General features: G+C 54.1%; 108 protein-coding genes, 1 tRNA gene, 1 pseudogene and 1 riboswitch (2 of these 111 only partly in view). Of the genes and pseudogenes, 68 read left to right on the forward strand and 42 right to left on the reverse strand.

Features of this window, described 5'->3' with window-relative positions:
* Positions 1-301 carry the 5' portion of a putative quinol monooxygenase gene (locus EV102420_RS06955; protein ID WP_042390335.1) on the reverse strand. The gene continues 14 nt to the left of window position 1, outside the view, so 301 of the gene's 315 nt are visible here — the first part of the coding sequence; it begins with the start codon at positions 299-301; its stop codon lies beyond the left edge, outside the window.
* A gap of 30 nt (positions 302-331) precedes the next feature.
* The gene (locus EV102420_RS06960) at positions 332-913 is read right to left on the reverse strand and encodes an NAD(P)H-dependent oxidoreductase (RefSeq protein ID WP_042390338.1); all 582 of its coding nucleotides are present in this window, start codon (positions 911-913) and stop codon (positions 332-334) included.
* A 203-nt stretch (positions 914-1,116) separates the two neighbouring features.
* Here EV102420_RS06960 and EV102420_RS06965 point away from each other — a divergent pair, with 203 nt between their 5' ends.
* From EV102420_RS06965 to EV102420_RS06985, 5 genes are all read left to right on the forward strand, one after another.
* A complete protein-coding gene (locus EV102420_RS06965; RefSeq protein WP_042390339.1) occupies positions 1,117-1,524 on the forward strand; it encodes a YgiW/YdeI family stress tolerance OB fold protein in 408 nt (135 codons plus the stop codon).
* A gap of 118 nt (positions 1,525-1,642) precedes the next feature.
* Complete coding sequence (gene parC, locus EV102420_RS06970) at positions 1,643-3,901, forward strand: DNA topoisomerase IV subunit A (protein WP_042390340.1); 2,259 nt, start codon at positions 1,643-1,645, stop codon at positions 3,899-3,901.
* 181 nt (positions 3,902-4,082) lie between these two features.
* Positions 4,083-4,826: a 1-acylglycerol-3-phosphate O-acyltransferase gene (gene plsC / locus EV102420_RS06975; protein ID WP_042390342.1), complete on the forward strand. Its 744-nt coding sequence runs from the start codon at positions 4,083-4,085 to the stop codon at positions 4,824-4,826.
* Positions 4,827-4,871: 45 nt separating this feature from the next.
* Positions 4,872-6,284: a cell division protein FtsP gene (gene ftsP, locus EV102420_RS06980; RefSeq protein ID WP_042390346.1), complete on the forward strand. Its 1,413-nt coding sequence runs from the start codon at positions 4,872-4,874 to the stop codon at positions 6,282-6,284.
* A 147-nt stretch (positions 6,285-6,431) separates the two neighbouring features.
* On the forward strand, positions 6,432-8,606 hold the full coding sequence (locus EV102420_RS06985; RefSeq protein WP_042390347.1) for a YgiQ family radical SAM protein: 2,175 nt from the start codon (positions 6,432-6,434) through the stop codon (positions 8,604-8,606).
* On the opposite strand, the gene EV102420_RS06990 is transcribed toward EV102420_RS06985, so the two are convergent.
* The 3 genes from EV102420_RS06990 to yqhD all read right to left on the reverse strand — a co-directional run bounded on the left by EV102420_RS06990 (position 8,603) and on the right by yqhD (position 12,361).
* Positions 8,603-10,075 (reverse strand): DASS family sodium-coupled anion symporter, encoded by a 1,473-nt coding sequence (locus tag EV102420_RS06990; protein ID WP_165570655.1) that lies wholly within the window; start codon positions 10,073-10,075, stop codon positions 8,603-8,605. The two genes, EV102420_RS06985 and EV102420_RS06990, sit on opposite strands and share 4 nt — an antisense overlap.
* Positions 10,076-10,265: 190 nt before the next feature.
* The gene (dkgA, locus tag EV102420_RS06995) at positions 10,266-11,093 is read right to left on the reverse strand and encodes a 2,5-didehydrogluconate reductase DkgA (protein ID WP_042390351.1); all 828 of its coding nucleotides are present in this window, start codon (positions 11,091-11,093) and stop codon (positions 10,266-10,268) included.
* A 104-nt stretch (positions 11,094-11,197) separates the two neighbouring features.
* Positions 11,198-12,361 carry an alcohol dehydrogenase gene (gene yqhD, locus EV102420_RS07000; RefSeq protein ID WP_042390352.1) on the reverse strand — a complete coding sequence of 388 codons (1,164 nt, stop codon included), beginning with the start codon at positions 12,359-12,361 and terminating at the stop codon, positions 11,198-11,200.
* A 192-nt stretch (positions 12,362-12,553) separates the two neighbouring features.
* Here yqhD and EV102420_RS07005 point away from each other — a divergent pair, with 192 nt between their 5' ends.
* Entirely contained in the window at positions 12,554-13,444 is an 891-nt protein-coding gene (locus EV102420_RS07005) for an AraC family transcriptional regulator (protein ID WP_042390354.1), read from the forward strand.
* A gap of 56 nt (positions 13,445-13,500) precedes the next feature.
* Here EV102420_RS07005 and yghB read toward each other — a convergent pair whose 3' ends face one another.
* Both yghB and metC read right to left on the reverse strand, forming a co-directional pair.
* Positions 13,501-14,160 carry a DedA family general envelope maintenance protein YghB gene (gene yghB / locus EV102420_RS07010; protein ID WP_042390355.1) on the reverse strand — a complete coding sequence of 220 codons (660 nt, stop codon included), beginning with the start codon at positions 14,158-14,160 and terminating at the stop codon, positions 13,501-13,503.
* Positions 14,161-14,291: 131 nt separating this feature from the next.
* The gene (metC, locus tag EV102420_RS07015) at positions 14,292-15,479 is read right to left on the reverse strand and encodes a cystathionine beta-lyase (RefSeq protein ID WP_042390356.1); all 1,188 of its coding nucleotides are present in this window, start codon (positions 15,477-15,479) and stop codon (positions 14,292-14,294) included.
* Between the two features lie 277 nt (positions 15,480-15,756).
* On the opposite strand from metC, the gene exbB reads away from it, so the two are divergent.
* The 3 genes from exbB (at position 15,757) to EV102420_RS07030 (ending at position 17,638) form a co-directional block, all read left to right on the forward strand.
* Positions 15,757-16,491, forward strand: coding sequence for a tol-pal system-associated acyl-CoA thioesterase (exbB, locus tag EV102420_RS07020; RefSeq protein ID WP_042390357.1), 735 nt, complete (start codon positions 15,757-15,759; stop codon positions 16,489-16,491).
* Between the two features lie 6 nt (positions 16,492-16,497).
* On the forward strand, positions 16,498-16,923 hold the full coding sequence (gene exbD, locus EV102420_RS07025) for a TonB system transport protein ExbD (protein ID WP_042390358.1): 426 nt from the start codon (positions 16,498-16,500) through the stop codon (positions 16,921-16,923).
* Positions 16,924-17,104: 181 nt separating this feature from the next.
* Positions 17,105-17,638 (forward strand): hypothetical protein, encoded by a 534-nt coding sequence (locus EV102420_RS07030; protein WP_255211656.1) that lies wholly within the window; start codon positions 17,105-17,107, stop codon positions 17,636-17,638.
* A 63-nt stretch (positions 17,639-17,701) separates the two neighbouring features.
* On the opposite strand, the gene EV102420_RS07035 is transcribed toward EV102420_RS07030, so the two are convergent.
* The 3 genes from EV102420_RS07035 to EV102420_RS07045 all read right to left on the reverse strand — a co-directional run bounded on the left by EV102420_RS07035 (position 17,702) and on the right by EV102420_RS07045 (position 19,567).
* Positions 17,702-18,598, reverse strand: a complete 897-nt coding sequence (locus tag EV102420_RS07035; RefSeq protein WP_042390360.1) for an SDR family oxidoreductase — start codon at positions 18,596-18,598, stop codon at positions 17,702-17,704.
* An 83-nt stretch (positions 18,599-18,681) separates the two neighbouring features.
* Entirely contained in the window at positions 18,682-19,161 is a 480-nt protein-coding gene (locus EV102420_RS07040; RefSeq protein WP_042390362.1) for a hypothetical protein, read from the reverse strand.
* Positions 19,154-19,567: a hypothetical protein gene (locus tag EV102420_RS07045; protein WP_042390364.1), complete on the reverse strand. Its 414-nt coding sequence runs from the start codon at positions 19,565-19,567 to the stop codon at positions 19,154-19,156. The genes EV102420_RS07040 and EV102420_RS07045 overlap by 8 nt, the downstream gene beginning before the upstream one ends.
* Before the next feature lie 103 nt (positions 19,568-19,670).
* Between EV102420_RS07045 and EV102420_RS07050 the strand changes: the two genes are divergently transcribed.
* From EV102420_RS07050 to EV102420_RS07075, 6 genes are all read left to right on the forward strand, one after another.
* On the forward strand, positions 19,671-20,192 hold the full coding sequence (locus EV102420_RS07050) for an ESA_00282 family adhesion-associated protein (RefSeq protein WP_042390366.1): 522 nt from the start codon (positions 19,671-19,673) through the stop codon (positions 20,190-20,192).
* A gap of 71 nt (positions 20,193-20,263) precedes the next feature.
* Positions 20,264-21,148 (forward strand): YghX family hydrolase, encoded by an 885-nt coding sequence (gene yghX / locus EV102420_RS07055; protein ID WP_042390369.1) that lies wholly within the window; start codon positions 20,264-20,266, stop codon positions 21,146-21,148.
* A 141-nt stretch (positions 21,149-21,289) separates the two neighbouring features.
* Positions 21,290-22,156 (forward strand): YPO3983 family protein, encoded by an 867-nt coding sequence (locus EV102420_RS07060; protein ID WP_042390370.1) that lies wholly within the window; start codon positions 21,290-21,292, stop codon positions 22,154-22,156.
* Positions 22,153-22,599 (forward strand): DUF943 family protein, encoded by a 447-nt coding sequence (locus EV102420_RS07065; protein WP_042390372.1) that lies wholly within the window; start codon positions 22,153-22,155, stop codon positions 22,597-22,599. Before EV102420_RS07060 ends, EV102420_RS07065 begins: the two co-directional genes overlap by 4 nt.
* Before the next feature lie 4 nt (positions 22,600-22,603).
* Positions 22,604-23,086, forward strand: coding sequence for a DUF943 family protein (locus EV102420_RS07070; protein ID WP_172462252.1), 483 nt, complete (start codon positions 22,604-22,606; stop codon positions 23,084-23,086).
* Between the two features lie 780 nt (positions 23,087-23,866).
* Positions 23,867-25,510, forward strand: a complete 1,644-nt coding sequence (locus EV102420_RS07075) for a methyl-accepting chemotaxis protein (RefSeq protein WP_042390374.1) — start codon at positions 23,867-23,869, stop codon at positions 25,508-25,510.
* Positions 25,511-25,562: 52 nt separating this feature from the next.
* On the opposite strand, the gene EV102420_RS07080 is transcribed toward EV102420_RS07075, so the two are convergent.
* Entirely contained in the window at positions 25,563-26,525 is a 963-nt protein-coding gene (locus EV102420_RS07080; protein ID WP_042390377.1) for a sensor domain-containing diguanylate cyclase, read from the reverse strand.
* Positions 26,526-26,656: 131 nt separating this feature from the next.
* The gene (gene yghU / locus EV102420_RS07085) at positions 26,657-27,523 is read right to left on the reverse strand and encodes a glutathione-dependent disulfide-bond oxidoreductase (RefSeq protein ID WP_042390379.1); all 867 of its coding nucleotides are present in this window, start codon (positions 27,521-27,523) and stop codon (positions 26,657-26,659) included.
* A gap of 73 nt (positions 27,524-27,596) precedes the next feature.
* Between yghU and EV102420_RS22285 the strand changes: the two genes are divergently transcribed.
* Positions 27,597-28,208 (forward strand): hypothetical protein, encoded by a 612-nt coding sequence (locus tag EV102420_RS22285; protein ID WP_131405995.1) that lies wholly within the window; start codon positions 27,597-27,599, stop codon positions 28,206-28,208.
* A gap of 99 nt (positions 28,209-28,307) precedes the next feature.
* On the opposite strand, the gene EV102420_RS07090 is transcribed toward EV102420_RS22285, so the two are convergent.
* Together EV102420_RS07090 and EV102420_RS07095 are read right to left on the reverse strand one after the other, a co-directional pair.
* Positions 28,308-28,383: transfer RNA gene (locus EV102420_RS07090), tRNA-Phe, on the reverse strand.
* A gap of 105 nt (positions 28,384-28,488) precedes the next feature.
* The gene (locus tag EV102420_RS07095) at positions 28,489-29,205 is read right to left on the reverse strand and encodes a DUF554 domain-containing protein (protein ID WP_042390381.1); all 717 of its coding nucleotides are present in this window, start codon (positions 29,203-29,205) and stop codon (positions 28,489-28,491) included.
* 285 nt (positions 29,206-29,490) lie between these two features.
* Here EV102420_RS07095 and EV102420_RS07100 point away from each other — a divergent pair, with 285 nt between their 5' ends.
* Complete coding sequence (locus tag EV102420_RS07100) at positions 29,491-31,632, forward strand: ornithine decarboxylase (protein WP_042390383.1); 2,142 nt, start codon at positions 29,491-29,493, stop codon at positions 31,630-31,632.
* A gap of 40 nt (positions 31,633-31,672) precedes the next feature.
* Here the strand turns inward: EV102420_RS07100 and mltC are convergent, their stop codons facing one another.
* From mltC to mutY, 3 genes are read right to left on the reverse strand one after another with little or no spacing between them, the layout of a single operon-like run.
* A complete protein-coding gene (gene mltC / locus EV102420_RS07105) occupies positions 31,673-32,761 on the reverse strand; it encodes a membrane-bound lytic murein transglycosylase MltC (protein WP_042390385.1) in 1,089 nt (362 codons plus the stop codon).
* A gap of 59 nt (positions 32,762-32,820) precedes the next feature.
* Complete coding sequence (locus EV102420_RS07110) at positions 32,821-33,090, reverse strand: oxidative damage protection protein (RefSeq protein ID WP_042390388.1); 270 nt, start codon at positions 33,088-33,090, stop codon at positions 32,821-32,823.
* Between the two features lie 25 nt (positions 33,091-33,115).
* A complete protein-coding gene (gene mutY / locus EV102420_RS07115; RefSeq protein ID WP_042390390.1) occupies positions 33,116-34,168 on the reverse strand; it encodes an A/G-specific adenine glycosylase in 1,053 nt (350 codons plus the stop codon).
* A 155-nt stretch (positions 34,169-34,323) separates the two neighbouring features.
* Between mutY and trmB the strand changes: the two genes are divergently transcribed.
* From trmB to EV102420_RS07130, 3 genes are read left to right on the forward strand one after another with little or no spacing between them, the layout of a single operon-like run.
* Positions 34,324-35,043, forward strand: a complete 720-nt coding sequence (gene trmB / locus EV102420_RS07120; protein ID WP_042390391.1) for a tRNA (guanosine(46)-N7)-methyltransferase TrmB — start codon at positions 34,324-34,326, stop codon at positions 35,041-35,043.
* On the forward strand, positions 35,043-35,369 hold the full coding sequence (locus EV102420_RS07125) for a YggL family protein (RefSeq protein WP_042390393.1): 327 nt from the start codon (positions 35,043-35,045) through the stop codon (positions 35,367-35,369). The genes trmB and EV102420_RS07125 overlap by 1 nt, the downstream gene beginning before the upstream one ends.
* Positions 35,370-35,427: 58 nt before the next feature.
* Complete coding sequence (locus EV102420_RS07130; RefSeq protein WP_042390395.1) at positions 35,428-36,147, forward strand: YggN family protein; 720 nt, start codon at positions 35,428-35,430, stop codon at positions 36,145-36,147.
* Positions 36,148-36,171: 24 nt separating this feature from the next.
* On the opposite strand, the gene rluA is transcribed toward EV102420_RS07130, so the two are convergent.
* From rluA to araB, 6 genes are all read right to left on the reverse strand, one after another.
* Complete coding sequence (rluA, locus tag EV102420_RS07135; RefSeq protein ID WP_042390398.1) at positions 36,172-36,831, reverse strand: bifunctional tRNA pseudouridine(32) synthase/23S rRNA pseudouridine(746) synthase RluA; 660 nt, start codon at positions 36,829-36,831, stop codon at positions 36,172-36,174.
* Between the two features lie 12 nt (positions 36,832-36,843).
* Complete coding sequence (rapA, locus tag EV102420_RS07140) at positions 36,844-39,750, reverse strand: RNA polymerase-associated protein RapA (protein WP_042390400.1); 2,907 nt, start codon at positions 39,748-39,750, stop codon at positions 36,844-36,846.
* Positions 39,751-39,902: 152 nt separating this feature from the next.
* The gene (gene polB / locus EV102420_RS07145) at positions 39,903-42,260 is read right to left on the reverse strand and encodes a DNA polymerase II (protein WP_042390402.1); all 2,358 of its coding nucleotides are present in this window, start codon (positions 42,258-42,260) and stop codon (positions 39,903-39,905) included.
* A gap of 75 nt (positions 42,261-42,335) precedes the next feature.
* Positions 42,336-43,031 carry an L-ribulose-5-phosphate 4-epimerase gene (gene araD, locus EV102420_RS07150; RefSeq protein WP_042390404.1) on the reverse strand — a complete coding sequence of 232 codons (696 nt, stop codon included), beginning with the start codon at positions 43,029-43,031 and terminating at the stop codon, positions 42,336-42,338.
* 51 nt (positions 43,032-43,082) lie between these two features.
* Positions 43,083-44,585 (reverse strand): L-arabinose isomerase, encoded by a 1,503-nt coding sequence (gene araA / locus EV102420_RS07155; RefSeq protein WP_042390405.1) that lies wholly within the window; start codon positions 44,583-44,585, stop codon positions 43,083-43,085.
* Between the two features lie 10 nt (positions 44,586-44,595).
* Positions 44,596-46,290, reverse strand: a complete 1,695-nt coding sequence (gene araB, locus EV102420_RS07160; protein WP_042390408.1) for a ribulokinase — start codon at positions 46,288-46,290, stop codon at positions 44,596-44,598.
* A gap of 337 nt (positions 46,291-46,627) precedes the next feature.
* Here araB and araC point away from each other — a divergent pair, with 337 nt between their 5' ends.
* Both araC and EV102420_RS07170 read left to right on the forward strand, forming a co-directional pair.
* Positions 46,628-47,473: an arabinose operon transcriptional regulator AraC gene (araC, locus tag EV102420_RS07165; RefSeq protein ID WP_042390409.1), complete on the forward strand. Its 846-nt coding sequence runs from the start codon at positions 46,628-46,630 to the stop codon at positions 47,471-47,473.
* Positions 47,474-47,598: 125 nt separating this feature from the next.
* On the forward strand, positions 47,599-48,369 hold the full coding sequence (locus tag EV102420_RS07170; protein ID WP_042390410.1) for a DedA family protein: 771 nt from the start codon (positions 47,599-47,601) through the stop codon (positions 48,367-48,369).
* On the opposite strand, the gene thiQ is transcribed toward EV102420_RS07170, so the two are convergent.
* The 4 genes from thiQ to sgrR form a co-directional block, all read right to left on the reverse strand.
* The gene (gene thiQ / locus EV102420_RS07175) at positions 48,363-49,064 is read right to left on the reverse strand and encodes a thiamine ABC transporter ATP-binding protein ThiQ (RefSeq protein ID WP_042390411.1); all 702 of its coding nucleotides are present in this window, start codon (positions 49,062-49,064) and stop codon (positions 48,363-48,365) included. The two genes, EV102420_RS07170 and thiQ, sit on opposite strands and share 7 nt — an antisense overlap.
* Positions 49,048-50,658 (reverse strand): thiamine/thiamine pyrophosphate ABC transporter permease ThiP, encoded by a 1,611-nt coding sequence (thiP, locus tag EV102420_RS07180; protein WP_042390413.1) that lies wholly within the window; start codon positions 50,656-50,658, stop codon positions 49,048-49,050. The genes thiQ and thiP overlap by 17 nt, the downstream gene beginning before the upstream one ends.
* Positions 50,634-51,632, reverse strand: a complete 999-nt coding sequence (gene thiB / locus EV102420_RS07185; RefSeq protein WP_042390415.1) for a thiamine ABC transporter substrate binding subunit — start codon at positions 51,630-51,632, stop codon at positions 50,634-50,636. Before thiB ends, thiP begins: the two co-directional genes overlap by 25 nt.
* A gap of 35 nt (positions 51,633-51,667) precedes the next feature.
* Positions 51,668-51,766, reverse strand: a riboswitch (TPP riboswitch).
* 36 nt (positions 51,767-51,802) lie between these two features.
* Positions 51,803-53,458 (reverse strand): HTH-type transcriptional regulator SgrR, encoded by a 1,656-nt coding sequence (sgrR, locus tag EV102420_RS07190; protein ID WP_042390417.1) that lies wholly within the window; start codon positions 53,456-53,458, stop codon positions 51,803-51,805.
* 185 nt (positions 53,459-53,643) lie between these two features.
* Here sgrR and EV102420_RS07195 point away from each other — a divergent pair, with 185 nt between their 5' ends.
* A complete protein-coding gene (locus EV102420_RS07195) occupies positions 53,644-54,822 on the forward strand; it encodes a sugar efflux transporter (RefSeq protein ID WP_042390419.1) in 1,179 nt (392 codons plus the stop codon).
* Positions 54,823-54,942: 120 nt separating this feature from the next.
* Here EV102420_RS07195 and EV102420_RS07200 read toward each other — a convergent pair whose 3' ends face one another.
* The 6 genes from EV102420_RS07200 to leuL all read right to left on the reverse strand — a co-directional run bounded on the left by EV102420_RS07200 (position 54,943) and on the right by leuL (position 60,222).
* Entirely contained in the window at positions 54,943-55,155 is a 213-nt protein-coding gene (locus EV102420_RS07200; RefSeq protein WP_042390421.1) for a YdgH/BhsA/McbA-like domain containing protein, read from the reverse strand.
* A gap of 203 nt (positions 55,156-55,358) precedes the next feature.
* Positions 55,359-55,964, reverse strand: a complete 606-nt coding sequence (gene leuD / locus EV102420_RS07205) for a 3-isopropylmalate dehydratase small subunit (RefSeq protein WP_042390423.1) — start codon at positions 55,962-55,964, stop codon at positions 55,359-55,361.
* A gap of 10 nt (positions 55,965-55,974) precedes the next feature.
* A complete protein-coding gene (gene leuC / locus EV102420_RS07210) occupies positions 55,975-57,375 on the reverse strand; it encodes a 3-isopropylmalate dehydratase large subunit (RefSeq protein ID WP_042390425.1) in 1,401 nt (466 codons plus the stop codon).
* Positions 57,376-57,377: 2 nt separating this feature from the next.
* On the reverse strand, positions 57,378-58,469 hold the full coding sequence (gene leuB / locus EV102420_RS07215) for a 3-isopropylmalate dehydrogenase (RefSeq protein WP_042390427.1): 1,092 nt from the start codon (positions 58,467-58,469) through the stop codon (positions 57,378-57,380).
* Entirely contained in the window at positions 58,469-60,040 is a 1,572-nt protein-coding gene (gene leuA, locus EV102420_RS07220; protein WP_042390428.1) for a 2-isopropylmalate synthase, read from the reverse strand. The genes leuB and leuA overlap by 1 nt, the downstream gene beginning before the upstream one ends.
* Before the next feature lie 95 nt (positions 60,041-60,135).
* On the reverse strand, positions 60,136-60,222 hold the full coding sequence (gene leuL / locus EV102420_RS22860) for a leu operon leader peptide (protein WP_103820724.1): 87 nt from the start codon (positions 60,220-60,222) through the stop codon (positions 60,136-60,138).
* On the opposite strand from leuL, the gene EV102420_RS22290 reads away from it, so the two are divergent.
* The 24 genes from EV102420_RS22290 (at position 60,221) to mutT (ending at position 88,071) form a co-directional block, all read left to right on the forward strand.
* On the forward strand, positions 60,221-60,457 hold the full coding sequence (locus tag EV102420_RS22290; RefSeq protein ID WP_131405996.1) for a hypothetical protein: 237 nt from the start codon (positions 60,221-60,223) through the stop codon (positions 60,455-60,457). The genes leuL and EV102420_RS22290 overlap by 2 nt on opposite strands.
* 385 nt (positions 60,458-60,842) lie before the next feature.
* Complete coding sequence (leuO, locus tag EV102420_RS07225; protein WP_042390430.1) at positions 60,843-61,808, forward strand: transcriptional regulator LeuO; 966 nt, start codon at positions 60,843-60,845, stop codon at positions 61,806-61,808.
* 309 nt (positions 61,809-62,117) lie between these two features.
* On the forward strand, positions 62,118-63,842 hold the full coding sequence (gene ilvI, locus EV102420_RS07230) for an acetolactate synthase 3 large subunit (RefSeq protein ID WP_042390432.1): 1,725 nt from the start codon (positions 62,118-62,120) through the stop codon (positions 63,840-63,842).
* A gap of 2 nt (positions 63,843-63,844) precedes the next feature.
* Positions 63,845-64,336, forward strand: coding sequence for an acetolactate synthase small subunit (ilvN, locus tag EV102420_RS07235; protein ID WP_042390433.1), 492 nt, complete (start codon positions 63,845-63,847; stop codon positions 64,334-64,336).
* Positions 64,337-64,517: 181 nt separating this feature from the next.
* Positions 64,518-65,522, forward strand: a complete 1,005-nt coding sequence (gene cra / locus EV102420_RS07240; RefSeq protein WP_042390436.1) for a catabolite repressor/activator — start codon at positions 64,518-64,520, stop codon at positions 65,520-65,522.
* Positions 65,523-66,155: 633 nt separating this feature from the next.
* A complete protein-coding gene (gene mraZ, locus EV102420_RS07245) occupies positions 66,156-66,614 on the forward strand; it encodes a division/cell wall cluster transcriptional repressor MraZ (RefSeq protein WP_042390438.1) in 459 nt (152 codons plus the stop codon).
* Positions 66,615-66,616: 2 nt separating this feature from the next.
* Entirely contained in the window at positions 66,617-67,558 is a 942-nt protein-coding gene (rsmH, locus tag EV102420_RS07250; protein WP_042390440.1) for a 16S rRNA (cytosine(1402)-N(4))-methyltransferase RsmH, read from the forward strand.
* Complete coding sequence (ftsL, locus tag EV102420_RS07255; protein ID WP_042390442.1) at positions 67,555-67,920, forward strand: cell division protein FtsL; 366 nt, start codon at positions 67,555-67,557, stop codon at positions 67,918-67,920. The genes rsmH and ftsL overlap by 4 nt, the downstream gene beginning before the upstream one ends.
* Before the next feature lie 15 nt (positions 67,921-67,935).
* A complete protein-coding gene (gene ftsI / locus EV102420_RS07260; RefSeq protein ID WP_042390443.1) occupies positions 67,936-69,702 on the forward strand; it encodes a peptidoglycan glycosyltransferase FtsI in 1,767 nt (588 codons plus the stop codon).
* A complete protein-coding gene (gene murE / locus EV102420_RS07265; protein ID WP_042390446.1) occupies positions 69,689-71,176 on the forward strand; it encodes a UDP-N-acetylmuramoyl-L-alanyl-D-glutamate--2,6-diaminopimelate ligase in 1,488 nt (495 codons plus the stop codon). Before ftsI ends, murE begins: the two co-directional genes overlap by 14 nt.
* A complete protein-coding gene (murF, locus tag EV102420_RS07270; RefSeq protein ID WP_042390447.1) occupies positions 71,173-72,531 on the forward strand; it encodes a UDP-N-acetylmuramoyl-tripeptide--D-alanyl-D-alanine ligase in 1,359 nt (452 codons plus the stop codon). Before murE ends, murF begins: the two co-directional genes overlap by 4 nt.
* A complete protein-coding gene (gene mraY / locus EV102420_RS07275) occupies positions 72,525-73,607 on the forward strand; it encodes a phospho-N-acetylmuramoyl-pentapeptide-transferase (RefSeq protein ID WP_042390449.1) in 1,083 nt (360 codons plus the stop codon). Before murF ends, mraY begins: the two co-directional genes overlap by 7 nt.
* Positions 73,608-73,609: 2 nt before the next feature.
* Positions 73,610-74,926, forward strand: coding sequence for a UDP-N-acetylmuramoyl-L-alanine--D-glutamate ligase (murD, locus tag EV102420_RS07280; RefSeq protein ID WP_042390450.1), 1,317 nt, complete (start codon positions 73,610-73,612; stop codon positions 74,924-74,926).
* Positions 74,926-76,179 carry a cell division protein FtsW gene (ftsW, locus tag EV102420_RS07285; RefSeq protein WP_042390452.1) on the forward strand — a complete coding sequence of 418 codons (1,254 nt, stop codon included), beginning with the start codon at positions 74,926-74,928 and terminating at the stop codon, positions 76,177-76,179. The genes murD and ftsW overlap by 1 nt, the downstream gene beginning before the upstream one ends.
* Positions 76,176-77,243: an undecaprenyldiphospho-muramoylpentapeptide beta-N-acetylglucosaminyltransferase gene (murG, locus tag EV102420_RS07290; RefSeq protein WP_042390453.1), complete on the forward strand. Its 1,068-nt coding sequence runs from the start codon at positions 76,176-76,178 to the stop codon at positions 77,241-77,243. The genes ftsW and murG overlap by 4 nt, the downstream gene beginning before the upstream one ends.
* Before the next feature lie 55 nt (positions 77,244-77,298).
* A complete protein-coding gene (murC, locus tag EV102420_RS07295; protein WP_042390455.1) occupies positions 77,299-78,777 on the forward strand; it encodes a UDP-N-acetylmuramate--L-alanine ligase in 1,479 nt (492 codons plus the stop codon).
* Positions 78,770-79,690, forward strand: a complete 921-nt coding sequence (locus tag EV102420_RS07300) for a D-alanine--D-alanine ligase (protein WP_042390457.1) — start codon at positions 78,770-78,772, stop codon at positions 79,688-79,690. The genes murC and EV102420_RS07300 overlap by 8 nt, the downstream gene beginning before the upstream one ends.
* Position 79,691: 1 nt before the next feature.
* A complete protein-coding gene (ftsQ, locus tag EV102420_RS07305; protein ID WP_042390460.1) occupies positions 79,692-80,522 on the forward strand; it encodes a cell division protein FtsQ in 831 nt (276 codons plus the stop codon).
* Positions 80,522-81,778, forward strand: coding sequence for a cell division protein FtsA (gene ftsA / locus EV102420_RS07310; protein WP_042390461.1), 1,257 nt, complete (start codon positions 80,522-80,524; stop codon positions 81,776-81,778). Before ftsQ ends, ftsA begins: the two co-directional genes overlap by 1 nt.
* A 114-nt stretch (positions 81,779-81,892) precedes the next feature.
* Complete coding sequence (ftsZ, locus tag EV102420_RS07315; RefSeq protein WP_042390697.1) at positions 81,893-83,044, forward strand: cell division protein FtsZ; 1,152 nt, start codon at positions 81,893-81,895, stop codon at positions 83,042-83,044.
* 100 nt (positions 83,045-83,144) lie between these two features.
* Positions 83,145-84,062, forward strand: coding sequence for a UDP-3-O-acyl-N-acetylglucosamine deacetylase (gene lpxC / locus EV102420_RS07320; protein ID WP_042390462.1), 918 nt, complete (start codon positions 83,145-83,147; stop codon positions 84,060-84,062).
* Positions 84,063-84,354: 292 nt separating this feature from the next.
* Positions 84,355-84,858, forward strand: a complete 504-nt coding sequence (gene secM, locus EV102420_RS07325; RefSeq protein ID WP_217996434.1) for a secA translation cis-regulator SecM — start codon at positions 84,355-84,357, stop codon at positions 84,856-84,858.
* Between the two features lie 58 nt (positions 84,859-84,916).
* Positions 84,917-87,622: a preprotein translocase subunit SecA gene (gene secA / locus EV102420_RS07330; RefSeq protein ID WP_042390467.1), complete on the forward strand. Its 2,706-nt coding sequence runs from the start codon at positions 84,917-84,919 to the stop codon at positions 87,620-87,622.
* Positions 87,623-87,681: 59 nt separating this feature from the next.
* Positions 87,682-88,071, forward strand: coding sequence for an 8-oxo-dGTP diphosphatase MutT (gene mutT, locus EV102420_RS07335; protein ID WP_042390468.1), 390 nt, complete (start codon positions 87,682-87,684; stop codon positions 88,069-88,071).
* A gap of 55 nt (positions 88,072-88,126) precedes the next feature.
* Here mutT and yacG read toward each other — a convergent pair whose 3' ends face one another.
* From yacG to coaE, 3 genes are read right to left on the reverse strand one after another with little or no spacing between them, the layout of a single operon-like run.
* The gene (gene yacG, locus EV102420_RS07340; protein ID WP_042390470.1) at positions 88,127-88,324 is read right to left on the reverse strand and encodes a DNA gyrase inhibitor YacG; all 198 of its coding nucleotides are present in this window, start codon (positions 88,322-88,324) and stop codon (positions 88,127-88,129) included.
* 9 nt (positions 88,325-88,333) lie between these two features.
* Entirely contained in the window at positions 88,334-89,077 is a 744-nt protein-coding gene (gene zapD / locus EV102420_RS07345) for a cell division protein ZapD (protein ID WP_042390472.1), read from the reverse strand.
* The gene (coaE, locus tag EV102420_RS07350; protein ID WP_042390474.1) at positions 89,077-89,697 is read right to left on the reverse strand and encodes a dephospho-CoA kinase; all 621 of its coding nucleotides are present in this window, start codon (positions 89,695-89,697) and stop codon (positions 89,077-89,079) included. Before coaE ends, zapD begins: the two co-directional genes overlap by 1 nt.
* Positions 89,698-89,959: 262 nt before the next feature.
* On the opposite strand from coaE, the gene EV102420_RS07355 reads away from it, so the two are divergent.
* Entirely contained in the window at positions 89,960-91,003 is a 1,044-nt protein-coding gene (locus EV102420_RS07355; protein WP_042390476.1) for a GMP reductase, read from the forward strand.
* A gap of 44 nt (positions 91,004-91,047) precedes the next feature.
* Here EV102420_RS07355 and hofC read toward each other — a convergent pair whose 3' ends face one another.
* From hofC to ppdD, 3 genes are read right to left on the reverse strand one after another with little or no spacing between them, the layout of a single operon-like run.
* The gene (gene hofC, locus EV102420_RS07360) at positions 91,048-92,250 is read right to left on the reverse strand and encodes a protein transport protein HofC (protein WP_042390478.1); all 1,203 of its coding nucleotides are present in this window, start codon (positions 92,248-92,250) and stop codon (positions 91,048-91,050) included.
* Complete coding sequence (gspE, locus tag EV102420_RS07365) at positions 92,240-93,451, reverse strand: type II secretion system protein GspE (RefSeq protein ID WP_077776500.1); 1,212 nt, start codon at positions 93,449-93,451, stop codon at positions 92,240-92,242. Before gspE ends, hofC begins: the two co-directional genes overlap by 11 nt.
* Positions 93,452-93,460: 9 nt before the next feature.
* On the reverse strand, positions 93,461-93,862 hold the full coding sequence (gene ppdD, locus EV102420_RS07370; RefSeq protein ID WP_042390480.1) for a prepilin peptidase-dependent pilin: 402 nt from the start codon (positions 93,860-93,862) through the stop codon (positions 93,461-93,463).
* A 44-nt stretch (positions 93,863-93,906) separates the two neighbouring features.
* Here ppdD and EV102420_RS07375 point away from each other — a divergent pair, with 44 nt between their 5' ends.
* The 6 genes from EV102420_RS07375 to EV102420_RS07400 all read left to right on the forward strand — a co-directional run bounded on the left by EV102420_RS07375 (position 93,907) and on the right by EV102420_RS07400 (position 100,800).
* Positions 93,907-95,565, forward strand: a complete 1,659-nt coding sequence (locus EV102420_RS07375; RefSeq protein ID WP_165570656.1) for a recombinase family protein — start codon at positions 93,907-93,909, stop codon at positions 95,563-95,565.
* A gap of 401 nt (positions 95,566-95,966) precedes the next feature.
* Positions 95,967-96,494: a hypothetical protein gene (locus tag EV102420_RS07380; protein ID WP_042390482.1), complete on the forward strand. Its 528-nt coding sequence runs from the start codon at positions 95,967-95,969 to the stop codon at positions 96,492-96,494.
* 358 nt (positions 96,495-96,852) lie between these two features.
* Positions 96,853-97,122, forward strand: a complete 270-nt coding sequence (locus tag EV102420_RS22295; protein WP_131405997.1) for a hypothetical protein — start codon at positions 96,853-96,855, stop codon at positions 97,120-97,122.
* Between the two features lie 373 nt (positions 97,123-97,495).
* Positions 97,496-98,056, forward strand: a complete 561-nt coding sequence (locus EV102420_RS21200; RefSeq protein ID WP_072015204.1) for an HNH endonuclease signature motif containing protein — start codon at positions 97,496-97,498, stop codon at positions 98,054-98,056.
* A 63-nt stretch (positions 98,057-98,119) separates the two neighbouring features.
* Positions 98,120-99,562, forward strand: a complete 1,443-nt coding sequence (locus EV102420_RS07395) for a DEAD/DEAH box helicase family protein (protein WP_042390486.1) — start codon at positions 98,120-98,122, stop codon at positions 99,560-99,562.
* Between the two features lie 530 nt (positions 99,563-100,092).
* The gene (locus tag EV102420_RS07400; protein WP_042390488.1) at positions 100,093-100,800 is read left to right on the forward strand and encodes a hypothetical protein; all 708 of its coding nucleotides are present in this window, start codon (positions 100,093-100,095) and stop codon (positions 100,798-100,800) included.
* A 43-nt stretch (positions 100,801-100,843) separates the two neighbouring features.
* Here the strand turns inward: EV102420_RS07400 and EV102420_RS07405 are convergent, their stop codons facing one another.
* Positions 100,844-101,530: a hypothetical protein gene (locus EV102420_RS07405; protein WP_131405998.1), complete on the reverse strand. Its 687-nt coding sequence runs from the start codon at positions 101,528-101,530 to the stop codon at positions 100,844-100,846.
* 142 nt (positions 101,531-101,672) lie between these two features.
* Between EV102420_RS07405 and EV102420_RS07410 the strand changes: the two genes are divergently transcribed.
* Positions 101,673-102,479 carry a GIY-YIG nuclease family protein gene (locus tag EV102420_RS07410; RefSeq protein WP_042390705.1) on the forward strand — a complete coding sequence of 269 codons (807 nt, stop codon included), beginning with the start codon at positions 101,673-101,675 and terminating at the stop codon, positions 102,477-102,479.
* A gap of 198 nt (positions 102,480-102,677) precedes the next feature.
* On the opposite strand, the gene EV102420_RS07415 is transcribed toward EV102420_RS07410, so the two are convergent.
* On the reverse strand, positions 102,678-103,430 hold the full coding sequence (locus EV102420_RS07415) for a YaaW family protein (protein ID WP_042390491.1): 753 nt from the start codon (positions 103,428-103,430) through the stop codon (positions 102,678-102,680).
* A gap of 307 nt (positions 103,431-103,737) precedes the next feature.
* Here EV102420_RS07415 and EV102420_RS22490 point away from each other — a divergent pair, with 307 nt between their 5' ends.
* Positions 103,738-104,310, forward strand: coding sequence for a hypothetical protein (locus EV102420_RS22490; RefSeq protein WP_147282682.1), 573 nt, complete (start codon positions 103,738-103,740; stop codon positions 104,308-104,310).
* A 128-nt stretch (positions 104,311-104,438) separates the two neighbouring features.
* Positions 104,439-104,795 (forward strand): hypothetical protein, encoded by a 357-nt coding sequence (locus tag EV102420_RS22300; RefSeq protein ID WP_131405999.1) that lies wholly within the window; start codon positions 104,439-104,441, stop codon positions 104,793-104,795.
* 137 nt (positions 104,796-104,932) lie between these two features.
* Here the strand turns inward: EV102420_RS22300 and EV102420_RS07425 are convergent, their stop codons facing one another.
* Entirely contained in the window at positions 104,933-105,493 is a 561-nt protein-coding gene (locus EV102420_RS07425; protein WP_042390492.1) for a hypothetical protein, read from the reverse strand.
* A gap of 53 nt (positions 105,494-105,546) precedes the next feature.
* On the opposite strand from EV102420_RS07425, the gene EV102420_RS07430 reads away from it, so the two are divergent.
* The 11 genes and pseudogenes from EV102420_RS07430 to EV102420_RS07470 form a co-directional block, all read left to right on the forward strand.
* On the forward strand, positions 105,547-106,074 hold the full coding sequence (locus EV102420_RS07430) for a hypothetical protein (RefSeq protein ID WP_052512330.1): 528 nt from the start codon (positions 105,547-105,549) through the stop codon (positions 106,072-106,074).
* Positions 106,075-106,135: 61 nt separating this feature from the next.
* The gene (locus EV102420_RS22705) at positions 106,136-106,531 is read left to right on the forward strand and encodes a phage terminase large subunit family protein (RefSeq protein WP_255211657.1); all 396 of its coding nucleotides are present in this window, start codon (positions 106,136-106,138) and stop codon (positions 106,529-106,531) included.
* Between the two features lie 46 nt (positions 106,532-106,577).
* A pseudogene (locus EV102420_RS22865) lies at positions 106,578-106,820 on the forward strand (phage terminase large subunit family protein); the annotation flags it as partial.
* A gap of 39 nt (positions 106,821-106,859) precedes the next feature.
* A complete protein-coding gene (locus EV102420_RS07435) occupies positions 106,860-107,921 on the forward strand; it encodes a terminase gpA endonuclease subunit (RefSeq protein WP_370678337.1) in 1,062 nt (353 codons plus the stop codon).
* Between the two features lie 9 nt (positions 107,922-107,930).
* On the forward strand, positions 107,931-108,476 hold the full coding sequence (locus tag EV102420_RS07440; protein ID WP_052512331.1) for a hypothetical protein: 546 nt from the start codon (positions 107,931-107,933) through the stop codon (positions 108,474-108,476).
* Positions 108,476-109,966 carry a phage portal protein gene (locus EV102420_RS07445; protein ID WP_042390493.1) on the forward strand — a complete coding sequence of 497 codons (1,491 nt, stop codon included), beginning with the start codon at positions 108,476-108,478 and terminating at the stop codon, positions 109,964-109,966. Before EV102420_RS07440 ends, EV102420_RS07445 begins: the two co-directional genes overlap by 1 nt.
* Complete coding sequence (locus EV102420_RS07450; RefSeq protein WP_042390494.1) at positions 109,914-111,755, forward strand: phage major capsid protein; 1,842 nt, start codon at positions 109,914-109,916, stop codon at positions 111,753-111,755. The genes EV102420_RS07445 and EV102420_RS07450 overlap by 53 nt, the downstream gene beginning before the upstream one ends.
* Positions 111,756-111,765: 10 nt before the next feature.
* Positions 111,766-112,062 (forward strand): hypothetical protein, encoded by a 297-nt coding sequence (locus EV102420_RS07455; RefSeq protein ID WP_042390495.1) that lies wholly within the window; start codon positions 111,766-111,768, stop codon positions 112,060-112,062.
* Positions 112,063-112,097: 35 nt separating this feature from the next.
* Positions 112,098-112,499 carry a hypothetical protein gene (locus EV102420_RS07460; protein ID WP_131406000.1) on the forward strand — a complete coding sequence of 134 codons (402 nt, stop codon included), beginning with the start codon at positions 112,098-112,100 and terminating at the stop codon, positions 112,497-112,499.
* A gap of 2 nt (positions 112,500-112,501) precedes the next feature.
* A complete protein-coding gene (locus tag EV102420_RS20860) occupies positions 112,502-114,187 on the forward strand; it encodes a hypothetical protein (RefSeq protein ID WP_052512332.1) in 1,686 nt (561 codons plus the stop codon).
* Positions 114,187-115,343 carry the 5' end (the start) of a hypothetical protein gene (locus EV102420_RS07470; RefSeq protein ID WP_042390497.1) on the forward strand. The gene runs 1,699 nt beyond the window's last position, so 1,157 of the gene's 2,856 nt are visible here — the first part of the coding sequence; it begins with the start codon at positions 114,187-114,189; the stop codon falls past the right edge of the window. Before EV102420_RS20860 ends, EV102420_RS07470 begins: the two co-directional genes overlap by 1 nt.

Raw genomic sequence — 115,343 nt, forward strand, 5'->3', positions numbered from 1 at the left:
CCAAAATTCGGATATGGGTTTCTAACACGTCGCTTTTTACCGCCTCGCCCCACGCTTTCATGTGCGGGGTTTGCAGGTGCGCTTCAAGATGAGCAACGGTCTCCCACTGCTCCACCATCACGATGGAATCGGGATTGGTGGCCTGAAAGCTCACGTTAGCGGCGGTATCTACCATTGGCGCATAGCCGTGGCAGCCCGCTTCCTCTAATACGGTGGGGATAATTTTCGCAAACTCGTCCAGCACGGCCTGGCGATGATGCTGGCCCGGACGGGTGCGAATCTCTGCAATCACTGTCAACATGGTCAACTCCTTCTTTGTACCGTCAAACAGTTAAGCAAAAATTTCCGCAAGATGCTTGCGATATTCTGCGGTATAGCGAGGCACGTCCGGCATTTTAATCACGTCGTTAGCGATAAAGGTCGGCAGCGCGTCCATCCCAAGGAACTGATTCGCCTTGTGGAACGGCAGGTAAACACCGTCAACGCCGACGCCGTGGAAGAACTGCTCTTTATCGGTGAAGGCCTGTAGCGGTGCGTTCCAGGTCAGCGACAGCATATAGGTTTTGCCCTGAATCAAGCCGCCAGAGCCATATTTTTTCGCATCGTCGGAGCGGGTACGGCCATCGCTGGCGTACAGGGAGCCGTGTCCTTCGGTAAAGACGTCATCAATGTACTTTTTCACCGTCCACGGCGCGCCCATCCACCAGCCCGGCATCTGCCAGATCACGGTGTCGGCCCACAGGAAGTTCTGCACTTCCTCTTTCACATCGTAGTCGCCATCGGTGCGAACCACTTTCACGTCGTGACCGCTGTCGCGCAGGAAGCTGGCGGCCACGTCGGTCATGGTGTCATTCAGCTGGCCGTTAGAGTGGCCGAATTTTTTAGCGCCGTTGATAATTAAGATGTTGCTCATTATTTGTCCCGTTAGAAAACGAATTTGCCGACTATTCTAACGGCCTCGACCCTAATGAAAAATGAGCAAAATGTGCAAAGACTTTTGCACTTAAAGCAACAATCATCCATGGAGAGGGTAAAAAAAGTTAAATTTCTCAGCCCGCCACACATTTCGCTCTACCCTGTTAAAGGACAATGAAACGGATGAAAGGGAGAGACACGATGAAAAAATTTGCTGCTATTGCCGCTATTGCCATGATGGCTTCCGCCCCCGTTTTCGCCGCCGAGGGGGGCTTCAACGGGCCATCGGCCACGCAAACCCAGACGCAAAACCAGGCCCAGCAGGGCGGCTTTGTGGATAACAGCGTTAGCCCGACCACGGCGGCTAAGGCGAAAGAGCTGAAAGACGACAGCTGGGTGAAGCTGCGGGGTAACATTACCGAGCGCCTCTCTGACGATCGCTATGTTTTCCGCGATGCCAGCGGTACGGTAAACGTGGAAATTGAGCAAAAGCGCTGGAACGGCCAGAACGTGACCCCGCAGGATCAGGTTGAAATTCAGGGTAAAGTTGACAAAGACTGGAACGAGTTTGAGATTGAAGTGAAGCAAATCATCAAGCTCGCTAAGTAAATCCCTGAAGGGCCGGTTATCCGGCCTTTTTCTTGTGACTCAGGAGGGCAGATAAGGTAAAATCTGCGGCAATATTGCCCCTGAATAATTGGGTGCAAACGCTGAGGAATCACACGTAATGAGCGATATGGCAGAGCGCCTCGCGCTACATGAATTCACTGAAAACGCCTACCTAAACTACTCCATGTACGTCATCATGGATCGTGCGCTGCCGTTTATCGGCGACGGCCTGAAGCCGGTGCAGCGGCGTATCGTGTACGCCATGTCTGAGCTGGGCCTCAACGCCAGCGCGAAGTTTAAAAAATCCGCCCGTACCGTGGGCGACGTGCTGGGTAAATACCATCCCCACGGCGACAGCGCCTGCTATGAAGCCATGGTGCTGATGGCCCAGCCGTTCTCCTACCGCTATCCGCTGGTTGACGGCCAGGGGAACTGGGGCGCACCGGACGATCCAAAATCCTTCGCGGCGATGCGTTACACCGAGTCGCGCCTCTCCAAATACGCCGAGCTGCTGCTGGGTGAGCTGGGGCAGGGGACGGTTGATTGGGTGCCTAACTTTGACGGCACGATGCAGGAGCCGAAAATGCTGCCTGCTCGCCTGCCAAACATTCTGCTGAACGGCACCACCGGGATCGCCGTTGGCATGGCGACGGACATTCCGCCGCACAACCTGCGCGAAGTGGCCCAGGCGGCCATTACGCTCATCGACCAGCCGAAGACCACCCTCGATCAGCTGCTGGATATCGTCCAGGGGCCGGACTATCCGACCGAAGCAGAGATCATCACCGCCAGGGCTGAGATCCGCAAAATTTACCAGAACGGCCGCGGCTCCGTGCGCATGCGCGCGGTGTGGAAAAAAGAGGACGGTGCGGTGGTGATTACCGCCCTGCCGCACCAGGTTTCCGGGGCGCGGGTGCTGGAGCAGATCGCGGCCCAGATGCGCAATAAAAAGCTGCCGATGGTGGACGACCTGCGTGACGAGTCGGATCACGAGAACCCGACCCGTCTGGTGGTGGTACCGCGCTCTAATCGTGTGGATATGGATCAGGTGATGAACCACCTGTTCGCCACCACCGATCTGGAGAAGAGCTACCGCATCAACCTGAACATGATCGGCCTCGATGGGCGTCCGGCGGTGAAAAACCTGCTGGAGATCCTCACCGAGTGGCTGGCGTTCCGCCGCGATACCGTGCGCCGCCGCCTGAACCATCGTCTGGAGAAGGTTCTCAAGCGCCTGCACATCCTTGAAGGTTTGCTGGTGGCGTTCCTCAACATCGACGAGGTGATTGAGATCATCCGCGGTGAAGATGAACCTAAGCCGGAGCTGATGTCGCGCTTTGGCATCAGCGAAACCCAGGCGGAAGCGATCCTGGAGCTGAAGCTGCGCCATCTCGCCAAGCTGGAAGAGATGAAGATCCGCGGCGAGCAGAGCGAGCTGGAAAAAGAGCGCGACCGCCTGCAAAGCACGCTGGCCTCCGAGCGCAAGATGAGCACCCTGCTGAAGAAAGAGCTCCAGGCGGATGCCGACGCGTTCGGCGACGAGCGCCGTTCACCGCTGCACGAGCGTGAAGAGGCGAAGGCGATGAGCGAGCATGACATGCTGCCGTCCGAGCCGGTGACTATCGTGCTGTCGCAGATGGGCTGGGTGCGCAGCGCCAAGGGTCATGACATTGATGCCCAGGGCCTGAGCTACAAAGCGGGCGACAGCTGGAAGGCATCCGCCAAAGGCAAAACCAACCAGCCGGTGGTGTTTATTGATACTACCGGGCGCAGCTACGCCGTCGATCCGCTGACGCTGCCGTCGGCACGCGGGCAGGGCGAACCGGTGACCGGCAAGCTGACGCTGCCGCCGGGTGCCACCGTTGAGCATATGGTGATGGCCGGTGAGGAGCAGAAGCTGCTGATGGCCTCTGACGCGGGCTATGGCTTCGTCTGCACCTTCAACGATCTGATTGCCCGCAACCGTGCCGGTAAAGCGCTGATTACCCTGCCGGAAAACGCGCACGTGCTGCCACCGCTGGAGATCGTTGACGACAACGACCTGCTGCTGGCGATCACCGCCGCCGGACGCATGCTGATGTTCCCGATTAGCGATCTGCCGCAGCTGTCGAAAGGTAAAGGGAATAAGATCATTAGCATTCCGTCAGCCGAAGCGGCGAAGGGAGAGGATAGCCTGGCGCACCTCTTTATCCTGCCGCCGCAGAGCACGCTGACCCTGCACGCCGGCAAGCGCAAAATCAAAATGCGCCCGGAAGAGTTGCAGAAGGTTCACGGCGAGCGTGGCCGTCGCGGGACGCTGATGCGCGGACTCCAGCGTATCGACAAGGTCGAGATCGACTCGCCGCGTCGGGCAACCACTGGCGACAGCGAAGAGTAATCCCTGTGTGCTTCTCCCCCTTCCCGTCGAAGGGGGAGCTACCATAAAATTTCCCGTAAAGTCATTGTTAAATCGCAGGTTACGATTGACAATACTCTTTTTCACGGACCCGATGGAACAAAGCCGTACGCCGTCAGCCGCTACACTATACTGGGCGGGTGTCCGGGCTTTCGAGGTAGCTATGCTATTCATTTTACGTGCAATCATCATTGTTATTTACAGCATCCTGGTCTGTATCTTCGGCTGTATCTACTGCCTGTTTAGCCCACGGAATCCAAAACACGTCGCCACCTTTGGCCATCTGTTTGGCCGTCTGGCACCGGTTATGGGCTTAAAAGTAGAGCTGCGTCAGCCCGCTGATGCCGGGACGTATGGTAATGCGATCTACATCGGCAACCACCAGAACAACTACGATATGGTCACCGCGGCCAGCATTGTGCAGCCGCGCACCGTCACCGTCGGTAAAAAGAGCCTGCTGTGGGTCCCGTTCTTTGGCCAACTCTACTGGCTGACCGGTAACCTGCTGATCGACCGTGATAACCGCGCCAAAGCGCACGGCACCATTGCGCAGGTGGTCAAAAATATCCAGAAGCGCGATATCTCTATCTGGATGTTCCCGGAAGGTACCCGCAGCCGCGGACGCGGGCTGCTGCCGTTTAAGACCGGCGCGTTCCATGCGGCTATCGCCGCCGGGGTGCCTATCATTCCGGTATGTGTTTCGAACACCTCCAATAAAATTAACCTTAACCGTCTAAATAACGGCCTGGTGATCGTCGAAATGCTGCCGCCGGTGGACACCAGCCAGTTTGGTAAAGATCAGGTGCGCGAGCTGGCGACTCACTGTCGTGCGCTGATGGCGGAGAAGATCGCCGAGCTTGATAGCGAAGTCGCCGCCCGCGAGGCCGCCGGCAAGCGCCAGGCGTAGCCGGACCTTTTTACGCGCTTTAGTCCGTTTTACAGGGAGCAAGATATGTCACTCAGTCGGCGTCAGTTTATCCAGGCCTCCGGCGCTGCGCTTTGTGTAGGCGCGGTTCCGCTGCGGGCTAACGCCGCCGGGCAGCAGCAGCCGCTGCCTGTGCCACCGCTCGTTGAATCTCGCCGTGGGCAACCGCTGTTTCTGACCCTGCAGCGGGCGCACTGGTCCTTTACCCCTGGCACCCGCGCCCAGGTATGGGGCATTAACGGGCGCTATCTTGGGCCGACCATTCGCGTCTGGAGCGGCGATGACGTGAAGATGATCTACAGCAACCGGCTGACGGAGAACGTCGCCATGACCATCAGCGGCCTGCAGGTTCCCGGCCCGCTGATTGGCGGCCCGGCGCGGATGATGTCCCCCAGCGCTGACTGGGCGCCGGTGCTGCCGATCCGCCAGAGCGCGGCGACGCTCTGGTATCACGCCAACACGCCAAACCGTACCGCTGAGCAGGTCTATAACGGCCTGGCCGGAATGTGGCTGATTGAGGATGAGGTGAGTAAGTCCCTGCCAATCCCCAATCACTACGGCGTGGATGATTTTCCCGTTATTATTCAGGACAAGCGGCTGGATAACTTCGGCACGCCGGAGTACAGCGAGCCAGGCAGCGGCGGCTTCGTTGGCGATACGCTGCTGGTTAACGGTGCGCAGAGTCCCTACGTCGAGGTATCACGCGGCTGGGTGCGCCTGCGCCTGCTGAACGCCTCCAACGCCCGCCGCTATCAACTCCAGATGAGCGATGGCCGGGCGCTGCACGTTATCTCCGGCGATCAGGGCTTTTTACCCGCGCCGGTGTCGGTAAAACAGCTTTCGCTGGCCCCCGGCGAGCGGCGTGAAATTCTCGTGAATATGACCGACGGCGACGAGGTGTCGATCACCTGCGGCGAGGCGGCGAGCATTGTCGACCGTATCCGCGGTTTCTTTGAGCCATCGAGCATTCTCATCTCCACCCTGGTGCTGACGTTGCGTCCTACCGGGTTGCTGCCGCTGGTGACCGATACGCTGCCGCTGCGGCTGCTGCCGACGGATCTGATGAGCGGCGCAGCGGTGCGCAGCCGCGATATCGCCCTCGGCGACGATCCGGGTATCAACGGTCAGCTGTGGGATATCAAGCGTATCGATATTACCGCCCAGCAGGGGACGTGGGAGCGCTGGACGGTACGCGCCGATACGCCGCAGTCGTTCCATATTGAAGGCGTTAGCTTCCTGATCCGTAACGTCAACGGCGCGATGCCGTTCCCGGAGGATCGGGGCATGAAGGATACCGTCTGGGTGGATGGGCAGGTTGAGCTGCTGGTCTACTACGGCCAGCCTTCGTGGCCGCACTTCCCGTTCCAGTTCTTTAGCCAGACCCTGGAGATGTCAGATCGCGGCTCTATCGGCCAGCTATTGGTCAACCCGGCACCGTAAATCGCCGGATGGCGGCTTTACCTTACCCGGCCTACGCAATCTGTATGCCGGGTAACTATCCCGTACAAAATTCCTTCATTTCCCCCACTGTTAAAGCGTATAATCGCCGCCCTTTGACGATCTCTTTTTAACCATCCCGGAAGCATTATGAGCGCTATTTCCCTGATCCAGCCGGATCGCGACCTCTTCTCATGGCCGCAGTATTGGGCTGCCTGTTTCGGCCCCGCGCCGTTTTTGCCTATGTCACGTGAAGAGATGGATCAGCTTGGCTGGGACAGCTGCGACATCATTCTGGTTACCGGAGATGCCTATGTTGATCACCCGAGCTTCGGTATGGCGATCTGCGGACGTATGCTGGAGGCTCAGGGCTTCCGCGTCGGCATCATTGCCCAGCCGGACTGGAACAGCAAAGAGGACTTTATGCGCCTCGGCAAACCGAATCTGTTCTTCGGCGTTACTGCGGGCAACATGGACTCGATGATCAACCGCTACACCGCCGACCGCAAGCTGCGCCATGACGACGCCTATACGCCGGATAACGTAGCGGGCAAGCGCCCGGATCGCGCCACCCTGGCCTATACCCAGCGCTGTAAAGAGGCGTGGAAAGACGTGCCGGTGATCCTTGGCGGCATTGAGGCGAGCCTGCGCCGTACCGCGCACTACGACTACTGGTCGGATACCGTTCGTCGCTCGGTGCTGGTGGATTCCAAAGCCGACATGCTGATCTTCGGCAACGGCGAGCGTCCGCTGGTTGAAGTGGCCCATCGTCTGTCGCAGGGCGAGCCGGTGGCCAGCATCCGTGACGTGCGCAACACCGCGATTATGGTCAAAGAGGCGCTGCCGGGCTGGAGCGGGGTCGACTCCCGCATCATTGATATGCCGGGCAAGATTGATCCGATCCCTCATCCTTACGGGGACGATCTGCCGTGTGCCGACAACAAACCTGTCGAACCTAAAAAAGCCGAAGCGAAAGCCGTGGTCATCCAGCCGCCGCGTCCGAAGCCGTGGGAGAAGATCTACGTTCTGCTGCCCTCCTTTGAGAAGGTGAAGGCCGACAAGGTACTCTACGCGCATGCCTCGCGCATCCTGCACCATGAAACCAACCCAGGCTGCGCGCGGGCGCTGATGCAGAAGCACGGCGACCGCTACATCTGGATCAACCCGCCAGCGATCCCGCTCTCTACCGAAGAGATGGACAGCGTCTTTGCGCTGCCCTACAAGCGTGTGCCGCATCCGGCCTATGGCACCAGCCGTATTCCGGCCTACGAGATGATCCGTTTCTCGGTCAACATCATGCGCGGCTGCTTCGGCGGCTGCTCCTTCTGCTCCATCACCGAGCATGAAGGGCGCATTATTCAGAGCCGCTCCGAAGAGTCGATCATCAATGAGATCGAAGCGATTCGTGACACGGTGCCGGGCTTTACCGGTGTGATCTCCGATCTTGGCGGCCCGACGGCCAACATGTACATGCTGCGCTGTAAGTCACCGCGCGCAGAGCAGACCTGCCGCCGCCTGTCATGCGTCTATCCAGATATCTGTCCGCATATGGATACCAACCATGAGCCGACGATCAACCTCTATCGCCGCGCCCGCGATCTGAAGGGGATCAAGAAGATCCTTATCGCGTCCGGCGTGCGCTACGACATCGCCGTGGAGGATCCGCGCTATATCAAAGAGCTGGCGACTCATCACGTGGGCGGCTACCTGAAGATTGCGCCAGAACACACCGAAGAGGGCCCGCTGTCGAAGATGATGAAACCGGGGATGGGCAGCTACGATCGCTTCAAAGAGCTGTTTGATACTTACTCCAAGCAGGCGGGCAAAGAGCAGTATCTGATCCCGTACTTTATCTCCGCCCACCCCGGCACGCGTGATGAAGACATGGTGAACCTGGCCCTGTGGCTCAAAAAGCACCGCTTCCGCCTCGATCAGGTGCAAAACTTCTACCCGTCGCCGCTGGCCAACTCGACAACCATGTATTACACCGGCAAGAACCCGCTCGGTAAGATTGGCTACAAGAGCGAGAACGTCGTGGTACCAAAGGGCGAGAAACAGCGTCGCCTGCATAAGGCGCTGCTGCGCTATCACGATCCGAAAAACTGGCCGCTGATCCGCCAGGCGCTGGAAGAGATGGGTAAAAAGCATCTGATCGGTAGCCGTCGCGACTGCCTGGTGCCTTCACCAACCCTCGACGAGATGCGTGAGGCGAAGCGCCAGAACCGCCATACGCGCCCGGCGCTCACCAAGCACACGCCGATTGCCCACCAGCGCCAGACGCCAGCAGGCAATAAAGCGCGCAGCAAGGCAGGCGCTAAGGGCTAGTACAGCCCAATCATCTTCCACCAGGCGAGTCCGACGCTAATAAAGACCGCCTGGTTGAAGAGGCTGACCAGGAACCCCGTGCGCCACCAGACCCCGGTGGGCACGTAGCCCGCACCGAACAGGATCGGACCGCGAGCATGGGTGTACTGGGTCAGGGAGCAGTAGAGGCTGCTGGTAAACGCCAGCATCAGCGCGCACGGCGCTGCCGGGATCCCCAGATGCAGTCCAACGCCAACAAACACCGCGTAGAGCGCGGCAATCTGCGCGTTGCCGCTGGCAAAAAAGTAGTGGGTGTAGAAGTAGGCCGCGTTCAGTAAGAGTAAAACCACCACCCAGCTGGTACCGTGCAGCGAGCTGGCAAGACTGTCGCCAATCACATTGCCAAACCAGGTAGTAAATCCGAGTTTTTTCAGCTGGTTAGCCATCATCAATAGCGCTGCAAACCAGATCAGCGTATCCCATGCGCCTTTTTCGCTCTTCACATCTTCCCAGCTCAGCACGCCGGAGAGCAGCAGGATGGAGAGACCAACAAACGACGCCGTTGTCGGGTCGACGCCGAGCGCATCGCCAAAAATCCACAGCACCAGCAACACTACTACCGTACCGAGCATCAACCACTCGCCGCGTGACATGCTGCCCATCTGCGCCAGCTCCTGGCGGGCCAGTGCCGGGGCATCCGGCGTATGGCGGATCGTTGGGCGGGTAAGCCAGTAGACCAGCAGCGGAACGATCAGCAGCGATACCAGGCAGGGCAGGAGGGCAGCCATAAACCAGCTTCCCCACGTCAGGGTTACACCGGCATTAGCCGCCAGCTTCACCGCCAGCAGGTTGCCGGTATAGCCGGTCATAAACAGTGCCGCAGTGACGTCGTTAACGTTGCCGATACAGGTAATGAGAAAGGTGCCGATTTTACTGCGGGACTCGTCATCCGGGCGAGAGTCAAAGCTGCGCGCCAGCGAGTCGGCAATGGGGTAGATCACACCTCCGCAGCGGGCGGTATTGCTGGGCATCGCCGGGGAGAGGATCAGATCGGCAAACGCCAGCCCGTAGGCCAGGCCGAGGGTACGTTTACCCAGCAAACGGATCATCTGCAGCGCGATCCGCCGTCCGAGGCCGGTTTTAATAAAGCCGCGGGCGATCATAAAGGCAACGACGATCAGCCAGATCAGCGAGCTGTTGAGTTCGCTGAGCGCCGTGGTAATGGCCCCGCTAGCGGTGGTGTCCCCGGCGGCATAGGCCAGCGCAAAGACGGTGATGCCGATAATGCCTACTGCGCCAATCGGCAGCACCTTTGCCACAATGGCGGCAATGGTTGCCACAAAGATCAGCGCCGAGCGCCATGCCGCTACGCTCAGTCCAGAGGGAGGTGTAAGTTGCCAGAGAGCCGCCGCAGCGACAACGATGATGATGAGCGGGAGCCAACGGACGCCCGACGATTTTTTTTCCGCCACAGCTATATCCTTATTCATCGTGCGGATGAAATGTTTGAAAGCAATGGATTGTATGAATAATCAAAGGGTTATGTCGCTAATATGCTGCACCGGAGTGGGTAAGAAATACACCTAATAATGCAGTGGAATTGTTGCAGGATGTTTCTTGTGCGGGGCGATGGGCATTAAAAAACCCGGCACTGAGGCCGGGTTTAAAGGGGAAGGGCGTTTAGCCGCCGAACTGGTCCGGATCCGGGCCAAGGCGTTTGCCTTGATCAAGCTTGGCGATTTCGCTCAGCTCGTCTTTATCGAGGCGGAAATCCCACACCTTAAAGTTTTCCGCAATGCGTGCCGGGGTGACCGATTTCGGGATCACCACCAGGCCCTGGTCCAGGTGCCAGCGGATGACGATCTGCGCCGGAGTTTTGCCGTACTTATCAGCCAGCTCGCGAATGATCTTCTGATCGAAGACACCTTCGCCGCCCTGGGCCAGCGGGCTCCAGGACTCTGTCTGGATCTTATGAGTCGCGTTCCAGGCATGGAGCTGACGCTGCTGTAACAGCGGATGCAGCTCAATCTGGTTGATCACCGGCGTCACGCCGGTCTCGTCGATCAGACGTTGCAGGTGGCTAATCTGGAAGTTACAGACGCCGATGCTCTTCACCAGCCCCTGCTCCTGAAGTTTAATCATTCCTTTCCAGGCTTCAACGTAATGATCGCTAGCCGGTACCGGCCAGTGCATCAGGTAGAGATCAACATGATCGAGCTTCAGCTTGTCGAGGCTCGTCTGCAACGCTTCCTGAGGGCGAGTCTGATCGTCATTCCACAGCTTGGTGGTGATAAACAGATCGCTGCGCGGGATCCCCGCGCTTTCGATAGCCTTGCCGACGCCCTCTTCATTTTTGTAGGCCGCAGCGGTATCAATCGAGCGATAGCCCACTTCCAGCGCCTTATGAATGGCGGTGACGACCTCCTCATTGCCCGCTTTCCATACGCCGAGGCCCAGCTGCGGCATGATGTTGCCGTCCTGAAGCTTAATCACGGTTGGATTTGCCATATATTCCTCCTTATATGAAATCCACCCGGGCTGGCCCAGGTGGAGTTGAGTGACTTAAGTCTGGACGAAAAGCCCAAAAACGAAAGTCGCAGAAGAAAAAACCTTTAGCGTGCGGCTTCGTAGATGCGGCGGCTGACATCAAGGGTAATATCCTGATGTTCGCCTAATTGGGTCATGCCGTGCTCGTTCAGCTTCTCAAGCAGGGCAGGGATAGAGCTGCCGTCGAGGCCGTAGCCGGAGAGGCGGGTAGGGACGCCCATCTGCTCGAAGAAGCTGCGTGTGGCGGCGATGGCCGCGTCAATGCGCTCGTCGTCGCTGCCTTCGGTGATGTTCCACACGCGCTCGGCGTACTGCAGCAGCTTGCCGCGTTTGGCGTCGCGTTTTTCATTCCACAGCGCGGGCAGCACCACCGCCAGCGTCTGAGCGTGATCCAGACCGTGCATCGCCGTCAGCTCGTGGCCCAGCATATGGGTTGCCCAATCCTGCGGCACGCCTGCGCCAATCAGGCCGTTCAGCGCCTGGGTTGCCGCCCACATCACGTTGGCGCGTACGTTGTAGTTTTCCGGCTCCTGCAGCGCTTTCGGGCCATCCTCGATCAGCGTCAGCAGAATACCTTCCGCGAAGCGATCCTGAATTTTGCCATCGACCGGGTAGGTCACATACTGCTCAACGGTATGGACAAAGGCATCCACCACGCCGTTTGCCACCTGACGCGGTGGCAGGGTGTAGGTATAGACCGGGTCAAGAATGGCGAATACCGGCTGGACAAACGGGGAGTGGAACGCCTGCTTGTCGCCGGTGGCTTTACGGGACACGACCGCACCTTTGTTAGATTCGGAGCCGGTGGCCGGCAGGGTCAGCACGGAGCCCATCGGGATGGCGCTTTTGATTTCGCTGCCGCGGGTTTGCAGGATGTGCCATGGATCGATGCCGTCAGCATAATGCGCAGCGGCGGCGATAAATTTCGTGCCGTCCAGCACTGAGCCACCGCCGACCGCCAGCAGGAAAGTAACTTTCTCTTCACGGGCAATCGCTACCGCTTTCATCAGCGTTTCGTAAGAGGGGTTCGGCTCAATACCGCCAAACTCCAGCACGTCGAGACCGTTCAGGGCGCTATAGACCTGATCCAGCACGCCGGTTTTTTTAACGCTGCCGCCGCCGTAGGTGATCAGCACGCGGGCGTCTGCCGGGATCTGGTCGCGCAGATCGGCAATGGCGTTTTTACCAAACAGGATGCGGGTGGGGGTATGCAGATTAAAGTTATTCATGACGCTTTCCCTTGTATCGGTGAAAAGACAAACGGCAGCGGGCTGCCTGCTGGAGACTATTGTGGTCCGCGCGCCCGGCGCTCTCAATGCACATTCCTGCCGATGTCTTGCCCATTCCTCCCGCACGCTGGAGAAAACGCACAAAAACGCGCACACTGGACGCAATAAAAAACGCGAGTGGAGTAGGATGAAATGAACCGCGAAGCGATCTGCCTTCAGCTGACGGAACAAATTAAGCAGCTGAAAAGTAATGAAAACAGGCTCAGCGATCTGCTGCCCGACGTGCGTCTGCTGTATGGCACCCAGCCGGGGACGCGTACGCCAGTCATGTACCAACCTGGCATCGTGATCCTCTTTTCCGGACATAAAATCGGCTATATCAACGATCGTGTGTTTCGCTACGACACCAATGAGTACCTGCTGCTCACCGTGCCGCTGCCCTTTGAGTGCGAAACCTTCGCCACGCCAGAGGTACCGCTGGCGGGGATCCGCCTGAACGTTGATATTTTGCAACTGCAGGAACTGCTGATGGACATCGGTGAGGACGAGCATTTTCAGCCCGCCATGGCGGCAAGCGGCATCAACTCGGCCACGCTGTCTGGGGAGATCCTGTGCGCCATTGAGCGGCTGCTGGATGTGATGGCCCGACCGCTGGATGCGCGGATTTTAGGTAAACAGATCGTGCGTGAAATTCTCTACCACGTGCTAACCGGGCCGTGCGGCGGGGCGCTGCTGGCGCTGGTGAGCCGTCAGACCCACTTCAGCCTGATCAGCCGGGTGCTGAAGCGTATCGAAAGCCAGTACACCGAGAGCCTGAGCGTGGATCAGCTGGCGGCGGAAGCGAACATGAGCGTGTCGGCGTTTCACCATAACTTTAAATCGGTGACCAGCACCTCGCCACTGCAGTATCTGAAGACCTACCGCCTGCACCGGGCGCGAATGCTGATGATCCACGACGGTATGAAGGCCAGCGCGGCGGCGATACGCGTTGGCTATGAAAGCCCTTCGCAGTTCAGTCGCGAGTTCAAGCGCTACTTTGGCGTGACGCCGGGAGAGGATGCAGCAAGGATCAGAGGCGTATAATGGCGATGTAGGCCGGATAAGCGCAGCGCCATCCGGCTTTTACCCTAACGAAGAGATCAGGCGTTGCAGTACTTCTTCTTAATCACCACTACCAGCGTACCCAGCAGCCCGGCGACCAGCAGGAACACCGGCAGGATCATCAGGAAGGTCATGACCTGATCTTCATGACGCTTCACGAAGGGGATCATGCTCAGGGCATAGCCGAGGCCGGTGACCACGCCTACCCACAGCAGGGCGCTCAGCCAGTTAAAGAGCTGGAAGCGGCGGTTCGACAGCCCGGAGATACCGGCCATGGTCGGCAGCAGGGTGCGCACAAAGGCGAGGAAGCGCCCGGCCAGCAGTGCCAGCAGACCATGCCTGTCAAACATGCAGGTGGCACGTTGGTGATACTTAGCTGGCAGCTGTGCCAGCCAGCCTTTGACTACCCGCGTATTGCCGAGCCAGCGGCCCTGGATATAGCTCAGCCAGCAGCCAAGGCTGGCGGCAGTCGTCAGGATCACCAGCGCCGGGACAAAGTCCATCACGCCGCGAGCGATCAGCGCCCCGGTGAGCAGCAGCAGGCTGTCGCCGGGTAAGAACGAGGCAGGAAGCAGTCCATTTTCCAAAAACAGCGTTGCAAACATAACCAGGTAAACAACGCCAACAACATGTGGATTCGCTAACGCTGCGAAATCGTGTTGCCAGAGCGCAGCGATAATTTCTTGAATAACAGCCATGGACATTCCTGTGGAACCGCGTAATTAAGGCTTATTGTACTCCTGAAATGCCCGCAGCACCTTGATCGTTAGCGCAAGAAATGCAGACAATTCCACTGGTTTTGTTTAAAACTGTACCAGCCTCATACACTTTACACGATGCGTTCAAATCCTGCCGCTAAATCAGCCTTCAGATCGTCAACGTTTTCTAAACCAATATGTAGGCGGATCAACGTTCCGGTGAAGTCAATCTCCCCCTCAGGACGGATAGCGGCGATGTGCTCCGGCTGGTTAGCGAGGATCAGCGACTCAAAGCCACCCCAGGAGTAGGCCATGCTAAACAGGCTGAAGTTATCCAGATAGGCCGCCAGCTCATCGTTGCTCAGGCGTTTGTTCAGCACGAAGGAAAAGAGACCGCTGCTGCCGGTAAAGTCCCGCTTCCAGTACTCATGGCCCTTGCTGCCCGGCAGGGCAGGGTGGTTCACCTTCGCCACCTGCGGATGCGTCGCCAGCCACTCGGCAATCGCCAGGCTGCTCTCATGGTGCTGACGCAGGCGTACGCCGAGGGTACGCAGGCCACGGCTGGTCATGTAGGCGGTGTCCGCATCCAGCATCTGGCCCATCAGATAGGCATTCTCGCGCAGCTGATCCCAGCAGCGGGCATTGGATACCGCCGTGCCGACCATCGCATCCGAATGACCAATCAGGTACTTGGTTCCCGCCTGAATAGAGATATCAATCCCAAACTCCAGCGCCTTAAACAGGATGCCCGCCGCCCAGGTATTGTCGATCATGATGATCGCCTCTGGGGCCACGCGTCTGACCGCTGCTACAATCGCCGGAACGTCGTGGACTTCCATGGTGATGGAGCCGGGCGCTTCAAGAAACACCACTTTCGTATTGGGCTGGATCAGATTAGCGATATCCGCGCCGATCAGCGGATCGAACCAGCCGGTGGTGACGCCGAGCTTGGCCAAAATTTTGGTACAGAAGTCCTGGGTTGGCTCATAGGCGGTGTTGGTTATCAGGACATGGTCGCCCTGCTCAACAAAGGCCAGAAGGGTGTTAGCCACGGCAGCTGCGCCGCAGGGGAAGAGCGCGCAGCCTGCGCCGCCCTCTAGCTCGCACATCGCTTCCTGCAGGGAGAAGTGGGTCAGCGTTCCCCGACGACCGTAGAACAGTTCGCCTTTGGCCCGACCGCGCGTTGCCTGCTTCTTGGCTTCCACCGTGTCAAAGACCAGCGACGAGGCGCGCTGGATCACGCTGTTCACCGAACCCTGGGTGTATTTTTTGCTGCGCCCGGCATTCACCAGTGCGGTATCAATGTGCTTCGCTGTCATCTTCACGCTACCCTGATTTTTATACGTCTGGATGTCTAGACTACCACGGTAGGAGGTAAAATGACCCCAGCAAGCGCAGGAAGAGCGAAATTTTTTTAATACGGCTTTAGATCGAAAATTCTGAAAATTGTCTTTACCGCCTTTTTTACTGCGTAAGCGCAAGGAAACTTTGTCAAAATTACGCCACTATGTAAATACTAATGAGAACTACTATCAATTCGATGCTGTTTTGATATTATTGCGTTCAGATTTTGTGATTTGCGTCCGGAGATACAGAGTGGGTAATAATTTGATGCAGACGGATCTCTCCGTTTGGGGTATGTATCACCATGCCGATATCGTCGTGAAGCTGGTGATGATTGGTTTGATTCTGGCGTCCATTGTCACCTGGGCCATTTTCTTCAGCAAAAGCGTGGAGATGTTCTCGCATAAGCGCCGCCTTAAGCGCGAGCAGAAGCTGTTAAGCGAAGCACGCACGCTGGATCAGGCAAGCGAAATCGCAGCCGGTTTCCACGCCAACAGCCTGAGCACGCTGCTGCTGAATGAAGCGCAGAACGAGCTTGAGCTCTCCGCGGGCTCGGAAGACAACGAAGGCATCAAAGAGCGTACCGGCTTCCGTCTGGAGCGTCGCGTCGCCGCTGTAGGCCGCCACCTGGGACGCGGTAACGGCTTCCTCGCCACCATTGGTGCAATCTCACCGTTTATCGGCCTGTTCGGTACCGTATGGGGCATCATGAACAGCTTTATCGGTATCGCTCAGACGCAAACCACTAACCTCGCCGTCGTGGCACCCGGCATCGCCGAGGCGCTGCTGGCAACGGCAATCGGCCTGGTTGCTGCTATCCCGGCCGTGGTGATCTACAACATCTTTGCGCGCTCTATTGGCGGCTATAAAGCTATGCTGGGCGACGTCGCCGCGCAGGTGCTGCTGCTGCAGAGCCGCGATCTCGACCTGGCCGCCAGCCCGTCGGCTGCGCCGGTTCACTCCGCACAGAAATTACGTTTAGGTTAATTCCGTATGGCAATGCGTCTTAATGAAAATCTGGACGATAACGGTGAAATGCATGAGATCAACGTGACGCCGTTTATCGACGTCATGCTGGTGTTGCTGATTATCTTTATGGTGGCGGCCCCGCTGGCCACCGTTGACGTGAAGGTAAACCTACCGGCCTCTTCCAGCCAGCCGCAACCGCGTCCGGAAAAGCCGATCTACCTGTCGGTGAAAGCGGATAACAGCATGTTTATCGGTAACGATCCGGTGACCGAAGAGACGATGGTTAGCGCGCTGAACACCCTGACTGAAGGCAAGAAGGACACCACCGTCTTCTTCCGTGCGGATAAAACCGTCAATTACGAAACGATGATGAAGGTGATGGACACCCTGCATCAGGCAGGTTATCTGAAGATTGGTCTGGTGGGTGAAGAGGTAACGCACGCGAAATAAGCGCGGCGTTCAGACAAAGAAAAGGGGCCATCGCGGCCCCTTTTTTATTATCTTAAAAAGCTGTAAGCGATTCATATTTGTGCTGTTTAGGTATCATATTCCACCAACCTTTTTTAGTTTATAGTTAAGTTCAGTAGTAAAATGCTACGCCTTATCGAGAGTAACGCTTATGGAGTCTATCGTGAAGATCCACCATTTACAGGCAGCAGTAGCGCTGGTCATTGCCAGTCTTCAGCCACAGCCTAAAGCGGTTGCTTGCCAGCCTATGATTGTCGAACGGGTTTATGAGATGGGGGCCCGAGTTAATAAGCGCGATATCAAAGAATTAACCGAAGCGCTTAATCATGTGGCTGAAGAACTACGCTCTGGCCGCGCTGAACTTGCGCGTTATGCTGATAGCGACTTTGATGCAGCAACCACCGCCGCCGAAGGGATCAAGAGCCAGGCTATTCACGTGGCAGGTATCGCTGAATCCTTTGTTTTAATGCTGCCTGAAAAAGAGATCATCCTCTCTTACGATAAAGACTCGGTTGAATTCGCTTTTGTGAAGGCGATTAAGATGCTCAGCTTCGCAACCAAAAACTATCTCAATCTTATTGACCAGGTAACACGTACAACTGAAGTGCGTGAGTCTGGTGTCGATTTCGCAGCGATGCATCAGCTGCTGATGACCGGCAACAAGGCTGCGGAAGATTTTCATGCTTCAGCACCCTAAAAAAGCGTGGCGTTCAAACAAAGAAAAGGGGCCATCGCGGCCCCTTTTTTATTGCATGCGAAACTAGCTTAGGTGCATCCCGCCAGTGACGCCATGTACTTCGGCAGTCACGTAGCTCGACTCCTGGCTTGCCAGGTAAACATAGATAGCGGCAACCTCAGCAGGCTGCCCGGCGCGTTTCAGCGGCGTGGACTGACCAAACTTCGGCAGTTTCTCCTGCGGCTGGCCGCCGGAGATTTGCAATGCCGTCCAGACTGGGCCTGGGGCAACGCTGTTCACGCGAATGCCTTTCTCTGCCACCTGTTTTGCCAGCCCGCGGGTGAAGTTAAGGATTGCTGCCTTGGTAGAGGCATAGTCCAGCAGGGTGGCGTTTGGCTGATAGGCTTCCACCGATGAGGTGGTGATGATGCTGGCACCCGGCTGCAGGAATTTCAGCGCCTCCTGGACGGTCCAGAACAGCGAGAAGACGTTGGTTTTATAGGTCTGCTCAAACTGCTCTGAGGTGAGATCGGCAATATCCTCAATTGCGGTCTGTTTCCCAGCAACCAGCGCCAGAATATCTAATCCGCCCAGCGCATCGCGCGCCTGGTTAACCAGCGAGCGAGTAAAGGCCTCATCGGTCAGATCGCCTGGGATCAGCACCGCTTTGCGTCCTTCCGCCTCAATCAGCGCTTTGACTTCCTGCGCATCCTCTTCCTCAGCGGGCAGGTAGTTGATAACCACATCAGCGCCTTCACGCGCGTAAGCGATGGCGGCAGCGCGTCCGATACCGGAGTCGCCCCCTGTCACCAGTGCCTTACGATCCTTAAGACGGCCGCTACCTACATAGCTCTTCTCGCCACAGTCTGGGACGGGATCCATTTTACCCTGCACCCCTGGCGCGGGCTGTTTCTGTTTCGGAAATCCCTCGGTGTAATACTGGGTAGTGGGATCCTGCATTTTCGTCTGATCGTTTGCCATAAGTCGTCTCCATCTGTGATACATCCAAGTTAAGGATAGATGCTTGTGTGGGGAATGCAGGCGAATCGGACGATTTCCTATGGCTAGCGATCGCGACCTAAGGTCTTACCAGAGGATGGATTGGAGGCGGTAGAGGGGCTCGCAGAAACGCTTTCCTGCTTTTCAGGAAGCGCGACCACGTTTACGTTGCCGGTGCGGTACTCGCCGTCAGCAAGCTTGCGCGTGAGCCGCAGCGTGGCGGCTTCACGCTCCAGGATATGCTGATAGTTGGTTTCCAGCGTGGCCATTATCTTTTCCTGTAGGTCAGGATGCAGGGCGATAATTTCATCGATCGCCGCGCCGTAGATCTCCTCTTTAACCTGCAGGGCATAGATCTCGCGGCGGTTCTGCCACTTCAGCTTTATCAAAGCTGCCGGGATAGAGACTGACTCTCTGGCAATACGCTGAACCGTCTCATTTTTATTTTGAATTAACGCATCCAGATTTTGCTTTAAGATAAATTCATCGGTTTTTGTCTCATCTAAAGCCAAATAGACATTATTATTGTTAATTTCTTTATCCACGCGAATCGTCCTGTAGCGTATAAAACATAGGCGTATCTTTTTCGTGGGTTATGAGATTAAGCCAAATTTCATTTCCCGCATCATTAATCTCGGTGGTTTTTTTGGCAATTATTTGACTTAAAAGCTGCGGGTCGATGTCGCCTGCGCCCTGGAGATCGTTTAGCAACCGACGAAAGCATTCAATTTTTACCACCCGGTATAGCCTGTCTTTTATATGGCGGTCGCGCTCTTCCAGCAGCATATTACGCGATTGGCGGGTAGGGCTCACGTTAGTTAATATATCGCTTTCATAATCGGCGAGCGTTCTTTTTCCCTGGGCTAAATTGACATCTTTTTCTGCTTCTCCCACGTCCGTTTTCACCGTGCAAACGTGAAAACGTGCCGGGACAAGGTTCTCGGGCAGCATCGGTAATATCCTGTTATTTCAACGAGGTGGAGAAGGTTAGGGCGTGAGTTTCGTTGACAATATCATGGTGCAATTTTAAAATCAAAAAAAATGGAGCCCGCTGATGAACAGTATTTTTTATTCTGTTATTGCCCTGCTGCTGCTTACCGGCGGCGTACTTTTAATGATGCGTGGGTTCAATGAAAGCTCGCCAGAGGCAGAGATAAGTCCCGATTACGGCCCCGAACCCTTAACAAAAGAGGAGGGGGAAGATCATTTTTCCATCCTGATGAATGCCATTACCCCCGTCTGGTACTGGCGCATAAACCATGAATATATTGATTTTCTGCACGCCACTATTAAGCGAATGAACATGGCGGATCTGAACCGCACGCCAGGCTTATTTGAGGCGCAGCGCCGCTGTAGCGATCTCAATTCGGCGGTGTATCGCTACTACGACAATATAAAAAAACGCTGCCTGAACGGTGAGAAGGTTTCTCATGGCGATCTGGAGGTGCTCAATTTACGACAATGCTTTCGCGAATTTAGTCTGCAAGCCTACCCCTCGTTGGTCGCGCTGGTATGGCCTGAGTATCAGCGTCCGGATGTCGATCCCAACCAGGTAACAACCTTTCCCGCAGAGTAACCGCTCGGGTGACTGACAAACGCGTCACGTTATGCTTTGCTTAAAAAGCATTCACCCTCTGGAGAGCAACGATGACGCGTTTGACGGCCAAAGACTTCCCGCAGGAACTACTCGACTATTACGACTACTACGCCCACGGCAAAATTTCCAAACGCGAGTTTTTACAGCTGGCAACCCGTTATGCCGTGGGCGGCATGACGGCGCTGGCCCTCTTCGATCTGCTCAAACCAAACTATGCCTTGGCCACTCAGGTTGAGTTTACCGACCCGGATATTCTACCGGAGTATATTCATTACCCCTCACCAAACGGTCATGGCGAGGTGCGCGGCTATCTGGTCAAGCCGACTAAAGCAGAGGGTAACGTGCCCGCTGTGGTGGTGGTGCATGAGAACCGGGGACTGAATCCCTATATAGAGGATGTGGCGCGGCGTGTTGCCAAGGCGGGGTATATTGCGTTGGCGCCGGACGGTTTAAGCTCCGTGGGCGGCTATCCCGGTAACGATGATGAAGGGCGAGCGCTACAGCAGAAGGTGGATCCCACTAAGCTGATGAATGACTTCTTTGCGGCAGTAGAATTTATGCAGAGGCATCCTAACGCCACCGGAAAGGTTGGCATCACCGGCTTTTGCTACGGTGGCGGGGTCGCGAACGCGGCGGCGGTCGCCTATCCAGAGCTGGCCTGCGCCGTGCCTTTCTATGGTCGTCAGGCCCCTATCGCCGACGTGCCAAAGATCAACGCACCCGTTTTACTGCACTATGCTCAGCTGGACACGCGCATCAACGAAGGCTGGCCGGCCTATGAGCAGGCGTTAAAGGCAAATAACAAGGTCTATAAAGCCTATATCTACCCCGACGTTAATCATGGATTTCATAATGACTCTACGCCGCGCTATGACCAGGCCGCAGCGGAGCTGGCATGGGAGCGCACCCTCGACTGGTTTAAAAAATACCTCTGAATACCCGCTGTTAAAAAGTTACTTAAGTAAAATTTAAGCAACTTATGTCAAAAACGCCTCGTCCTGCCTCTCTATAATAACCTTTATATTAGCATGGTTAATGATTCCTGTTACAGGTCATATGAAGGGGTGAAAGAGTTCATGGACGACAGAGTGGTAGATACGCCTGTGGCACCGCAGGTGCAGCATTTTCCCTGTGTGGTGTATGAAACACAGAAAAAGATGGATGATTATCAGGCACCCGATATGCGTTACGGCGATCTCAGTGCCCATCGCCTGATGACGTCCTACGGGCTCAACGATGTTTCAACCTTAGTTGATCCCTATACTCTGCAGCAGCTACCGAGGAATAACTTTCACGTTCCTCTCTACCAACCGTTGCCAAAAAGGGTAACGTTAAGCCGTGATGAGTGTATTCGACGTATGTTTAACGAGATGCGTTCGCTCTCCCATATGCCGTTCTCGCTGTATGGGCCGTATCGCTATGTGATAAATGAGATGATTGACCATCTGCAAAACGGTCATGGGCAGGTCTTCCGCTCACCGCTGTTGAATCAGGCGATTAAGGAGCAAATTACTCAGGACGGTTCGGAAAATAACACTTTAAAAATGATAGAAAAAGTTTTAGATAACACCATTATTAAGCAAAAGAAAACTGTCCCAAGTTCTTTAAAGTCACATGTTAAGAAAAGTATCTCAGGAGGCCGTTTACCAAAATTCGATCGTCTTGAGGACAGGGCTAACGGCTTGGGGATCACCGTTCATGATACTTGGGCAACATGCATCACGATTACATCGGTTGTTTTTAGCGCCACGTGCTGGAAAGCCTCAGTCCATTACCGCATCCAGGATCACTTTGGACTAGATGATGACGACATCCTGAACTGGGAGTTTCGCCAGTGGCGCTTCTTCCGCCTGTGGTTTGTCCTACAGCGGTACAATGCCATGGCTCACAGACCCTTTATTACTGAGATGGAAACGACTATGGAGATCGCTGGCGCGCTATGAAAATATCTTTTAAAACATGCGGCATTGTAACTTGTATCACGGGGGCGCTCATCTTGGCATGGATCAACCTCCGCCCCGTAGAGGTGGTTGCCGTGCATCAGGACGATGAATTTGCCTATATCCTGGTACATAACTTCCCGCTGACGGACAAAGGCAAAATTGCATGGTGGCTGGCACATGCCAATGAGCTGAAGGCAAAATACGCGATTCCCCGCCCTGGCCCATATGGGCTGTACTCTATCTCTTTCTGGGATTTCGGGGATGGCTATAAAGAAGATGCTTTTGATCTGTTCTGCTTTAGCGATATGAAAACCAAGAAAAACTGCATCGAAAAAAACATGGTTTTTAGCATTGATAATAACATTGAAGGAACGGTTATTTTTACTACTGATAATGATGCATACACGCTGAAAGATGGAAAAATCGTCCCTCATAAGATTTAACGGGTTGAACGAAAAAGACAACGTAGATCGCTGGCGCGCTATGAAATTATCTTTTAAAAAATTCGGGATTGTCGCTTGCATAGCGGGAGTGCTGTTGCTGGCATGGATAACCCTCCGCCCGGTAGAGGTGGTTGCTGTACATCAGCACAATGAATTTGCCTATATCCTGGTGCGGAACTTTCCCCTGACGGATAGAGGCAAAATTGCGTGGTGGCTGGCCCACGCTGATAAGTTGAAAACGAAATATGGGTTTCCCCGCCCCGGTCCGTACGGACTTTTCTCTGTCTCTTTCTGGGATTTCAAAGACGGCTATAAAGAAGACGCGTTCGATCTGTTCTGCTTTAGCGATATGAAAACCAGGAAAAACTGCATCGACAAAAATGTTGTTCTTAGCGTGGATAATGCTATTGACGGCACCGTTTTTTTTACTACTGACGATGACACATATACGCTGAAAGATGGAAAAATTGTCCCCTTTACGCTTTGATGCGGCGCGCTACCCATTCCCTTCTGATGATTGCGTTAAGAAGATTGCCAGTCTTCATTTTCCTGATAACGGGATGTTCCTCGCGAAATAATAAACTCATGCAACTGTTTAGCGCTGCTAAAATATACCTGCTTGCACTCGCTTCCTGCTGTGCCAGTCGGCCCCTTCGCTGATGTAAATAACCCCCTTCCAACGTCGTTCTTCAGCGCTGACAGGTGGCAACGGGGTGCCTGTCTCTCTATCAAAAGATGCAAAGCCAGTAGTGGCGCGCTCTGTAGCGAGTCGCTGCCTATTTATAACGTTGCCCTTAAATAAATAGCGTAGTTACTCACTTCTTATCAAAATAAATGAATAGGTATTCATTTATTTTATTTTAATAAAAATAGGTCCTCTCTTTGAGCACGTTATTAACGTTATTTTAATGGGAGTAAGCTTTTTTGTAAGCCAGCTAACTATATTTAGGATAGGCGAAGAGTAAAGCAGATTCAGGTAATAAAATGCTTTGGGAAAATCATCGTGACTTATCTTTTTGTGCTTATTTTTCAGTATGTTGCATTTAAGATTGTTCTTAATGATACGTTTTTTTTAAAAATTTATAGGCACAAATCCAGCCCGCAAACTATTATAGCGCACCACACCCTGTTTTAAGCAGGATAACTCACAGCGCGTTTTTTGATCAAAAAAATTATGCGTTACTCTACATATTGTCATTAACATGCCGATAACTCTGCTAAGTCGCTTGCGACAAAAAGTATCCACCTTATCGGCAAGGAATTAATTATGCGCGTGCTGCAAAACTTCACCATTCGTTTGGTGTTGCTGGTTATCCTCGGCATCTTTTGCCTGATGTGGTCCAGCGTTGGACTGTATAGCGTCTTTTCGCTCTCTAAGGTGGCTGAAGGCAATGAGATCGATCGTCAGCTGGTGAACCAGATGACGCTGCTCAGCCAGGGCAACGATCAATATTTTCGCGTGGTGACTCGCCTGTCCCGTGCGCTGGAGACAAAAGCCGCTGGCGGCAACGCGGACTTCAGCCAGGTCGAACTGGCGCTGGACAACATGAAAACCAAGCTGGATGCGCTGAAAGCCATCTCGCCAGGCCCCATGGATGAGAAGGTCTCCGCGCAGGCCATTGCCAACTGGCAGGCGCTGCTGGATCAGGGCGTAACGCCGCAGGTGCAGCTGGCGCAGCAGGGCTCGCTGGACGCTTATCGCCAGCAGGCAAATAACGTCACGCCCGCGCTGAGCCGCGCCTTTGGCGCATCGGCAGAGGCCTTTAACACCGCCGCCAGCACACGTCTGGACGAGACGCGCGTGATGGTTGACGGGCAGACCAGCGTAACCCGCATCCTGATCCTGACCGCGGTGATCCTCGGCCTGCTGATCCTGCTGTTTACCGATCGCTACCTGGTTGCCATGCTGGTTAAACCGCTGGCCATCATTCGCGAACATTTCCGCACCATCGCGCAGGGCGACCTCAGCCAGCCGGTCCAGGATCTGGGTCGCAACTGTGTCGGCCAGCTGGTACCGCTGCTGCGTGCCATGCAGGATAGCCTACGTGATGCGGTCAGCACCATCCGCCAGGGCAGCGACAACATCTGGCGCGGCGCCACCGAAATCTCCAGCGGCAATAACGATCTCTCTTCCCGTACGGAAGAGCAGGCGGCGGCATTGGAAGAGACGGCAGCCAGCATGGAGCAGCTGACCGCGACGGTGAAGCTGAATGCGGACAACGCGCGCCAGGCCAGCGAGCTTGCGGACGTGGCCTCGACGCGAGCGAGTAAAGGCGGCGAGCTGGTCGACGCGGTGATCGGCACCATGACCGGCATCTCCGATAGCTCGAAGAAGATCGCTGAGATCACCACGGTGATTAACAGTATCGCTTTCCAGACCAATATCCTGGCGCTCAACGCGGCGGTAGAGGCGGCACGCGCAGGTGAGCAGGGACGTGGTTTCGCCGTCGTGGCCGGTGAGGTACGTAACCTTGCCAGCCGCAGCGCCGATGCGGCGAAACAGATCGAGTCGCTGATCGCCGATTCCGTTAGCCGGGTTGATAAAGGGGCGCAGCTGGTTAACGACGCCGGTACAACCATGGAAGGCATTTTGCGCGCGGTGACGGAAGTGACCACCATCATGAAGCAGATTGCTAACGCCTCCGCCGAGCAGAGCAAAGGCATCTCCCAGGTTGGCGTCGCGATTACCCAGATGGACAGCGTAACGCAGCAAAACGCCTCGCTGGTGGAAGAGGTCTCTGCCGCCGCGGCGGCGCTTGAGCGCCAGACCGAAGAGCTACAGCGTTCGGTACAGCGGTTCCGCCTCTCTGCTGGTGATGAGCAGAGAGCAGGCAGCACCGCAGTAAATTCTGCCTCTATGCCGCGTCCCACCGTAGCGCATTCTGCGCAGGATGAGTGGGTTGCGTTCTAAGCGCCTCTGTCAAAGCGACGTAGCGTGGGTTGCCGTATCCCCGCTACGTTACTCACCCTGAGAGCAGCGTGGCACCGATAGCCGCGCCGTTCTTACCGCTGTGTTTGATCTGATACATTGCCAAATCTGCCCGGACGAGCGAGTTGACAAAATCATCCTCGTCCAGGGCTTGTTCAATACCAATCGACGCGCCCACGCTTGCCACGCCGTTAGCCAGCTCAAACGGGGTTAATGCTGCCTGCAGGCAACGCTGTGCAGCGCGGGTGACCTGCTCTTCCTTAAGTGCAAAAGGCAGCAGCAGCACAAACTCATCCCCACCAAGCCGCCCAACGATCGTTCCCGACGGGCAGGCCTCGCGCAGCCGCTGGCTAAGCTGCATCAGCAGCTCGTCGCCGCTGCGGTGACCAAAGGTGTCATTCACGTTTTTAAAATCATCGAGATCGATAAACGCCACGCAGAGCGCCCCCGCCATCTTTAACGCCTCGAAATGCTGGATCAGAGCATGACGGTTGGCAAGTCCGGTAAGCGGATCGTGGTTCGCCAGCAGGGCCAGCTGCTCCTCGTACTGCTTCTCTTTGGTCATATCGATATGCGTACCGGTGACCTTCAGCGGCTGGCCGCTATCGTCCCACTCGCTGACGCGCCCCCGGTCAAGCACCCACGTCACGGTGCCGTTTTTATGCTGCATGCGGTGCAGCGCTTCGTAGAAGGGAGTTTTTCCGTGCAGATGGCCGTAAAAGGCGTCCAGCACCCGCTCTCTGTCGTCCGGATGCAGATGCTCTTTCCAGACCTCAAAGCGGGCGTTGAGCTCTTTCGGCTGGTAGCCCAGCATCGATCCCCAGCGACGGTTAAAGATGATCAGCTTGCCGCTGGGTACGTCCAACTGCCACAGGCAGAGGCCGGTACCGTCCAGCGCCGCGCTGAGCTTGCTGCGGGCGTCACGCGCCAGCCGCACCAGTCGGGCGTTGTGCTTCTTCAGATTCTGGATCTGCTGCTTAAGCGCGAGTTCAGACATACCGGCCGATTAGGAGTAAATAAAAACCATTCTTACTAGTTATTTTTTTGTTGTAAATACAGCAGGAAAAAAAGAGGAAGCGTAATCGATTTCAAAAGGTGACCGGGCAGAAGACGCCCGGTCGGAAAGCGTTAGGCCTGGCGTTTGTCCTGCGTGTTATTCGCAAAGTCGCTGGCGTCGTGGCGCTCGTGCAGCTGCTCGTTAAGCGGTCCGTTGGTGCGGTTAACGATGCGGCCGCGCTGTACGCCGGGACGCTCAGCAATCTCTTTGGCCCAGCGCAGCACGTTTTTATAGCTGCCTGCGTCGAGAAACTCTGCCGCGTCGTAAACGTTGCCAAGCACGACGTTGCCGTACCACGGCCAGATAGCCATATCGGCGATGGTATAGTCGTCGCCCGCCACAAACTTGTGTTCGGCAAGCTGCTTATCAAGCACGTCGAGCTGACGCTTGGCTTCCATGGTGAAGCGGTTAATGGCGTACTCAATTTTTACCGGCGCATAGCTATAGAAGTGGCCGAAACCGCCGCCGAGGAACGGGGCAGAGCCCTGTAGCCAGAAGAGCCAGTTCAGCGTTTCGGCACGGCCTGCCGGATCGGTTGGCAGGAAGTGACCAAACTTTTCTGCCAGATAGAGCAGGATCGCGCCGGACTCAAATACGCGGGTAGGGGGCGTGGTGCTGTGATCGCGCAGGGCCGGAATTTTTGAGTTCGGGTTTACCTCCACGAAACCACTGGAGAACTGGTCGCCCTCGCCGATGCGAATCAGCCAGGCATCATACTCCGCCTCGCTGACGCCTTTTTCCAGCAGCTCCTCCAGCAGAATCGTGACCTTTTGACCGTTCGGCGTGCCAAGGGAGTAGAGCTGCAGTGGGTGTTTACCCACCGGCAGCGTTTTTTCATGTGTAGAGCCAGAGACAGGACGGTTGATGTTAGCAAACGCGCCGCCGCCGGATTTATCCCACGTCCACACCTTAGGTGGTTGATAGCTGTTGTCTGACATAGCGATTCCCCATTTTTTATTCGTGTCGATAAACAGTCTACTCCACTTTTTTTGCAATGGGGTTAGCTAAAAAATGCACTTATTAATGAAGATATTACGTAAGGATAAAGCCTATGTTTTCTATAAGCCTTATCTCTACCATCTATGGGGAAATATGAAATTAATCCTAATGGTCGCCTCACTTTTTAGCCTGTGCGCATGCTCGGCCTTTCATACCTCTAAAAGTCATCTTGATAAAGGAGAACCCTACTGGCTCACCTATGACGCTAACTACCGTGGCGCATTAATCGTGCCGCACGGCAGTCCGGTCAGATACTGTCCTGAGCCACCGCCGGATACCGCCACGGCGTTAGCGCTAAAATCATCTGCCGGCGCTGCAACAGCACCTGCTGGGCAGGATAGCGGCTCACGCGATTACAACCGCTCCATCGTGGAACTGGCAAAAAGAACGACCACCGTTGAGGTATTACGCTATGCGCTGTTTTCAATTTGCGTGGGGGAGATGAACGGTTCGATATCAACTCAGCAACGAGCAGAGATGACCGACTATATCCTCAAGGCGGTGGTCAATATTTCAAAATCAGAGTTTAACAATAGCGTTAAAGAGGCGTTAAAAAGCGCAGCAGAAGCCAGGAAATCAGGCGTAGATGAGAGCGTTATTAAAACGATTACACAGCAGCAGTAAAGCGTCGCATGGATGCGAAGAATAATCGAACGAAGTTCGATGGAAAGTCCGGCTCGCCAAAAGCAAAAACCCAGCCATAGGCTGGGTTCTCTGAATTAGTGGTGCCCGGACTCGGAATCGAACCAAGGACACGGGGATTTTCAATCCCCTGCTCTACCGACTGAGCTATCCGGGCAACGGGGCGCATTAAAACCGATTCGCCTCGTGTCGTCAACGAAATTTATTTAAATCGTTGCAGACTGCACAATCTATCACCACTTTGCCGCGCCTGCACCCGTTTTCAGGCAAAAAATGCACTCCAGGCGGCCGAGAGCGGCATGGCAATAACCAGCGCGGGCAGCATGTTGGCGACGGCAAACATCTTGATGCCGCAGATCCGCAGCCCGGTCGCCAGCAGCAGGATCCCGCCGACGGCGGTGAAGTCACCCATCATCGCGGGCGTCGTCAGGGGCATCACCAGCGTGGCGCAGGCACCCAGGCTAAGCTGAATAAGCAGCATCGGTATAGAGATCGCCGCGACCGCAATACCCAGCGAGGTGGCAAAAATCACCGCGGTAAAGAAGTCGAGAAAGGCTTTGGCGATCAGGATGCTGGCATCGCCAGTCATCCCCTCGCGCATCGCACCGAAAATCCCGGTACCGCTGGCGCAGAACAGGATGATGATCGCCACCAGGCTCTGAATAAAGGTCTCATGGGGGGCAGGGGCATCCTGCTTGCCGCCGCGCTGCATCAGACGACGCAGGCCGTGCACCGCACCGCCGATCCCGCGCTCAACGTAGCATACCTCGCCAATCAGCGTGCCGAGCAGCGTCGCCAGCACCATCACCGGCAGGTTAACGCACTTCACCACCAGCAGAATGCCAATGCCCAGCGAGCAGAGGCCAAAGATGGCGGGCATGGAGGTACGCACCCGCTCCGGCAGCCGCTGGCTCAGCAGGGCACCAATCGTCCCGCCAATCAGCACGGCGGCGGCATTTATAAAGGGTCCGGTTAGCACGCTGTCTCTCCTGAAATATCGATTTACATAACTGCATAGTATGCCGGAAAAACCCCGTGTTTACGCACTCATTGTGGGTTGCATGGGTAGATTAAAAGTGACATTATTGCGCGAAATTTCTCCTTGCTACTCTTCTGTAAACTCTTTTTCTCAACAACGGGGGCCGCTGGATGACAGATCGCTTTGTTCGCCAGACGCATCGCATAGTTATGCGATCCTTAGCCCGTTTGTTCCCGATCCCGACTCCACTCACCGTACGGTGAGGCTAACGGTTACCCATAGCTTATGAAAACGATGAAAATGGCCGCCAGCCGCGCGCTGGTCTCTGCGCTTTCCACGCACCGGGAAGTGGTAACGCTGGACAACACGGACTTTACCGATGTGGCGGCAGTCGTTATTACGCGGGCGGATAGCCAGAGCGGCATCCTTGCGCTGCTCAAGCGCACGGGCTTCAATCTGCCGGTGTTTATGTTTGCCGATGAGCAGGCAGATACGCCTGCGGGCGTTGACGCGGTGATTAACGGCAAAGAGCAGGCGATGCTGGAGCTGGAAGCAGCCGCCTGCCGCTATGAAGAGAACCTGCTGCCACCATTTTTTGACACCCTGAGCCAGTATGTGGCGATGGATAACAGCACCTTCGCCTGTCCAGGGCATCAGCATGGCGCGTTCTTTAAAAAGCATCCGGCGGGCCGCCAGTTCTTCGATTTCTTTGGTGAAAACGTCTTTCGTGCCGATATGTGCAACGCCGACGTCAAGCTGGGGGATCTGCTGATCCACGAAGGCTCCGCCAAGCACGCGCAGAAATTTGCTGCCAAAGTGTTTAATGCGGATAAAACCTACTTCGTGCTCAACGGCACCTCGGCGGCGAATAAGGTGGTGACAAACGCACTGCTCACGCGTGGCGATCTGGTGCTGTTCGATCGCAACAACCATAAGTCGAACCACCACGGGGCGCTTATTCAGGCGGGCGCTACGCCGGTCTACCTGGAGGCCGCCCGTAATCCGTTCGGCTTTATTGGCGGGATCGACGCCCACTGCTTTGATGAAGCGTACCTGCGCGAGCAGATCCGCGCCGTGGCTCCGGAAAAGGCCGATGCCCCACGCCCGTTCCGCCTGGCAGTGATCCAGCTCGGCACCTACGACGGCACGATCTATAACGCCCGGCAGGTGATCGACAAGATCGGCGCACTGTGCGACTATGTGCTGTTTGACTCCGCGTGGGTAGGCTACGAGCAGTTTATTCCCATGATGGCCGACTGCTCGCCGCTGCTGCTCGATCTTAACGAGAACGATCCGGGGATCTTTGTGACCCAGTCGGTGCACAAGCAGCAGGCCGGTTTCTCCCAGACCTCGCAGATCCATAAGAAGGATAACCACCTGCGCGGCCAGGCGCGTTTCTGCCCGCACAAGCGGCTGAATAATGCCTTTATGCTCCATGCTTCCACTAGCCCGTTCTATCCGCTGTTCGCCGCCCTGGATGTTAACGCCAAAATTCACGAAGGGGAGAGCGGCCGTCGTCTGTGGGCCGAGTGCGTGGCGGTAGGCATTGAGGCGCGGAAAGCGATCATTGCCAACTGCAAGATGATCAAACCCTTCGTGCCGCCGGAGGTGGCGGGGCGTCCGTGGCAGGATCACCCTACCCATGCCATTGCCAGCGAGCGCCGCTTCTTCAGCTTTGAACCGGGCGCGGCGTGGCACGGCTTTGAGGGCTATGCTCGTGAGCAGTATTTTGTTGACCCCTGCAAGCTGCTGCTGACTACGCCGGGCATCGACGCGGAGACCGGCGAGTATAGCGAGTTTGGTATCCCGGCCACGATTCTGGCTCACTATCTGCGTGAGAATGGCATCGTGCCCGAGAAGTGCGATCTCAACTCAATCCTCTTCCTGCTGACCCCCGCCGAGAGCGAGGAGAAACTCAATCAGCTGGTCGCAATGCTCGGGCAGTTTGAGCAGCATATTGAGGACGATACGCCGCTGGCGGACGTGCTGCCGACCATCTTCAATAAGTATCCGGTGCGCTACCGCGACTATACCCTGCGCGAGCTGTGCCAAGAGATGCACGATCTCTACGTCAGCTTTGGCGTGAAGGATCTGCAGAAGGCGATGTTCCGCCAGCAGAGTCTGCCGCCGGTGGCGATGAACCCGCAGGATGCCAACAGCGAGTTTATTCGCGGCAACGTAGAGCTGGTGCGCATCAGCGAGGCTGAGGGACGGATCGCCGCCGAAGGCGCGCTGCCCTATCCGCCGGGCGTGCTCTGCGTGGTGCCGGGTGAGATCTGGGGTGGGGCGGTGCAGCGTTACTTCCTGGCGCTGGAGGAGGGGGTTAACCTGCTGCCGGGCTTCTCGCCGGAGCTGCAGGGGGTCTACAGCGAAACCGACCCCGACGGCATCAAGCGTTTATATGGGTACGTCGTGCAGCAGGCGTAGGCCGGGTAAGCGTGGCGCCACCCGGCGTTTTCATCGCGGCTTAAATTTTGCCCCCACGATACCCTTTCTGCGCCGTATTTACCTTGTAGAGGTAGCGGCGCGACTCTGCCGATGGGTGGCGCGTGGTGAGCGTCTCATAGACGTCGCCTGGCGACATCGTATTGATGATGTTCGCCGCCTGCACCTTATCGTTAGAGAAGACCCGCAGCACGCTGCCCGCGCCGCCATTATAGGCGGTGATCACCGCGTAGCGGCGTGAGGTTGGGTTGCTGATACCGGCGAGATAGATGTTGTTCAACATCGCCAGATAGGCGGTACCGGTATCGATATTGCTGGCGGGATCGAACAGGAAGCCACGGTCCGGCATGCCAGAACGCCCCTGCGCCCGGAAGACATCTTTACCGGCGCTGTGCTGCACCACCTGCATCAGGCCCAGCGCGTCAGAGCGGCTGACCGCATAGGGGTTAAACGAAGATTCGGTCTGCATAATCGCCAGGATCAGCGACTCATCCACGCCATACTTGCGTGCCGACTGGCGCACCATACCCACATACTTATGCGCACGCTTATCGAGGTGGTTCGCTACCAGGTTAATGGTCACGCTGTAGATAATCTTCAGGCCGTTGGTGCGGCTCTTCATCTGGTTTTGCAGCAGATAGTCGGCATATTTCTCGGCGCGCCACTGCCAGCGGATCGCCTCGCCGTTGTTATCCACCACCTGACCATAGAGGAACGGTTGTTTCGAGATCTGGATATCATCTACGTCGGAGTAGAGATCGATAGAGCCGGGATCGTCGCCCATCAGCAGGGTTTTGATGATCGCCTTGCGCAGATGCGCCGCCGGCTCGGTACCGGCAATGGTCTCGATGGTGATCGTCCCGGCATCAAAGTTGATGTGGCTACGGGTCTGATACTGGTCGGTATACTTTACGTAGTCCTTGGGTCCGGCAATCAGGACTTCGTTAAAACCCCAGATGTTTTCGATGTTATGGGCAAACTGACCCATCAGGATATCAAAACCGTTGGTGTCCTTTACCCAGGCCTCGTTATAGCTATCGCCCTTTTTATTGGAACTGGAACACGAGATGAGCAACGGCGCAATAAGGGCTAGCGCTAAATATTTTTTCATCATTCCTGGATGTATGTTGTGTTAAGTCGTTATTCTTTCCAAAAAAAGGGCCGAGGCCCTTAATCTTGTGGCTTATAGCCTTCGATATGTACGTCTTTCCCTTCGAACAGGAAGTTCACCATCTCCTCTTCCAGCAGCTTGCGGTGCTCCACGTTCATCATGTTGAGCTTCTTCTCATTGATGAGCATGGTCTGCTTCTGCTGCCACTGGGACCAGGCCTCTTTAGAGATCTCATTGTAGATCCGCTTGCCCAGATCGCCCGGATAGAGCTGGAAGTCCTGGCCTTCCGCTTCGCGGCCCAGGAAGGTACAAAAAATAGTTCTGCTCATGGTCACTCCTCGTGATGTCGCGGCGCTAAACGGGTGCGCCCGCGCGTAATTGTTGTAACAGGCGCTCTACCGGCGCGGCCAGGCCCACCGACGGCGGCTGGGCTAAGTTATACCAGAGACCTGTTCCCTCATCCATGCATGACGTGAAGGAGGACACGGGAAGCCACATCGGCACAATATCCAGATGGAAATGGCTGAATGTATGGCGAAATCCGTTGAGCTCGGTAAGAGTATCGGCCTGAATCTGCCGTTGCGCCAGCCAGTCGCGCAGGGCCGCTTCATCGCTGAACTGCGGGAAGCAGTAGAGGCCGCCCCACAGGCCAGTAGGCGGTCGGCGGGCAAGATAGACCGTCTCGCCGTGCTGCATCAGCAGCAGAAAACCGGTGCGCTCCGGCAGCGTCTGCTTGGGCTTTTTGCCCGGATACTGCGCCCAGCTCTCGTTAGCATAGGCGATACAGCCATTATTCAGCGGGCAGAGCGTACACTTCGGCTTTGAGCGGGTGCAGACCGTCGCGCCAAGATCCATCATCGCCTGGTTAAACTGCGCCACGCCTTGCGCAGGCGTGACCTGTTCAGCGATCGCCCACAGGCGCTTCTCCACCTCTTTGCGGCCCGGCCAGCCGTCAACGGCGTAGCAGCGAGCCAGCACGCGCTTCACATTACCATCAAGAATAGGGAAGTGTTTGCCGAGCGCAAGGGAGAGCACCGCCCCCGCCGTTGAGCGTCCGACGCCCGGCAGGGCGGCAACCTCTTCAAAGGTATCCGGGAACACGCCGCCGTGCTGGTCAGCCACCTGCTGCGCGGCCTTGTGCAGGTTGCGCGCGCGGGCGTAGTAGCCCAGCCCGGTCCACAGATGCAGCACCTCGTCGATGGGCGCACGGGCCAGATCGGTCACCGTTGGGAAACGCGCCATAAAGCGCTCAAAGTAGGGGATAACCGTCGCCACCTGCGTTTGTTGCAACATCACCTCAGAGAGCCATACTTTGTAGGGCGTTTTTTCGATTTGCCAGGGCAGGGTTTTGCGCCCGTATTTGTCGTACCACTCCAGCACCTGGGCTGAAAACTGAGACGCGTGCATGGTCAAAGCAGGAGTTCCGAATTGCATGATTAAGGGGCCAGATTGCAGCACAGCGACACCGGGCTGTAAACCGGAACTTTCCGGTGCTTGCATCCGGCTATTAACTTTGGATAATGCCCGTTTCCCGAACACTCTCACAAGCAGACTAAACACCTATGAACAACGACGTCATTTCACCCGAATTTGATGAAAACGGTCGCCCGCTGCGCCGTATTCGCAGCTTCGTCCGCCGCCAGGGCCGTCTGACCAAGGGGCAGCAGCACGCGCTGGATAACTTTTGGCCGGTGATGGGCGTTGAGTTTAGCGAGCAGCCGCTGGATTTCACCGCGCTGTTTGGCCGCGATGCACCAGTGACCCTGGAGATTGGTTTTGGTATGGGCGCTTCGCTGGTAGCGATGGCGAAAGCCAGGCCGGAGCAGAACTTCCTCGGCATTGAGGTCCACTCGCCGGGCGTGGGGGCGTGCCTCGCCACTGCCCATGAAGAGGGCGTGGAGAACCTGCGCGTGATGTGTCACGACGCGGTGGAAGTGCTGCATAAGATGATCCCGGACAACTCGCTGAACATGGTGCAGCTCTTTTTCCCTGACCCGTGGCATAAAGCGCGCCATAATAAACGCCGTATCGTGCAGACGCCGTTTGCCGAACTGGTGAAGGGCAAGCTGAAGCTGGGTGGCGTTTTCCATATGGCCACCGACTGGGAAGCCTATGCCGAGCACATGCTGGAAGTGATGTCCGCTATCGACGGATATCAAAACCGCTCTGAGAGCGGCGACTATGTACCGCGCCCGGAGACGCGCCCGGTAACCAAATTTGAACAGCGTGGTCATCGTCTTGGCCACGGCGTATGGGACTTAATGTTCGAGAGGGTAAAATAATGGCAACGAACCGTAGCCGTCGTCTGCGTAAGAAGTTACATATCGATGAATTTCAGGAGCTGGGCTTTTCCGTTGCCTGGCGCTTCCCGGAGGGCACCTCTGAGGAGCAGATCGACCAGACGGTTGATGCCTTCATTAACGAGGTGATTGAGCCAAACAAGCTGGCCTTTGACGGCAGCGGCTACCTGGTCTGGGAAGGGCTGATCTGCAAGCAGGAGATTGGCAAATGCACCGAAGAGCATCAGGCTACCGTGCGTAGCTGGCTCGAAGGCCGCGGCTTTGAAGATGTGCGCATCAGCGAACTTTTTGACGTCTGGTGGGACTAAGTCACTATCGGGGCTGGCGATTGCCGGCCCGTTTTGTCTCTACAGGACAGGAGTTTTTATGATGCGCAAAGCGCTGCTGGCTGCGGCCCTGGCGGCAACCGCCTTTACTGCCCAGGCAGAATACAAATGTAGCGTGAACCCGCGTGACGACGTGATCGTTAACCCGCAAACCGTGCAGGTAGTGGGGGAGAACGGCAATCTGGTGATGACGCCAGACGGCAACGTCATGTTCAACGGCAAGCAGTATAGCCTCAGTGCGGCCCAGCGCGAGCAGGCGAAAGATTATCAGGCCGATCTGCGCAACGCGCTGCCGTGGATCGACGAGGGCGCGCGTAGCCGCGTTGAGAAAGGCCGCGTGGCGCTGGATAAGATCATCGCCAAAGAAGTGGGCCAAAGCAGCAACATGCGCGGGCGCTTAACCAAGCTCGACGCGCAGCTGAAAGAGCAGATGAACCGCATTCTGGAGCATCGCAGCGACGGCCTCGCATTTCACCATAAGGCGATTGATGAGGTACGTGCCAACGGTCAGCAGCTGGTGAACCAGGCAATGGGCGGCATCCTGCAGGACAGCATCAACGAGATGGGTGCTCAGGCGGTGCTGAAAGGCGGCGGTAATCCGTTACAGAGCGTAATGGGCAGCCTCGGCGGCCTGCAAACTGCGATTCAGAGCGAGTGGAAAAATCAGGAAGCGGATTTCGAGCAGTTCGGCAAGGCGGTGTGCAGCCGCGTTATCTCTCTGGAAGAGAGCCGCAAGACGCTGGTGAGCGGGCTGAAGTAACGCCCGCCCGCAGGCAAACGCCTGCTAGAAATCAGCGGGCGCTTTAAAGGTCATGCTGGTGCCGTATGCGGGGTGCGTAATGGTCAACATCTCGGCGTGCAACTGCAGGCGGGGTGCCATCGCCAGCGCCTCGGGCGTGGCGTAGAAGCGGTCGCCCAGGATCGGGTGACCCAACGCCAGCATATGCACGCGCAGCTGGTGCGAGCGCCCGGTAATGGGCTTCAGCTGTACGCGGGCGGTGTTATCCGCCGCGTACTCCAGCACCGAATACTCGGTCTGCGCCGCCTTACCGGTCTCATGACACACCATCTGCTTCGGGCGGTTCGGCCAGTCGCAGATCAGCGGCAGATCGATCAGACCCTCCGCCTTTTCAGGATGCCCCCACACGCGGGCCACGTACTGCTTCTTCGGCTCGCGCTCGCGGAACTGGCGCTTAAGCTCTCGCTCCGCGGCTTTGGTCAGGGCCACTACGATCACGCCGCTGGTGGCCATATCCAGACGATGCACCGACTCCGCCAGCGGATAGTCGCGCTGAATGCGCGTCATCACGCTGTCCTTGTGCTCGTCCAGCCTTCCAGGCACAGAGAGCAGGCCGCTCGGCTTGTTAACCACCATAATATGCTCGTCCTGGTATAACACGACCAGCCAGGGCGACTGCGGCGGATTGTAGGGCTCCATCAACATAACGGGTTCCTGTTACTGGTGCGTAACGACAATAAGACGCAGCGCATCGAGACGCCAGCCCGCCTGAGCAAGGCTATCGAGCACCTGCTGACGGTTGCTCTCGATGGCGGCCAGCTCATCATCACGGATATTCGGGTTCACCGCCTTCAGCGCTTCCAGACGCGACAGCTCCGCCGAGAGACGTTCATCTGCCTCCTGGCGCGCCGCGGCAATCAGCGCCTTCGCCGCGCTCTCGATCTGTGCTTCACCCAGCTGCAGGATCGCGTGTACGTCCTGCTGCACCGCGTTCACCAGTTTGCTGCCGGTGTGGCGGTTAACCGCGCTCAGCTGGCGGTTGAAGGTTTCAAACTCCACCTGGGCGGCAAGGTTATTGCCGTTTTTATCCAGCAGCATACGCACCGGCGTAGCAGGCAGGAAGCGGTTAAGCTGAAGCTGCTTCGGTGCCTGTGCCTCAACGACATAGATCAGCTCAAGCAGCAGGGTGCCCACCGGCAGCGCCTTGTTTTTCAGCAGCGAAATGGTGCTGCTGCCGGTATCGCCGGAGAGGATCAGATCCAGACCGTTGCGGATCAGTGGATGCTCCCAGGTTACAAACTGGGCATCTTCCCGCGACAGGGCCACGTCACGCTCAAAGGTAATGGTGCAGCCATCTTCCGGCAGGCCCGGGAAGTCCGGAACCAGCATGTGATCGGACGGGGTCAGCACGATCATGTTCTCACCGCGATCGTCCTGGTTGACGCCCACGATATCAAACAGGTTCATGGCAAAGCTAATCAGCCCGGTGTCATCATCCTGCTCTTCAATGCTCTCTGCCAGCGCCTGCGCTTTTTCACCGCCGTTGGAGTGGATCTCCAGCAGGCGATCGCGGCCTTGCTCCAGCTGGGCCTTCAGCGCCTCGTGCTGTTCGCGGCAGGTTTTGATCAGCTCGTCGAAGCCTTCGGTCTCTTCCGGCGCGGCGAGGTAGCCAATCAGATCGCTGTGCACCTGGTCGTAAATGGTACGGCCGGTAGGGCAGGTATGCTCAAAGGCGTCGAGGCCTTCGTGGAACCAGCGCACCAGCACCGACTGGGCGGTCTTTTCCAGATAGGGAACGTGGATCTGAATGTCGTGCGCCTGGCCGATACGGTCCAGACGACCGATACGCTGCTCCAGCAGGTCCGGGTTAAACGGCAGATCGAACATCACCAGGTGGCTGGCGAACTGGAAGTTACGCCCCTCGGAGCCGATCTCAGAGCAGAGCAGCACCTGCGCGCCGCTGTCCTCTTCGCCAAACCAGGCGGCGGCACGGTCGCGCTCAACGATGGACATGCCTTCGTGGAACACGGCGGCACGGATGCCTTCCCGCTCGCGCAGCACCTGCTCCAGCTGGAGGGCGGTGGCAGCCTTGGCGCAGATCACCAGCACCTTCTGCGAACGGTGGCTGGTCAGGTAGCCCATCAGCCACTCCACGCGCGGGTCGAAGTTCCACCATGTGCCGGTGTCGCCCTCGAACTCCTGATAGATCTGCTCCGGGTAGAGCATGTCGCGTGCGCGCTCTTCAGCGCTTTTGCGTGCCCCCATGATGCCGGAGACCTTGATGGCCGTCTGGTACTGGGTCGGTAGCGGCAGCTTGATGGTATGCAGCTCGCGTTTCGGGAAGCCCTTCACGCCGTTACGGGTGTTACGGAACAGGACGCGGCTGGTGCCATGGCGATCCATCAGCATGGAGACCAGCTCCTGGCGCGCGGCCTCTGCGCCGTCGCGATCGCTGTTAGCGGTTTGCAGCAGCGGTTCAATGTCCTGCTCACCAATCAGCTCGCTCAGGGTGTTCAGCTCGCTGTCGCTCAGATGCTTACCCGCCAGCAGCATGGCCACGGCATCGGCTACCGGGCGGTAGTTCTGCTGCTCTTCAACAAACTGCTCAAAGTCGTGGAAGCGGTTCGGATCCAGCAGGCGCAGACGGGCGAAGTGGCTCTCCAGGCCCAGCTGCTCCGGCGTCGCGGTCAGCAGTAGGACGCCCGGCACGCGCTCGGCCAGCTGTTCAATCGCCATGTACTCGCGGCTCGGTGCCTCTTCGCTCCACACCAGGTGGTGCGCTTCATCGACCACCAGCATGTCCCACTCGGCATCGCACAGGTGCTCCAGGCGCTGCTTGCTGCGGCGCACGAAGTCCAGGGAGCAGATCACCAGCTGTTCGGTCTCAAACGGGTTATCGGCCTCGTGCTGCGCTTCCGCGTAGCGCTCGTCATCAAACAGCGCGAAGCGCAGGTTGAAGCGGCGCAGCATCTCCACCAGCCACTGGTGTTGCAGGGTCTCTGGCACCACCACCAGCACGCGCTCTGCCGCACCGGCCAGCAGCTGCTGGTGCAGGATCATCCCCGCCTCGATGGTTTTACCCAGGCCAACTTCATCCGCCAGCAGCACGCGCGGCGCATGACGACGGCCCACGTCGTGGGCAATGTGCAGCTGATGCGGTATCAGGCTGGTGCGCTGGCCGCGCAGGCCGCTCCATGGCATCCGATACTGCTCGCTCTGGTACTTACGCGCGCGGTAGCGCAGGGAGAAGCGATCCATACGGTCGATCTGCCCGGCGAACAGGCGGTCCTGCGGCTTGCTGAACACCAGCTTGCTGTCGAGCAGCACTTCACGCAGCGCCACGTCGGTCTCGCCGGTATCGAGGCGCGTGCCGGTGTAGGTCAGCAGACCGTTTTGCTCTTTTACGTCATCAATGGTGAGCTGCCAGCCTTCGTGGCTGGTCACCGTATCGCCTGGATTAAACATTACGCGAGTAACCGGGGAGTCACTGCGGGAGTAGAGACGGTTCTCTCCGGTTGAGGAGAAGAGCAGCGTAACGGTACGCGCATCCATCGCCACAACGGTTCCCAGTCCGAGTTCGCTTTCTGTATCGCTGATCCAGCGTTGACCAAGTGTAAAAGGCATAGTTATTCGGCTCTATATCTCAAATTGCAGGCAATAGTTAGACCACCGTCAGAGAGCGACAGCGCGTCAAAAATTGGGGCCAGGATTGGAAAGGGCGCTATGGTACTGGATGGCAACGCGTTCGTCACGTCTTCGTCATCATTCAAACCGCGCTAAAAGAGTCCCATCTGCCCCGTGACCAGTGTAGCAAAGTCATCGCCCATAAACGGCAGGATGCCCTCCGCCACCGGCTGTAGCTGGCGAGTTAAGTAGTGATCGTAGTCCAGCGGCGACTGCTGGTAGTCCACCGGCTCGGGGCCGTGGGTGGTCCAGACGTACTTAATTGTGCCCCGCTTTTGATACTGCAACGCCCGGCCGCGCTTCTGGTTCTGCTCATCCGCCAGCCTCGCCGCCCGCACGTGGGGTGGCACGTTGCGCTGGTACTCCGCCAGAGGGCGACGCAGGCGCTTGCGATAGACCAGCTGGTTATCCAGTTCGCCCGCCATCAGTTGGGCAATGGTTTCGCGGATGTAATCCTGATATGGCTCGCGGCGAAAAATGCGCAGGTAGAGCGCCTGCTGGAACGTCTGCGCCAGCGGCGTCCAGTCGGTGCGCACCGTCTCCAGACCCTTAAAGACCATGCGCTGGCTGTCACCCTCCTGAATCAGCCCGGCGTAGCGCTTCTTGCTGCCGGTATCCGCCCCGCGAATGGTTGGCATCAGGAAGCGGCTGAAGTGGGTCTCAAACTCCAGCTCCAGCGTGCTGGTTAACCCCTTGCTGGCAAGATGTTCCCGCCACCAGTCGTTGACCAGCACCACCAGCGCCTGGCCGATGCGGGCGGCCTCCTCTTCACTGTGGGCGTGCTTCAGCCAGACGAAGGTCGAGTCCGTGTCGCCGTAGATCACCTCATAGCCCTGGGACTCAATCAGCGTTTTAGTCTGACGCATGATCTCATGTCCGCGCATGGTGATCGACGACGCCAGCCGGGGATCGAAGAAGCGGCAGGCGCTGGTGCCCAGCACGCCGTAGAAGGCGTTCATGATGATCTTCAGCGCCTGGGAGAGGGGCTTGTTACCCTGACGTTTGGCCTCGTCGCGGCCGTGCCAGATCTGGCCGACGATCTCCGGCAGGCAGTGCTTCTCACGGGAGAACCACGCTCCGAGAAAGCCTTCGCTGCTGTGGGTTTCATCCGGCTGCGCCATGCCTTCAATCAGCCCCACCGGATCAATCAGAAAGGTGCGGATGATCGACGGGTAGAGGCTTTTATAGTCCAGCACCAGCACCGAGTCATACAGGCCAGGGGTGGAGTCCATCACGTAGCCGCCGGGGCTGGCCTGCGGCGGCACGTCACCGAGATTGGGGGCCACGTAGCCCGCCCGGTGCATGCGTGGAAAATAGAGATGGCTGAAGGCCGCTACCGACCCGCCATGGCGATCGGCGGGCAGGCCGTTGACCGAGGCGCGCTCCAGCAGGAAGGGCATGATGGCGGTCTTATGGAAGATGCGCGTCACCAGCTCGCAGTCCTTTAGGTTGTAGGTGGCAAGGGCGGGCTTATCTTCGTTAAAGCGCCGCTCGATCTCGTCCATTCTGTCCCAGGGATTATCGATCGACTTGCCTTCCCCGAGCAGCTCCCGCGCTACCGCTTCGAGGGAGAATGACGGGAAGTTCCAGAACGCGGACTTCAGGGCGTCGATGCCATCGATAATCAGCCGGCCCGCCATCTGCGCAAAGAAGACGCCGTTCTTAAAGCCGTGCTCGCGCCACTCCAGCTCGCTGTTGCCACGCCCCAACCGCAGCGGGACGCCGTAGCGCTCGGCGTGCTTTTGCAGCATCCGCAGATCGAACTGCACCACGTTCCAGCCGATCAGCACGTCCGGATCGTGGGTGGCAAACCAGGCGTTGAGCTTCTCCAGCAGTTGCCGACGGCTGGCAACGTACTCCAGATGGAAGTCGAGGCCCGAGGCGTCGCCATTTTCCGGCCCGAGCATATAGACCGTGCGCTGCCCGCACCCCTCCAGGCCAATGCAGTACAGCTCGCCGTGGCGGGTAGTTTCGATATCCAGCGACACCCACTTCAGCGGTGGGCGATAGTGCGGGCTGGGCTTCAGGCGCGTATTCACCAGCTCGCCGTCGCGCGCCTCGCCGCTGACCCATACCGGGGCGGTGATAAAGCGTTCCATCAGGAAACGTTCAGGCGGGCGGATGTCGGCTTCATAAAGCGTTACGCCGCCCTCGCGGAGCAGCTTCTCATAGCGCATCAGCTGACGATGGGCGCGACAGTAGAGGCCGTGCACCGGCTGGCGGCTGAAGTCTTTCAGCTCAAGCGGCGTCAGGCGGTAGTGGCTTTCACCCGCAAGGATCCGCTGCGCCTGAGGCACCTGCGCCGAGGGGATAAACGCCACCGACTCCTGCACGGGCAGCACCACCCGCAGCGGGCCTTCGTCGGTGGCCAGCCAGAACGCGATCTCGGTGCCTTGAGGGGTATCCCGCCAGTGCCGGGTCAGTAAAAAGCCTTCTTGCGCCTGCGCCACGCTCTCTTCTCATAAAATAAAACCAGGCGTTATTATAGCCTGGTTTCACTGTTTTAGCTGGGTTTTTATACAGTTCTACTGTCCGTAATAGGCCTTCGCCCCGTGCTTGCGTAGGTAGTGTTTATCCAGCAGCGTCTGCTGCATGGCTGGCAGATCCGGGGTGAGCTGGCGGCAGAAGATACCCATGTAGGCGACCTCTTCCAGCACGATGGCGTTATGCACCGCATCGTCAGCATTTTTGCCCCAGGCAAAGGGACCGTGGGAGTGCACCAGCACGCCAGGCATCTGGGCGGCGTCGATCCCTTGGGTGTTAAAGGTTTCGACGATCACCTGACCGGTCTCCCACTCATACTCGCCGTTGATCTCGGCATCGGTCATCTTGCGGGTGCAGGGAATAGGGCCGTAGAAGTAGTCGGCGTGGGTGGTGCCTGTCGCCGGAATGGACTGTCCCGCCTGCGCCCAGATGGTAGCGTGGCGCGAGTGGGTATGCACAATCCCGCCGATGGTGGGGAAAGCCTGATAGAGCAGGCGGTGGGTCGGGGTATCGGAAGAGGGTTTTTTCGTCCCCTCGACCACCTCGCCGGTTTCGATACTCACCACCACCATATCCTCTGCCGTCATTACGCCATAGTCGACGCCGGAGGGTTTGATGACAAACACGCCGCGTTCGCGATCGACGGCGCTGACGTTGCCCCAGGTGAGGGTGACCAGATTATGTTTCGGTAGCGCCAGGTTGGCTTCCAGCACCTGACGTTTGAGATCTTCAAGCATAGTTATCTCCACGTAGGCCCGGTAAGCGCAGCGCCACCGGGCGTTACGGACTTAACGTTTTGACCCGTAATAGACTTCGTTCCAGCGCAGCGCATCTTTGAACGCTGGCAGGCGGGTGTCGTTGTCGATCACCGCCAGCTCAATGTCGTGCAGCTCGGCAAACTGGCGCATATCGCTGAGATCCAGCGCGTGGCTGAAGACGGTGTGATGCGCGCCCCCGGCAACGATCCACGCCTCGGTGGCGGTAGGCAGATCCGGCTGGGCTTTCCACAGCGCGTTGGCGACCGGCAGCTTCGGCAGCTGGTGCGGCGTCTCGACGGAATCAACGCAGTTCACCAGCAGGCGGAAACGATCCCCGAGATCGATCAGGCTGGCGTTGATCGCCGGGCCGGTTTTGGTAGAGAAGATCAGGCGGGCCGGATCGGCTTTACCGCCGATGCCGAGGTACTGCACGTCGAGGATCGGTTTCTCATCCAGGGCGATGGTCGGACACACTTCCAGCATATGGGAGCCAAGCACCAGGTCGTTGCCGTCCTCAAAGTGGTAGGTGTAGTCCTCCATAAAGGAGGTGCCGCCCTGTAGACCGGTCGACATCACCTTCATGATGCGAAGCAGGGCGGCGGTTTTCCAGTCGCCTTCGCCCGCAAAGCCGTAGCCCTGCTGCATCAGGCGCTGCACGGCGAGGCCCGGGAGCTGTTTCAGGCCGTGCAGATCTTCAAAGGTGGTGGTGAAGGCGTGGAAGCCGCCTTGCTCAAGGAAGCGCTTCATGCCTAGTTCGATGCGGGCCGCGTCAATCACGTTCTGGCGTTTATCGCCGTTAACCTGTGCGGCAGCGGTCAGGCGGTAGCTGCTCTCATACTCGTCCACCAGCGCGCTGATATCGCCTTCGCTGATGTCGTTAACCACCTGCACCAGATCGCCCACCGCCCAGGTATTCACCGAGAAGCCGAACTTGATCTGTGCTGCCACTTTATCGCCGTCGGTAACCGCAACTTCACGCATGTTGTCGCCGAAACGGCACACTTTAAGATGGCGGGTATCCTGTTTGGAAACCGCGTGGCGCATCCACGCCCCGATGCGCTGCTGGGCTTTACGATCCTGCCAGTGGCCGGTTACCACGCTGTGTTGCTGACGCATCCGCGCACCAATGAAGCCGAACTCGCGGCCGCCGTGCGCGGTCTGGTTCAGGTTCATAAAGTCCATGTCGATGCTGTCCCACGGCAGGGAGGCGTTGAACTGGGTATGGAACTGCAGCAGCGGCTTGTTCAGGATGGTCAGGCCGTTGATCCACATTTTGGCCGGGGAGAAGGTGTGCAGCCACACCACCAGGCCCGCACACTTGTCGTCGTAGTTGGCGTCGCGGCAGATCGCGGTGATCTCATCCGGCGAGGTGCCGAGCGGCTTCAGTACCAGCTTGCAGGGCAGTTTAGCTTCGCCGTTCAGCGCGTTCACGACCTGCTCAGCGTGCTGCGTAACCTGGCGCAGGGTCTCCGGGCCATAGAGATGCTGGCTGCCAATCACAAACCATACTTCGTAGTTATCAAAAATAGTCATTATCGTGTCCTTAATGAGTCAGAGCGGCCTGCGACGCTGGCGCGGCTGAAGGGAGATAGTGTTGCTCGGCGCTGGCCGCCCAGTGCTGGTAGCGGCGATAGAGCTGTTCAAAGCGTTGCGCCTGAGCGGGAGCAGGCTGGAGCGTGTTTTCGACGGCGCTGGCCATGTGGCGCTGTGCGGTCGGGATATCCGGATGATCCCCTGCGGCGACGGCGGCGAAGATGGCCGCGCCCAGGGCGCAGCACTGATCGGAGGCGACGATCTGCAGCGGGCGGTTGAGCACGTCGCAGCAGGCCTGCATGATCACCCGGTTCTTACGGGCGATACCGCCGAGAGCCATCACGTTGTTGACCGCGATCCCCTGTTCGGTAAAGCACTCCATAATGGCGCGTGCGCCGAAGGCGGTGGCGGCAATCAGTCCGCCAAACAGCAGCGGCGCGTCGGTAGCAAGGTTAAGGTCGGTGATCACTCCCTTCAGACGCTGGTTAGCGTTAGGGGTGCGGCGACCGTTAAACCAGTCGAGGATCACCGGGAGGTGATCGAGAGAAGGATTATCCGCCCAGGCCTGGGTCAGGGCGGGCAGCAGCTGTTTCTGGCTCGCCTGGATCCGGGATTTTAGCTCTGGATGCTGGAGCGCAAGCTGCTCAAGCGGCCAGCCGAGGATGCGGCCAAACCAGGCGTAGATATCGCCGAAGGCCGACTGTCCGGCTTCAAGGCCGATAAAGTCCGGGACCACGCTGCCGTCAACCTGGCCGCAGATGCCTTTCACCGCACGATCGCCAACGCTGGGCTTATCGGCAATCAGAATGTCGCAGGTTGAGGTGCCGATCACTTTTACCAGCGTGTTCGGCTGCGCCCCTGCGCCCACTGCGCCCATATGGCAGTCGAATGCGCCCCCGGCAATCACCACTTTTTCCGACAGGCCCAGACGCTGGGCCCACTCCGGGCTCAGGTTGCCCACCGGCAGATCGGCGGTATAGGTTTCGGTAAACATCGGCCAGGCCAGATGCTTGTTGATGGTGGGATCCAGCTCGTCAAAGAAGCTGGCCGGAGGCAGACCACCCCAGCTTTCATGCCAGAGGGATTTGTGTCCGGCGCTACAGCGCCCGCGGCGGATATCCTGCGGGCGGACGGTGTTGGAGAGCAGGGCGGGAACCCAGTCGCACAGTTCGATCCACGAGGTGGCGGCCTGGGCGACGGCGGCATCCTGGCGGGTGACGTGCAGGATCTTGGCCCAGAACCACTCGCTAGAGTAGATCCCGCCGATATAGCGTGAGTAGTCGGTTTTGCCCGGCTGGTGACAGAGGCGGGTGATGGCCTCGGCTTCCTCTACCGCCGTGTGATCTTTCCAGAGCACGAACATGGCGTTGGGGTTGTCGGCAAACTCCGGGCGCAGCGCCAGCACGCGCCCCTCGGCGTCAATGGGGGCTGGCGTCGAACCGGTGCTGTCCACGCCGATACCGCTCACCTGCTCGCGCTGATCAGGGCTTAGCTGGACCAGCACGCTTTTGATTGCCGCTTCCATCGACTCGATATAGTCGCGTGGGTGATGGCGAAACTGATTCCGCGGAGCGTCGCAATAACGCCCCTCCTGCCAGCGCGGATACCACTCCACGCTGGTGGCGATCTCTGTCCCGTGCTCGCAGTCTACTGCCAGGGCGCGTACCGAGTCGCTGCCAAAATCGAGGCCAATTGCAATTGCCATCGTCTTACTCCATCCAAAATAACCGTATGGAGAAACATTAGAGACAGGGGCCAAAAAGCGTCAGGCAGGATCCGCTAATCTTATGGATAAAAATGCTGTGGCAGCAGAAAGTGTGACTCACTGCAAATATTCAATGTGGACATTTCTGCCGGGTTTATAGACACTTTTGTTACCCCTTTTTATCGGTGTAGATTAGTCAAAACGGGGAAAGTGCTTTTATCTGGCGGGGTTGTCACGCTGCGGTTTTTGTATCCGGTTCACCAGGGCCGCCGCGTGGCGAAATAAAACCCAATATGGACAAATGGTTTCCTTGACCACTACCTGGAGCGCGCTGTTTATGGCTGAATTACAAACCGATCCTCTGCTGCCCGGCTACTCGTTTAATGCCCATCTCGTGGCCGGGCTGACGCCTATTGAGGCTGACGGCTACCTCGATTTCTTTGTCGATCGCCCGCTAGGGATGAAGGGCTACATTCTTAACCTGACGGTGCGGGGAGAGGGGATCGTCAACAACAACGGACGGCAGTTTGTCTGCCGCCCCGGCGATATCCTGCTTTTCCCCCCTGGCGAGGTGCACCACTATGGCCGTCACCCTGAGGCGCGGGAGTGGTATCACCAGTGGGTCTACTTCCGGCCGCGTGCTTACTGGCATGAGTGGCTAACGTGGCCGACGCTTTTTGCCCAGACCGGCTATTTCCGGCCTGACGACGTCCATCAGTCCAGCTTTAGCGAGCTGTTTGCCCAGATCATCAGCGCAGGGCAGCGCGGCGGGCGCTACAGCGAGCTGCTGGCGATCAACCTGCTGGAGCAGGTGCTGCTCAGGCGCATGGATGCGATCAACGAATCGCTGCATCCACCGCTGGATAACCGGGTGCGCGACGCCTGCCAGTACATCAGCGATCACCTGGCGGATAACCACTTCGACATCGCTGGCGTGGCGCAGCACGTCTGCCTGTCGCCGTCGCGGCTGTCGCACCTCTTCCGTCAGCAGCTGGGGGTTAGCGTGCTTAGCTGGCGCGAGGATCAGCGCATCAGCCAGGCCAAGCTGCTGCTCAGCACCACGCGGATGCCCATCGCCAGCGTCGGGCGCAACGTCGGCTTTGAGGATCAGCTCTACTTCTCCCGCGTGTTCAAAAAATGTACCGGAGCCAGCCCGAGCGAGTTCCGCGCCGGGTGTGAATAACGTAAAGAAACGAAATGCCGCCGCCGAGGTCTGATACAACCAGTAAACTAATCGGACAATTGCAGGCTTGACGAGGCGCTACCGGCTCAGGAGAATCCCTGCTTCGTCACTAAAACGGACAGCGTATGCAGGCATTTCTGGAACATTTTATTACTCAATCAGCGACCTATACGCTCATTGCGATCGCCCTCGTGGCTTTTCTGGAGTCGCTGGCGCTGGTGGGCCTGATCCTGCCCGGCACGGTGATGATGGCCGGGCTAGGAGCGCTGATCGGCAGCGGCGAGGTGAACTTCTGGTATGCCTGGCTGGCTGGGATTGTCGGCTGCCTGCTGGGAGACTGGATCTCCTTCTGGCTCGGTTGGCGCTTTAAGAAGCCGCTGCACCGCTGGTCGTTTATGAAAAAGAACAAGGCCCTGCTCGATAAAACCGAGCACGCCCTGCACCAGCACAGCATGTTTACCATCCTTGTCGGCCGCTTTGTTGGGCCAACCCGCCCGCTGGTGCCGATGGTTGCCGGGATGCTCGACCTTCCCGTCAGCAAGTTTATCCTGCCTAACGTGATCGGCTGCCTGCTGTGGCCGCCGTTCTACTTTTTACCGGGCATTCTCGCCGGGGCGGCGATCGATATTCCTGCCGACGAGCAGAGCGGGGCGTTTAAGTGGCTGCTGCTGGGGGCGGCACTGCTGCTCTGGATTGCGGTGTGGCTCTGCTGGCGGCTGTGGCGCAGCGGCAGGTCCGGCAGCGATCGGCTGACAAAATACCTGCCACGCGGACGGCTGCTGTGGGTTGCTCCGTTGCTGCTTGGCGTGGCGGTTATCGCCTGCGTGGCGGTGGCCCGTCATCCGCTGATGCCCACCTACTTAACGATTCTGGGTAAGGTTGTCACCGGTCACTGACGTGCAATGCCCAGCAGCGCCGAAACCGGGGCGCGACCGCTGACCAGCTCATCGGTTGCGCCGTCCCAGGCGATGCGTCCCTCGGCCACCACCAGCGCCCGGCTGGCGATGCGCGCGGCATCCTCAATGCTGTGGGAGACCATTAGCAGGGTGATGTTTTGCCGCTGGCAAATGCTCTGCACCAGGGCCAGCATCTCCTGACGCAGAGCCGGATCGAGCGCCGAGAACGGCTCATCCAGCAGCAGGATGGGCTGCTCCCGTACCAGACAGCGCGCCAGCGCCACCCGCTGCCGCTGACCGCCGGAGAGCTGATCCGGCAGCCGGTCGAGCAGCGTCTCAAGCCCCATCTGGGCGGCAATCTCCGCCAGCTTCTGCTGCTGATCGACATTAAGCTTCAGGCCGGGATGCAGGCCGAGGCCGATGTTTTGCCGCACCGTCAGGTGGGTAAACAGATTGTTCTCCTGAAACAGCATTGATACCGGGCGGCGCGACGGCGGCGTAGCGGTATGCTCCTGCTCGCCAATCATCATCGTGCCGCTCACCGGCTGGATAAAACCGGCGATCAGGTTGAGCAGCGTGCTTTTCCCCGCGCCGCTGGGTCCCAGTACGGCAATCTGCTCGCCCGCCTCGACGGCGAGCGTAAAGCGCATCGGCAGATGCTGGTAGAGCCAGGTGACATCAGTAAGTTTTAGCATGGCGGCCCGGAAGTTTTTCAATAACGGTAAAAAGAACAAAGCAGAGCGCCAGCAGGATCAGCGCCGTCACCGCCCCGTCCTGGCTGCGGTAGGAGCCAATCTGCTGGTAAAGATAGAAGGGCAGCGTGCGAAAATCTTCGTTGCCAAACAGCGCTACCACCCCAAAGTCGCCGATAGAGAGCACGCAGGCGAAGGCCAGCGCCTGGGCCAGCGGCCGCCGCAGCGCCCGCAGCTCCACCACCCGCAGGCGTGAAAAGCCGCGCATGCCCAACGATTCGCACAGCAGGCCATAGCGGGCGGTAATGTCCCGCATCGGGTTATCGAGCACCTTCTGGGCGTAAGGGATGGCCATCAGGGCATTGGTAAAGATCACGATCCCATCCGCCGAGGTGGGCAGGCCGACCGAGTTATTCAGCAGCAGAAAGAAGCCGGTTGCCAGCACGATGCCGGGCATGGCGAGGATCAGCATCCCGCTCAGCTCCAGCGCCTGGCCCCGGCGCAGCTGTCCGCGCGCCCGCAGCTCGCGGCTGCTCCAGAGCAGCATCATGGTGAGGATCACGCAGAGCAGCCCGGCCAGCAGGGCAATGCGCAGAGAGGTCCACACCGCCTGCCACAGCACCGGCTGGGCCAGCACCTCGGGCAGATTACGGTTTATCCCCTCGACGATCACCGCCAGCAGGGGCGGCAGCAGGAGCAGCAGCGCCAGGCCAATCAGCAGGCCGTCCCCCAGCTGGGCGCGCCAGCTCTCTTCGGGATCGCGCCAGCCCTGGATCTGGCTGCTGCCCACCGGAATGGCCTTGCTCAGGCGCTGGCTCAGCAGAACCAGCGCCAGGCAGCAGATCATCTGCAATAGCCCCAGCAGCGCGGCGCGGCCGGGATCGTAGTCGAAGTTTAGGGCCTGGTAGATCGCCAGCTCAATAGTCGTCGCCTTAGGGCCGCCGCCTAGCGACAGCACGGTGGCGAAGCTGGCGAAGCAGAGCATAAAGATCAGCGCTGCCACCGGGGGGATCTGCCGTCGTAGCCACGGCCACTCAACGAAGCGGAAGAAGGCGAAACCGCGCATCCCCAGCTGGGCGGCAAGCTGGCGCTGCTCGCCGGGGATCTGCTCCAGAGCCTGGAGCAGCAGGCGGGTCGCCATCGGCAGGTTAAAAAAGATGTGTGCCAGCAGAATGCCGCTCAGCCCGTAGGGCGAAAATCCCCACTCCAGGCCGAGCGAGTCGCACAGCGAGGCCAGCCAGCCCTGACGGCCATAGACGGTGAGAATGCCAAACACCGCCACCAGCACCGGCAGGATCAGCGTCATCGCGCAGAGGCGGAGCAGCATTAGCCGTCCGGGAAAGCGGCGGCGATAGAGGGCGCGGGCCAGGAAAATAGCGGGCGTCACCGAGAGCAGGGCAGAGAGAAACGCCTGGCCAAAGGAGAAGGCCACCACGTGGCGCAGATAGCTATCGTGCCATAGCGCCGAGACGTCGGTGGTCGGTGCGTTGAGCCAGAGGGCAAGAAACGCCGCCAGCGCGACCGCCACCAGCAGGGTAGCAGCGGCCGCGCCGGGCAGCAGCCAGCCGGGAATTAGCGGCTGGTCGCGCGAAGCCACGTGTTAATCCACTCAGCGCGTTGGGAGAAGACCTGCTGCGGCGTGAACTCCAGGGTGGTCTTCGGCTTCGTCAGCGAGTCAAAGCCCGCGGGCAGCGTCACGTTGCTTACCGGGTACATCCAGTTGCCAGTTGGGATGGCGTTCTGGAACGCCGGGCTCACCATAAACTTGAGGAACTTTTCCGCCAGCTCAGGCTGCTTGCTGGCCGCGGTACGAGCGGCTACCTCGACCTGCAGATAGTGGCCTTCGCTGAAGTCGGCTGCCGCGTAGTTATCCTTTTTCTCTTCGATCAGGTGATAGGCCGGAGAGGTGGTGTAGCTCAGGACCAGATCGCTCTCGCCCTTCAGGAACAGACCGTAGGCTTCGCTCCAGCCTTTGGTGACGGTGACGGTTTTTGCCGCCAGCTTCTGCCATGCCTCAGGCGCTTCGTCGCCGTAGACTTTTTGCATCCACAGCAGCAGGCCCAGCCCTGGGGTACTGGTGCGCGGATCCTGATAGATCACCCGCCACTTCTGGTCGCTCTCTACCAGCTCTTTCAGGCTCTTCGGTGGGTTTTTCAGCTTGTTTTTGTCATAGACAAAGGCAAAGTAGCCGTAGTCGAAGGGCACAAAGGTATCGTTTTTCCAGCCGCCGGGGACGTTAACGGCATCGGCCGCGACGCCGCTTTTGGCAAACAGGCCGGTCTGGCTGGCGGCGTCCAGCAGGTTATTGTCGAGGCCCAGTACCACGTCAGCCTTGCTGTTTTTGCCCTCCATGCGCAGACGGTTGAGCAGCGAGACGCCATCCTCCAGCGCCACCATCTTCAGCTCGCAGTTGCAGTCGGCCTCAAAGGCTTTTTTCACCGCAGGACCTGGCCCCCAGTCGGCAGCGAACGAGTCGTAGGTATAGACGGTGAGAACGGGTTTATCAGAAGCCGGGGCGGCAAAAACGGGAGCGGCCACAAGCAGCAGCAGCGGCAGACATTTTTTTAACACTTTGCACCTCAATAGAAAGAGAGTGGCAAAGGATTTTGAGCAGCAGCCTCAAATCCCTTCGCCGGCGTTATCCGGATCAGGTTCGACGGGTATTTTCTCAGCACACGCATCGCGCAGCACCCCGTTGAGCACGGCCTCATTGTAGTGATTATGTAAGAAATCCGAAAGCCTTATGGGTCCGGCGGCGCAAACCATGCCGATTTAAAATCAAACCAGCCGAGGGTGTTCATCCGCAGGCCGCGCATGCTGCGCTGCCCCTGGATCATCAGCCAGTGGTGGATCAGCGGCACAATCGCCTTGCCCGCCAGCAGTTGCTGGCACCAGGCGGCTAAATTCATCTCGCCCGCCCGCCACTGCGTGGCATCCGCCTGCCAGTCGCGGGGAATGCACTTCTGTAATAGCGGCACCTCATAGAGGTGGGTGAAGAGTGAGAAATCCAACGGCAGGGTAAAGTTAGCGCTGTTGAGCCAGATATCGCTCACCGCGTCGCCGCTGTGCCACTCCTCGTAATCCACCTCCTGAATATGCAGTGTCACCTGATGCGCCGCCAGCAGGGCGCTCATGGTCTGGGCCAGCACCCGGTGTTCGATATGTTCCCGGTAGTAGGTCAGGGTCAGCGACTCCAGCCCGGCTGGCTTTTCACTGCCGCCCGGCCGGGTATGATGCCAGCGCGGCAGCAGGCCGTAGGCCGGGAACCAGTAGCGCTGGTGGTGCTCCTCGGCGTGAAAAAGCAGGCTCGCCGGGGAGAGGATCTGGCTCACCCACTCCCGCACCTGCTGGCTGGCGCCACGACGAGTGCGGGCGTCAAACAATAGGTAGTAGCACCCCTCCTCAAGACGGCTCTCAACCGCTTTCTCCTCCCCACCGGGTCCCTCCAGCGTCAGGCCCGCGCTCAGATCGTCGTTAACGTCGGGCAGCACCCAGACGTTCACCTCATCAATCAGCGCACGAAAGCCAAAGTAGTCATCAAAGGCGTGGATCTTCAGCTGGTTGCTGTTATTGAGCGTGACCGCGTACGGCCCGGTGCCCACCGGCAGGCTGGCAAAGTTCTCCATGGTCGGCCACTCCTGGGGCAGGATCATCGACTGCACGTGGCCCAGCAGCCACGGTAGCCAGCTATCGGGCTGGGAGAGATGGATATCCAGCGTCCAGGGCGTCGGGGAGACGATCTCGGTGATATGCGAGTAGAGCGGCAGGGCGTTAACCCGCTGCAGGGAGGTAATAACGTCGCTCATCTCCAGCTCGCGGCCGTGGTGAAAATGAATGCCGGGGCGCAGATAAAAACGCCAGTGCAGCGGGGAGAGACGTTTCCAGTGGTGGGCGATATCCGGCTCCAGTTCCCCGTTTTCCTCATTTATCCGCGTTAGCGCGCTGAAGATCTGGCGGGCAATGTGGGTTTCCGAGCGGCGCAGGGCCGTGCCGGGCAGCAGGTTGCGTAATGGTCGGTAGTAGAGCACGCGCAGAATATGCCGTCCCTGACGAAAGCTTCTGCCAAGGTGCGAAACCAGCATCTGCCGTACGGCGCTTTTATCGCCCACCAGCTGTACCAGCTGATCGATGCGATCCTGATCCAGCAGATCCTCCGCCCGCTGCTGCTGGAGCGCAAGGCCGGTATAGAGAAAGGTAAGGCGTGAGCGTTTGCCGCGACCGGCTTCCGCCTCCCACGTCAGCCAGCCGCGCTGCTGCATAGCGTTAAGCAGGGTACGCATATGGCGGCGGGAACAACTTAGCTGCTCCGCCAGCTCGTTCAGCGTCGTCTCCCGAGATGCGCCGTTGCAGCACTGCCAGAGGCGGATAAACTGTTGTTGCAGACGACCAGAGGACATAAAAGGGGAACTCCCGGCGAAAAGTCAGCAATTTATTTTTCCCTATATTAAGCCAATAATCCTTGCAGATGAAAGCGGTGCCCAACTGCTTTTATCTTGTGTGACTGAGTATTGGTGCTTATCGCCACGCCAGCAGCTATGATCCTGCTGGCTTTTTTCTTTTCTCACACGCTAAAAGGATGCTTATGCTCTGGCTGATGACAATGGGAAGGCGGCTGAACGGGGTCTACGCCGCGTTTATGATCGTCGCATTTATGATGGGCATCGCCGGAGCGCTACAGGCGCCGACGCTGAGCCTTTTTCTCAGCCGCGAAGTGGGGGCCGAGCCGTTCTGGGTTGGGCTGTTCTACACCGTCAACGCCATCGCCGGGATCCTCGTCAGCCTGTGGCTGGCGAAACGATCCGACAGCCAGGGCGATCGTCGCAAGCTGATCATGTTCTGCTGTGTGATGGCGGTGGGCAACGCGCTGCTGTTCGCTTTTAACCGCCACTACTTAACGCTTATCACCTGCGGCGTGCTGCTGGCTTCGCTGGCCAACACCGCCATGCCGCAGCTCTTTGCTCTCGCCAGGGAGTATGCTGATAGCTCCGCCCGCGAGGTGGTGATGTTCAGCTCGGTGATGCGCGCCCAGCTCTCGCTGGCGTGGGTGATCGGTCCGCCGCTGGCCTTTATGCTGGCGCTAAACTACGGCTTCACCGCCATGTTCTCTATCGCTGCCGGGATCTTTATCATCAGCCTGGCGCTGATTGCGCTGATCCTGCCCTCGGTGGCAAGGGTGGAGCAGCCAGCGGACGTGGCGGTCACGCAGATAAGCGGCTGGCGCGACGGCAACGTGCGCAAGCTGTTTGTCGCCTCCACGCTGATGTGGACCTGCAATACCATGTACATCATCGATATGCCGCTATGGATCAGCGGCGATCTCGGCCTGCCCGATCGACTGGCGGGGATCCTGATGGGCACCGCCGCCGGGCTGGAGATCCCGGCGATGATCCTTGCTGGGTACTACGTTAAACGTATCGGCAAGCGGCGGATGATGACCCTGGCGGTCGCGGCGGGCGTGCTGTTCTACATCGGGCTGATCTTCTTTCATACCGAGCATGCGCTGCTGCTGTTACAGCTCTTCAATGCGGTGTTTATTGGGATTGTTGCCGGGATCGGCATGCTCTGGTTTCAGGATCTGATGCCTGGACGGGCAGGAGCGGCCACCACGCTGTTTACCAACAGTATCTCTACCGGGGTGATTTTAGCGGGGGTCATTCAAGGGGCGCTGGCGCAAAGCTATGGCCATGGGATGGTCTACTGGGCTATCGCGGGGATATCACTGCTGACGCTGGGGCTGACAATGCGGGTGAAGGATGTGTGATTGACGTAGCCGCAAGGGGGCTGTAGGCCCGGCAAGCGTAGCGCCGCCGGGCATAAACGCCGGATGGCGCTGCGCTTATCCGGCCTACGAAATGGCAGGCCGGGTAAGATATCTAACGACTTATTTGTACAGCTCAGCCGTCATATGAACGGTGTTGTTGACGTTGGCTTCGGTGATTTTATAGGAAGACGCACCGGCCTGCTCTGCCTGAACGGCGATTTTCGCTTCGGCATCATCAATGGTGGTACCGCTGGCAGTGACGCTCTGGGCAAACGCACCAAATGAGAGAGTTGAGAGGGCAACGGCGGCAACAAGAGTTTTAATCGATTTCATGGGGTGTTCCTTAAGCTTGATTTTTGTCTGGGGTCGTTAATTAGTTAACGATCGATAGATAAATGATAGGCGCGATCGGCTATACGCGTCAACACTATTTTATAACGAGCATTAATTAATTTAGGAAAGCTAAGGAATTCAACGCATAAAAAAACGGCGGGGATCGCTCCCCGCCGCTGATGGTGTCTAAAACCGCAAGCAAATTAGTTCATAAAGGCAGGCTGCTGCTGTTCATAGGCGGAGATAGCCTCTTCGTGCTGCAGCGTCAGGCCAATGCTGTCCAGGCCGTTTAACATGCAGTGGCGGCGGAACGCGTCGATATTAAAGCTGTAGGATTTCTCTCCGGCGATAACCTTCTGCGCCTCCAGGTCCACCACGAAGGAGATGCCGGGATTGCTCTGCACCAGACTAAACAGCTCATCCACTTCGTCATCGCTCAGCGTGACCGGCAGCAGCTGGTTGTTAAAGCTGTTGCCGTAGAAGATATCGGCAAAGCTCGGGGCAATAACCACCTTAAAGCCGTAGTCGGTCAGGGCCCATGGCGCGTGCTCGCGCGAGGAGCCACAGCCAAAGTTCTCCCGCGCCAGCAGGATTGAGGCGCCTTTATACTGCGGAAAGTTCAGCACGAACGCCGGGTTCGGCTGCTCGCCTTTGTCGTCGAGGAAACGCCAGTCGTTAAACAGATGTGCCCCAAAGCCGGTACGCGTAACCTTCTGTAAAAACTGCTTCGGAATGATTGCATCGGTATCAACGTTGGCGGCATCCAAAGGGACAACCAGGCCGGTATGCTGGATAAATTTCTCTGCCATGGTGGTCTCCTTATTTGATACTGCGAATATCGGCGAAGTGGCCGGTGACGGCGGCCGCGGCGGCCATTGCCGGGCTGACCAGGTGGGTGCGTCCCCCGCGCCCCTGGCGACCTTCAAAGTTACGGTTGCTGGTGGAGGCGCAGCGCTCGCCTGGGTTCAGACGATCGTTGTTCATCGCCAGGCACATGGAGCAGCCCGGCAGGCGCCACTCAAAGCCCGCCTCGATAAAGATCTTGTCCAGACCTTCTGCTTCTGCCTGGGCCTTCACCGGGCCAGAGCCAGGCACGACCAGCGCCTGAACGCCGGGCGCAACCTTACGTCCTTTGGCGATCTCTGCCGCCGCGCGCAGGTCTTCAATGCGCGAGTTGGTACAGGAACCAATGAACACCTTATCAATGTTCACCTCGGTCAGCGGAATGCCCGGCTTCAGGCCCATATAGGCCAACGCCTTCTCTGCGCTGGCGCGCTCAACCGGATCGGCAAACGACGCCGGATCGGGAATGTTTTCGCCGACGGCGATGACCTGGCCTGGGTTAGTTCCCCAGGTGATCTGCGGGGCGATCTCTGACGCCTGCAACGTGACCACGGTGTCAAAGGTGGCGCCTTCGTCAGTTTTCAGCGTCTTCCAGTAGGCTACCGCCTCATCGAAATCGGTGCCCTTCGGCGCGTGCAGACGGCCTCGCACATAGTTAAAGGTGGTTTCGTCAGGGGCGACGATACCCGCTTTAGCACCCATCTCAATGGCCATGTTGCACAGGGTCATCCGACCCTCCATGCTCAGCGCCTGAATAGCTTCGCCGCAGAACTCGACCACGTGGCCGGTACCGCCCGCGCTGCCTGTCTTGCCGATGATCGCCAGTACGATATCTTTGGCGGTGATGCCCGGTGCGGCCTGGCCCTGTACTTCAATCTTCATGGTTTTGGCGCGGCCCTGCTTCAGGGTTTGAGTCGCCAATACGTGCTCAACTTCCGAGGTGCCGATCCCGAAGGCCAGTGCGCCGAAGGCACCGTGAGTGGCGGTATGGGAGTCGCCGCAGACGATGGTCATTCCCGGCAGGGTGATCCCTTGCTCCGGCCCCATCACGTGGACGATGCCCTGGTAGGGGTGATTCAGATCGTACAGCTCCACGCCAAACTCGTTGCAGTTCTTGATCAGCTCCTGCATCTGAATGCGCGCCATTTCGCCCGAGGCGTTGATATCTTTCGTCTGGGTCGAGACGTTGTGATCCATGGTGGCGAAGGTTTTACCCGGCTGACGCACCGGGCGATGGTGCGCGCGCAGGCCATCAAACGCCTGCGGGGAGGTCACCTCATGCACCAGATGCCTGTCGATATAGAGCAGCGGGGTTTCGTTCGGCGCTTCATAGACCACGTGGGCGTCAAACAACTTCTCATACAAACTCTTGGCCATGATTACACCCCTTCCGCTACGTAGCGGGCAATAATGTCACCCATCTCATCAGTACTGACCGCTGCGCTGCCGCGGGCCAGGTCTCCGGTACGCACTCCCTCTTCCAGCGCGCGGTTAATCGCGGCTTCAATGGCGTCCGCCGCATCGTTGGCGTTCAGGCTGTAGCGCAGCAGCAGGGCCAGGGAGAGGATCTGGGCAATCGGGTTAGCAATGTTTTTCCCGGCGATGTCCGGGGCCGAGCCGCCTGCCGGCTCGTACAGGCCAAAGCCCTGCTCGTTGAGGCTGGCCGAGGGCAGCATCCCCATCGAGCCGGTGATCATCGCGCACTCGTCAGAGAGGATGTCGCCAAACAGGTTGGAGCAGAGCAGGACGTCGAACTGGGACGGATCCTTGATCAGCTGCATGGTGGCGTTGTCGATGTACATATGCGCCAGCTCAACGTCCGGATACTCTTTCGCGATGTCGTTAACGATCTCGCGCCACAGCAGGGAGGTTTGCAGCACGTTGGCCTTATCGATAGAGGTCACTTTATTCCGGCGCTTGCGTGCGGACTCAAAGGCGATACGGGCGATGCGCTCGATCTCGAAGCGGTGATAGACCTCGGTATCAAACGCTTTTTCATGCTGGCCGCTGCCTTCACGGCCCTTCGGCTGGCCGAAGTAGATCCCACCGGTCAGCTCGCGCACGCAGAGAATATCAAAACCGTTAGCGGCAATGTCTGCTCGCAGCGGGCAGAAGGCTTCCAGCCCCTGGTACAGCTTCGCCGGACGCAGGTTGCTGAACAGCTTAAAGTGTTTACGCAGCGGCAGCAGCGCGCCGCGCTCCGGCTGCTGGGCCGGGGGCAGGTGTTCCCACTTCGGGCCACCGACCGAGCCGAACAGGATCGCATCGGCCTGCTCGCAGCCAGCCACGGTCGCCTGCGGCAGCGGGTTGCCGTGGCGGTCAATCGCAATACCGCCCACGTCATAATGGCTGGTGGTAATGCGCAGGGAGAAACGCGCACGAATGGCTTCCAGTACTTTCAAGGCTTGCGCCATCACTTCCGGGCCAATGCCGTCGCCCGGCAAAACTGCAATATGATAATTTTTAGACATCACACGGTTTCCTGGTTGTTTTCTTTTATGGCTTTGCGCTGCAGCTCTTTTTCGACTTCATTGGCGCGCCAGATGTTATTCAGCACGTGCACCATCGCGCGGGCAGAGGACTCCACGATGTCGGTAGTCAGGCCCATACCGTGGAAACGGCGGCCGTTATAGTTGACGACGATATCTACCTGGCCCAGGGCATCTTTACCGTGGCCCTTGGCGCTCAGGCCATATTTCACCAGTTCGATGTTGTAGTTGGTGATGCGATTGATCGCCTGATACACCGCGTCCACCGGGCCGTTGCCGTTAGCGGCTTCGGCTTTCACTTCATCACCGCAGGCCAGCTTCACGGAGGCGGTGGCGATATCGTTGGAGCCGGACTGCACGCTGAAGTAGTCCAGACGGAAGTGCTCTGGCTCCTCCTGCTGCTTGTTGATAAAGGCCAGCGCTTCCAGATCGTAATCAAAGACCTGGCCTTTCTTATCCGCCAGCTTCAGGAAGGCGTCGTACAGATTATCCAGGCTGTAGTCGCTCTCTTTATAGCCCATCTCATCCATGCGGTGTTTTACCGCCGCGCGACCGGAGCGGGAGGTCAGGTTCAGCTGGACTTGGTTCAGGCCGATAGACTCTGGGGTCATAATTTCGTAGTTTTCACGATTCTTCAGCACGCCATCCTGGTGAATACCGGAGGAGTGAGCAAACGCGCCGGTGCCAACAATCGCCTTGTTCGCCGGGATCGGCATGTTGCAGATCTGGCTAACCACCTGGCTGGTGCGCCAGATCTCCTGGTGATTGATGCGGGTTTGCAGGTTCATGATGTCCTTGCGGACCTTAATCGCCATGATCACCTCTTCCAGCGAGCAGTTACCGGCGCGTTCGCCGATACCGTTCATCGCCCCTTCAACCTGGCGCGCACCGGCATGGACGGCGGCGATGGCGTTGCCGACGGCGAGGCCTAAATCGTCGTGGGTGTGGACAGAGATAATGGCTTTATCGATGTTGGGTACGTGCTCATACAGGCCGGTAATAATATTCGCGAACTCGAAGGGCATGGTGTAGCCGACGGTATCAGGGATATTGATGGTTTTCGCCCCGGCGTTAATCGCTGCCTCAACCACCCGCGCCAGATCGGCAATAGGGGTACGGCCCGCATCTTCACAGGAGAACTCGACATCGTCGGTATAGTTACGTGCGCGCTTGACCATATAGACCGCGCGCTCGATCACCTCGTCCAGGGTGCTGCGCAGCTTGGTGGCGATATGCATTGGCGAGGTAGCAATAAAGGTATGGATGCGGAAGGCCTCGGCGACCTTCAGCGACTCTGCCGCCACGTCGATATCTTTTTCCACGCAGCGCGCCAGGGCGCAGACGCGGCTGTTCTTCACCTGGCGGGCGATGGTCTGTACGGACTCAAAATCGCCTGGGGAAGAGACCGGAAAACCTACTTCCATCACGTCCACGCCCATACGCTCAAGCGCCAGTGCAATCTGCAGTTTCTCTTTTACACTCAGGCTCGCCTGTAACGCCTGTTCACCGTCGCGTAAGGTGGTATCGAAAATGGTAACGTGCTGCTGGCTCATGGTTTAGGTCCTTGTCTGTCGGAAGTCGCCTTGTGCTACGAGCATAAAAAAACCCGCGCATTGGCGCGGGTTCTCTGTTTTAACCGGAAGCTGACTTAACTCTGTTTGTCGCCCACCAGTCCACCGCGCAATGAGGATGCGTTTAGTAGTAGTAGACCGGCGATACGAACGTTGCGAATCATGCGTCAGGCTCCAGATGAAATCGATATGCTTTTAGTGGTACTGGATATGGCAGGTGATGTCAACAGCAGAGGCGGAAAAAACGGTGCGCGGGTGATCGGTGGCTTAGTTTATTGTGCTATTCAGCACAGCCTGGACAAAACATTTTCATTGGTTGATTTGATACGTTTTCGGCTGGTTTCCTGTAGACATATTTCATTTACAGAAAGAGATATTTTGTCACATTCATTAGGTTGAGTTTATTTAATTGATTTAGCTGGTTTTAATTTTTTTATAATCTCTTTTTTATATGTTATTTTACAATAATGGAACAATTGGCATTCATTTTACCAATAATTAATTAGTTGATTTTAGATAATCTGAATTTACTTTTAAGTATATATTGCTTTGGTTATTCATGATGTTTATGTTTTCATTGCGCCCATAGCGCCAAGGGTATGCGTTGTGCAATAAAAAAGCGCAGCGTAACCTGCGCTTTTCTCGCGTACGTTTTTCTCGCGAAGTTATCCAAAATTGCCCTGTATTTTTTTAAAAATTATACGATACTGCTTTTGCTTATTTATATGCTTAATAAATCATATTTATAGCCAAGCGCGACGCTTGCCAGCAAAAGGAGTTTAGCATGACAGTGGAGTCAAAAATGTCAGAAGCCAACAGTGAATATCTCTCGGTATCCTATGATATGAAATCGAAGCTCCGGCAGGTCGATCTGAATTTATTAACCGTTTTTGATGCGGTGATGCAGGAGCAAAATATCACCCGCGCAGCGCGTAATCTTGGCATGTCGCAGCCGGCGGTCAGCAATGCGGTAGCTCGGCTAAAGGTGCTGTTTAACGACGATCTCTTCTCACGCTATGGCCGCGGTATCAAGCCTACGGCACGGGCCTATCAGCTCTTCGGCTCGATTCACCAGGCACTGCAGCTTATTCAGAATGAACTCCCTGGCTCTGGCTTTGACCCACTAAAAAGCGAGCGCATTTTCCATATTTGTATCTGCAGTCCGTTGGATACCTACCTGACGTCAACTATCTATAACCGGGTTGAAAAAGAGGCGCCCAATATCCATTTAGTTTTTAGCTCGGCGCTTGATAAAAATATTGAGCACCAGCTTCGCTATCAGGAAACCGGGTTTGTTATTGGTTATGAGGAGTTTAAGCGCCCAGAGTTCTCTTGCCTGCCGCTTTTTAATGACGAAATGGTGCTGGTAGCCAGTAAAAATCATCCTCGGATCCATGCGCCGTTAAAAGAGTCAGATATATATATAGAAGAGCATGCGGTCGTTTCCCTTGAACGCTATGCCTCTTTTAGCCAGCCGTGGTATGACACGCCGGATAAACAGAGCCGTATTGCCTATCAGGGCATGGCGCTGGTTAGCGTGCTTAATGTCGTCTCGCAAACCCATCTTGTCTGTATTGCCCCGCGCTGGTTAAGCGAAAAGTTTGCCGACAGCCTGGAGCTACAAATTATGCCGCTGCCGTTAAAGCGTAATAGCCGGACCTGCTTCCTGTCATGGCACGAGGCCGCTGGGCGCGACAAAGGCCATCAGTGGATGGAAGAGTTGCTCATTGATGTTTGCCGCCGTGTATAGCTATTGATAAAGCCGGATAGCTTCTATCCGGTTTATGCTGCACATAGCCTAATTTACGCTATTTTTGACTGATCTATTATTTGCCTCTGCCTTCCTAGCAGGCGAAAAATGGATGAATCGCTGTACGTCGCCGGTTTTAAATGATGAAGCATCATCAGCTTTCCCTATCGTAGTTGAATCCACCAATAACTTTTTATTCACCTCCCGCTTCCTCTTTTTCACTGCCATAGCGCTACTCGTTTGCTAATTGCCTGCCCCGGAATCAACGGTTAAGGTAACTGACAATGAACAAATGCCTGGAGGCAAGTCATGGAGATGTTGTCTGGAGCCGAGATGGTCGTCCGATCGCTCATCGATCAGGGGGTAAAGCAGGTCTTTGGTTACCCTGGAGGGGCCGTCCTTGATATCTACGACGCCCTGCATACCGTCGGCGGGATTGAGCATGTGCTGGTGCGGCATGAGCAGGCAGCGGTCCATATGGCGGATGGGCTAGCGCGCGCCACGGGCGAAGTGGGCGTGGTGCTGGTGACCTCCGGGCCTGGCGCAACCAATGCCATCACCGGCATTGCTACCGCCTACATGGACTCTATTCCATTGGTGGTGCTCTCCGGGCAGGTTGCTACCTCGCTGATTGGCTACGACGCCTTTCAAGAGTGCGATATGGTGGGGATCTCCCGCCCGGTGGTGAAGCACAGCTTCCTGGTTAAACAGGCGGAAGATATCCCCGGCGTGCTGAAAAAAGCGTTCTGGCTGGCCTCTACCGGCCGTCCTGGCCCGGTGGTCGTCGATCTGCCGAAAGACATTATGAACCCGGCTAACAAGCTCCCCTATGTCTGGCCGGAATCAGTGAGCATGCGCTCGTATAATCCCACTACGCAGGGCCACAAGGGGCAGATCAAGCGCGCCCTGCAGACGCTGATCGCCGCGAAAAAGCCGGTGGTTTACGTTGGGGGTGGGGCGATCAATGCCGCCTGCGACAAGCAGCTGCGCGAGCTGGCCGAGAAGCTGAACCTGCCGGTCGTCTCGTCATTAATGGGATTAGGCGCGTTTCCCGCCACCCATCGTCAGGCGCTCGGGATGCTGGGGATGCACGGCACCTATGAAGCCAACATGACGATGCACCACTCCGACGTGATCTTTGCCGTCGGCGTGCGTTTCGACGATCGCACCACCAACAATCTAATGAAGTACTGCCCGAACGCCACGGTGCTGCACATCGATATCGACCCGACCTCGATCTCGAAAACGGTGGCGGCGGATGTGCCCATCGTGGGTGATGCCCGGCTGGTACTGGAGCAGATGCTGGAGCTGCTGGCCCAGGAAGAGAGCGTGCAGCCCCTCGACGATATTCGCGACTGGTGGCTGACGATTGATGGCTGGCGCGCCCGTCAGTGTCTGAAGTACGACACCCAAAGCGAGAGCATCAAGCCGCAGGCGGTGATTGAAGCCATCTGGCGCCTGACCGATGGCGATGCCTACGTGACCTCTGACGTCGGCCAGCACCAGATGTTTGCCGCCCTCTATTATCCTTTCGATAAGCCCCGGCGCTGGATCAACTCCGGCGGTCTCGGCACGATGGGCTTTGGTCTGCCCGCGGCGCTGGGGGTGAAAATGGCCCTGCCCGAGGAGACGGTGGTCTGCGTGACCGGTGACGGCAGTATCCAGATGAACATTCAGGAGCTGTCAACAGCGCTGCAATATGAGCTGCCGGTGCTGGTGCTTAACCTTAATAACCGCTATCTCGGGATGGTGAAGCAGTGGCAGGATATGATCTACTCCGGTCGCCATTCACAATCCTATATGCAATCCCTTCCGGACTTTGCCCGTCTGGCCGAAGCCTATGGCCACGTGGGTATCCGCATTACCCGCCCCGATGAGCTGGAGGCGAAGCTGAGCGAGGCCCTGACGCAGGTGAAAAATGGCCGGCTGGTCTTTGTCGATGTCACCGTTGACGGCAGTGAACACGTGTATCCCATGCAGATCCGTGGGGGCGGCATGGATGAGATGTGGTTAAGCAAAACGGAGAGAACCTGATTATGCGCCGGATATTATCTGTGTTACTGGAGAACGAATCGGGTGCGCTGTCGCGCGTGATTGGCCTCTTCTCCCAGCGTGGTTACAACATCGAGAGCCTGACCGTGGCCCCGACCGACGATCCCACCCTCTCGCGTATGACCATCCAGACGGTGGGCGATGCCAAAGTGCTGGAGCAGATTGAGAAGCAGCTGCATAAGCTGGTGGACGTGCTGCGCGTCACTGAGCTAGGGCAGGGGGCACACGTCGAGCGCGAGATCATGCTGGTGAAGATCCAGGCTAGCGGCTATGGCCGGGAAGAGGTGAAGCGTAACGCGGAGATCTTCCGCGGTCAGATCATTGATGTGACGCCTTCGATCTACACGGTTCAGCTTGCCGGCACCAGCGATAAGCTGGATGCGTTTCTGGCCTCTATCCGCGACGTGGCGAAAATCGTCGAGGTCGCCCGCTCCGGCGTGGTGGGTCTGTCGCGCGGCGATAAAATCATGCGTTAGGTTGAAGGCAGCGGCAAAATGAGCAGCCCGGCGGATCCCGTCGGGTTTTTTTTTGCGAAAACAGCCGGAAGGCTGATCGAAAGCGGTTGCCGCAGTGACTATTCTGCGTTTAGATGTTAAGGAATTAAACCTATATTCCAAAAAAGGTTATGGAGTATCCTTTTTTCTTTGAGAGGCAATTGTGAAACTGGATGAAATCGCCCGGCTTGCCGGCGTCTCACGTACCACAGCAAGCTATGTGATCAACGGCAAAGCGAAGCAGTACCGCGTCAGCGATAAAACCGTTGAAAAAGTCATGGCCGTCGTACGCGAGCATAACTACCATCCGAATGCGGTAGCCGCCGGGCTGCGGGCAGGACGCACGCGATCGATTGGTCTGGTGATCCCCGATCTGGAAAATACCAGCTATACCCGCATTGCTAACTACCTTGAGCGGCAGGCGCGCCAGCGCGGCTACCAGCTCTTGATTGCTTGTTCGGAAGACCAGCCGGATAACGAAATGCGCTGCATTGAGCATCTCCTGCAGCGCCAGGTTGATGCCATTATTGTGTCGACGTCACTTCCACCTGAGCACCCCTTTTACCAGCGCTGGGCCAATGACTCATTCCCTATCGTGGCCCTTGACCGGGCGTTAGATCGAGAGCACTTCACCAGCGTGGTGGGTGCGGATCAGGATGATGCCGAGATGCTGGCGGCGGAGCTGCGTACGTTCCCCGCAGAGAATGTGCTCTATCTGGGGGCGCTGCCGGAGCTGTCGGTCAGCTTTTTGCGCGAGCAGGGTTTCCGCACCGCATGGAAAGACGATCCGCGCGAGGTCAGCTTCCTCTATGCCAACAGCTACGAGCGGGAAGCCGCCGCGCAGCTGTTCGACAAGTGGCTGGAGAGTAATCCGATGCCGCAGGCGCTGTTTACCACCTCGTTTGCCCTGCTGCAGGGGGTGATGGATGTGACGCTGCGCCGCGATGGTCATCTGCCTGCCAATCTGGCTATCGCCACCTTTGGCGATCACGAGCTGCTCGACTTCTTGCAGTGCCCGGTACTGGCCGTGGCCCAGCGCCATCGCGATGTCGCAGAGCGCGTGCTGGAAATTGTATTGGCCAGCCTCGACGAGCCGCGTAAGCCAAAGCCTGGCCTGAGCCGCATCCGGCGCAACCTCTACCGCCGCGGCGTGCTAAATCGCATCTGATTCTCCTTCGAACCGCAAAAGCCGGGCAGCGCTACGCTTGCCCGGCCTACCGCGCGCCAGATATATGACGTCCGTTCGCGTATTAAGGTAAATTAACGTTCGGATTAATCCTTAAAATCCATAGGCCGCTATTTTTTAAATTTCGCCTTATTCTAAAAACGCCTTTTTTTAGGGAGAAAGGAGGTAACGGCGCGTTAATTTTGTATTGTTTTGTTACATCTAACTGGGGGCTGCTGAATTAATGACCTTTTCTTTAGTATGACAATTCACTTCTGCTCGTAACAGCCCATCTGACGTCGCTCCGCCTGCAACTGTCGCTGTTAACCATTGACAATATGGCTTAAAATGCTGCCCGCGTCGCAAACTGACACTTTATATTTAATCCGTATCGTGGCCGAGGTCTTTCACTGGCTCATGCGGAGGCATTATTTTTTTTGCAAATATTCATGACGTTAATTTGCAGCGCATGTTGAGCACATTTTGTGCGGGCCTGCCGTCCACGATTAATCGTGGTTCTTTCGGACTCGTTAGCCTCAGTGCTGGCTTGACAAGCTTTTCCTCCGCTCCGTAAACTCCCTCGGTGGGGATTTGTGGGATAAAGTGGTGAAAGGTTGATTTTGAGGTGAAACTGGCATGTTCCGTGGGGCAACGTTAGTTAATCTCGACAGTAAAGGTCGGTTGTCCGTGCCTGTTCGCTACCGGGAACAACTTGTCGAGCATGCTGCCGGTCAGATGGTCTGTACCATTGACATCCATCACGCCTGCCTGCTCCTTTATCCTCTCCCGGAATGGGAAATTATTGAGCAAAAATTATCGCGTCTGTCGAGCATGAATCCCGCAGAGCGACGCGTGCAGCGTTTACTGCTGGGACATGCCAGTGAATGTCAGATGGATAGCGCGGGGCGCTTACTGATTGCCCCCGTTTTACGGCACCATGCCGGACTGAACAAAGAAGTGATGCTGGTCGGGCAGTTCAACAAGTTTGAGCTGTGGGATGAAACGACCTGGTATCAACGGGTCAAGGAAGATATCGACGCTGAGCAGTCAGGCTCTGAACCACTTTCAGAGCGATTGCAGGATTTGTCTCTATAACGATGATGGAAAATTTTAAACACACAACGGTACTGCTGGACGAGGCCGTAAACGGTCTGAACATTCGTCCTGACGGCATCTACATAGATGGAACTTTTGGTCGCGGTGGCCACTCGCGCCTGATCCTCTCCCAACTTGGGGCGGAGGGACGACTGCTGGCGATCGATCGCGATCCTGAGGCGATTGCTATCGCCAAAACCATTGACGATCCACGCTTCACCATTATACACGGGCCTTTTTCCGGGCTGGCGGACTACGTTCGCGAGCGCGATCTCGCCGGTAAAATCGACGGTATTCTGCTCGATCTTGGCGTCTCCTCCCCACAGCTTGACGATCCTGAACGTGGCTTCTCCTTTATGCGCGACGGTCCGCTGGACATGCGTATGGATCCCACCCGCGGCCAGTCTGCCGCCGAATGGTTACAAACCGCTGACGAAGCCGACATCGCCTGGGTGATTAAAACCTTTGGTGAAGAGCGCTTTGGCAAACGTATTGCCCGCGCCATCGTCGAGCGTAACCGCATCGAGCCGATGACCCGCACGAAAGAGCTGGCCTCCGTGATTGCCGCGGCAATGCCGGTGAAGGATAAGCATAAACATCCCGCCACCCGCACCTTCCAGGCAGTGCGCATTTGGGTGAACAGTGAGCTGGAAGAGATAGAGCAGGCGCTAAAAAATTCCCTCGACGTGCTGGCTCCAGGGGGACGGCTGTCGATCATCAGCTTCCACTCGCTGGAAGATCGCATTGTAAAACGCTTTATGCGTGAGCAGAGCCGTGGGCCGCAGGTTCCCGCCGGGTTGCCGATGACCGAAGCGCAGCTCAACAAGCTGGGCGGCCGCTATCTGCGCGCCTTAGGCAAGCTAATGCCGGGCGAAGAAGAGGTGGCTGAGAATCCACGCGCCCGTAGTTCAGTGCTGCGTATCGCAGAGAGGACGAACGCATGATCAGCAGGGTGGCAGAGACGCTCAGTAAGGTAAAAGGGTCGTTAGGAAACACCGAGCGCCATGCCTTGCCTGGCGTGATCGCCGACGATCTTTTGCGTTTCGGCAAACTGCCGCTCTGCCTGTTCATCTGCATTATCGTGACGGCGGTAACGGTCGTTACGACCGCGCACCATACCCGTCTGCTGACGGCGCAGCGTGAACAGCTGGTGCTGGAGCGTGATGCGCTGGATATCGAGTGGCGCAACCTGATCCTTGAAGAGAATGCCCTCGGCGATCATAGCCGCGTTGAACGCGTCGCGACCGAGAAGCTGCAGTTGCAGCATGTTGATCCCTCACAAGAAAATATAGTAGTACAAAAATAAGGACTTACGCGACGCATGAAAGCAGCGGTGAAGACGCTTAAACCAAAACGTCAGGAAGAGCAGGCCAACTTTGTCAGTTGGCGTTTTGCGTTGCTTTGCGGATGTATTTTACTGGCGCTGGCGTTTCTGCTGGGGCGCGTCGCATGGTTACAGGTCATCAATCCGGATATGTTGGTGCGCCAGGGCGATCTGCGCTCGCTGCGCGTGCAGGAGGTCTCTACCTCTCGCGGCCTGATCACCGACCGCTCCGGCCGTCCGCTGGCGGTGAGCGTGCCGGTGAAGGCAATCTGGGCCGATCCGAAAGAGCTGCATGACGCTGGCGGCATTACGCTCGACAACCGCTGGAAAGCGCTGGCGGATGCGCTGCATCTCCCGCTCGATCAGCTTGCCTCCCGCGTGAATGCCAACCCGAAAGGCCGCTTTATCTATCTGGCGCGCCAGGTGAACCCAGACATTGGCGATTACATTAAAAAACTCAAGCTGCCCGGCATTCATCTGCGGGAAGAGTCGCGTCGTTACTATCCCTCTGGCGAAGTAACCGCTCACCTCATTGGCTTTACCAACGTTGATAGCCAGGGTATTGAAGGCGTTGAGAAGAGCTTCGATAAGTGGCTCACCGGCCAGCCCGGCGAGCGCATCGTGCGTAAAGACCGCTATGGCCGCGTTATTGAGGATATCTCCTCCACCGACAGCCAGGCGGCACACAACCTCGCCCTGAGCATCGACGAGCGCCTTCAGGCGCTGGTCTACCGTGAACTGAACAACGCCGTGGCCTTTAACAAAGCAGAGTCCGGCAGCGCCGTGCTGGTAGACGTTAACACCGGTGAAGTGCTGGCGATGGCGAACAGTCCTTCCTATAACCCGAATAACCTCAGCGGTACGCAGAAAGACGTGATGCGTAACCGTACCATTACCGACGTGTTCGAACCCGGCTCTACCGTGAAGCCGATGGTGGTAATGACCGCTCTGCAGCGCGGCGTGGTCAGAGAGAACACCGTCTTAAATACCGTGCCATACCGTATTAACGGCCACGAGATCAAAGACGTGGCGCGCTACAGCGAATTGACCCTGACCGGGGTACTACAGAAGTCGAGTAACGTCGGTGTTTCAAAGCTGGCGTTAGCGATGCCCTCCTCAGCGCTGGTAGAAACTTACTCGCGTTTTGGATTGGGAAAAGCGACCAATTTGGGGTTGGTCGGAGAACGCAGTGGCTTATATCCTCAAAAACAACGGTGGTCTGACATAGAGAGGGCCACCTTCTCTTTCGGCTATGGGCTAATGGTAACCCCGTTACAGTTAGCGCGAGTCTACGCAACGATTGGCAGCTACGGCATCTACCGTCCGCTGTCGATTACCAAAGTTGATCCCCCCGTACCGGGCGAGCGCATCTTCCCGGAATCCATCGTTCGTACCGTGGTGCATATGATGGAGAGCGTGGCATTGCCCGGCGGCGGCGGCGTGAAGGCGGCCATCAAAGGCTATCGCATCGCCATTAAAACCGGTACGGCGAAAAAGGTCGGGCCGGACGGGCGCTATATCAACAAATACATTGCTTACACCGCGGGCGTTGCGCCAGCCAGCCAGCCGCGTTTTGCGCTGGTGGTGGTCATTAACGATCCGCAGGCGGGTAAATATTACGGTGGTGCCGTTTCCGCACCGGTCTTCGGCGCCATCATGGGCGGCGTACTGCGTACCATGAACATCGAGCCGGACGCGTTAGCAACGGGCGAAAAAAGTGAATTTGTGATTAATGAAGGCGAGGGAACAGGTGGCAGATCGTAATTTGCGCGACCTTCTCGCTCCGTGGGTATCGAATCTGCCTGCGCGAGCTTTGCGGGAAATGACACTCGACAGTCGCGTGGCGGCAGCGGGCGATCTCTTTGTGGCGGTAGTAGGCCACCAGGCGGACGGGCGTCGGTATATCCCGCAGGCGATAGCACAGGGCGTGGCGGCCATTATTGCGGAGGCGAAAGGCGAAGCTGCCGACGGTGAGATCCGCGAGGTTCACGGCGTGCCGGTTATCTATCTCAGCCAGCTTAACGAGCGCCTCTCTGCGCTGGCCGGACGCTTCTACAACGAGCCTGCCGAGCGCTTAAGCCTGGTGGGCGTCACCGGCACCAACGGCAAAACTACCACCACCCAGCTGCTGGCGCAGTGGGCTCAGCTGCTGGGCGAAACCAGCGCCGTAATGGGTACGGTGGGCAACGGCCTGCTGGGCAAGGTGATCCCAACCGAAAACACCACCGGCTCCGCCATTGACGTTCAGCACGTGATGGCCGATCTGGCAGAGCAGGGGGCGACCTTTGCCGCGATGGAGGTCTCCTCCCACGGTCTGGTGCAGCACCGCGTGGCTGCCCTGAAGTTTCGGGCGTCGGTCTTTACTAACCTGAGCCGCGATCACCTCGATTACCACGGGGATATGGCGGGCTACGAATCGGCAAAATGGCTGCTCTTTTCTTCGCACCACTACGGCGAGGCGATCGTTAACGCCGATGACGAAGTGGGCCGCCGCTGGCTGGCTAACCTGCCGGACGCCGTAGCGGTATCCATGGAAGGGCACATCAACCCGGACTGTCATGGCCGCTGGCTAAAAGCCGAGGCGGTAAGCTATCACGACAGCGGTGCGACGGTGCGTTTCACCTCCTCCTGGGGCGAAGGCGAGATTGAAAGCCGCCTGATGGGCGCGTTTAACGTCAGTAACCTGCTGCTGGCCCTGGCCACGCTGCTGGCGCTGGACTTCCCGCTGAGCGACCTGCTGAAGACGGCGTCGCGCCTGCAGCCGGTATGCGGCCGCATGGAAGTCTTTAGTGCGCCGGGCAAACCCACGGTGGTGGTGGATTATGCCCATACCCCGGACGCGCTGGAGAAAGCGTTGCAGGCCGCGCGCCTGCACTGCACCGGCAAGCTGTGGTGCGTCTTTGGCTGCGGCGGCGATCGCGATAAAGGCAAGCGTCCGCTGATGGGCGCCATTGCCGAAGAGTTTGCCGACGTACCGGTCGTGACCGACGACAACCCGCGCACTGAAGAGCCGCGCGCCATCATTAACGATATTCTCGCCGGCATGCTCGACGCTGGCCGCGCCCGAGTGGTCGAAGGCCGCGCCGAAGCGGTGACCAGCGCCATTATGCAGGCGAAAGAGAATGACGTCGTGCTGCTGGCCGGTAAGGGCCATGAAGATTACCAGATTGTCGGCAACCGCCGTCTTGACTATTCCGACCGCGTCACCGCCGCGCGTCTGCTGGGAGTGGTGGCATGATTAGCGTAACCCTTAACGAGTTGGCCCAGATCCTGAACGGTGAGCTGTACGGCCAGAGTCTGACCATTGATGCCGTCACCACCGATACGCGCCAGCTGACGCCGGGCTGCCTGTTTGTTGCCCTGAAAGGTGAACGCTTCGACGCCCATGATTTTGCCGAGCAGGCGAAGGCGGGCGGCGCGGGCGCGCTACTGGTCAGCCGTAAGCTCGACTGCGATCTGCCCCAGCTGGTGGTGAAAGATACCCGTCTCGCCTTCGGTGAGATTGGAGCCTGGGTACGCCAGCAGGTGCCGACCCGCGTGGTCGCGCTCACCGGCTCCTCCGGTAAAACCTCGGTGAAAGAGATGACCGCCGCCATCCTTGGCGAGTGCGGCAATACGCTTTATACCGCTGGCAACCTAAATAATGACATCGGCGTGCCGATGACACTGCTACGCCTGACGAAAGCGCACCAGTACGCGGTGATCGAACTGGGGGCTAACCATCAGGGCGAAATTGCCTGGACCGTGAGCCTGACCCGCCCGGAAGCGGCGCTGGTCAACAACCTGGCGGCAGCGCACCTGGAGGGCTTCGGCTCGCTGGCGGGCGTGGCGAAGGCGAAGGGCGAAATCTTTACCGGCCTGCCGCTCGACGGCGTGGCGATCATGAACGCGGACAACAACGACTGGCTGAACTGGCAGAGCATTATCGGCGGGCGCAAAATCTGGCGCTTCTCACCGAACGCTGCCAACAGCGACTTTACCGCCAACAACGTGCATGTCACGTCGCAGGGGACCCACTTCACGCTGCAAACCCCGACCGGCAACATTGAAGTGCTGCTGCCGCTGCCGGGTCGTCACAACATTGCTAACGCGCTGGCCGCAACGGCGCTGGCGATGGCGGTAGGTGCCCCGCTGGACGCGGTAAAAGCCGGTCTGGCGAAGCTGAAGGCCGTACCGGGACGTCTGTTCCCGATCCCGCTTGCGGAAAATCAGCTCCTGCTCGACGACTCCTACAACGCCAACGTCGGCTCGATGACCGCTGCGGCGCAGGTGCTCTCCGAAATGCCGGGCTACCGGGTGATGGTGGTGGGTGATATGGCCGAGCTGGGCGATGAAAGCGAAGCGTGCCACCAGCAGGTCGGCGAGGCGGCGAAAGCCTCCGGCCTCGATCGCGTGCTGAGCGTGGGCGTGCAGAGCAAGGCTATCTCCGTCGCCAGCGGCGTTGGCGAACATTTTAACGATAAAGCTGCGCTGATTGCGCGCCTCAGGGCGCTGATTGTAGAGCAGCAGATTATTACCATTTTGGTAAAAGGTTCACGTAGTGCTGCCATGGAAGAGGTAGTACGCGCATTACAGGAGAACGGGACATGTTAGTTTGGCTGGCCGAGCATTTGGTCAAATATTATTCGGGCTTTAACGTCTTTTCCTATCTGACGTTTCGCGCCATTGTCAGCCTGCTGACCGCGCTCTTCATCTCTTTATGGATGGGGCCGCGCATGATCGCCCGCCTGCAAAAGCTCTCGTTTGGCCAGGTTGTTCGTAACGACGGTCCGGAATCGCACTTCAGCAAACGCGGCACCCCAACGATGGGGGGGATCATGATCCTCACCGCTATTGTGGTGTCGGTTCTTCTGTGGGCTTACCCCTCCAACCCCTACGTCTGGTGCGTGCTGGTGGTGCTGGTGGGCTACGGCATCATCGGCTTTGTCGACGACTACCGTAAGGTGGTGCGCAAAGATACCAAAGGCCTTATCGCCCGCTGGAAATACTTCTGGATGTCGGTCATCGCCCTGGGCGTTTCGTTTGCGCTCTATCTGGTAGGGAACGATACGCCCGCCACGCAGCTGGTGGTACCGTTCTTTAAAGACGTCATGCCGCAGCTGGGCATCCTCTATATCCTGCTGGCCTACTTCGTTATCGTCGGTACCGGCAACGCCGTGAACCTCACCGACGGCCTCGACGGCCTGGCGATCATGCCTACCGTGCTGGTGGCGTCAGGCTTTGCGCTGGTGGCCTGGGCAACCGGCAACATGAACTTTGCCAGCTATCTGCACATTCCTTACCTGCGTCACGCGGGTGAACTGGTGATCGTCTGTACGGCTATCGTCGGGGCAGGGCTGGGCTTCCTCTGGTTTAACACCTATCCGGCGCAGGTCTTCATGGGCGACGTCGGATCGCTGGCGCTGGGCGGCGCGCTGGGCATTATCGCCGTGCTGCTGCGCCAGGAGTTCCTGCTGGTGATCATGGGCGGCGTATTCGTGGTGGAGACCCTGTCGGTCATTCTGCAGGTGGGCTCCTTCAAGCTGCGCGGACAGCGCATCTTCCGTATGGCCCCGATTCACCACCACTATGAACTGAAAGGCTGGCCGGAGCCGCGCGTGATCGTGCGCTTCTGGGTTATTTCGCTGATGCTGGTCCTGATTGGCCTGGCTACGCTGAAGGTGCGTTAATCATGGCAGATTACCAGGGTAAACAGGTCGTCATCATTGGGTTAGGGTTAACCGGGCTATCCTGCGTGGACTTTTTCCTCGCGCGTGGCGTGACGCCGCGGGTGATGGATACGCGTAGCGCGCCGCCGGGGCTGGATAAGCTGCCGGAGTCGGTTGAGCGCCACCTTGGTAGTCTGAATGACGACTGGCTGCTGGCGGCCGATCTGATCGTTGCCAGCCCCGGTCTCGCCCTGGCGCACCCGTCGCTGAGCGCGGCCGCCGAAGCTGGCGTAGAGATCGTCGGCGATATCGAACTGTTCGTGCGTGAAGCCCAGGCACCGGTGATTGCGATCACCGGCTCTAACGGCAAGAGCACCGTCACCAAGCTGGTTGGCGAGATGGCGGAAGCGGCGGGCGTTAACGTTGGCGTGGGCGGCAACATCGGTCTGCCGGCGCTGATGCTGCTCGACAGCAACCGCGAGCTGTACGTGCTGGAGCTCTCCAGCTTCCAGCTGGAGACCACTTCCAGCCTGCACGCCGTGGCGGCAACGATTTTGAACGTCACCGAAGATCATATGGATCGCTATCCGTTTGGTCTGCAGCAGTACCGCGCTGCCAAGCTGCGCATTTTTGAGAATGCCAAAGTCTGCGTGGTCAACGCCGACGATGCCCTGACCATGCCGGTTCGGGGGGCGGACGATCGCTGCATCAGCTTTGGCGTCGACGTGGGCGACTATCACCTCAACCGCCAGCAGGGCGAAACCTGGCTGCGGGTGAAGGGTGAAAAAGTGCTTAACGTTAAAGAGATGAAGCTCAGCGGTCAGCACAACTACACCAACGCCCTGGCGGCGCTGGCGCTGGCGGATGCCGCAGGCCTGCCGCGAGCCACCAGCCTGAAGGCGTTAACCACCTTTACCGGCCTGGCGCACCGTTTCCAGCTGGCGCTGGAGCACAACGGCGTGCGCTGGATCAACGACTCCAAGGCGACCAACGTCGGCAGCACCGAGGCGGCGCTTAACGGCCTGCACGTCGACGGTACCCTGCACCTGCTGCTGGGCGGCGACGGTAAGTCGGCGGACTTCTCGCCCCTGAGCCGCTACCTGAACGGCGATAACGTGCGCCTCTACTGCTTTGGCCGCGACGGCGCAGAGCTGGCGGCGTTACGCCCTGAGATTGCCCAGCGGACCGAGACCATGGAGCAGGCGATGCGCCTTATCGCCCCACAGCTCAAGCCAGGAGATATGGTGCTGCTGTCACCTGCCTGTGCCAGCCTCGATCAGTTTAAGAACTTTGAACAACGGGGCGATGAGTTCACCCGTCTGGCGAAGGAGTTAGGCTGATGCGCTTATCACTTCCTCGCCTGAGGCTGCCACGCATGCCGCATTTGCCGGGACTCGGTATCCTGGAGTGGCTGTTTGCCGCGCTTAAAGGCTGGGTCATGGGGTCACGTCCGAAGGACGATGATAGCCTGGTCATGTACGACCGGATGCTGCTGTGGCTGACCTTTGGTCTGGCGGCGGTGGGCTTTATTATGGTGACCTCCGCATCGATGCCGGTAGGGCAGCGCCTGACCAACGATCCCTTCTTCTTTGCTAAACGCGATGCGCTCTATATCTTCCTCGCGTTTTGTATGGCGATGATCACCCTGCGCCTGCCGATGGAGTTCTGGCAGCGCTGGAGCTCGGCGATGCTGATCGCCTCTATTGTCATGCTGCTGCTGGTACTGCTGGTGGGGAGCTCCATCAACGGGGCATCGCGCTGGATTGACCTAGGCGTGATGCGCTTCCAGCCCGCAGAGTTCACCAAGCTCTCTCTCTTCTGCTACCTCGCCAACTACCTGGTGCGTAAGGTAGACGAGGTGCGTAATAACCTGCGCGGCTTCTTAAAGCCGATGGGCGTGATCCTCGTGCTGGCGGTGCTACTGCTGGCGCAGCCTGACCTGGGTACAGTGGTGGTACTGTTTGTGACTACGCTGGCGATGCTGTTCCTCGCCGGGGCCAAACTGTGGCAGTTTATCGCCATCATCGGGATGGGCATCTCAGCCGTAGTCCTGCTGATCCTCGCCGAACCCTACCGTATCCGCCGCGTTACCTCGTTCTGGAACCCGTGGGAAGATCCCTTTGGCAGCGGCTACCAGCTGACCCAGTCGCTGATGGCCTTTGGCCGGGGCGAGTTCTGGGGACAGGGCCTGGGCAACTCGGTACAAAAACTCGAGTACCTGCCGGAAGCACATACCGACTTCATTTTCTCCATTATCGGCGAAGAACTGGGTTATATCGGTGTGGTACTGGCGCTTTTGATGGTATTCTTCGTCGCTTTCCGCGCGATGTCTATTGGACGCAAAGCGCTGGATATCGACCACCGCTTCTCGGGTTTTCTGGCCTGTTCGATCGGTATTTGGTTTAGTTTTCAGGCACTCGTCAACGTTGGCGCGGCCGCCGGGATGCTGCCAACCAAGGGTCTGACGCTGCCGCTGATCAGTTACGGCGGTTCGAGTTTGTTAATTATGTCGACGGCGATCATGATGCTGTTGCGTATAGATTATGAAACGCGTCTGGAAAAAGCCCAGGCGTTTACACGAGGTGTTCGATGAGTGGGCAACCGAAGCGGTTAATGGTGATGGCAGGCGGCACGGGCGGGCACGTTTTCCCCGGCCTGGCGGTTGCGCACCATTTAATGGCCCAGGGCTGGCAGGTTCGCTGGTTGGGCACCGCCGATCGTATGGAAGCGGATTTGGTGCCCAAACACGGTATCAAGATCGACTTTATCCGTATCTCCGGCCTGCGCGGGAAGGGGCTGAAGGCGCTGCTGCTTGCGCCGCTACGCATCTTTAACGCCTGGCGTCAGGCGCGGGCGATCATGCAGCGCTTTAAACCAGACGTGGTGCTGGGGATGGGCGGCTACGTCTCCGGGCCGGGTGGCCTTGCTGCCTGGTCGCTGGGTATCCCAGTGGTGCTGCACGAGCAGAACGGCATTGCCGGGCTGACCAACAAATGGCTGGCGAAGATCGCTACCAAGGTGATGCAGGCGTTTCCCGGTGCGTTCCCACAGGCTGACGTAGTGGGTAACCCGGTGCGTACCGACGTGCTGGCGCTGCCGCTGCCGGCGGATCGCCTCTCTGGTCGTGAAGGGCCGGTGCGAGTGCTGGTTGTTGGCGGCTCGCAGGGCGCTCGGGTGCTGAACCAGACGCTGCCGCAGGTGGCTGCCCGGCTGGGCGATGCGGTGACGATCTGGCACCAGAGCGGAAAAGGGGCGCAGCAGACCGTTGAGCAGGCCTATGCCGATGCAGGTCAGCCGCAGCACCGCGTGACCGAATTTATTGATGATATGGCGGCAGCCTACGCCTGGGCCGACGTGGTAGTTTGCCGCTCCGGGGCGCTGACGGTGAGCGAGATCGCCGCCGCCGGGCTGCCAGCGCTGTTTGTGCCGTTCCAGCATAAAGATCGGCAGCAGTACTGGAATGCGCTGCCGTTAGAGCAGGCGCACGCGGCGAAGATCCTTGAGCAGCCGCAGTTTACCGTTGATTCCGTCGTCGAGACGCTGGCGAGTTGGGATCGCGTTACGTTACTGGGAATGGCCGAGCGCGCGCGCGCCGCAGCCATTCCTGATGCTACCGACCGGGTAGCTAAAGCCGTAAGCCTTGCTGCACAGGCTTAACCATCGCGACGCCTTTTGCGTCGCACGAATTTTAGAAGTTTATGGCGTTTAGAGAATGAATACACAACAACTGGCGAAACTGCGTTCAATCGTGCCCGAGATGCGTCGCGTCCGGCACATTCACTTCGTTGGCATTGGCGGGGCCGGTATGGGCGGCATCGCTGAAGTCCTGGCGAACGAAGGCTATCAGATCAGCGGTTCCGACCTTGCGCCAAACCCGGTAACGCAGCAGCTGGCCGCCCTTGGCGCGACCATCTACTTCAACCATCGCCCCGAAAACGTACGTGACGCCAGCGTCGTGGTGGTCTCCAGCGCCATCTCTGCCGATAACCCGGAGATTGTCGCCGCGAACGAAGCGCGCATTCCGGTGATCCGCCGCGCAGAGATGCTGGCGGAGCTGATGCGTTTTCGCCACGGCATCGCCATCGCCGGGACGCATGGCAAAACCACGACCACCGCGATGGTCTCCAGTATCTATGCCGAGGCCGGACTGGATCCGACCTTTGTTAACGGCGGCCTGGTAAAAGCCGCAGGCGTGCATGCTCGCCTGGGCCACAGCCGCTACCTGATTGCCGAGGCCGATGAGAGCGACGCCTCGTTCCTGCATCTGCAGCCGATGGTGGCGATCGTGACCAATATCGAAGCCGACCATATGGATACCTACCAGGGCGACTTCGAGAACCTGAAGCAGACCTTTATTAACTTCCTGCACAACCTGCCGTTCTATGGCCGGGCGGTGATGTGCGTGGACGATCCGGTATGCCGCGAGCTGCTGCCGCGCGTGGGCCGTCAGACCACCACCTACGGCTTTAGCGACGACGCGGACGTGCGGGTAGAGAGTTACCAGCAGACCGGGCCGCAGGGACACTTTGTGCTGGTGCGCCAGGACAAACCTAATTTACAGGTCACGCTGAACGCACCGGGCCGCCATAACGCCCTGAACGCGGCGGCGGCCGTTGCCGTGGCGACGGAAGAGGGGATTGACGACGAGGCGATCCTGCGGGCGCTGGAGAGCTTCCAGGGTACCGGACGCCGCTTCGACTTCCTCGGTGCGTTCCCGCTGGATCAGGTAAACGGCAAAACTGGCAGCGCCATGCTGGTTGATGACTACGGTCACCACCCAACAGAAGTGGATGCCACCATTAAAGCCGCGCGTGCGGGCTGGCCGGATAAGAATCTGGTCATGATTTTCCAGCCGCACCGTTTCACCCGTACCCGTGACCTGTACGATGACTTCGCCAACGTGCTGACCCAGGTGGACGCCCTGCTGATGCTGGACGTTTACGCCGCAGGCGAGACCCCGATCCCAGGCGCGGATAGCCGCTCCCTGTGCCGCACCATCCGTGGCCGCGGGAAAGTCGATCCGATTCTGGTTCCGGATGCGGCCCAGGTGGCAGCGATGCTGGCCCCGGTATTAACCGGTAACGATCTCATTCTGGTTCAGGGCGCAGGCAATATTGGTAAAGTCGCCCGTAGCCTGGCCGAGAATAAACTGAAGCCGCAGCAGTCGCAGGAGGAAGAGCGTCATGGCTAATAAAGTTGCAGTCCTGCTGGGCGGGACCTCCGCCGAGCGCGAAGTGTCGCTGAACTCCGGCGCGGCGGTGCTGGCTGGCCTACGCGAAGGCGGCGTGGATGCCCATCCGGTGGATCCGCGTGACACCGACGTCACCCAGCTTAAGAGCATGGGTTTCGACAAGGTCTTTATTGCCCTGCACGGTCGTGGCGGTGAAGACGGTACGCTGCAGGGTCTGCTTGAGCTGACCGGCCTCTCCTATACCGGCAGCGGCGTAATGGCGTCCGCTATCTCCATGGATAAGCTGCGCAGCAAGCTGCTGTGGCAGGGCGCGGGCTTGCCTGTCGCTCCGTGGGCGGCAGTGACGCGTAAAGAGTTTGAGCAGGGCCTGAGCGAGAGCGTGCAGCAGCACATTGCCAGCCTGGGCCTGCCGCTGATCGTTAAGCCGAGCCGGGAAGGCTCCAGCGTCGGCATGTCAAAAGTTGACGAGGCCGATGCGCTGCACGCGGCGTTAGCTTTAGCGTTTCAGCATGATGAAGAAGTCTTAGTTGAGAAGTGGCTGAGCGGGCCAGAATTTACCGTTGCAGTATTAGGGGAAGAAATTTTACCCTCAATTCGCATCCAACCCGCAGGAACCTTCTATGATTATGAGGCAAAGTATCTCTCTGATGAGACTCAGTATTTCTGCCCCAGCGGATTAGAAGCGGAGCGCGAAGCGCAGTTACGCGATCTGGTACTAAAGGCCTGGACCGTATTAGGCTGCCGTGGATGGGGTCGAATCGATGCCATGCAGGATCGCGATGGTCACTTCTATCTGCTGGAAGCGAACACCTCGCCGGGGATGACCAGCCACAGTCTGGTCCCAATGGCGGCTCGCCAGGCTGGATTAAGTTTCTCGCAATTGGTTGTACGAATTCTGGAGTTGGCGGACTGATATGTCGCAGGCTGCGCTAAACACGCGAAACCGCGAAGAGGAGGAGGTTATTGCCTCCCGGCGGAATAATGGAACGCGTCTTGCAGGAATTGTGTTCCTGCTGGCGGTGCTGTGCACCGTGTTGGTGAGCGGCTGGATGATTCTGGGCTGGATGGACGATGCGCAGCGCCTGCCGCTGTCGAAGCTTGTGGTCACCGGTGAGCGCCACTACACGCGCAACGATGATATTCGCCAGTCGATTCTGGCGCTGGGTCCCCCTGGCACCTTTATGACCCAGGATGTGAACATCATCCAGAGCCAGATCGAACGCCTGCCGTGGATCAAGCAGGCCAGCGTAAGAAAGCAGTGGCCGGACGAATTGAAGATTCATCTGGTTGAATATGTCCCGATTGCGCGGTGGAATGATCAGCACATGATGGACGTTGATGGAAATTCGTTCAGCGTGCCCACCGACAGGGCGAAAGAACAGAATCTTCCGCTGCTGTTTGGCCCAGAAGGAAGCGAAAGCGAAGTGTTACAGGGCTATCGCGACATGGGGCAGGTGCTGGCAAAGGATAAATTTACATTGAAAGAGGCGGCGATGACCGCCCGTCGCTCCTGGCAGTTGACGCTGAACAATGGAATCAAGCTCAACTTGGGCCGGGGGGACACGATGAAACGTCTGTCACGCTTTGTAGAACTCTATCCTGTTCTGCAGCAGCAGGCGCAAACCGACGGCAAAGAGATCAGCTATGTCGATCTGCGCTATGACTCAGGCGCGGCAGTCGGTTGGAAACCGGCACCTATTGTGGATCCTAATCAGCAACAGAATCAGGCACAGGCAGAGCAATAATGATCAAGGCGACGGACAGAAAACTGGTAGTAGGACTGGAGATTGGCACCGCGAAGGTTGCCGCTTTGGTAGGGGAAGTTCTGCCCGACGGTATGGTCAATATCATTGGCGTGGGCAGTTGCCCGTCGCGGGGTATGGATAAAGGCGGGGTCAACGATTTGGAGTCGGTGGTGAAGTGCGTCCAGCGCGCCATCGACCAGGCCGAGCTGATGGCGGACTGCCAGATTTCGTCGGTTTACCTGGCGCTCTCCGGCAAGCATATTAGCTGTCAGAATGAGATCGGCATGGTGCCCATTTCCGAAGAGGAAGTGACCCAGGAAGATGTTGAAAACGTGGTGCACACCGCCAAGTCAGTACGCGTGCGCGATGAGCATCGGGTTCTGCATGTGATCCCGCAAGAATACGCCATTGACTACCAGGAAGGGATCAAAAACCCGGTAGGGTTATCCGGCGTGCGGATGCAGGCAAAAGTGCACTTGATCACATGTCACAACGATATGGCGAAAAACATTGTCAAAGCCGTTGAACGATGTGGTCTGAAAGTTGACCAATTAATTTTTGCCGGACTGGCGTCCAGCTATTCCGTGTTGACGGAAGACGAACGTGAGCTGGGTGTCTGCGTGGTCGATATCGGTGGTGGTACAATGGACATCGCCGTGTATACCGGCGGTGCGCTGCGCCACACCAAAGTGATCCCCTATGCGGGGAACGTGGTGACCAGCGACATCGCCTATGCCTTCGGGACGCCGCCAAGCGATGCCGAAGCCATTAAGGTTCGCCACGGCTGTGCCCTGGGCGCTATCGTCGGTAAAGACGAAAGCGTAGAGGTGCCGAGCGTGGGCGGACGTCCGCCGCGCAGTCTGCAGCGTCAAACGCTGGCAGAAGTGATTGAGCCGCGCTATACCGAGCTGCTCAATCTGGTGAACGAAGAAATTTTGCAGCTGCAAGAACAGCTCCGGCAACAAGGCGTTAAGCACCATCTTGCAGCAGGAATTGTATTAACCGGCGGCGCAGCGCAGATCGAAGGGCTTGCAGCCTGTGCGCAACGCGTGTTTCATACACAGGTGCGCATAGGTGCGCCGCTGAATATCACGGGCCTGACGGACTATGCCCAGGAGCCGTACTATTCAACGGCGGTAGGTCTGCTGCACTACGGGAAGGAGTCCCATTTAAGTGGTGAAGCAGAGGTGGAAAAACGTGCGTCAGTCGGCTCGTGGATCAAACGTCTGAACAGCTGGCTGCGAAAAGAGTTTTAATATTTTCAGAGACCGCACAATATTAGCGGACTCAGGCGACAGGTACTTACATTGAATCCCTCTTGCAGCCGTAACGCAGTTTGAAGGATGATGTGTAAAATCGGAGAGAAAATTATGTTTGAACCTATGGAACTGACCAACGACGCGGTGATTAAAGTCATCGGCGTCGGTGGCGGCGGCGGTAACGCCGTTGAGCACATGGTGCGCGAGCGCATCGAAGGCGTTGAATTCTTTGCAGTGAACACCGACGCCCAGGCGTTGCGTAAGACCGCGGTGGGGCAGACCATCCAGATCGGCGGCGGCATCACCAAAGGTCTGGGAGCAGGCGCTAACCCGGAAGTCGGCCGCAATGCCGCCGAAGAGGACCGTGAAGCACTGCGTGCAGCGCTTGACGGCGCAGACATGGTATTCATCGCCGCAGGTATGGGCGGGGGTACAGGCACAGGTGCTGCTCCGGTAGTTGCCGAAGTGGCCAAAGATTTAGGTATTCTGACCGTTGCCGTCGTGACCAAGCCTTTCAACTTCGAAGGCAAGAAGCGTATGGCCTTTGCTGAGCAGGGGATCACCGAGCTGTCCAAGCACGTTGACTCCCTGATCACCATCCCGAACGACAAGCTGCTGAAGGTGCTGGGTCGTGGTATCTCTCTGCTGGACGCCTTTGGCGCAGCCAACGACGTGCTGAAAGGCGCGGTTCAGGGCATCGCCGAGCTGATCACCCGTCCGGGCCTGATGAACGTCGACTTCGCCGACGTGCGCACCGTGATGTCCGAAATGGGCTACGCGATGATGGGCTCCGGCGTGGCGAAAGGGGAAGATCGTGCGGAAGAGGCAGCCGAAATGGCTATCTCCAGCCCGCTGCTGGAAGATATCGACCTCTCCGGCGCGCGTGGCGTCCTGGTCAACATTACGGCGGGCTTCGACTTGCGTCTGGACGAGTTTGAAACCGTGGGTAACACCATCCGTGCCTTTGCATCGGATAACGCCACCGTGGTTATCGGTACCTCTCTGGATCCAGAGATGAACGACGAGCTGCGTGTGACCGTTGTTGCCACCGGTATCGGTATGGACAAGCGTCCTGAAATTACCCTGGTGACCAACAAACAGCAGCAGCAGCCGGTGATGGATCGCTATCAGCAGCACGGTATGGCTCCGCTGAGCCAGGAGCAGAAACCGGCCGCTAAAGTGGTTAATGATCCGACGCCGCAGACCGCAAAAGAGCCAGATTATCTCGATATTCCGGCGTTCTTGCGTAAGCAGGCTGACTAAGAATTAGCTGGAAGTTGGGCATTGTCGCTCTTTGTGCTAAACTGGCCCGCCGGTTGTATAGTACAATTCGGTTGGATTAGTAACTAGGCGAGATTATACGATGATCAAACAAAGGACACTTAAACGTATCGTTCAGGCGACTGGCGTCGGTTTACATACCGGCAAGAAAGTCACCCTGACGCTGCGACCTGCGTCGGCCAACACCGGGGTCATCTATCGTCGCACTGACTTGAATCCACCGGTAGATTTTCCGGCCGATGCCAAATCTGTGCGTGATACCATGCTCTGTACCTGCCTGGTCAACGAGCATGACGTGCGGATTTCTACCGTAGAGCACCTCAACGCCGCGCTGGCGGGTCTGGGTATCGACAACATCATGATTGAAGTTGACGCCCCAGAGATCCCGATCATGGACGGTAGTGCAGCCCCGTTCGTTTACCTGCTGCTTGATGCCGGTATCGAAGAGCTGAACTGTGCGAAGAAATTCCTTCGTATCAAAGAGACCGTTCGCGTCGAAGACGGCGACAAATGGGCTGAATTCAAGCCGTACAATGGTTTTACGTTGGACTTTACCATCGACTTTAACCATCCGGCGATTGATGCCAGCAGCCAGCGCTACGCGATGAACTTCTCTGCTGACGCATTCATGCGCCAGATTAGCCGCGCGCGCACTTTCGGCTTCATGCGTGATATCGAGTACCTGCAGTCCCGTGGCCTGTGCCTGGGCGGCAGCTTCGATTGTGCCATCGTAGTTGATGACTATCGCGTACTGAACGAAGACGGCCTGCGTTTTGAAGACGAGTTTGTGCGTCACAAAATGCTGGATGCGATCGGTGACCTGTTCATGTGTGGTCACAATATTATCGGGGCATTTACCGCTTATAAATCCGGTCATGCACTGAATAATAAACTGCTGCAGGCGGTCCTGGCTAAACAGGAAGCCTGGGAGTACGTGACGTTCCAGGACGACGCTGAGCTGCCGCTGGCATTCAAGGCACCGTCAACGGTACTGGCATAATCCTCCAGACCGTTTAGTAAAAATTCGACTGGTTAACCTGGCACTCTCTCCGGTCAGGGGCGCCAGTCGTTTTTGTTTCCAGGTTTTACCGTTTCTCTTCATATCCTCTGAAGCACAAATCTAAACGTCATTTACTGCTAAAAGCGGTGCGTTCGCTGTTTTCTTAAGCATTTTCACCCGGCTATGCCCCTCATTGTTACTGCCGTGTAGCGCCTTTAATGGTAATATTTGGTCGCAAAATAACGGATGTTGATGTGAATCGGGTAGGTTTAACCCATTAATGGTGGAGCAAGTGAGCGGATTACTGACGCGCTGGCGACAATTTGGCAGACGCTACTTCTGGCCGCATCTCTTTTTAGGGATGGTCGCGGCGAGTCTTGGCCTGCCCGCGCCCGGTACGCAGGATCGCCCCACCCAGCCTGAGAAGGCCACCGCCAGCAACCATAACCGTACCAGCCCGGTCAATTTCACCAGCCTTGCGCTGCTCGAAGCCAGCCGCCGTCCGACCTTTACCGTCGACTACTGGCACCAGCACGCCATTCGCACCGTCATTCGCCATCTCTCTTTTGCAATGACGCCCCAGGCGCTGTCGGTCGCCGAAGAGCCGCTGCCCGTTCGGGCGCAACATCTCGCCCTGCTGGATACGCTTAACGCCCTGCTGACGCAAGAGGGCAAGCCGCCGGTTATCGTCCGTCACCAGCCTGTCTCTACTGTTGAACCGCACGCTGCGTTTACCGTCGCCAGCTGGCTCGCGCAGGTGCAGGGGATCCGCGCCGGACCTCAACGCCTCAGCTAAATTAACCGTTTCAACACCTTAATTTATCTGCCCGTTTTGGGGCGTTTGAGAATTTATTATGCTTATTAAACTGTTAACAAAAGTATTTGGTAGCCGCAACGATCGTACTCTGCGCCGGATGCGCAAGGCCGTCACCCTCATCAACAGCATGGAACCGGCCATGGAGAAGCTCAGCGATGACGAGCTGAAAGCCAAAACCGCCGAGTTCCGCGCCCGTCTTGAAAAAGGCGAGACCGTAGAGAGCCTGATCCCGGAAGCGTTCGCCGTGGTTCGCGAAGCAAGCAAGCGCGTGTTTGGCATGCGCCACTTTGACGTCCAGCTGCTGGGCGGGATGGTGCTTAACGATCGCTGCATCGCCGAGATGCGTACCGGTGAAGGTAAAACCCTGACCGCAACCCTGCCTGCCTACCTGAACGCCCTGAGCGGCAAAGGCGTGCACGTCGTTACCGTCAACGACTACCTCGCCCAGCGTGACGCCGAAAATAACCGTCCGCTGTTCGAATTCCTGGGTATGAGCGTAGGCGTCAACATGTCTGGCCTGCCTGCGCCAGCCAAGCGTGAAGCCTATGCCGCCGATATCACCTACGGCACCAACAACGAATACGGCTTTGACTACCTGCGTGACAACATGGCGTTCAGCCCGGAAGAGCGCGTTCAGCGTAAGCTGCACTATGCGCTGGTGGATGAGGTTGACTCCATCCTGATCGACGAAGCCCGTACGCCGCTGATCATCTCCGGTCCGGCGGAAGACAGCTCCGACATGTACAAGCGCGTCAACAAAATCATCCCTAACCTGATCCGTCAGGAGAAAGAGGACTCTGATACCTTCCAGGGCGAAGGCCACTTCTCCGTGGACGAGAAAGCGCGTCAGGTTAACCTGACCGAGCGCGGACTGGTGCTGATTGAAGAGCTGCTGGTGCGAGAAGGCATCATGGACGAGGGTGAGTCGCTCTACTCTCCAGGCAACATCATGCTGATGCACCACGTCACCGCTGCGCTGCGTGCCCACGTGCTCTTCACCCGCGACGTGGACTACATCGTGAAAGACGGCGAAGTCATCATCGTTGATGAACACACCGGCCGTACCATGCAGGGTCGCCGCTGGTCCGATGGTCTGCACCAGGCCGTTGAGGCCAAAGAGGGCGTGGAGATCCAGAACGAGAACCAGACGCTGGCCTCCATCACCTTCCAGAACTACTTCCGCCTGTATGAGAAGCTGGCAGGCATGACCGGTACCGCCGATACCGAAGCGTTTGAGTTCAGCTCTATCTACAAGCTGGACACCGTGGTGGTGCCGACCAACCGTCCGATGATCCGTAAGGATCTGCCGGACCTGGTCTACATGACCGAAGCGGAAAAAATTCAGGCCATCATCGAAGACATTAAAGAGCGTACCGCCAACGGCCAGCCGGTGCTGGTGGGGACCATCTCTATCGAGAAATCTGAGGTGGTATCAAACGAGCTGACCAAAGCCGGTATCAAGCACAACGTTCTGAACGCCAAGTTCCACGCCAACGAAGCGGCAATCGTCGCCCAGGCGGGCTACCCGGCGGCGGTGACCATCGCCACCAACATGGCCGGTCGTGGTACCGATATTATGCTCGGCGGTAGCTGGCAGGCAGAGGTTGCCGCCCTGCCGGAGCCGACCGCAGAGCAGATTGCGCAGATTAAAGCGGACTGGCAGGTGCGTCATGATGCCGTGCTGGCGTCCGGCGGTCTGCATATCATCGGTACCGAGCGCCATGAATCCCGCCGTATCGACAACCAGCTGCGCGGCCGTTCCGGTCGTCAGGGTGACGCGGGCTCCTCTCGCTTCTACCTGTCGATGGAAGATGCCCTGATGCGTATCTTCGCCTCCGACCGCGTCTCCAACATGATGCGCAAGCTGGGGATGAAGCCGGGCGAAGCGATCGAGCACCCATGGGTGACCAAAGCTATCGCCAACGCCCAGCGTAAGGTTGAGAGCCGCAACTTCGACATTCGTAAACAGCTGCTGGAGTATGATGACGTAGCCAACGACCAGCGCCGCGCGATCTACACCCAGCGTAACGAACTGCTGGACGTGAGCGACGTGAGCGAAACCATTGCCAGCATCCGCGAAGACGTCTTCAAGGCGACCATCGACGGACATATTCCGCCGCAGTCGCTGGAGGAGATGTGGGACATCCCTGGCCTGCAGGAGCGTCTGAAGAACGATTTCGATCTCGACCTGCCGATTGCCGAGTGGCTGGACAAAGAGCCGGATCTGCATGAAGAGATGCTTCGCGAGCGTATTATGCAGAGCGCCGTAGAGGTGTATCAGCGTAAAGAAGAAGTCGTCGGTGCCGAGATGATGCGCCACTTCGAAAAAGGCGTCATGCTGCAAACGCTCGACTCCCTGTGGAAAGAGCACCTGGCGGCGATGGACTACCTGCGTCAGGGTATCCACCTGCGCGGCTATGCGCAGAAGGATCCGAAGCAGGAGTACAAGCGCGAGTCCTTCGCTATGTTTGCCGCGATGCTTGAATCACTGAAGTATGAAGTGATCAGCACCCTGTCAAAAGTACAGGTGCGGATGCCGGAAGAGGTGGAGGAGATGGAGCAGCAGCGTCGTGAAGAGGCAGAGCGCCTGGCTCAGATGCAGCAGCTTAGCCACCAGTCCGACGACGCGCAGGCCGCGGCCGATTTGGCGGAGCAATCCGGCGAGCGTAAAGTGGGTCGTAACGACCCGTGCCCGTGCGGCTCCGGTAAAAAGTACAAACAGTGCCACGGCCGTCTGAGCTAAACGCAACCCAATAAAAAACAAAGGCGCAGATTCTGCGCCTTTTTTATGGAGCCAATCTGATGAAAGTATTGAATATCGCCGCCGGGATCATTCGCAATCCGCAGGGCGAAATCTTTATTACCCAGCGTGCCGCCGACGCGCACATGGCCAATAAGAAAGAGTTTCCCGGCGGCAAGATTGAAGCTGGCGAAACTCCGGAGCAGGCGCTGGCGCGCGAGCTGGACGAGGAGGTCGGTATCACCGTCACCTCCGCGCAGCTGTTTGAGAAGCTGGATTACCAGTATCCAGAGCTGCACATTACGCTGTGGTTCTACCTGGTCGAAGGCTGGGAAGGGGAGCCGTGGGGCAAAGAGGGTCAACCGGGAGATTGGCTGATGCCACAGGCGCTGAACGCGGACGATTTTCCACCCGCGAACCAGCCGATTGTCGCCCGCTTACGCGGCGAGTAGGTTTTAGCGTAGTTTGTAGGCCCGGTAAGCGTAGCGCCACCGGGCAATTAACGGCTTAAGGCTGTTTATCCTCGCTCCAGCCATCGCTGTCGGAGAGATCGCCCTCGCTGGGGATACGCTTCTCTTCTGCGGCCCATTCGCCTAAATCAATAAGCTGGCAGCGCTTAGAGCAGAACGGGCGAAACGGGCTGCTCTCGTTCCAGATCACTTTCCGGCCGCAGGTTGGGCAGTTTACAACGGTTGCTTCAGACATCATTACTCCTTAACAGCAGGCCAGGCCAAAATCGAGACGCTCGGGCACGTGGCCGTTTTCACTGTCCAGCGGCATAAAGCGGATGGCAAAGCGGCTCTTATGCCCGGAGATTTGCGGATAGAGCTGGTCGGCAAGCGTGAGCTCCAGACGCAGCAGATCGGCATCGTCACCGTTATCCTGGTAAAAGCCGTTCAGGCTGGTCTGCTTACGGAAGGGGGCAGAGTTGCGGATCAGGTCGAGGATCAGCGTCAGGGTCTGGGTCAGCGGCTGGAGGCTCTCCAGCCAGACGGCAACCTGCTCATCGCGCTGGGACTGAGGGGCATAAAGCCACAGGTGCAGCGTCGGCAGGTCAAAGCTGCAGCAGCCGCCAGGAATAGAGAGACGCTGGCGCACCAGGCCAATCAGCCGCTCTTCACGCAGCAGCTGCCCCACACGCGGGGCGGCCATCAGCGTGCTGCTGCTCTGCTTAAGCTGGTCGCGCACCGCATCAATACGGCTCTGGTCGACGCCAGGCACTTCTACCCACGCTTTCAGCTTACGCTGCTGGCGCTCAAGCTCTTTCAGCAGTTCGGTGCGGATATCGCCGCGTTCGAACACGTCAAGCAGGTCTCCGGCGTTACGAAAAAAGTGTAAGGCGTCAGCGTGATCGTTGACAGGGAGCCGGGCCTTGAGCTGCTGGAGCAAAAATTCAATGCGCAGCCAGGTGCGCATCTTTTCATTGAGCGGGTGTTCAAAAAGGACGTGGGTCTGCATTACGGTTTTTCCTGTGATACGACCTGGGAAGCGTAGCGTAGGTACGCCTCATGCAGGCGGGCAACATCCGATGCAACGGCATCTGGTGCGCCATTATTGTCAATAACGTCATCCGCGACGGCAAGGCGGGCTTCTCGCGTGGCCTGAGCGGCAAGAATATGCTCAGCGTGCTCACGCGTAACGCCATCGCGCGCCATCGTGCGGGAAATTTGTGTCTCCGGAGAGACGTCAACCACCAGAACCCGATCGGCTTTGGTGTGCAGCTGGTTCTCCACCAGCAGCGGTACCACCCACAGCACGTAGGGCGATGTCGCCCCGGCAATCTGCCGCTGGGTCTCCTCGTGGATCAGGGGGTGGAGTAGGGCGTTAAGCCAGCGTTTGTCGTCTGGCGAGGCGAAAATGCGTTCACGCAGCAGGCGGCGGTTAAGCGTGCCGTCCGGCTGGATCGTCTCTGGCCCAAAATGGGCCGCGATTGCGCGTAGGGCAGGAGCGCCAGGCTCTACGACCTGGCGGGCAATGACATCAGCATCAACGACGCTAACCCCGTTTTTCAGGAATTCGTTGGCAATCGTACTTTTCCCGCTGCCTATTCCCCCGGTTAAGGCGACCGTATACCCCATAACGCAAAATCCCAGACTGCTCTGCCAGCTCACGAGCTCTTGATTTATTTATTTCACAAATCAAAAGGTTATAATTTGTACGGAAAACGAAACGTTCAATAATCCGGACCCCGCCCATTCGGCAGGTAAATTTATAGGATTGTAGCGTAAAAAAAGAGAATTTCGCAGTCTTGCGGACTCCTATTTAGTGCGTATGATAGCGTCACTGGAGTTGTGTGTTAGCTCGTATGCGTTAGTCGCCATTAACCCCAGGAATCCGTTCATGCGTATTGAAGAAGATCTGAAATTAGGCTTTAAAGACGTTCTTATCCGCCCTAAGCGCTCTACCCTCAAAAGTCGTTCTGATGTCCAGCTAGAACGCGAATATACCTTTAAGCACTCTGGCATGACCTGGTCTGGCGTTCCTGTAATGGCAGCGAACATGGATACCGTAGGCACCTTCGCGATGGCGAAAGCGCTGGCGGCGTTCGATATCCTGACCGCCGTGCACAAACACTACTCCGTTGAAGAGTGGAAAGCCTTTGTTGATGCAGAGTCCGCTGACGTGCTGAAACACGTGATGGTATCAACCGGTACCTCCGACGCTGACTTTGAAAAGACCAAGCAGATCCTCGACGCCAGTCCGGCGCTGGGCTTTATCTGTATTGACGTTGCTAACGGTTACTCCGAGCACTTCGTGCAGTTCGTGACTAAAGCGCGTGCGGCGTGGCCGACGAAAACCATCTGTGCCGGTAACGTCGTAACGGGCGAAATGTGTGAAGAGCTGATCCTCGCCGGGGCAGATATCGTCAAGGTCGGCATCGGCCCAGGCTCTGTCTGCACCACGCGCGTGAAAACTGGCGTCGGCTATCCGCAGCTCTCTGCGGTGATCGAGTGTGCCGATGCGGCCCACGGTCTCGGCGGCCAGATCGTCAGCGACGGCGGCTGTACCGTACCGGGCGACGTGGCAAAAGCCTTTGGCGGCGGCGCGGACTTCGTGATGCTGGGCGGCATGCTGGCCGGTCATGAAGAGAGCGGCGGCACCGTCGTTGACGAGAACGGTGAAAAATTCATGCTTTTCTACGGCATGAGCTCCGAGTCAGCAATGAACCGTCACGTTGGCGGCGTTGCAGGCTACCGCGCGGCGGAAGGGAAAACCGTTAAGCTGGCCCTGCGCGGCCCGGTTGAGAATACCGCGCGTGATATCCTTGGCGGCCTGCGTTCAGCCTGCACCTATGTCGGGGCTTCCCGCCTGAAAGAGCTGACCAAGCGCACCACCTTTATTCGCGTCGCCGAGCAGGAAAACCGCGTTTTCAATAGCCTCTGATGCCTGTGCTGGCGCGGTTCGCTGCGCCAGCTTCTCTTCTGTTTTTATCCCATTCCGCTCATCGCATCCCCCAGATGAAAAATCGGCAAATACATGGCGACGATCAGCGTTCCGATGATAACCCCGGTCACCACCAGCATCAGCGGCTCCAGCAGCGTGGCCAGGCTATCTGCCTGCTGCTGCGTCAGCTCGCTATGGTGGCGGGCAAGGTTGTCGAGCATGGTATCGAGCGCTCCCGAAGCCTCACCGGTCTGCACCAGCTGAATGCACAGGGCGCTAAACTGCCCGCTGTTTTTTAGCGCCGCCCAGATGGGCGTTCCCTGCGCGATCTCCTGATGGATATGATGGATCGCTTCGCGCCAGTGAGGGCAGGTCAAGGTTGCCTCGACGCTCTCCAGCCCCTGTAAAAAGGCAATACCCGCCCGCTGGGTGAGGGCCAACACGGTAAATATCTGGCTAAGCTTCTGGCCTCGCACCAGCCCACCGACGACCGGGATGCTCAGTAGCAGCCGCTGCCGATAGCGCAGCCACGGCGGGTGTTTGCGCAGGGCAAATCCGCTGGCGGCAAGAAGCAGGGTTGCCGCCAGCATCCAGGGTCCAGCGCGGGTAATCAGCCCCGAGAGCGCCATGACGCCACGGGTGAGTGCCGGCAGCGGTGTATTGAATGTCCGGTAGATGGCAGCGAACTCGGGCAGCACCAGCAGGATCATCGCCAGCGTTACCGCTACGGCCAGGGACAGAACGATCAGCGGGTAGCGCAGCGCCTTTTTGACCTTACCGGCCAGCGCTAGCTGGGTTTTCTGCTGGGCGGCAAGCTGGAAGCAGCACTCATCCAACGCGCCGGTCAGCTCCCCGGTGTGGATCATGGCGATATAGATCGGCGGAAAGGCGTCCGGCCAGCGGCGCATGGCCGCAGAGAGCGCGGTGCCCTGGGCAAGATCCTCCGCCAGGCTTTGCAGCAGCGCCTGCCACTGGCGTACCGGGTGCTGACGGGAGAGCATCAGCAGCGCATCGGGCAGGGTCAGGCCCGCCTTGAGCAGCGTTGCCAGCTGGTGCACGACCTCGCAGCGGTGTGTCCCGCGCCAGGCTGCCGTTCGAACCGCGCTGCGCCGGAGAGCTAGAATAAAGATCTGCTCAGCTTGCAGCGCATCGGCGACGGCCAGACGATCTGCCCCCCAGCGTGCCCCTTCACAGCGCTGGCCTGATTCATCAAGGCCCCGCCAGTGCCAGAGCTGTTTAGCCTGCATGGGGCATCCCCAGCACCCGCAGCAGCTCCTCAAGGGTGGTTAACCCCTGCTCAATGGCAAGACAGCCGTGTTCAAATAGGGTGAGCATACCCTCCTGGCTCGCCTGCTGCTCAATGCGCTCAGCAGGCTCGCCGCTGGCAATGGCCTGACGCAGGGTGCGGTTGACGCTCAGCACCTCAAAGAGCGCGACTCTGCCGCAGAAGCCGTGGTAGCACGCTTCACAGCCGATGGCCTGCCAGTGGGGCAGAGCGCGGGGCCACAGGCCTGGCGGCAGGGTAACATCCTCCAAATGTTGGCGACGACAGTGCGGGCAGAGCTTACGCACCAGCCGCTGTGCCACCACCAGCGAGAGCGCAGAGGCGATCATCCAGCGCGCAACGCCCATCTGGGCGATCCTTACCAGCGCTTCGCTGGTCGAGCTGGTGTGCAGGGTAGTGAGCACCAGGTGACCGGTCTGGGAGGCTTTGATAGCAATCTCCGCCGTTTCGCCATCGCGGATCTCGCCCACCATGATGATGTCCGGATCCTGGCGCAGCAGCGCCCGCAGTACGCTGTGGAAGTGCAGCCCCGCCCGGGGGTTGATCTGCGTCTGGTTTAGCCCTTCCAGCGGGATCTCTACCGGATCCTCTACGCTGCAAATATTGACTTCGGGCAGGTTGCGCGCCGCCAGCGCGCTGTAGAGCGTCACGGTTTTGCCGCTGCCCGTGGGTCCGGTAACCAGCATCAGCCCCTGCGGTCTGGCAAGCGCCGTTTGAAAGTGAGCCAGCTGCGTCGGCTCCATGCCCAGCGCAGCGAGATCCAGCGGCTGGTTCACCTGATGCAGCAGGCGCAGGACGATCTTCTCCCCGTGGCGACAGGGCAGCGTGGCGATACGAAACGAGATCGCTCTGCCGGAGAGCGTAACCGTAAACTGTCCATCCTGCGGCAGACGCCGCTCGGCGATGTCCAGGCTGCCCAGCACCTTCAGGCGTGCCGTCAACGTCTTTGCGCTCTCCCGTGCCAGAGAGGGAAGGGCATGGAGTACGCCGTCAATGCGTAGCCGAATGCGGTAGTGATCCTCCCCCGGCTCAAAATGGATGTCGGACGCCCGCTGCGCCAGCGCCTGCTGGAGCGTCTGGTTAAGCAGCTCAACCACGGAGGTGCTGCCCTCGCTGACGGCAGGCAAATGACTCTGCGCAGCGAACGATGCGGGGATATCCATATTCCCTCCTTACTGATAGTCGAAGCGGAAAACGTCTTCGCAGGCCTGCTGGAACGCCGCGTCGTTTTGCACGTCGCAGGTACGCTGCCAGCCGCTTACGCCGCTGCTGCTGCTCCACTGCGGCACCAGCGTCACGCTCAGCCCGGCGAGGCTCTCCTGCCCGGTCAGCGTGACCGTACCGTTCTCGACGCTCATCTCGGAAACGTAGCGCGTGGTGGTGGGAGAGGGGATACCATTGCTGCCGCCGTCGCAGCTCTCCGTACCGCCACGATCGAGAGCGCACAGCTCAATGGCGGTGCGGTAGGGAATAAAGGTTTGCAGCATGTCGGTGAGGGCCGCTTTGCGCAGGTAGTTTTGGTAAGCGGGAATGCCGATAGCGCTGAGGATGGCAATAATGCCGATCACCACCATAAGGTATGCTAAATTACAGTAAAATTTTGAACTGGATGAACGTAATGATTACTAAGACGGCATATTGTTATTGCAGGGTATCTACTAAGCATCAGGGAACTGATAAGGGTGGGTATGGTATGTCTCGCCAACAAAACCTTTTGATGAACTATGTAGATACATATCGTGATCAAGAAAAACTTGGGTATAGTCTTAGTACTGAATCAGTTGTTTTTCTTAATGCCGAAGGTGTATCTGGATTTTCGGGAAAAAACTTGGCACCAGGTTCCGTACTACTAAATTTCATTGAAGATATCAGGTCAGGCCGTATAAAAAATGCGGTGCTTTGTCTCGAAAACATTGACCGATGGAGCCGAACCAATCCCCAGACAGCGGCCCTGATGTTTTTGCAACTAATTGAATCGGGCTGCAATATTCACGAGGCGGAAAATGAAATTGTACACCATAAACATTCTGATTTGAACCTAATTAGCTCTGGACTGATTCGAAGCCATAAAGAGTCTTTGCGAAAACAGAGATTATCTCTGAAAAACTGGGATAAACGTTTCGATAATGTTGTTAAAAATAATGCAGTACTCACAGGCCGTTGCCCCAGTTGGCTGAGGGTTGAGAATAATGAGTACATCGAATTACCAGAGCATACTAAATCGATACGGTTGATCTTTGAGTTGTACAATAAAGGTTTTGGTCAGGCGTATATTAGAGAAGAGTTAAATAAGCGTGGTTGGCTATACAATAATAAAACTTGGGGAGATTGGAACGTACATCGTATCTTAAATGACATACGTGTAACTGGTAAACATCGTACACAATCTGATTTGCGTAAGCACTTAGACGGGATCAGTTTATACCCAGTAATTATTTCAGATCTGGATTACAATACCGCCCAGCAAAGGTTGAAAAGCCCTGGTAGGAATAAGAAGATCAATAAAAGAGCAAATACCATTTTTGCAGGTATTATGATGTGTGGTGTATGCAATAGTGCACACATTTTGCTTCATACAGATGGTACTAAACGATTCGGTAGATGCTCATATTCCCTCGCTGGTAATGAAAGATGTAAGGCGAGAGGCTTCAAATATGAAATCATTGAAAATGCAATCATTGAACATATGAGGCATTTTCATATTGAGACTTTAGGCGTAACAAGTTCTAATGAAGAAAAAACACAACTATTAGAAGAATTGACATACTATTCAAATTACCGAAATGAAGTACTTAAGGTTGTTGACGCAGTTGATATACCAAGTGAACGTGATTATCGGATTCTCACTAACATTGAAAACAAGATACGTGAGATTGAAATAAGAATTGAAGAGTTGAAGCTCATTAATAACATTGATAATGATTTCGATGATGTAGTAAAGAGCATTACACCTGAATTAGCAGATGTAAGTAACATTGCTTTGAGGCAAGAGTTTAATATCAAACTACGTAAAATCATTAAGGTGATTAAAATCATTAAGTACGATAAAAATCTTCTGATCGCAATAGAGTATCTTGTTGGTGGAGATGTGCAATGGTTGAACATCGATTCCAGTACTGGAGAACTACATCGCAATACATACATTGAGGATGGTTTTGTTAATTTCAAAACCAATAAGGGTATGGTTACGTATGATAGTACTAAGAATACATACTCAATGGGTGATGATATCTTGACTGAAGATAAAGTTAAGAAACTCTTGTCTGAAGATAACTAATGTATTAGTACTTTAAAGGCCCCATATGGGGCTTTTTTATTGCCAAAAATAAATTACCTAATAGCTTTATCAAAACCCATATAGTGTTTTAGAAAGTACTTAATAGTACTAATACTATATGTTTTGCCCCATCCTAATTAGTACTTTCAACATTAAAACTCAAAAAAGTAATTACTTTGAACTTATCTTTACAATTTTCTTTTCCCAGTAATTAGTTAATTCATCCTTTACTAACAGGGAGTTAGAGCGACTTTTTCTTGGTTTTAGGGATTGTTAGGTGTCAGTATGAAAAAACCGATAAAAATAAATTTGCATGTTCGCATTTCAGTTTATATTCTCTGCTCATCGAAACGCTTCGGTACTACCAGTTTCCTAAATATAAATTTTAATAGAGGTGAGTGATGATGAATTTAGATAAAATGAAAACGCAGGATTTAATGGATCTGATTGAGAAGGCGAAGGCTCAAATCCAGAAACAAGAGGTACTGCAATTTCAAATGGAAGAAATCAAACGGATGATTGCTGAGTACGGCCTTGATGTTACAGATGTTATCCGAGAGTTAGGCGGCACAGTGGCAACAACCAAAGCAGAAGTGAAAAAGTACCAAATTACTTTGGGTGAATCTACCTATGAAACGAGTCATAAAAAACTTACTAAAGCAATTACTGATTCACCAGAATACCAACAAGTAGTTAAGGAAAGAAAAGAACTCAAAGTACTTGATACTTTCATGCGAGCCTACAGTACCGAGTACCAACAGGATTTCCCAATAAATGCCAAGTACAATGGCGAAGAGTTCTATATGAATGAGAAAGGTACTTTGAATGGTGTCAGTCAGAAGTACTACCAGAAGTACTTGAAAGATTATGCCTTAGAGGATAGCAAGAAAAATATTCAAGACTTTAAAAAATTAGCAATAGCTAAGTAATAAAGCATCAACATTGAGCCGGACAATGTTGTAGCTAAATGAATGCATAACCATCTTTTCTACCTCAAATATAAATTAAATGATAAATACTACATACTAATTAAGACGGAGGTATGTAGTATGTTGTGGTTAATAGATGGTTTTGTAGAGATTTTCAGAACGGTACTATATGTTGTTTTACTACCATTTGTTTTTTTTATTTCTACTGTTTATCGCCATATTCAGGCCGTCTTGGATAAATAAAGTAGAAAACGAAAAAAGGTGAAACAAAAAAGTTTTTTATCCTATACTTAATATAGAGATAGAAGATTCCTTCTCAAATGGGTTTTGAACCGTACAAATAATAGGATAATTGTAAATGAATAAATTACGTTTCATGAACGCCCAGCGAATGGCTCGGCTACATCCAGAGACATTTTTGGTGTATGACTATGATGAGTTGTCGTTATTAAAACCGGGGCATCTGGTAAAAGTGTGTTCTAATCGTGAACGTTTTTGGGTAGTAATAACAAATGTAGAAGGTAAGCGTTTTACGGGTACAGTGGCTAATAATCTTGTTTTTAATGATATTGCATATGGCGAAACAGTTCAATTTACAATGACTAATATATTTGATTATCAAATGTAAAGATATAAGTTGATTTTACTATAAATAAATGAAACAGAAAAACTTATTGTGGTATAATCATAATAAATAACCTTTTAACGTCGGGTCAGCACGTTAGATATTATTTACCTCCTAAGAAAAAGATACCTGCATTTCTTGCAGGTACTTTTTTGCGGGAAAAATTCAATAATTCGTATACACATATAGGTAAACTTATGAATCAAATTAAAAAAGGTAATGTTATTACTGTGCGTTTGAATGATGTTCAAGTACAGGCACTACAGGAGATTATGAACAGTGACAAAGTACAAAAGAAGAACTTATCAGCTACTTTACAATATCTTGTAAATCAGTACATGGTGTTCAATAAAAAATAAAATATGGAGGTTACAATATGATGATTCATGGAACGAATCACGCGAAATACAATGATGATTATTTCGTATCAAATGATGGGAAGGTTTGGAGTGTAAAGAGAAAACAATATATTTCTACTTACTTCAATAAAATAACTGGTTATTACCAAGTATCAATAAACGGTAAAACAGTAAATTTGCATATTGTTGTTTGTACTGCATTCCATAAAGATAAAAATTCAGGTGATGAAGTACATCATAAAGATAATGATCGTACTAATAATTCTGAATCAAATCTTGAATGGGTATCTCATCGGGAAAATACTTCATCTAAAAATAGAAAGCGGAAGAAAGATACGAGTGGTTGGTTGAGTTCAGAACAATATAACGATTTATTTAGAGAGTATGCCACTGGTAAACATACGCAGACCACAATAACGACATGGGCTAATGCAGAGTTCAAACGGGATTCTTCAAAACAAGTTTATGGTTCGATACTGAACGGTACAAAGTTTGAATCCAGATATCAGCAGTTACCTAAAGATGTTGTTGATAACGTATCAGAAGTAACACTAAGAAATACCAAGTACAAAAGATAAAAAAGATGCCAGTACTGGAATACTGGCATCTAAATATTAAACATTAACTAAAAGGATTTTTACATGAGTATTTATAAAAATAATAAACTAAAATTTATCGCTGGAGAACCAGGAACAGGTAAAGGCGTACATATCAAAACTGAGATCTTCAATAATCCTCATAAACGGTTTTTGATAGTACAACCAACTAAGGAACTCATTGATGAGTTCAGTAAAGACATTTTGGATGCAGTTATCGTCCATACAGGTACTTATAGTAGTGATCTACTTACTGAAATCCATAAGCAACTGAGCAGTACTAAACCGTGCGTAATGTTCATTACTGACAAAATGTACTATAGAATTGACCTGTATCGTCTCATGGGCTGGACGATCTTCATTGATGATTGCGTTGATTTTTGTAACGTCATTTCACGTAATAAATCGAATCAGGATAACATTGAGGCAGTTTATGAAAAAATGTTCATTACTGGTGATTACATTGAGATAGAAGGGGACGGCGGCGACCTTGACCGTATGTACCGTACATATGATCTATGCCCTATTGAAAACATATCTCAGGATCTACAGGATGCTTGGAAACATTACAAGCAACTGGACATGTACCATCGCAAGGGTATCTATGAAGAGTCCCTCAATGAAAAATATAACAAAGTTATTCTTTGGGGCGATTATGATATTGCACAGTACACAGACCACCAGTACAATTTAGATATTACATACCTTGCAAATAACTTTGAACAGACATTACTGTACAAAGCGAATAAAGAAAAATTCATACAGGTACATTACAACAAAACTTTCAAAGAAAATAATAATTCTCGAATTGTTATGAACTACTTTATGAAGGATGAAAAGTTTGGCCTGTCAAAAAGCATTATGAAGAATCAAAAAGCTACCATCGATAAGATTGAAAAGTACATCACAGATAACGTATCTAACTACTATTGGACGATAAACAATGATGAAGAGATTACATTCTCACTGTCTGGTAAGAAGATCGGCTGTAATCAGCGTGGCATCAATACTCTTATGGACTATACCTCGGCGGTATTCATGGCAGCAATGAATCCATCAGATGTTGTAGTACCCCACTACAACGCAATTTGGGGACTGGAAAGCACTGATCTTGTGAACCAGTGGACATACGAAACTCTAAACCAGTTTGTGTACCGGGGCATTGTTCGCAACTACAGTAGTGATGAGGTAATGAACGTCTATGTGTTTGATGAGGTTACAGCACATACGATGCAAGGTGCTAAGTACAACTACATCAATCTGGGACTTACTAAAGTACGTAAAGAAGCTGGGCGGCCAAAAGGTACTGTTAAGGGCGATAAAGTACTTGCAACTCGTTTCGCCAACTTCAAAGCACGTAATAAGAGCAAGCCAGATTTCAAGAAGCGATTTTATGATTGGCGTAATGAACAGGAACAGTATGCTGACCAACACGGATTGGAATGGTTAGAACAATTAGATTATTACCAAAATGTACTTTCATTTTGACTTTAGCGATATGGCATCATAATAGCGATATGTTTATTACTTATATAGTATAACTATTATTCATATCGCATAATTAAAAAAAAGAGCTGATTTAGGGCAATAACGAGGGTACGGAGTACCGGAGAGATGCCCTAAATCTTGAGATGGTTTCATTGTCCCCGTAGGGGGCAATCGTAACTGTTAATCAAATCACCTGTATATAGGTATTGAAGCACAAACGCTTCGCATTTGGCTTGAATTACATCTATTAGGTATCGGCTCAAGTATGTACTAACATTTTTTTTTGAATGTACTTGATACTGCCGATACCTACAGCAATGTAATTCGATTGGTTTTGATTTAATTGATTCGGTACATAAACCATTTCTTATTCTGGTTTGTTCAGTACATATGGGAGCGAAGCGATAACCCAATAGCTGCTTCTCTATTCAATTATGGTGCGATTAGACAAATAAATGGCACGTGCATCTTGCGTAACTTATTGAAATAGGAGCATACTTCTCATTTTTAATAATGAGGAAAATCTTAAAATGAGTAGTACCGCATCAGTTCTCGCTGTTCCAGCAATAGGTATCGCGGCTTGGATCATCGGTGGTTGGATGATCACAGATAGTATGACCAACAAGAGCAAGGGGAAGGTACTATCACGTGCTACTGGTGTAGTTGGTGGATTCGGTATAGGGATTGTAGCTTTTGTGATAGCTCTCGTGACGATTTACATAGGCGAAGAAACCAAAAATGATGTTACAACACAGGAGGTATCAACTAACGTCAGTGGAAATTCTTTAGATGCAGACGTTAAAGATGCTAAAACATTTGATATTACCTCAGAAGCCTATATTGAGAGAATGAATAAAATTCTCAGTCGTATGGAAAAGCCGATTAAAATTGATGTACACATGAATGAACTTGAGTATTCATCATTCGGTGAATATCTTTTTGATAAGAACATAAAATTATCAGTCATGGCGAACAATGGCGATCATAAAATGAGAGGTGCTATCATTACCTCAATAAATGATGGTGCTACGGAAACTTCTTTGAAAACCCTCTATTTGGTACTTCCCGCTTTTATGTCTGTCATGGATGAGAAAGCTTCGGAAGGCGTTCCATTCGTAGATATTATTACTAACCTCATGGCAGGAAAATATCCTGATGACACATATGAAATCAATGGTGTCCATTACGCTTTAGTACATAAAGATGGTGGCGACTTCTTCTTTATTAGACCAGTATAATATTGTTATAAAGGTGCATTATACTTGCTGCACCTTTACAATCCTAACTGATGGTGAAAATTTTATTGAATGCAGTTGTTTTTAGCTCATTTGCTATATCATTAAGTACCGACTGTAGTGCAAATAAATGCTTACGCATTTCCTGTTGATTTTCTAAAGTGATAGTTTGTTCTGGATCTAAAAGTTCTCGCTGATATCTATAAATTGCACCTGAGCAAGCATAAAATTCAATGCACAGCTCTATAGGTCGCAAAAGTATATCTTTATTAATGATTTTTATTCCGTTATTTTCAATGCGTTGAAGCTCATCTTTCAACGCAGAAATTGCATTAATTTTATTTATTGTCGAGCTATGTTGTTCTCCAGCAATATAACACTTATCTGCGGTAGGATGCTCATCAAACTTCTTAATAAAAGTTATGGCTCTTTTGTAATCTAACTTTGAGTTTTTAACGCAAAGTTCTATATCATCCCTAAGTTTTATCGCTAACATAAGGGCGGCTTCAGAAGTTTTTTGCTTAAGCCAGTCTGGTGCTTTACGATATGCCATTGCTGCAATAACGAATGTACCCAATGTACCGGCAGTGTTAAACCAGTCACTCCAACTACCGAATTCCATTTTTTCAGTACTATATTGATTAATGATAATATTAACAGTTGCGATTATTGCCAGTATCAATAGCATTGCAACTAATGCTAACAAGCCACGGTTCCAGCGTTTCAATTCCACTTTCTTGATTCTCGCTATGTTGAGAGGGTAGTTATTCAGTACGATTTTATACAATACTATGCTTTAGCGATCAAATGTTGAAGAAGCCTCAATCTCAGAGTACATTGCTTTCAAATACAAGAAAATGATAAACAGGGCCATCATGATCAAGCTTGAATCTATACTACACATCGATAATCCAACACAGTTTAAGGTACACTTCGCCGTTGATAACGGAGAAGAACAACCTCTTGACGTTTTTGTGAATGATAAGGATGGTTGGGAAGGTTGGAACCGTTGGCGGGGGAACAGGAATGATTTTAGCAGGAAATATATCTTTAGCTTGATAAGATTTTATCATCAACGGAATAGATGGTTATTCGGTGGGATATTCGAAGTTTTAGAAAGAAATCCGAGCGGTTACAAAGTAAAGCTTTTAGATATTCATAAAGACTATATTGGAAGGTTACTCATTAAGTACCCAGGGCCTGGGGCAAGGGGTAGGGCTTTCTATCTTGAAAATCATTACTCAGATATGGTTGTTTCAGAAGTATTTGAAAGTGAGTATTCCGGTGAGACTTTTTGTGGGTTTGATAATATAAATCATAGTTTTGAACATATTGAGCATATTATCAAGGGTCAGAAGCTTGACTGGAAGATGGCTTTAACAAATGTTAAAGGCGTCTATTTAATTACTGATAAATCTAATGGGAAACATTATGTAGGTTCGGCCTATGGGGATACTGGGATCTGGTCTCGTTGGTCAACATATGTACATACAGGGCATGGATGGAATGAGGGATTATCAGAATTAATCAAATTAACTGGCCTTCAATATGCTCGTAAAAACTTCCAATTCTCTCTTTTAGAGTTCTATTCTATGAAGATCGACGATAAAGTTATCATTGCGAGAGAGCAGTTCTGGAAAGAAGTCTTGTGCTCAAGAGCATTTGGTTACAACAGGAATTAATTTTTCTCTATTCAAAAGAATGATAATCGCTTAAGCTGTGATTGTACTACCCCTACCTAAATGGGTTGGTTTGTTGGTAGGTAGGGTGTAGTACAGTTTTTCAGTCAGTACATCAATAGATAAATGATGCTTCTACAGATGCTTTCAAAATAATTTAGTTTAAACTTTTAATTCAACTTAACAAATACAATAAATGTTTTAGTTAAATTCTATTTCATCGGCAATATTATTTGAAATTTTGCTACGGAGTGCAGCAACCTGAATTACTGCTGGAATAGTAACCCGATATGCAGCCCCACCAACATCAATCATTGTCCATATAGCAGTTATCGCCCAACCAATAGGGCCAGTAAGTACGGCCATAGTTCTTGTTAGCAGTATGTTACCCCCGAAGGACAAACCCCGCCCAATTAATGCTTTTAAGATAGTGTTAGCAAGAATTAACGTCAATTGATAAGATTTAAAACCACCGCTTCTGAAAATTACTTGAAATGCAGTAACTAAAGTTTCACTTGTGATACCACTGGTGTTTTTGACGCCAACTTCACTCGCGAATTTTTTTAATTCTTCTGGAGTCATTTTCTCTAAAGCATCACGAAGTACTTTAAGTAATAAACTCTGCTCAATAACCTCAACAGAGCTGTCTTTATTGTAATTTACTTTCATTTTATCACAGACGTCAATTAAAACTTCTTTATACTTTACACCCTTACCACCACGTAACATAGTCGCGAATGTGTTACTACCAAAGCACTGGATCTCTGCTGCAATTTCTTGCCAATACTTACTGTGTTGAGGTTTGTATTTTTTATACATCTCATTTGCACTAAGTTCCTCAGTCCAGCGGGTCTCACCATCTTTATCATAAATCAAACATTCAACCAAGCCACTAAGATCTTTATCAGAACATTTAGACAAAAACTCAAGATCTGAATCGTCACGGTATGCCATATGTAAAACTCCATTTAAAATAATTGGATTAACGAACGCTAATTGTACTAATAGGTTTTTGTTAGATTACTTCTTATGCTCTAACAATCATAAGAGATTGTAAAGTCCCAATAACTTGCTTCGCTGCATTAGTGAACAGTTTTTCCTTCCTAAAAAAATAGCATTGCTGTGACACATCCTGTCACCCGGATGATTTAAAAAATGTTCACTCCCAGGTTTTGGTAGGGGGAGAAGTATTGACTTCATCATAGAAAAAATGATCAATATCAATATGTTAGCTCGATAATGATGCTCTTAAAGGGACAAGATGAAGATTGAAAATTTTGCGGTGCCAATAACCAGTACTGGTGGAAAATTATTGGGCGTTGAGCTTGAAACCAGAGTAGAGATCAACGGCTGCCGCATGATCATTGGTAGTGGCCGGGAAGCAGATCACATACGGCAGCAGATACATACGCAGCAGCTCCGCGAGGTACGGAGAATGGGTAATTGGTTTAGTAAGAACAACCTGTTTTGTGTACTCAGTACTGATACAGATACCAGGGCAGAAGAACTACCATTCTTAAAGTACCTTACTACTGACACAGATTGTTCTACTGGTGGTGTATGGCTTGATGCAGTAGGAGCCTATACCAGTAGTACTATCCCGCTTGTTGCTGGGGTAGTTAAGGTAGCGAGACTGGACAGAACTTTTACTAAGGAACACATAGATCGGGATATCTTCCCTATCATCCTTAAGAACCTTCGCCAGTACTGCGACAAGCTCATAGTACCAGTACATAACAGACAACACCTATCAGCACTCCACAATGCAGGGGTATGGGCGGTACAGGGAGAGTACAGGCCAATATCGTTTAACAGTTTACAGATGCTCCTATAGAACATGCTGGATTGAACATACTTCACAATTTGAAGTATCTACCAAGACAAGGTATAGACGTAATGTAGTACTACTCGCATACAATACAGGCCGTAGTACCTGATCGGTTCTGAGAAGAGGATGCGAGGATGACACTACAGATCGTTGGTGTTGAGAATGCTGGAAGTATTGATACTGAACGAGTAGTTTTTAGGGTAGGTGGGGAACCAGTTGCTATCTGGAGCTATGCAGTACTGGATGGTGCGAATGATGATCCTGATAAATGCCGCCATGTATATTATTTCGATGATGCCAGCCCCTTTGCTACTTTGCGAGCAGGGGATAAAGTTTATCTTTATACTGGTAAGGGAGAAAATATAGTCGAACATAAGTTTAATCGAAGGGTGGCAAGTTACTATTGGGGACTGAAAGATAGTCTCTGGAAGAAGGGCGATAAAATAACTTTATTATTAATAGAACAGCGTACAGATAAAGTTGTTGAATAGAAGATATGTCCGTAACGTATTGGATGATGTTACGGACATAATGAATAGGTTCTCCGCCAAACTTCAGATGATCGCGTAGTTTAACCACCGCATGTTAAGCGTTGTTTGTGGCATTTTCGATATGCCCCGCACCGCACTTAGTAAATAACCACTCCAATTTTCTTAAATTCACACTTGCATTTACTTTGTTGAGAGCATTTGCAAATATTAAAAAGCTCATGAGTGCCTTTTAGTTTTGTTGTGACGTAACTATCCATGCGGTCAGAAGTTTCAGGGTCGCATAAAAGATAAAAACCTATGCCTACAAAACTTCTCTTTCTATATTCGCATTTTTTGATAGCTTTGATTTTATCTTTATCTTCCTTTAACCCCTTGATGAGGGCTGATGCCTTCTTAGTACATTTCACTTCGATAAAAATAAAACCTTTGGAAAACAAAGGGTCTTGTTCCCTTAAAACTAAATCTATTTTAACGTGGCTGCTATCAGGGAATAACATAGTGTCAAGATAAGCTGTTACTTCACGCTCAACAATATACTCATTTTTTTGATGAATGAAATGTGCAAACTTAATCTGGAACCATTTTTCCCAGTCATTGAGTTTATAAGAAATTACATAATGCATAATTTCTCGAACTTCCTTAGTTTTAAAAAACTCTTCAACTAAGTTAGATACCATATCAACATCGTAAACACGCATATGCTTTCCCTGCCTTTATAAATAGATATAAATCGAACAAAAAGGATTTTAAAATGAAAACATCTCTAAGAGCATTAGCGAAACAGTACGGATACGATGAGAGTACTGTACGCTCATGGGTTGAGAAGGGTATGCCAACAGGTAGTGATGATGAGTCCCGCAAATGGATCATTGATCAAGTTCTCAAACCGCTACGCAATACTAATACAAAAGAACGTATCGAACAAGAACGCCTTCAAAAGTTAACAGCAGAACGGCAACTGGCAGAGTTAGAGCTTGATGAAAAGTTAAAGACTGTAGTTAGTAGCCAATACGTTGAGCAAGTACTAACAGAATATCTTTTCCAAATTAAGACAAGTATTCGAGCAATACCTTCGAAGGTATATCTTGAGTTATTTGCAATGAGTGATGCTAAAGATATGCGAGATAAATTGAAAGAAGAAATTGACAGTACTTTGTACCAGTTAGGCTCAATGGAGTTTGAGCTACCAGAAGATATGGAAATCTTAAATGAACAATACGAACAAGATAAAGGTGACGGCAATCCTACAAAGGATACTACCGACAATTCGGCCACCTAAATTACAGAAAACAAGCGAATGGATTAGTAATGGGGTAGTTAAGTTTGTTGATGGGCCAAATATGGGCCTTGATTGGGTTCCATTTTCCTTCCAAAAAGAACCAATGGATATCGCACAGGAGCGATCCACAAAGAAGATAGTACTCCAGAGTTGTAGCCAGCTACTTAAAACTACAGTTCTTCAGTCAATAGCATTTGGAATCATGGCTAATGATCCCTGTAACTTTGCATTTGGTTCAAGTAGTGAAGCGGAAGTAAAGAAATTTAAGGATGGTAAGTTCCTTCCTGCTATTGAAACCAGTGAAGTACTTGCCCCTTTAGTTACTGATAAGAACGACAAGAACGCAGCGAACAACGCAAAACAAACGCAGCTCGTTAACGGTACTTTCATCTATTGGTTGAACCTTAACACGCCAGGTAATCTTAGAGGGATTACTTGCCGTTTGGTGTTGCTTTGACGAGGTTAGTAACGTAGAGATTACTGGTGAAGGTGATCCAATTAAGCTGGCTTCCGCCCGTACAAGTACCTTCGGTGATGATGCATTAGTAGTAGTTTCAAGTACTCCGCTCTACAAAGATGATCTGATTAACTCAGAATACAACCTGTCAGATCAGAGGCGGTACTTTGTTACTCACACTTGCGGACATGAATATACCCTTGAATGGGAACAAGTAGCATTCAGTTTTAAGCAATTAGATAATGGCAGGTCTATACCAGATTCAACAACTACTAAATTACTTTGCCCTCATTGCGAAGCAGAAATTGACGAGCATACGCGGCATCAAATGATTAATAGTGGACGCTGGATAGCAACTAATACAAAAGGTGAAAAGGGTGTAGTAGGTTATCAGATTAGCCGTATGTACTCACCACTTAATACCATTGAGGAAATGGTAAGTAAATATGCTGATGCACTCTATAATTTCAACCTTCAAACGTTCTATAACAACGAATTAGGCTTGCCTTTTGAGGATGAATATCAGAAGGAATTAGATATCCTTCAATTAGAATCATTACGTGAAGATGATTTTAGCCTGTACCAGATACCAGAAATTTTATCTGTATGTATTGGTGTTGATCAACAAAATGACAGGCTCGAGACTACAGTACTGGGATTTGATGAGAAAAATATATATGTACTTGGTCATGAGATCTTCTATGGTCATGACTGTACTAAATTGGAGTCTCCAGCCTGGAAGGAATTAGATGAATTTTGTAGGCAAGATTTTAGGACTGTTTCAGGCAGGATCGTACCTACACTTGCGGTGTTTATAGATAGTGGTAACGGTAATGCAACAGCAACGGTAAAACGGTTTACTTCACGCTGGCCTAAGTACCATCCGATCAAAGGTAGTTCTTCAACCACAAGTGAGCTATTCAAGTTAAGTACTCAGGCTGGTTACAAGTTGCAAGTACTAAATGTTCATCTTCAGAAGACTTCGATACGTAAACTACTCAATTTAATGTTATCAGAGAATCCAGGTGAAGCAGCTACACAGCTACGGTTTAGTTCTTCATTGCCTACTGATTACTTCGAGCAACTTTCATCAGAAGAACTTAAACCAGCAGGCGGAAAGTATGTATGGAGGTTAAAGAAAGGACAGACGCGAAATGAAACTTTGGACTGTTTAGTATATTCGATGATTGCAATAAGTTATTCATTGTCTGTGTTAGGTACTCAACCCTTCAAAAAATTACGTCAACATAAGACAAAATTGGTTGATATTAGTAAAGATGAACATACAAAAACAATAAATAAAGAAGAAGAACCAGAGTTACCACAAACTAAACCCATAACTAAACGTAGAAGGCAGGGGATGGGTAGTAACTGGTTCGGCAAACGATAAGGATATCAAATGGCAAACCTATTACCAGAAAAGATTTATATGGTATCAAATCCATATGAAATAAGCGTAAATGTACCCGCCAAAACACTATTAGTCATTAATTATCTCACGTCAGGTCAAAGCACGACATTAGATAATCAGGCATCTAATATTGATAAAACATTTTCGCTGCCATTAGCTATTAGTACAGGAAGTGAAAAACTCTTTTGTACTCAAATTACTGATGGCAATGCAACAAACTTTCAGAGTGAGGTAATTGATCCTACAAAATTTACCTCCGAATATGCAAGGCTTGTACGCCTGATCAATGAAATTGATGAGGTGATTGCGGCAAATATTGAAGGTGGCGGTAACTATCAAATTACAATAAACAATAAAACTTTAGTTAGGGAATCATATTCATCGCTTCAGGCAATGCGTGAACGGTATGTACTGCGTGCAAATGAACTATGGGGAAAAATGAATGGTAAACCAGCCAATGGAAATGGCAAGCCCTTCAAGAGTATTACCATTTTTCGAGATCCCAACTATCCAAATAGATGGGGTATCCGCTAATGTTTTGGAAAAAAGAAAAAAGACAAGATAAACCAAAAAAGAGTAATCAAAGAGCACAAACTCAATCAAGTACCTTAAAAAAGGATCTTCAGGCGGCACGTACTTCTCCCGTACTAAACTTCGGCTTCAATGCCAATAGTGGTGCGAATATCAACCTCCTTTTACTACGTACCTTACCAACAATGCGAGCGTACAGCCGTGAGGCTGTTCTTAAAAATCCTATTGGGCGTAAGTACATGAACCTCTCAGTAGATGGGGTAGTAGGTAGTGATGGGATTTATTGCAAACCAGCAGTAGAGCTTGATAAAAGTGATGAAGAATTACATGAAATTAATAAGCAGTTAGAAAAATTATTCGATAGATGGGCGTACAATGCAGAAAGTTTTAGTATTGATGGAGCACTATCTTTTGATCTTTTTCAACAAACTATTGAGAAAGTTCGTGTACAAGACGGCGAATGTTTTATCCGTATTCACAATATAGATGGTCAGATCAAGCTTGAAATTCTTGATGCAGCAAGACTAACGCAGGTTAACAATCAAGTACTTCCAGATAACACCTATATTAGTAACGGGATTCAATTTGATAAGTACCATAGGCCATTGAATTATTATTTCTGTAAGTACAATCCAGTTACTTATACTTTTGATACTGGTAATTATGAAGTTATTCCAGCAAGTGAAATTTGTCACTACTTTATAGCTGATGTTCAGGGCCAGGAACGCGGAACTCCCGATCTTGTTGCAACTTCAAAATTAATCGATGATCTTAAGAGTTTCACAGAGGCGGCTCTTACTGCAAAACGCGTTTCTGCTTCGACTATGGCCTATATTACAAATAGTAGTGATAATAGTCAGGTGAATTTGATTGACGGTGAAGAAGATACAATCACTCCAGTTTATACAGAGTACTTTGAACCCGGTTTTATTGGTGAGTTAGGTAAGAATCAGGATATAAAAACTATCTCTCCTACTAATGGTACAGATGGTATTAGTGAATTTACTACCGAGCTAATGAATCAAATTAGTATGGGGTTAAATGTCACTAAGCAAGCTCTGTTAGCAGATACCTCAAACGCTTCATTTAGTGCAGCACGTTTAACAGAAAAACTTCAGGCAACAACATTTCGTACCCGTACCAATGTTCTAATCAATAAAGTACTCAAACCAATTTATACAGCTTGGTTAATGAATGAAATGTTTAATAATAATAAATTAAATCTCAAATTTTCAGATTTTGAAGATCTGGTATGTGCTCGTTATATACCACAAAAACCTATCAGTTTAGATCCATTAAAAGACATTCAGGCAGAAATAGCACAGCTTAATGCAGGTTTGAAATCTAAAACTCAGGTCATTAGTGAAATGGGTGGTGATCCACGCGTTGTACTTGAAGAAATTGAAAAGGAGAGGGCAAATAATAAGGAAGTAGTCCAGGATGGAACTCAAGAACAACAAGAGGGAACTACAAGTACCCCACCAGGCGATTAATACTGAATCACGTACTATTGATGTAGCGTTTTGTAGTGAACAGCCCGTAGAGCGTGAAATTAATGGTGAAGTATATAACGAAATTCTTCTTTGTGGCCCAGACAATGTAGATTTACGCCGTCTTAATAATTCTGGGGCCGTACTTTATAACCATAATCGAGATCTATTGATAGGGGCTGTTATTGACTCACGCATCGATGTTGACCGTGTAGGCCGTGCAACCCTTCGAATTAGCAGTACTGCAAATGATGAATGGGACATGATTCAGGAAGGAGTACTTACACATATTTCTGTAGGGTATAACATTGATGATTACCGTATTGAAGGAAACAATATTGTAGTTACAAAATTCACTCCCTTAGAAATTTCTCTGGTAAGTATCCCGGCAGATACTAATTGTCAGGTCGGTAGAAGTATTGACGCATATGAAAACCTTAATGAATTGAATTTACTAAATAGTAACAGTGAAACAATTCAAGAAGGTGAACTCATGGAAGAGACACAGGAAATTATTGAACCTGTAATTGAAACGAAAGTTATTCAAGAAGAAGTACAGGAAGTTGAAGTACTCAAAGAAGAAGTAGCTACCCGTTCAGAACAAAGTGATGAAGAGCTATTAGAAATTATCTCTAATCGTCCTGAATTACTAAATAAATTAACTAAACAAGAAACAGCCGTAGAAGAACCAGTAATTGATAACTCTGCTGAAGTAGAACGTCAACAAGAACTTACTTCAATCGGTAAAGTACTCAATATTGATGTATCGGATGCCATTGCTAAAGGAATTAGCGTCACCGATTTCAAACGTCAAATTAATGATAACAAAAATTCTGTTAATGATAAGGATATCAAAACAATGGAAAAAAACTTAATTAAGGATATGGTACGTGCTATTAAAACTGGCGATGTATCTGCACTCGATCAATATCAACGTGGTGCAAATGGTTATGTACGTGCTGTAGTACCATCTACTAATACCACTACTGCGGCTGGCCTCGTAGCTGAAGACCTACAAGATCAGTACATTCCTGAACTACTAAAACTATCTGTACTTGGTGAACTAAGCCCAACTGTTTATAGTGGTCTTGCAGGTCGTGGTACTCTATCCATCCCTAAAGCTGATGGTGTTGCACAAGTTTTCAAGTTCTATAGTGAAGGTGAAGAAGTACAGGATTCATTCGCATCTTTCAGCAAAGTAAATTTATCTCCAAAAACATTTGCTGGTGCTATTCCCGTTTCTAAAACTGCAATTCTTACTGCACCAAATATTGAATCATTTGTTCAGGCAGAACTACTACGCTATGCAGCTCAGGGTTTAGAACAATCCGTATTTGATAAAATTGCTGCTGCTGCTCCGGTAGTTAAAACCTCTGCTGTAGGTGCATTAACTGAAAAAGATGTTCAGGGTGCAATCGCCTCTCTGGGTACTGCTAATGTTGATGTTCGTCGTTGCAAAGCAGTAATGAACGCAAAAACACTATCTAAAATGCGTCTAACTCCAGTACTGGGAAACAGTGCAGGTCTTGCAATGGTAGAAGGTCATCGTGCAGAAACTATGTGGCTAAACGATGAAGTACCGGTAGTAGTATCTGAATTTATTGCTGATGATACTATCCTGATCGGTCAATTTGATAATGTTCTAATCGCAAGCTGGCAGGGACAAGAAGTCGATTATGACGATACTACTTATCGTAGTTCTAATACTGTTGTTTATCGTGTGTGGGACTATAGCGATGTTGCCCTTGTACATACTGAGGCATTTGTACAACTAAAAATTAAAACAGCTTAATGGTGAATAAATGAGAGCATTTTTTAGTAATTCGCAATGCGAATCCCTACTTAATGCTTTCGCGGAAAATCTCGTCATTGTTCAGGATGGTAAATCAATAACTATAAAAGCCATATTTGAACAAGACGATATTTTTTTTGAAGGAGTTCAGGTTACTATTACATACTTCACTGCAAAGTCTGGTCTGAAACTTAACAGTACATTCTCTATCGATAATACAGAATACAAAATAAATAGAATTGAAGATGACCTAAGCGGTCTATCAAATTATCACTATATAAAAAATATCGATTTAGGGGATATCTAATGTTCACGGCAGACTATGCAATCAGAAAACATCTGATGAATAAATTAAGTAATTTTATAAACCTTCAACACCCCTCGAAAGCTTCAGTAGATAAAAACGCAATGGTTTATATTGGCGACAGTAACGTTACACGTACTCAAATCTCACGAGCAAATCACATTCAGAGTGGGCAGTTAGTACCCGATGATGTACGTTATTTAAGTGAGTTCAGGGTTGAATTTGTATCAGTAGGGCAAAGTTTCAAAGGTGCTTCTGATGAAGTTGAAAAACTTCTCGCAGCACTTTTTACACCAGATTTTTTTGATGAACTTGATAGTACTTTGGCAATGGCTATTTTCAATATTCGTATTGAAGAAAGTTTAATGACGAATCAGGCAGAAGCCACAGATACCCCATACGTACATACACAAACAATTTCATTTAGTTATGGGGAATAATTATGGGACAAATTTTTACAGGTAACTTAACCTCAGTATGGGTGAATACCGATACAACCAATACCGATCCAAACTCAAAATCATTTAGTCAGGTACAAGATCTTTCAGCATTCCCGAGCTTCGGTGAAAGTACTGCAAGCCGAACAGTAGAGACGTACAACACTGAGTACACATACAAAGCTATGGGTGAAAGTACCTATCAGGACATGACACTACAGGTGAGTTACGTACCCTCAGTACATAGTACTCTCGATGCTCTTGTAGACTCTCAGGAACTGGTACAGGTCAAAGTAGAGATGCCAGATGAAGGTACTAACGACACTACGATTAACTATGCAATGTACAATGGTTATTTGGTATCCCGTACCGATACTTCTGATTACGATAACGTTGTTACCCGCTCATATGTGTTCTCACCTAATGCATTAGTATCTTCAGGTATCATCGATCAGTCTCAGGTTGAGTTATACCGTGGTAACTGGGGTATAGGTTCTAACGGGGCCGAGTTCAGTAGTTACCAGGGCCGTGACGGTAACGCATTCATCAAAGTTCCTTCAGCTTCTTCCAGAACTGGTACTGATATGCTTGGGATCTCTAACCTGGATGCAGGTTATGGTACTCAGCTCGTAGTATCGAAAACTGGTACGCCGGTTATCGATGTACGTAACTACTCCAGTGCTTCTATGGGTGCCTGGTACAAGGTCTATACCAGTGCAGACAAACCTACACTGTCAGAACTTGGTGCAGCAGCCGCCAGTGATCTGGCAGGGTATGTACCTGTCAGCCGGACAATCAACGGCAAGATACTTAGCGGTAACATCACACTCTTAGCCGCTGATATCTCTGATGTGTACTCAAAGACACAGGCAGATGCCAAGTACTTACCAAAGATTTTCCAGCTTAACGGACATGCACTATCAGGTACTTCACTGAACCTCGTAGCGTCAGATATTTTAGATGTTTATTCACAGACTCAAATTAATACTAACTTTGTTGCAAAAAGCGTTACTGTAAACGGATTACCACTGACAGGTAATATTACTCTAACGGCAGCACAGCTAACGGATATGGCGAGCCTAAGTTATAGTAATAGTAATTACGTGCCGAAAACTTTCTTAATTAATAATAAGCCACTATCTGGTACTAATATTCAGTTAGTTGCCGCCGATATTTCGGATGTATATTCACGTTCTCAGGCAAATGATCTCTTTGCCCTGCGTATTACTACTGTTAACGGCTATCCATTAAGTTCTGCTGTTAACCTTAACTTTAATGATGTTGGTACTTATTCGAAAGCACAAATTGATGCAAAAGATGCAGCATTACAGGCAAATATTGATACTAAAGTTACCATTACTCAGGATATTAAAAACCTAAATACCGTTAATGAAACCTTAGAACTTGATATGTCAGACGGTAAACGTACTTTCACTGCTACTTTGTCAGTACCGAATACTCAACTATCAATTATCAATGCTGGCGGTAATAAGAACAGTCAGACAATAACTGTATGCATTACTCAGGGTACGGGTGCAAATAAAATAGAGTGGCCGAGTAATGTGAAATGGTCTTTTGGTCGTCCTCCAGTACTGACATTCTCTAAAGATTCAACAGACATATTTCAATTTTTATCCGTAGACGGGGGCAGTACCTGGTACGGCTCACTCCAATTGGCGGATTTACACTAATGATTAGAAAAAGCAATATAAACAATGGCCTACAGATGATTGAAGGGCATCTGAAATTTTTAGACCGAAACACTGGATTAACTACTGATAATAAGACACAGCATTACATTTTAAATCCTGATTTTATCATCGCTAACAACAGGCATTTCATCGCGGAAACAGGTTGGGAAGCCCAGCCTGAAGGAGATTCACCCACAGAAAGTGAGGCTTTAGCAATCCTTGGTGCAATTTATGCTTATCAAGCCACAAAGCAGCCTCACTATCTGGAATTAGCGAAAAATTTTTTTAACGGTTATCACAAAGGTTACTACAGAGGGGTAGCGTTCCCAGATCCGCCGGATGGATCTCTACGTTGCAACTGGATATGTAATGGTAAAGCTCCAGTACTGGCCCATTACCCATTAGATCCTGAATACCCCACTCATGGTGGATTCAAAGGGGTACTGTTCAACTGGACTAACGGACGTACTCAAATACCTCATGGTTCTCCAAACTACGGAGAGTACTTAGATGCTATATGGTTTGCCTTTCCAGAACGTGCCTCATTGGGCTGGAACCAGGTAAACGCAACCGTGTATACATGGGATTCAGAAGGTAGTACTGACTGGAACAACAAAGCACCTACCTATGACGTAGATTGGATCGTAGACCGTACAGGCCGCAAGGTAGATAGTAATGGTGATGTACTGGAAGCTGGGCTTACAAGTGAGATCGGTACAGTACAGCTCAAGGATACTTCTATCAATGGTATGTACCGCTTCAACTATGCAACCCGTAACCCGGTAGAACATGGTGGTTATCTCTTAGGACGTAATGAACGTTGGCACAATAGACCCGTACATGTACCTATCGATAACTATGGAGATCTTGATTTCGCTGATAATGCTTCCGACGCTGAATTGTGGTTCTGTCAGGCCAGTAAATTACTCTGGGATATCACAGGAGATCGGCAGTACTGGTTAGCGTGGCAAAACTCTTTGATTACATGTATTGGGTACTCAGACATTGATAAGTACGATCAGTTTTTCCGTAAATCTACAGCAGCGAGTACACCGTTCACAGATGGAATCAGCTACTCCTACTACTACCCACGCGAACAGGCCGCTACATACTCACGAGATGAGCAAGGGTTCATTGTCATCAATCAAAGTGCAAC

Source organism: Pseudescherichia vulneris NBRC 102420 (genome assembly GCF_000759795.1).
Classification (GTDB): Bacteria; Pseudomonadota; Gammaproteobacteria; order Enterobacterales; family Enterobacteriaceae; genus Pseudescherichia; species Pseudescherichia vulneris.

What these genes read in the sequence shown, in the direction of transcription:
- EV102420_RS06960 (WP_042390338.1), bottom strand. Translation starts at nt 913, where the DNA reads ATGAGCAACATCTTAATTATCAACGGCGCTAAAAAATTCGGCCACTCT.
- EV102420_RS06965 (WP_042390339.1), top strand. Translation starts at nt 1,117, where the DNA reads ATGAAAAAATTTGCTGCTATTGCCGCTATTGCCATGATGGCTTCCGCC.
- parC (WP_042390340.1), top strand. Translation starts at nt 1,643, where the DNA reads ATGAGCGATATGGCAGAGCGCCTCGCGCTACATGAATTCACTGAAAAC.
- plsC (WP_042390342.1), top strand. Translation starts at nt 4,083, where the DNA reads ATGCTATTCATTTTACGTGCAATCATCATTGTTATTTACAGCATCCTG.
- ftsP (WP_042390346.1), top strand. Translation starts at nt 4,872, where the DNA reads ATGTCACTCAGTCGGCGTCAGTTTATCCAGGCCTCCGGCGCTGCGCTT.
- EV102420_RS06985 (WP_042390347.1), top strand. Translation starts at nt 6,432, where the DNA reads ATGAGCGCTATTTCCCTGATCCAGCCGGATCGCGACCTCTTCTCATGG.
- EV102420_RS06990 (WP_165570655.1), bottom strand. Translation starts at nt 10,075, where the DNA reads ATGAATAAGGATATAGCTGTGGCGGAAAAAAAATCGTCGGGCGTCCGT.
- dkgA (WP_042390351.1), bottom strand. Translation starts at nt 11,093, where the DNA reads ATGGCAAATCCAACCGTGATTAAGCTTCAGGACGGCAACATCATGCCG.
- yqhD (WP_042390352.1), bottom strand. Translation starts at nt 12,361, where the DNA reads ATGAATAACTTTAATCTGCATACCCCCACCCGCATCCTGTTTGGTAAA.
- EV102420_RS07005 (WP_042390354.1), top strand. Translation starts at nt 12,554, where the DNA reads ATGAACCGCGAAGCGATCTGCCTTCAGCTGACGGAACAAATTAAGCAG.
- yghB (WP_042390355.1), bottom strand. Translation starts at nt 14,160, where the DNA reads ATGGCTGTTATTCAAGAAATTATCGCTGCGCTCTGGCAACACGATTTC.
- metC (WP_042390356.1), bottom strand. Translation starts at nt 15,479, where the DNA reads ATGACAGCGAAGCACATTGATACCGCACTGGTGAATGCCGGGCGCAGC.
- exbD (WP_042390358.1), top strand. Translation starts at nt 16,498, where the DNA reads ATGGCAATGCGTCTTAATGAAAATCTGGACGATAACGGTGAAATGCAT.
- EV102420_RS07035 (WP_042390360.1), bottom strand. Translation starts at nt 18,598, where the DNA reads ATGGCAAACGATCAGACGAAAATGCAGGATCCCACTACCCAGTATTAC.
- EV102420_RS07045 (WP_042390364.1), bottom strand. Translation starts at nt 19,567, where the DNA reads ATGCTGCCCGAGAACCTTGTCCCGGCACGTTTTCACGTTTGCACGGTG.
- EV102420_RS07050 (WP_042390366.1), top strand. Translation starts at nt 19,671, where the DNA reads ATGAACAGTATTTTTTATTCTGTTATTGCCCTGCTGCTGCTTACCGGC.
- yghX (WP_042390369.1), top strand. Translation starts at nt 20,264, where the DNA reads ATGACGCGTTTGACGGCCAAAGACTTCCCGCAGGAACTACTCGACTAT.
- EV102420_RS07060 (WP_042390370.1), top strand. Translation starts at nt 21,290, where the DNA reads ATGGACGACAGAGTGGTAGATACGCCTGTGGCACCGCAGGTGCAGCAT.
- EV102420_RS07065 (WP_042390372.1), top strand. Translation starts at nt 22,153, where the DNA reads ATGAAAATATCTTTTAAAACATGCGGCATTGTAACTTGTATCACGGGG.
- EV102420_RS07075 (WP_042390374.1), top strand. Translation starts at nt 23,867, where the DNA reads ATGCGCGTGCTGCAAAACTTCACCATTCGTTTGGTGTTGCTGGTTATC.
- EV102420_RS07080 (WP_042390377.1), bottom strand. Translation starts at nt 26,525, where the DNA reads ATGTCTGAACTCGCGCTTAAGCAGCAGATCCAGAATCTGAAGAAGCAC.
- yghU (WP_042390379.1), bottom strand. Translation starts at nt 27,523, where the DNA reads ATGTCAGACAACAGCTATCAACCACCTAAGGTGTGGACGTGGGATAAA.
- EV102420_RS22285 (WP_131405995.1), top strand. Translation starts at nt 27,597, where the DNA reads ATGCACTTATTAATGAAGATATTACGTAAGGATAAAGCCTATGTTTTC.
- EV102420_RS07100 (WP_042390383.1), top strand. Translation starts at nt 29,491, where the DNA reads ATGAAAACGATGAAAATGGCCGCCAGCCGCGCGCTGGTCTCTGCGCTT.
- mltC (WP_042390385.1), bottom strand. Translation starts at nt 32,761, where the DNA reads ATGAAAAAATATTTAGCGCTAGCCCTTATTGCGCCGTTGCTCATCTCG.
- EV102420_RS07110 (WP_042390388.1), bottom strand. Translation starts at nt 33,090, where the DNA reads ATGAGCAGAACTATTTTTTGTACCTTCCTGGGCCGCGAAGCGGAAGGC.
- mutY (WP_042390390.1), bottom strand. Translation starts at nt 34,168, where the DNA reads ATGCACGCGTCTCAGTTTTCAGCCCAGGTGCTGGAGTGGTACGACAAA.
- trmB (WP_042390391.1), top strand. Translation starts at nt 34,324, where the DNA reads ATGAACAACGACGTCATTTCACCCGAATTTGATGAAAACGGTCGCCCG.
- EV102420_RS07125 (WP_042390393.1), top strand. Translation starts at nt 35,043, where the DNA reads ATGGCAACGAACCGTAGCCGTCGTCTGCGTAAGAAGTTACATATCGAT.
- EV102420_RS07130 (WP_042390395.1), top strand. Translation starts at nt 35,428, where the DNA reads ATGATGCGCAAAGCGCTGCTGGCTGCGGCCCTGGCGGCAACCGCCTTT.
- rluA (WP_042390398.1), bottom strand. Translation starts at nt 36,831, where the DNA reads ATGTTGATGGAGCCCTACAATCCGCCGCAGTCGCCCTGGCTGGTCGTG.
- rapA (WP_042390400.1), bottom strand. Translation starts at nt 39,750, where the DNA reads ATGCCTTTTACACTTGGTCAACGCTGGATCAGCGATACAGAAAGCGAA.
- araD (WP_042390404.1), bottom strand. Translation starts at nt 43,031, where the DNA reads ATGCTTGAAGATCTCAAACGTCAGGTGCTGGAAGCCAACCTGGCGCTA.
- araA (WP_042390405.1), bottom strand. Translation starts at nt 44,585, where the DNA reads ATGACTATTTTTGATAACTACGAAGTATGGTTTGTGATTGGCAGCCAG.
- araB (WP_042390408.1), bottom strand. Translation starts at nt 46,290, where the DNA reads ATGGCAATTGCAATTGGCCTCGATTTTGGCAGCGACTCGGTACGCGCC.
- araC (WP_042390409.1), top strand. Translation starts at nt 46,628, where the DNA reads ATGGCTGAATTACAAACCGATCCTCTGCTGCCCGGCTACTCGTTTAAT.
- EV102420_RS07170 (WP_042390410.1), top strand. Translation starts at nt 47,599, where the DNA reads ATGCAGGCATTTCTGGAACATTTTATTACTCAATCAGCGACCTATACG.
- thiQ (WP_042390411.1), bottom strand. Translation starts at nt 49,064, where the DNA reads ATGCTAAAACTTACTGATGTCACCTGGCTCTACCAGCATCTGCCGATG.
- sgrR (WP_042390417.1), bottom strand. Translation starts at nt 53,458, where the DNA reads ATGTCCTCTGGTCGTCTGCAACAACAGTTTATCCGCCTCTGGCAGTGC.
- EV102420_RS07195 (WP_042390419.1), top strand. Translation starts at nt 53,644, where the DNA reads ATGCTCTGGCTGATGACAATGGGAAGGCGGCTGAACGGGGTCTACGCC.
- EV102420_RS07200 (WP_042390421.1), bottom strand. Translation starts at nt 55,155, where the DNA reads ATGAAATCGATTAAAACTCTTGTTGCCGCCGTTGCCCTCTCAACTCTC.
- leuD (WP_042390423.1), bottom strand. Translation starts at nt 55,964, where the DNA reads ATGGCAGAGAAATTTATCCAGCATACCGGCCTGGTTGTCCCTTTGGAT.
- leuC (WP_042390425.1), bottom strand. Translation starts at nt 57,375, where the DNA reads ATGGCCAAGAGTTTGTATGAGAAGTTGTTTGACGCCCACGTGGTCTAT.
- leuB (WP_042390427.1), bottom strand. Translation starts at nt 58,469, where the DNA reads ATGTCTAAAAATTATCATATTGCAGTTTTGCCGGGCGACGGCATTGGC.
- leuA (WP_042390428.1), bottom strand. Translation starts at nt 60,040, where the DNA reads ATGAGCCAGCAGCACGTTACCATTTTCGATACCACCTTACGCGACGGT.
- EV102420_RS22290 (WP_131405996.1), top strand. Translation starts at nt 60,221, where the DNA reads ATGCGTCAGGCTCCAGATGAAATCGATATGCTTTTAGTGGTACTGGAT.
- leuL (WP_103820724.1), bottom strand. Translation starts at nt 60,222, where the DNA reads ATGATTCGCAACGTTCGTATCGCCGGTCTACTACTACTAAACGCATCC.
- leuO (WP_042390430.1), top strand. Translation starts at nt 60,843, where the DNA reads ATGACAGTGGAGTCAAAAATGTCAGAAGCCAACAGTGAATATCTCTCG.
- ilvI (WP_042390432.1), top strand. Translation starts at nt 62,118, where the DNA reads ATGGAGATGTTGTCTGGAGCCGAGATGGTCGTCCGATCGCTCATCGAT.
- ilvN (WP_042390433.1), top strand. Translation starts at nt 63,845, where the DNA reads ATGCGCCGGATATTATCTGTGTTACTGGAGAACGAATCGGGTGCGCTG.
- mraZ (WP_042390438.1), top strand. Translation starts at nt 66,156, where the DNA reads ATGTTCCGTGGGGCAACGTTAGTTAATCTCGACAGTAAAGGTCGGTTG.
- rsmH (WP_042390440.1), top strand. Translation starts at nt 66,617, where the DNA reads ATGATGGAAAATTTTAAACACACAACGGTACTGCTGGACGAGGCCGTA.
- ftsL (WP_042390442.1), top strand. Translation starts at nt 67,555, where the DNA reads ATGATCAGCAGGGTGGCAGAGACGCTCAGTAAGGTAAAAGGGTCGTTA.
- ftsI (WP_042390443.1), top strand. Translation starts at nt 67,936, where the DNA reads ATGAAAGCAGCGGTGAAGACGCTTAAACCAAAACGTCAGGAAGAGCAG.
- murF (WP_042390447.1), top strand. Translation starts at nt 71,173, where the DNA reads ATGATTAGCGTAACCCTTAACGAGTTGGCCCAGATCCTGAACGGTGAG.
- mraY (WP_042390449.1), top strand. Translation starts at nt 72,525, where the DNA reads ATGTTAGTTTGGCTGGCCGAGCATTTGGTCAAATATTATTCGGGCTTT.
- murD (WP_042390450.1), top strand. Translation starts at nt 73,610, where the DNA reads ATGGCAGATTACCAGGGTAAACAGGTCGTCATCATTGGGTTAGGGTTA.
- ftsW (WP_042390452.1), top strand. Translation starts at nt 74,926, where the DNA reads ATGCGCTTATCACTTCCTCGCCTGAGGCTGCCACGCATGCCGCATTTG.
- murG (WP_042390453.1), top strand. Translation starts at nt 76,176, where the DNA reads ATGAGTGGGCAACCGAAGCGGTTAATGGTGATGGCAGGCGGCACGGGC.
- murC (WP_042390455.1), top strand. Translation starts at nt 77,299, where the DNA reads ATGAATACACAACAACTGGCGAAACTGCGTTCAATCGTGCCCGAGATG.
- EV102420_RS07300 (WP_042390457.1), top strand. Translation starts at nt 78,770, where the DNA reads ATGGCTAATAAAGTTGCAGTCCTGCTGGGCGGGACCTCCGCCGAGCGC.
- ftsQ (WP_042390460.1), top strand. Translation starts at nt 79,692, where the DNA reads ATGTCGCAGGCTGCGCTAAACACGCGAAACCGCGAAGAGGAGGAGGTT.
- ftsA (WP_042390461.1), top strand. Translation starts at nt 80,522, where the DNA reads ATGATCAAGGCGACGGACAGAAAACTGGTAGTAGGACTGGAGATTGGC.
- ftsZ (WP_042390697.1), top strand. Translation starts at nt 81,893, where the DNA reads ATGTTTGAACCTATGGAACTGACCAACGACGCGGTGATTAAAGTCATC.
- lpxC (WP_042390462.1), top strand. Translation starts at nt 83,145, where the DNA reads ATGATCAAACAAAGGACACTTAAACGTATCGTTCAGGCGACTGGCGTC.
- secA (WP_042390467.1), top strand. Translation starts at nt 84,917, where the DNA reads ATGCTTATTAAACTGTTAACAAAAGTATTTGGTAGCCGCAACGATCGT.
- mutT (WP_042390468.1), top strand. Translation starts at nt 87,682, where the DNA reads ATGAAAGTATTGAATATCGCCGCCGGGATCATTCGCAATCCGCAGGGC.
- yacG (WP_042390470.1), bottom strand. Translation starts at nt 88,324, where the DNA reads ATGTCTGAAGCAACCGTTGTAAACTGCCCAACCTGCGGCCGGAAAGTG.
- zapD (WP_042390472.1), bottom strand. Translation starts at nt 89,077, where the DNA reads ATGCAGACCCACGTCCTTTTTGAACACCCGCTCAATGAAAAGATGCGC.
- coaE (WP_042390474.1), bottom strand. Translation starts at nt 89,697, where the DNA reads ATGGGGTATACGGTCGCCTTAACCGGGGGAATAGGCAGCGGGAAAAGT.
- EV102420_RS07355 (WP_042390476.1), top strand. Translation starts at nt 89,960, where the DNA reads ATGCGTATTGAAGAAGATCTGAAATTAGGCTTTAAAGACGTTCTTATC.
- hofC (WP_042390478.1), bottom strand. Translation starts at nt 92,250, where the DNA reads ATGCAGGCTAAACAGCTCTGGCACTGGCGGGGCCTTGATGAATCAGGC.
- gspE (WP_077776500.1), bottom strand. Translation starts at nt 93,451, where the DNA reads ATGGATATCCCCGCATCGTTCGCTGCGCAGAGTCATTTGCCTGCCGTC.
- ppdD (WP_042390480.1), bottom strand. Translation starts at nt 93,862, where the DNA reads ATGGTGGTGATCGGCATTATTGCCATCCTCAGCGCTATCGGCATTCCC.
- EV102420_RS07375 (WP_165570656.1), top strand. Translation starts at nt 93,907, where the DNA reads ATGATTACTAAGACGGCATATTGTTATTGCAGGGTATCTACTAAGCAT.
- EV102420_RS07380 (WP_042390482.1), top strand. Translation starts at nt 95,967, where the DNA reads ATGATGAATTTAGATAAAATGAAAACGCAGGATTTAATGGATCTGATT.
- EV102420_RS22295 (WP_131405997.1), top strand. Translation starts at nt 96,853, where the DNA reads ATGAATAAATTACGTTTCATGAACGCCCAGCGAATGGCTCGGCTACAT.
- EV102420_RS21200 (WP_072015204.1), top strand. Translation starts at nt 97,496, where the DNA reads ATGATGATTCATGGAACGAATCACGCGAAATACAATGATGATTATTTC.
- EV102420_RS07395 (WP_042390486.1), top strand. Translation starts at nt 98,120, where the DNA reads ATGAGTATTTATAAAAATAATAAACTAAAATTTATCGCTGGAGAACCA.
- EV102420_RS07400 (WP_042390488.1), top strand. Translation starts at nt 100,093, where the DNA reads ATGAGTAGTACCGCATCAGTTCTCGCTGTTCCAGCAATAGGTATCGCG.
- EV102420_RS07410 (WP_042390705.1), top strand. Translation starts at nt 101,673, where the DNA reads ATGATCAAGCTTGAATCTATACTACACATCGATAATCCAACACAGTTT.
- EV102420_RS07415 (WP_042390491.1), bottom strand. Translation starts at nt 103,430, where the DNA reads ATGGCATACCGTGACGATTCAGATCTTGAGTTTTTGTCTAAATGTTCT.
- EV102420_RS22490 (WP_147282682.1), top strand. Translation starts at nt 103,738, where the DNA reads ATGAAGATTGAAAATTTTGCGGTGCCAATAACCAGTACTGGTGGAAAA.
- EV102420_RS22300 (WP_131405999.1), top strand. Translation starts at nt 104,439, where the DNA reads ATGACACTACAGATCGTTGGTGTTGAGAATGCTGGAAGTATTGATACT.
- EV102420_RS07425 (WP_042390492.1), bottom strand. Translation starts at nt 105,493, where the DNA reads ATGCGTGTTTACGATGTTGATATGGTATCTAACTTAGTTGAAGAGTTT.
- EV102420_RS07430 (WP_052512330.1), top strand. Translation starts at nt 105,547, where the DNA reads ATGAAAACATCTCTAAGAGCATTAGCGAAACAGTACGGATACGATGAG.
- EV102420_RS22705 (WP_255211657.1), top strand. Translation starts at nt 106,136, where the DNA reads ATGGGCCTTGATTGGGTTCCATTTTCCTTCCAAAAAGAACCAATGGAT.
- EV102420_RS07435 (WP_370678337.1), top strand. Translation starts at nt 106,860, where the DNA reads ATGATTAATAGTGGACGCTGGATAGCAACTAATACAAAAGGTGAAAAG.
- EV102420_RS07440 (WP_052512331.1), top strand. Translation starts at nt 107,931, where the DNA reads ATGGCAAACCTATTACCAGAAAAGATTTATATGGTATCAAATCCATAT.
- EV102420_RS07445 (WP_042390493.1), top strand. Translation starts at nt 108,476, where the DNA reads ATGTTTTGGAAAAAAGAAAAAAGACAAGATAAACCAAAAAAGAGTAAT.
- EV102420_RS07450 (WP_042390494.1), top strand. Translation starts at nt 109,914, where the DNA reads ATGGAACTCAAGAACAACAAGAGGGAACTACAAGTACCCCACCAGGCG.
- EV102420_RS07455 (WP_042390495.1), top strand. Translation starts at nt 111,766, where the DNA reads ATGAGAGCATTTTTTAGTAATTCGCAATGCGAATCCCTACTTAATGCT.
- EV102420_RS07460 (WP_131406000.1), top strand. Translation starts at nt 112,098, where the DNA reads ATGAATAAATTAAGTAATTTTATAAACCTTCAACACCCCTCGAAAGCT.
- EV102420_RS20860 (WP_052512332.1), top strand. Translation starts at nt 112,502, where the DNA reads ATGGGACAAATTTTTACAGGTAACTTAACCTCAGTATGGGTGAATACC.